At 58.7% G+C, this 112,754-nt stretch carries 104 protein-coding genes (2 of these 104 cut by a window edge); 44 read left to right on the top strand and 60 right to left on the bottom strand.

The window, feature by feature from the left end; translation table 11 throughout:
• Nucleotides 1-215, top strand: the 3' end of a protein-coding gene (locus DBY73_RS04875) for an Rrf2 family transcriptional regulator (RefSeq protein ID WP_112010070.1). Its footprint begins 292 nt before the window's first position; only the last 215 of its 507 coding nucleotides appear in the window; its start codon lies beyond the left edge, outside the window; it ends in the stop codon at nt 213-215.
• Between the two features lie 41 nt (nt 216-256).
• Here DBY73_RS04875 and adhP read toward each other — a convergent pair whose 3' ends face one another.
• On the bottom strand, nt 257-1,267 hold the full coding sequence (adhP, locus tag DBY73_RS04870) for an alcohol dehydrogenase AdhP (RefSeq protein WP_112010069.1): 1,011 nt from the start codon (nt 1,265-1,267) through the stop codon (nt 257-259).
• 242 nt (nt 1,268-1,509) lie between these two features.
• Between adhP and DBY73_RS04865 the strand changes: the two genes are divergently transcribed.
• The gene (locus DBY73_RS04865) at nt 1,510-2,109 is read left to right on the top strand and encodes an inorganic diphosphatase (protein ID WP_112010068.1); all 600 of its coding nucleotides are present in this window, start codon (nt 1,510-1,512) and stop codon (nt 2,107-2,109) included.
• A 36-nt stretch (nt 2,110-2,145) separates the two neighbouring features.
• Here DBY73_RS04865 and DBY73_RS04860 read toward each other — a convergent pair whose 3' ends face one another.
• The 6 genes from DBY73_RS04860 to DBY73_RS04835 form a co-directional block, all read right to left on the bottom strand.
• The gene (locus DBY73_RS04860; RefSeq protein ID WP_112010067.1) at nt 2,146-3,855 is read right to left on the bottom strand and encodes an ABC-F family ATP-binding cassette domain-containing protein; all 1,710 of its coding nucleotides are present in this window, start codon (nt 3,853-3,855) and stop codon (nt 2,146-2,148) included.
• A gap of 577 nt (nt 3,856-4,432) precedes the next feature.
• The gene (locus DBY73_RS04855) at nt 4,433-6,130 is read right to left on the bottom strand and encodes an NAD-dependent malic enzyme (RefSeq protein WP_112010066.1); all 1,698 of its coding nucleotides are present in this window, start codon (nt 6,128-6,130) and stop codon (nt 4,433-4,435) included.
• A 176-nt stretch (nt 6,131-6,306) separates the two neighbouring features.
• The gene (gene sra, locus DBY73_RS04850; protein WP_013096533.1) at nt 6,307-6,444 is read right to left on the bottom strand and encodes a stationary-phase-induced ribosome-associated protein; all 138 of its coding nucleotides are present in this window, start codon (nt 6,442-6,444) and stop codon (nt 6,307-6,309) included.
• Nucleotides 6,445-6,539: 95 nt separating this feature from the next.
• On the bottom strand, nt 6,540-6,755 hold the full coding sequence (bdm, locus tag DBY73_RS04845; protein ID WP_112010065.1) for a biofilm-dependent modulation protein: 216 nt from the start codon (nt 6,753-6,755) through the stop codon (nt 6,540-6,542).
• A gap of 140 nt (nt 6,756-6,895) precedes the next feature.
• The gene (locus DBY73_RS04840) at nt 6,896-7,417 is read right to left on the bottom strand and encodes a VOC family protein (protein WP_112010064.1); all 522 of its coding nucleotides are present in this window, start codon (nt 7,415-7,417) and stop codon (nt 6,896-6,898) included.
• 50 nt (nt 7,418-7,467) lie between these two features.
• The gene (locus tag DBY73_RS04835; protein WP_112010165.1) at nt 7,468-8,319 is read right to left on the bottom strand and encodes a Vmh family MBL fold metallo-hydrolase; all 852 of its coding nucleotides are present in this window, start codon (nt 8,317-8,319) and stop codon (nt 7,468-7,470) included.
• Between the two features lie 110 nt (nt 8,320-8,429).
• Between DBY73_RS04835 and DBY73_RS04830 the strand changes: the two genes are divergently transcribed.
• On the top strand, nt 8,430-9,311 hold the full coding sequence (locus DBY73_RS04830) for a LysR family transcriptional regulator (protein WP_112010063.1): 882 nt from the start codon (nt 8,430-8,432) through the stop codon (nt 9,309-9,311).
• Between the two features lie 75 nt (nt 9,312-9,386).
• Nucleotides 9,387-9,815, top strand: coding sequence for an OsmC family protein (locus DBY73_RS04825; protein ID WP_112010062.1), 429 nt, complete (start codon nt 9,387-9,389; stop codon nt 9,813-9,815).
• 2 nt (nt 9,816-9,817) lie between these two features.
• Here the strand turns inward: DBY73_RS04825 and DBY73_RS04820 are convergent, their stop codons facing one another.
• Nucleotides 9,818-10,744, bottom strand: coding sequence for a LysR family transcriptional regulator (locus DBY73_RS04820; RefSeq protein WP_112010164.1), 927 nt, complete (start codon nt 10,742-10,744; stop codon nt 9,818-9,820).
• Between the two features lie 137 nt (nt 10,745-10,881).
• Between DBY73_RS04820 and DBY73_RS04815 the strand changes: the two genes are divergently transcribed.
• From DBY73_RS04815 to dsbG, 8 genes are all read left to right on the top strand, one after another.
• Entirely contained in the window at nt 10,882-11,631 is a 750-nt protein-coding gene (locus DBY73_RS04815; protein WP_112010061.1) for an SDR family oxidoreductase, read from the top strand.
• Nucleotides 11,632-11,767: 136 nt separating this feature from the next.
• Nucleotides 11,768-13,237 carry an alpha/beta hydrolase gene (locus DBY73_RS04810; RefSeq protein ID WP_112010060.1) on the top strand — a complete coding sequence of 490 codons (1,470 nt, stop codon included), beginning with the start codon at nt 11,768-11,770 and terminating at the stop codon, nt 13,235-13,237.
• 94 nt (nt 13,238-13,331) lie between these two features.
• Nucleotides 13,332-14,543 (top strand): diguanylate phosphodiesterase, encoded by a 1,212-nt coding sequence (locus tag DBY73_RS04805; protein WP_112010059.1) that lies wholly within the window; start codon nt 13,332-13,334, stop codon nt 14,541-14,543.
• A gap of 77 nt (nt 14,544-14,620) precedes the next feature.
• On the top strand, nt 14,621-16,165 hold the full coding sequence (locus DBY73_RS04800) for a methyl-accepting chemotaxis protein (protein WP_112010058.1): 1,545 nt from the start codon (nt 14,621-14,623) through the stop codon (nt 16,163-16,165).
• Between the two features lie 115 nt (nt 16,166-16,280).
• Entirely contained in the window at nt 16,281-16,658 is a 378-nt protein-coding gene (locus DBY73_RS04795) for a hypothetical protein (RefSeq protein ID WP_112010057.1), read from the top strand.
• A 46-nt stretch (nt 16,659-16,704) separates the two neighbouring features.
• The gene (locus tag DBY73_RS04790) at nt 16,705-18,738 is read left to right on the top strand and encodes a protein-disulfide reductase DsbD domain-containing protein (protein ID WP_112010056.1); all 2,034 of its coding nucleotides are present in this window, start codon (nt 16,705-16,707) and stop codon (nt 18,736-18,738) included.
• A 5-nt stretch (nt 18,739-18,743) separates the two neighbouring features.
• Nucleotides 18,744-19,466, top strand: coding sequence for a DsbA family protein (locus DBY73_RS04785; protein ID WP_112010055.1), 723 nt, complete (start codon nt 18,744-18,746; stop codon nt 19,464-19,466).
• Between the two features lie 39 nt (nt 19,467-19,505).
• On the top strand, nt 19,506-20,267 hold the full coding sequence (gene dsbG / locus DBY73_RS04780) for a thiol:disulfide interchange protein DsbG (RefSeq protein ID WP_112010054.1): 762 nt from the start codon (nt 19,506-19,508) through the stop codon (nt 20,265-20,267).
• 36 nt (nt 20,268-20,303) lie between these two features.
• Here dsbG and DBY73_RS04775 read toward each other — a convergent pair whose 3' ends face one another.
• The 3 genes from DBY73_RS04775 to DBY73_RS04765 form a co-directional block, all read right to left on the bottom strand.
• Nucleotides 20,304-21,596, bottom strand: coding sequence for a glycoside hydrolase family 10 protein (locus tag DBY73_RS04775; RefSeq protein ID WP_112010053.1), 1,293 nt, complete (start codon nt 21,594-21,596; stop codon nt 20,304-20,306).
• Between the two features lie 7 nt (nt 21,597-21,603).
• A complete protein-coding gene (locus DBY73_RS04770; RefSeq protein WP_112010052.1) occupies nt 21,604-21,891 on the bottom strand; it encodes a VF530 family protein in 288 nt (95 codons plus the stop codon).
• Nucleotides 21,892-22,005: 114 nt separating this feature from the next.
• The gene (locus DBY73_RS04765; protein ID WP_112010051.1) at nt 22,006-23,493 is read right to left on the bottom strand and encodes a UbiD family decarboxylase; all 1,488 of its coding nucleotides are present in this window, start codon (nt 23,491-23,493) and stop codon (nt 22,006-22,008) included.
• A gap of 113 nt (nt 23,494-23,606) precedes the next feature.
• On the opposite strand from DBY73_RS04765, the gene DBY73_RS04760 reads away from it, so the two are divergent.
• Nucleotides 23,607-24,491 carry a LysR substrate-binding domain-containing protein gene (locus tag DBY73_RS04760; RefSeq protein ID WP_112010050.1) on the top strand — a complete coding sequence of 295 codons (885 nt, stop codon included), beginning with the start codon at nt 23,607-23,609 and terminating at the stop codon, nt 24,489-24,491.
• 2 nt (nt 24,492-24,493) lie between these two features.
• On the opposite strand, the gene DBY73_RS04755 is transcribed toward DBY73_RS04760, so the two are convergent.
• Nucleotides 24,494-25,378: an SDR family oxidoreductase gene (locus DBY73_RS04755; RefSeq protein ID WP_112010049.1), complete on the bottom strand. Its 885-nt coding sequence runs from the start codon at nt 25,376-25,378 to the stop codon at nt 24,494-24,496.
• A 187-nt stretch (nt 25,379-25,565) separates the two neighbouring features.
• Between DBY73_RS04755 and treZ the strand changes: the two genes are divergently transcribed.
• From treZ to glgX, 3 genes are read left to right on the top strand one after another with little or no spacing between them, the layout of a single operon-like run.
• Nucleotides 25,566-27,350, top strand: coding sequence for a malto-oligosyltrehalose trehalohydrolase (treZ, locus tag DBY73_RS04750; protein ID WP_112010048.1), 1,785 nt, complete (start codon nt 25,566-25,568; stop codon nt 27,348-27,350).
• Nucleotides 27,347-29,857 carry a malto-oligosyltrehalose synthase gene (gene treY, locus DBY73_RS04745; protein ID WP_112010047.1) on the top strand — a complete coding sequence of 837 codons (2,511 nt, stop codon included), beginning with the start codon at nt 27,347-27,349 and terminating at the stop codon, nt 29,855-29,857. Before treZ ends, treY begins: the two co-directional genes overlap by 4 nt.
• 15 nt (nt 29,858-29,872) lie before the next feature.
• Complete coding sequence (glgX, locus tag DBY73_RS04740; protein ID WP_112010046.1) at nt 29,873-31,945, top strand: glycogen debranching protein GlgX; 2,073 nt, start codon at nt 29,873-29,875, stop codon at nt 31,943-31,945.
• Nucleotides 31,946-31,948: 3 nt separating this feature from the next.
• Here the strand turns inward: glgX and DBY73_RS04735 are convergent, their stop codons facing one another.
• Nucleotides 31,949-32,494: a winged helix DNA-binding protein gene (locus DBY73_RS04735; protein ID WP_112010045.1), complete on the bottom strand. Its 546-nt coding sequence runs from the start codon at nt 32,492-32,494 to the stop codon at nt 31,949-31,951.
• Between the two features lie 226 nt (nt 32,495-32,720).
• Here DBY73_RS04735 and DBY73_RS04730 point away from each other — a divergent pair, with 226 nt between their 5' ends.
• The 5 genes from DBY73_RS04730 to DBY73_RS04710 all read left to right on the top strand — a co-directional run bounded on the left by DBY73_RS04730 (nt 32,721) and on the right by DBY73_RS04710 (nt 37,533).
• Nucleotides 32,721-33,443 carry a DUF969 domain-containing protein gene (locus DBY73_RS04730; RefSeq protein WP_112010044.1) on the top strand — a complete coding sequence of 241 codons (723 nt, stop codon included), beginning with the start codon at nt 32,721-32,723 and terminating at the stop codon, nt 33,441-33,443.
• Complete coding sequence (locus DBY73_RS04725; protein WP_112010043.1) at nt 33,440-34,426, top strand: DUF979 domain-containing protein; 987 nt, start codon at nt 33,440-33,442, stop codon at nt 34,424-34,426. Before DBY73_RS04730 ends, DBY73_RS04725 begins: the two co-directional genes overlap by 4 nt.
• A 9-nt stretch (nt 34,427-34,435) precedes the next feature.
• A complete protein-coding gene (locus DBY73_RS04720) occupies nt 34,436-35,431 on the top strand; it encodes a DUF2891 domain-containing protein (RefSeq protein WP_112010042.1) in 996 nt (331 codons plus the stop codon).
• Between the two features lie 176 nt (nt 35,432-35,607).
• Complete coding sequence (locus tag DBY73_RS04715; protein ID WP_112010163.1) at nt 35,608-36,414, top strand: zinc-ribbon domain-containing protein; 807 nt, start codon at nt 35,608-35,610, stop codon at nt 36,412-36,414.
• Nucleotides 36,415-36,417: 3 nt separating this feature from the next.
• A complete protein-coding gene (locus DBY73_RS04710; RefSeq protein WP_112010041.1) occupies nt 36,418-37,533 on the top strand; it encodes a hypothetical protein in 1,116 nt (371 codons plus the stop codon).
• A 6-nt stretch (nt 37,534-37,539) separates the two neighbouring features.
• On the opposite strand, the gene DBY73_RS04705 is transcribed toward DBY73_RS04710, so the two are convergent.
• Nucleotides 37,540-38,976, bottom strand: coding sequence for an MFS transporter (locus DBY73_RS04705; protein ID WP_112010162.1), 1,437 nt, complete (start codon nt 38,974-38,976; stop codon nt 37,540-37,542).
• Between the two features lie 131 nt (nt 38,977-39,107).
• Between DBY73_RS04705 and DBY73_RS04700 the strand changes: the two genes are divergently transcribed.
• Entirely contained in the window at nt 39,108-40,013 is a 906-nt protein-coding gene (locus DBY73_RS04700; protein ID WP_112010040.1) for a LysR family transcriptional regulator, read from the top strand.
• 37 nt (nt 40,014-40,050) lie between these two features.
• Here DBY73_RS04700 and iutA read toward each other — a convergent pair whose 3' ends face one another.
• From iutA to iucA, 5 genes are read right to left on the bottom strand one after another with little or no spacing between them, the layout of a single operon-like run.
• Nucleotides 40,051-42,252: a ferric aerobactin receptor IutA gene (gene iutA, locus DBY73_RS04695; protein ID WP_112010039.1), complete on the bottom strand. Its 2,202-nt coding sequence runs from the start codon at nt 42,250-42,252 to the stop codon at nt 40,051-40,053.
• Between the two features lie 25 nt (nt 42,253-42,277).
• Entirely contained in the window at nt 42,278-43,612 is a 1,335-nt protein-coding gene (gene iucD, locus DBY73_RS04690; protein WP_112010038.1) for an NADPH-dependent L-lysine N(6)-monooxygenase, read from the bottom strand.
• Nucleotides 43,613-43,615: 3 nt separating this feature from the next.
• On the bottom strand, nt 43,616-45,349 hold the full coding sequence (gene iucC / locus DBY73_RS04685) for an aerobactin synthase IucC (RefSeq protein WP_112010037.1): 1,734 nt from the start codon (nt 45,347-45,349) through the stop codon (nt 43,616-43,618).
• Nucleotides 45,349-46,296 carry a N(6)-hydroxylysine O-acetyltransferase gene (gene iucB / locus DBY73_RS04680; RefSeq protein WP_112010036.1) on the bottom strand — a complete coding sequence of 316 codons (948 nt, stop codon included), beginning with the start codon at nt 46,294-46,296 and terminating at the stop codon, nt 45,349-45,351. Before iucB ends, iucC begins: the two co-directional genes overlap by 1 nt.
• The gene (gene iucA, locus DBY73_RS04675; protein ID WP_146745744.1) at nt 46,297-48,021 is read right to left on the bottom strand and encodes an aerobactin synthase IucA; all 1,725 of its coding nucleotides are present in this window, start codon (nt 48,019-48,021) and stop codon (nt 46,297-46,299) included.
• A 186-nt stretch (nt 48,022-48,207) separates the two neighbouring features.
• On the opposite strand from iucA, the gene DBY73_RS04670 reads away from it, so the two are divergent.
• Together DBY73_RS04670 and DBY73_RS04665 are read left to right on the top strand one after the other, a co-directional pair.
• Nucleotides 48,208-49,362, top strand: a complete 1,155-nt coding sequence (locus DBY73_RS04670) for an MFS transporter (RefSeq protein WP_112010161.1) — start codon at nt 48,208-48,210, stop codon at nt 49,360-49,362.
• A 10-nt stretch (nt 49,363-49,372) separates the two neighbouring features.
• Entirely contained in the window at nt 49,373-50,263 is an 891-nt protein-coding gene (locus DBY73_RS04665) for a siderophore-interacting protein (RefSeq protein WP_112010034.1), read from the top strand.
• Nucleotides 50,264-50,299: 36 nt separating this feature from the next.
• Here DBY73_RS04665 and DBY73_RS04660 read toward each other — a convergent pair whose 3' ends face one another.
• The 10 genes from DBY73_RS04660 to DBY73_RS04615 all read right to left on the bottom strand — a co-directional run bounded on the left by DBY73_RS04660 (nt 50,300) and on the right by DBY73_RS04615 (nt 60,191).
• Nucleotides 50,300-51,472 carry a radical SAM protein gene (locus DBY73_RS04660; protein ID WP_112010033.1) on the bottom strand — a complete coding sequence of 391 codons (1,173 nt, stop codon included), beginning with the start codon at nt 51,470-51,472 and terminating at the stop codon, nt 50,300-50,302.
• Nucleotides 51,459-52,547 (bottom strand): glycosyltransferase, encoded by a 1,089-nt coding sequence (locus tag DBY73_RS04655; RefSeq protein ID WP_112010032.1) that lies wholly within the window; start codon nt 52,545-52,547, stop codon nt 51,459-51,461. The genes DBY73_RS04660 and DBY73_RS04655 overlap by 14 nt, the downstream gene beginning before the upstream one ends.
• A complete protein-coding gene (locus DBY73_RS04650) occupies nt 52,525-53,121 on the bottom strand; it encodes a hypothetical protein (protein ID WP_112010031.1) in 597 nt (198 codons plus the stop codon). The genes DBY73_RS04655 and DBY73_RS04650 overlap by 23 nt, the downstream gene beginning before the upstream one ends.
• Before the next feature lie 358 nt (nt 53,122-53,479).
• Nucleotides 53,480-55,804 (bottom strand): pyrroloquinoline quinone biosynthesis protein PqqF, encoded by a 2,325-nt coding sequence (gene pqqF, locus DBY73_RS04645; protein WP_258458369.1) that lies wholly within the window; start codon nt 55,802-55,804, stop codon nt 53,480-53,482.
• A 2-nt stretch (nt 55,805-55,806) separates the two neighbouring features.
• On the bottom strand, nt 55,807-56,943 hold the full coding sequence (pqqE, locus tag DBY73_RS04640; RefSeq protein WP_112010030.1) for a pyrroloquinoline quinone biosynthesis protein PqqE: 1,137 nt from the start codon (nt 56,941-56,943) through the stop codon (nt 55,807-55,809).
• Nucleotides 56,936-57,214: a pyrroloquinoline quinone biosynthesis peptide chaperone PqqD gene (gene pqqD / locus DBY73_RS04635; protein WP_112010029.1), complete on the bottom strand. Its 279-nt coding sequence runs from the start codon at nt 57,212-57,214 to the stop codon at nt 56,936-56,938. Before pqqD ends, pqqE begins: the two co-directional genes overlap by 8 nt.
• On the bottom strand, nt 57,214-57,969 hold the full coding sequence (pqqC, locus tag DBY73_RS04630) for a pyrroloquinoline-quinone synthase PqqC (RefSeq protein WP_112010028.1): 756 nt from the start codon (nt 57,967-57,969) through the stop codon (nt 57,214-57,216). Before pqqC ends, pqqD begins: the two co-directional genes overlap by 1 nt.
• Nucleotides 57,970-57,978: 9 nt before the next feature.
• On the bottom strand, nt 57,979-58,890 hold the full coding sequence (gene pqqB / locus DBY73_RS04625) for a pyrroloquinoline quinone biosynthesis protein PqqB (protein ID WP_112010027.1): 912 nt from the start codon (nt 58,888-58,890) through the stop codon (nt 57,979-57,981).
• 58 nt (nt 58,891-58,948) lie between these two features.
• Nucleotides 58,949-59,026: a pyrroloquinoline quinone precursor peptide PqqA gene (gene pqqA, locus DBY73_RS04620; protein WP_004937827.1), complete on the bottom strand. Its 78-nt coding sequence runs from the start codon at nt 59,024-59,026 to the stop codon at nt 58,949-58,951.
• A 115-nt stretch (nt 59,027-59,141) separates the two neighbouring features.
• The gene (locus DBY73_RS04615) at nt 59,142-60,191 is read right to left on the bottom strand and encodes a dipeptidase (protein ID WP_112010026.1); all 1,050 of its coding nucleotides are present in this window, start codon (nt 60,189-60,191) and stop codon (nt 59,142-59,144) included.
• A gap of 548 nt (nt 60,192-60,739) precedes the next feature.
• Between DBY73_RS04615 and DBY73_RS04610 the strand changes: the two genes are divergently transcribed.
• The 5 genes from DBY73_RS04610 (at nt 60,740) to DBY73_RS04590 (ending at nt 69,665) form a co-directional block, all read left to right on the top strand.
• Nucleotides 60,740-61,435 (top strand): MgtC family protein, encoded by a 696-nt coding sequence (locus DBY73_RS04610; RefSeq protein ID WP_112010025.1) that lies wholly within the window; start codon nt 60,740-60,742, stop codon nt 61,433-61,435.
• Nucleotides 61,436-61,588: 153 nt separating this feature from the next.
• Entirely contained in the window at nt 61,589-64,321 is a 2,733-nt protein-coding gene (mgtA, locus tag DBY73_RS04605) for a magnesium-translocating P-type ATPase (RefSeq protein ID WP_112010024.1), read from the top strand.
• A gap of 21 nt (nt 64,322-64,342) precedes the next feature.
• On the top strand, nt 64,343-64,435 hold the full coding sequence (gene mgtR, locus DBY73_RS04600; protein WP_112010023.1) for a protein MgtR: 93 nt from the start codon (nt 64,343-64,345) through the stop codon (nt 64,433-64,435).
• Between the two features lie 276 nt (nt 64,436-64,711).
• On the top strand, nt 64,712-65,632 hold the full coding sequence (locus DBY73_RS04595; protein ID WP_112010022.1) for a bifunctional helix-turn-helix transcriptional regulator/GNAT family N-acetyltransferase: 921 nt from the start codon (nt 64,712-64,714) through the stop codon (nt 65,630-65,632).
• Between the two features lie 301 nt (nt 65,633-65,933).
• Complete coding sequence (locus DBY73_RS04590; protein WP_181573201.1) at nt 65,934-69,665, top strand: inverse autotransporter beta domain-containing protein; 3,732 nt, start codon at nt 65,934-65,936, stop codon at nt 69,663-69,665.
• Between the two features lie 324 nt (nt 69,666-69,989).
• Here DBY73_RS04590 and DBY73_RS04585 read toward each other — a convergent pair whose 3' ends face one another.
• Together DBY73_RS04585 and DBY73_RS04580 are read right to left on the bottom strand one after the other, a co-directional pair.
• Entirely contained in the window at nt 69,990-70,481 is a 492-nt protein-coding gene (locus DBY73_RS04585) for a DMT family transporter (RefSeq protein WP_112010020.1), read from the bottom strand.
• Between the two features lie 9 nt (nt 70,482-70,490).
• Nucleotides 70,491-70,925, bottom strand: coding sequence for a DMT family transporter (locus DBY73_RS04580; RefSeq protein WP_112010159.1), 435 nt, complete (start codon nt 70,923-70,925; stop codon nt 70,491-70,493).
• A gap of 99 nt (nt 70,926-71,024) precedes the next feature.
• Between DBY73_RS04580 and DBY73_RS04575 the strand changes: the two genes are divergently transcribed.
• Nucleotides 71,025-71,966, top strand: a complete 942-nt coding sequence (locus DBY73_RS04575) for a LysR family transcriptional regulator (protein ID WP_112010019.1) — start codon at nt 71,025-71,027, stop codon at nt 71,964-71,966.
• Between the two features lie 69 nt (nt 71,967-72,035).
• Here DBY73_RS04575 and mgtS read toward each other — a convergent pair whose 3' ends face one another.
• Together mgtS and DBY73_RS04565 are read right to left on the bottom strand one after the other, a co-directional pair.
• On the bottom strand, nt 72,036-72,131 hold the full coding sequence (mgtS, locus tag DBY73_RS04570) for a protein MgtS (protein ID WP_112010018.1): 96 nt from the start codon (nt 72,129-72,131) through the stop codon (nt 72,036-72,038).
• A gap of 163 nt (nt 72,132-72,294) precedes the next feature.
• Complete coding sequence (locus DBY73_RS04565) at nt 72,295-73,056, bottom strand: DeoR/GlpR family DNA-binding transcription regulator (RefSeq protein WP_112010017.1); 762 nt, start codon at nt 73,054-73,056, stop codon at nt 72,295-72,297.
• A gap of 85 nt (nt 73,057-73,141) precedes the next feature.
• On the opposite strand from DBY73_RS04565, the gene DBY73_RS04560 reads away from it, so the two are divergent.
• Nucleotides 73,142-73,726: an NUDIX domain-containing protein gene (locus DBY73_RS04560; RefSeq protein ID WP_112010016.1), complete on the top strand. Its 585-nt coding sequence runs from the start codon at nt 73,142-73,144 to the stop codon at nt 73,724-73,726.
• A gap of 81 nt (nt 73,727-73,807) precedes the next feature.
• Nucleotides 73,808-74,566 (top strand): trans-aconitate 2-methyltransferase, encoded by a 759-nt coding sequence (tam, locus tag DBY73_RS04555; protein ID WP_112010015.1) that lies wholly within the window; start codon nt 73,808-73,810, stop codon nt 74,564-74,566.
• Between the two features lies 1 nt (nt 74,567).
• Here the strand turns inward: tam and DBY73_RS04550 are convergent, their stop codons facing one another.
• The 5 genes from DBY73_RS04550 to DBY73_RS04530 form a co-directional block, all read right to left on the bottom strand.
• Nucleotides 74,568-75,758: a cytochrome c biogenesis protein/redoxin gene (locus DBY73_RS04550; RefSeq protein WP_112010014.1), complete on the bottom strand. Its 1,191-nt coding sequence runs from the start codon at nt 75,756-75,758 to the stop codon at nt 74,568-74,570.
• Between the two features lie 135 nt (nt 75,759-75,893).
• Entirely contained in the window at nt 75,894-77,189 is a 1,296-nt protein-coding gene (locus DBY73_RS04545; protein ID WP_112010013.1) for an ATP-binding protein, read from the bottom strand.
• Nucleotides 77,186-77,926 carry a response regulator gene (locus DBY73_RS04540; protein WP_112010012.1) on the bottom strand — a complete coding sequence of 247 codons (741 nt, stop codon included), beginning with the start codon at nt 77,924-77,926 and terminating at the stop codon, nt 77,186-77,188. The genes DBY73_RS04545 and DBY73_RS04540 overlap by 4 nt, the downstream gene beginning before the upstream one ends.
• 44 nt (nt 77,927-77,970) lie before the next feature.
• The gene (locus DBY73_RS04535) at nt 77,971-78,966 is read right to left on the bottom strand and encodes an alpha/beta hydrolase (RefSeq protein WP_112010011.1); all 996 of its coding nucleotides are present in this window, start codon (nt 78,964-78,966) and stop codon (nt 77,971-77,973) included.
• A 141-nt stretch (nt 78,967-79,107) separates the two neighbouring features.
• Entirely contained in the window at nt 79,108-79,548 is a 441-nt protein-coding gene (locus DBY73_RS04530; protein WP_112010158.1) for a GNAT family N-acetyltransferase, read from the bottom strand.
• Nucleotides 79,549-79,650: 102 nt separating this feature from the next.
• Between DBY73_RS04530 and DBY73_RS04525 the strand changes: the two genes are divergently transcribed.
• Nucleotides 79,651-80,199: a GNAT family N-acetyltransferase gene (locus DBY73_RS04525; protein ID WP_112010010.1), complete on the top strand. Its 549-nt coding sequence runs from the start codon at nt 79,651-79,653 to the stop codon at nt 80,197-80,199.
• On the opposite strand, the gene DBY73_RS04520 is transcribed toward DBY73_RS04525, so the two are convergent.
• From DBY73_RS04520 to sad, 9 genes are all read right to left on the bottom strand, one after another.
• Entirely contained in the window at nt 80,187-81,101 is a 915-nt protein-coding gene (locus DBY73_RS04520; protein WP_112010009.1) for a bestrophin family protein, read from the bottom strand. The two genes, DBY73_RS04525 and DBY73_RS04520, sit on opposite strands and share 13 nt — an antisense overlap.
• 212 nt (nt 81,102-81,313) lie before the next feature.
• Nucleotides 81,314-82,762: a tagaturonate reductase gene (locus DBY73_RS04515; RefSeq protein WP_112010008.1), complete on the bottom strand. Its 1,449-nt coding sequence runs from the start codon at nt 82,760-82,762 to the stop codon at nt 81,314-81,316.
• Nucleotides 82,763-82,879: 117 nt separating this feature from the next.
• Complete coding sequence (locus tag DBY73_RS04510; RefSeq protein WP_112010007.1) at nt 82,880-83,395, bottom strand: GNAT family N-acetyltransferase; 516 nt, start codon at nt 83,393-83,395, stop codon at nt 82,880-82,882.
• 92 nt (nt 83,396-83,487) lie between these two features.
• Nucleotides 83,488-84,453 (bottom strand): sensor domain-containing diguanylate cyclase, encoded by a 966-nt coding sequence (locus DBY73_RS04505; RefSeq protein ID WP_112010006.1) that lies wholly within the window; start codon nt 84,451-84,453, stop codon nt 83,488-83,490.
• Between the two features lie 72 nt (nt 84,454-84,525).
• Nucleotides 84,526-85,974, bottom strand: a complete 1,449-nt coding sequence (locus DBY73_RS04500; protein ID WP_112010005.1) for a GGDEF domain-containing protein — start codon at nt 85,972-85,974, stop codon at nt 84,526-84,528.
• A gap of 107 nt (nt 85,975-86,081) precedes the next feature.
• A complete protein-coding gene (locus DBY73_RS04495; RefSeq protein ID WP_112010004.1) occupies nt 86,082-86,444 on the bottom strand; it encodes a DUF4186 domain-containing protein in 363 nt (120 codons plus the stop codon).
• Entirely contained in the window at nt 86,444-87,370 is a 927-nt protein-coding gene (glsB, locus tag DBY73_RS04490; protein WP_112010003.1) for a glutaminase B, read from the bottom strand. Before glsB ends, DBY73_RS04495 begins: the two co-directional genes overlap by 1 nt.
• A gap of 63 nt (nt 87,371-87,433) precedes the next feature.
• Nucleotides 87,434-89,023 carry a methyl-accepting chemotaxis protein gene (locus DBY73_RS04485; RefSeq protein WP_112010002.1) on the bottom strand — a complete coding sequence of 530 codons (1,590 nt, stop codon included), beginning with the start codon at nt 89,021-89,023 and terminating at the stop codon, nt 87,434-87,436.
• Between the two features lie 123 nt (nt 89,024-89,146).
• Complete coding sequence (sad, locus tag DBY73_RS04480) at nt 89,147-90,535, bottom strand: succinate-semialdehyde dehydrogenase (RefSeq protein ID WP_112010001.1); 1,389 nt, start codon at nt 90,533-90,535, stop codon at nt 89,147-89,149.
• Between the two features lie 99 nt (nt 90,536-90,634).
• Between sad and DBY73_RS04475 the strand changes: the two genes are divergently transcribed.
• A complete protein-coding gene (locus tag DBY73_RS04475; protein ID WP_112010000.1) occupies nt 90,635-91,504 on the top strand; it encodes a LysR family transcriptional regulator in 870 nt (289 codons plus the stop codon).
• Here the strand turns inward: DBY73_RS04475 and DBY73_RS04470 are convergent.
• Nucleotides 91,501-92,298 (bottom strand): PhzF family phenazine biosynthesis protein, encoded by a 798-nt coding sequence (locus tag DBY73_RS04470; protein ID WP_112009999.1) that lies wholly within the window; start codon nt 92,296-92,298, stop codon nt 91,501-91,503. The two genes, DBY73_RS04475 and DBY73_RS04470, sit on opposite strands and share 4 nt — an antisense overlap.
• Before the next feature lie 176 nt (nt 92,299-92,474).
• Between DBY73_RS04470 and DBY73_RS04465 the strand changes: the two genes are divergently transcribed.
• Nucleotides 92,475-93,671, top strand: a complete 1,197-nt coding sequence (locus DBY73_RS04465; protein ID WP_112009998.1) for a sugar transporter — start codon at nt 92,475-92,477, stop codon at nt 93,669-93,671.
• A gap of 57 nt (nt 93,672-93,728) precedes the next feature.
• Here DBY73_RS04465 and DBY73_RS04460 read toward each other — a convergent pair whose 3' ends face one another.
• Complete coding sequence (locus DBY73_RS04460) at nt 93,729-94,568, bottom strand: lysozyme inhibitor LprI family protein (RefSeq protein ID WP_112009997.1); 840 nt, start codon at nt 94,566-94,568, stop codon at nt 93,729-93,731.
• 180 nt (nt 94,569-94,748) lie between these two features.
• Nucleotides 94,749-95,414 (bottom strand): MarC family NAAT transporter, encoded by a 666-nt coding sequence (locus tag DBY73_RS04455; protein ID WP_112009996.1) that lies wholly within the window; start codon nt 95,412-95,414, stop codon nt 94,749-94,751.
• Nucleotides 95,415-95,669: 255 nt separating this feature from the next.
• On the opposite strand from DBY73_RS04455, the gene marR reads away from it, so the two are divergent.
• From marR to marB, 3 genes are read left to right on the top strand one after another with little or no spacing between them, the layout of a single operon-like run.
• Nucleotides 95,670-96,104, top strand: coding sequence for a multiple antibiotic resistance transcriptional regulator MarR (gene marR / locus DBY73_RS04450; RefSeq protein ID WP_112009995.1), 435 nt, complete (start codon nt 95,670-95,672; stop codon nt 96,102-96,104).
• Between the two features lie 19 nt (nt 96,105-96,123).
• Nucleotides 96,124-96,504: an MDR efflux pump AcrAB transcriptional activator MarA gene (gene marA / locus DBY73_RS04445; RefSeq protein ID WP_001303241.1), complete on the top strand. Its 381-nt coding sequence runs from the start codon at nt 96,124-96,126 to the stop codon at nt 96,502-96,504.
• A 46-nt stretch (nt 96,505-96,550) separates the two neighbouring features.
• Nucleotides 96,551-96,769, top strand: coding sequence for a multiple antibiotic resistance protein MarB (marB, locus tag DBY73_RS04440; RefSeq protein ID WP_112009993.1), 219 nt, complete (start codon nt 96,551-96,553; stop codon nt 96,767-96,769).
• A gap of 32 nt (nt 96,770-96,801) precedes the next feature.
• Here the strand turns inward: marB and eamA are convergent, their stop codons facing one another.
• Nucleotides 96,802-97,701: an O-acetylserine/cysteine exporter gene (gene eamA / locus DBY73_RS04435; RefSeq protein WP_112009992.1), complete on the bottom strand. Its 900-nt coding sequence runs from the start codon at nt 97,699-97,701 to the stop codon at nt 96,802-96,804.
• Nucleotides 97,702-97,893: 192 nt separating this feature from the next.
• On the opposite strand from eamA, the gene ydeE reads away from it, so the two are divergent.
• Nucleotides 97,894-99,117, top strand: a complete 1,224-nt coding sequence (gene ydeE, locus DBY73_RS04430) for an efflux MFS transporter YdeE (protein WP_112009991.1) — start codon at nt 97,894-97,896, stop codon at nt 99,115-99,117.
• A gap of 18 nt (nt 99,118-99,135) precedes the next feature.
• Here the strand turns inward: ydeE and zinT are convergent, their stop codons facing one another.
• From zinT to DBY73_RS04415, 3 genes are all read right to left on the bottom strand, one after another.
• The gene (gene zinT / locus DBY73_RS04425) at nt 99,136-99,777 is read right to left on the bottom strand and encodes a metal-binding protein ZinT (RefSeq protein ID WP_181573200.1); all 642 of its coding nucleotides are present in this window, start codon (nt 99,775-99,777) and stop codon (nt 99,136-99,138) included.
• A 72-nt stretch (nt 99,778-99,849) separates the two neighbouring features.
• Nucleotides 99,850-100,953 (bottom strand): cobalamin-independent methionine synthase II family protein, encoded by a 1,104-nt coding sequence (locus tag DBY73_RS04420; RefSeq protein ID WP_112009989.1) that lies wholly within the window; start codon nt 100,951-100,953, stop codon nt 99,850-99,852.
• Between the two features lie 171 nt (nt 100,954-101,124).
• Nucleotides 101,125-101,520, bottom strand: coding sequence for a rhodanese-like domain-containing protein (locus DBY73_RS04415; RefSeq protein ID WP_112009988.1), 396 nt, complete (start codon nt 101,518-101,520; stop codon nt 101,125-101,127).
• Between the two features lie 74 nt (nt 101,521-101,594).
• Here DBY73_RS04415 and ftrA point away from each other — a divergent pair, with 74 nt between their 5' ends.
• Nucleotides 101,595-102,593 (top strand): transcriptional regulator FtrA, encoded by a 999-nt coding sequence (ftrA, locus tag DBY73_RS04410; RefSeq protein WP_112009987.1) that lies wholly within the window; start codon nt 101,595-101,597, stop codon nt 102,591-102,593.
• 148 nt (nt 102,594-102,741) lie between these two features.
• Here the strand turns inward: ftrA and DBY73_RS04405 are convergent, their stop codons facing one another.
• Entirely contained in the window at nt 102,742-103,104 is a 363-nt protein-coding gene (locus DBY73_RS04405; RefSeq protein ID WP_112009986.1) for a hypothetical protein, read from the bottom strand.
• 299 nt (nt 103,105-103,403) lie between these two features.
• Here DBY73_RS04405 and DBY73_RS04400 point away from each other — a divergent pair, with 299 nt between their 5' ends.
• Nucleotides 103,404-103,634 (top strand): DUF2554 family protein, encoded by a 231-nt coding sequence (locus DBY73_RS04400; protein WP_112009985.1) that lies wholly within the window; start codon nt 103,404-103,406, stop codon nt 103,632-103,634.
• Here the strand turns inward: DBY73_RS04400 and DBY73_RS04395 are convergent, their stop codons facing one another.
• Together DBY73_RS04395 and DBY73_RS04390 are read right to left on the bottom strand one after the other, a co-directional pair.
• Nucleotides 103,635-105,599, bottom strand: coding sequence for a U32 family peptidase (locus DBY73_RS04395; protein WP_112009984.1), 1,965 nt, complete (start codon nt 105,597-105,599; stop codon nt 103,635-103,637). It lies immediately after the preceding gene.
• Nucleotides 105,600-105,679: 80 nt separating this feature from the next.
• On the bottom strand, nt 105,680-106,207 hold the full coding sequence (locus DBY73_RS04390) for an XRE family transcriptional regulator (protein ID WP_112009983.1): 528 nt from the start codon (nt 106,205-106,207) through the stop codon (nt 105,680-105,682).
• Between the two features lie 93 nt (nt 106,208-106,300).
• Here DBY73_RS04390 and DBY73_RS04385 point away from each other — a divergent pair, with 93 nt between their 5' ends.
• A complete protein-coding gene (locus tag DBY73_RS04385) occupies nt 106,301-107,467 on the top strand; it encodes a benzoate/H(+) symporter BenE family transporter (RefSeq protein WP_112009982.1) in 1,167 nt (388 codons plus the stop codon).
• On the opposite strand, the gene DBY73_RS04380 is transcribed toward DBY73_RS04385, so the two are convergent.
• Nucleotides 107,447-108,319, bottom strand: coding sequence for an AraC family transcriptional regulator (locus tag DBY73_RS04380; protein WP_112010157.1), 873 nt, complete (start codon nt 108,317-108,319; stop codon nt 107,447-107,449). The genes DBY73_RS04385 and DBY73_RS04380 overlap by 21 nt on opposite strands.
• Nucleotides 108,320-108,492: 173 nt before the next feature.
• Between DBY73_RS04380 and DBY73_RS04375 the strand changes: the two genes are divergently transcribed.
• Nucleotides 108,493-109,389, top strand: a complete 897-nt coding sequence (locus tag DBY73_RS04375) for a DMT family transporter (RefSeq protein ID WP_112009981.1) — start codon at nt 108,493-108,495, stop codon at nt 109,387-109,389.
• 32 nt (nt 109,390-109,421) lie between these two features.
• Here DBY73_RS04375 and DBY73_RS04370 read toward each other — a convergent pair whose 3' ends face one another.
• Together DBY73_RS04370 and DBY73_RS04365 are read right to left on the bottom strand one after the other, a co-directional pair.
• On the bottom strand, nt 109,422-110,096 hold the full coding sequence (locus DBY73_RS04370; RefSeq protein ID WP_112009980.1) for a DUF3313 domain-containing protein: 675 nt from the start codon (nt 110,094-110,096) through the stop codon (nt 109,422-109,424).
• 135 nt (nt 110,097-110,231) lie between these two features.
• Nucleotides 110,232-111,827, bottom strand: a complete 1,596-nt coding sequence (locus tag DBY73_RS04365; protein WP_112009979.1) for an ABC transporter substrate-binding protein — start codon at nt 111,825-111,827, stop codon at nt 110,232-110,234.
• 110 nt (nt 111,828-111,937) lie between these two features.
• On the opposite strand from DBY73_RS04365, the gene pepT reads away from it, so the two are divergent.
• On the top strand, nt 111,938-112,754 hold the 5' portion of the coding sequence (gene pepT, locus DBY73_RS04360; protein ID WP_112009978.1) for a peptidase T. The gene runs 413 nt beyond the window's last position; the window shows 817 of its 1,230 coding nt (coding positions 1-817); it begins with the start codon at nt 111,938-111,940; the stop codon falls past the right edge of the window.

Raw genomic sequence — 112,754 nt, 5'->3', positions numbered from 1 at the left:
GCCAGCGGCTGGCGGTGTTTGATGAAGCGCCCCCGGCGTGGGCGTGTGACGGCCCGTGCGGCGTGCGCTCGGTGATGGACAGCGCCCAGCAGCGGATGGAGGAGGAGCTGGCGCGGCACACGATTTTAGATCTCGCGCGGAAAATGTACCGCAAAGCGCCGGATACGTTTCAGATTGAAGTGCAGGAGTGGATTGCCGACAGGCGGTCTTCCTGAAGAGAAGCCGGGCAGGGCGACGCCTTCACCCGGCAGAGATCTTACGAACGTAAATCGATCACCATGCGGCCGCGAATTTGGCCCTGTTCCATCTCTTTAAAAATGGCGTTGATATCCTCCAGCGGGCGCATTGCCACTTTCGGAACCACTTTGCCCTCGGCGGCAAACTGGAACGCTTCCACCAGATCCTGACGCGTGCCCACCAGCGACCCCACAACCTGAATGCCGTCCAGCACCAGACGCGGAATATCGAGGCTCATCGACTCCGGCGGCAGGCCCACGGCCACCACGCGGCCCCCCGCGCGCACGGCATCTACCGCCGAGTTAAACGCCGCTTTTGCCACCGCCGTGACCACCGCAGCGTGCGCGCCGCCGGTTTTCTCCTGAATGATTTTAGCGGCATCTTCGCTGCGCGAGTTAATGGTTAAATCAGCGCCCATGCTGGCCGCCAGCTTGAGCTGCTCATCGTTCACGTCGATGGCAATAACCTTCGCATTGAAGACGTTTTTCGCATACTGCAGCGCGAGGTTCCCTAAGCCGCCGAGGCCGTAGATGGCAATCCACTGGCCCGGCTTGATGTAGGAGATTTTCACCGCTTTATAGGTGGTCACCCCGGCACAGGTGATGCTGCTTGCCGCGGCGGAATCCAGTCCGTCAGGCACTTTGACCGAGTAATCGGCGGTGACGATGCACTCTTGCGCCATGCCGCCGTCAACGGTATAACCGGCGTTTTTCACGTCGCGACACAGGGTTTCATTCCCGGTATTACAGTATTCACAGTGGCCGCAGCCTTCAAAGAACCACGCTACGCTTGCGCGATCGCCCACCTTGAGCGAGGTCACGCCAGGCCCAATCTCTTTCACGATGCCAATCCCTTCGTGTCCCAGGATCACGCCGGTTTTGTCGCCGAAATCACCGTTTTTAACGTGAAGATCGGTATGACATACCCCGCAGCATTCCATTTTGAGCAGGGCTTCGCCATGCTTAAGCGGGCGTAATGTTTTTTCGGTGACGTTAACCTGGTGATCGTGTGTAACTACAGCAGCCTTCATAGGTTTCTCCTTGTTCATGACGAGATTCTGCATTGCGCATACTACCCCTCAAGGATTAATACTTTGGCGTGCTAATGCAAGGTAACCGCAACATAATGTAATAAATTCAGACCATTTCAGATTAAGAACAGAGCGATCCTCTAATAAATAGGGGGGAATAAAACTGCCAAAAAAACGTCATGTTTCCGTCATGCGGCAAACGTAACGTGTTGTCTTTCCAATAACCGAAGAGTTAAAAGACAATGCATCTGGTGAAAAAACTTATCGCAGCGGGCGTTTTCCTGTCCGCTTCCGTACAGGCACAAAATATTCTTGAGTTTCCTCAGCCGGACAATAATCCGGAGGAGTTCTACGCCGTCACCGAGATCCCGGCGGGTGGGATAATCAAATACGAAACCGATGCAAAGACCGGGTTTATCGTTGCCGATCGCTTCCAGTCCATGCCGGTGGCGTATCCGGCGAACTACGGCTCGTTGACCCAGTCTTTAGCCGGTGACGGCGATCCGCTGGACGTCATCTTCTATACCCGCGCACCGCTGGCGCCGGGCACGCTGATCAAGCTGCGCGCCATCGGCGTGCTGAAGATGGTGGACGGCGGCGAGAAGGACGACAAAATCGTGGCGGTCCCTGCCAGCAAAATCGACCCGACGTACGACGACATCCACGAGCTGAGCGATCTGCCGAAGATTGAGGTCCAGCGCCTTGAGTCATTTTTCCGCGTCTACAAGCAGCTGCCGGAAGGGCGTAAAAACGTGGAGCTGAGCGGCTTTAACGATGCCGCCGCGGCGAAACAGGAAATCAAGCAGGCGTGGGATGCGTGGAAAGCAAAAGCCCCGCAGTGATTAACTGGCCCGGCGAAATAACCGCCGGGCGCAGGACTACAGCTGTTCTTCCAGGTTTTTAATCTCCTCGCGCCACTGCGCCTGAAGCTGCGGTTTTTGATGCTTCGGCTTGCGCGCCAGATCCTCTGCAAGCAGCGCCTCCAGCGCAACCAGGCGCTCGAGCAAATCATCTGAAGGCGAAGGCTGCTTCGAGGCTGTTTGAACGACCGCCGCCTGCGGTATGACGCCGGACGATTCGCGCAGCCACTCAAACACGGCTTCGGCGTCGTGCCACTCGCTGAGCGCACCGTCCTCAATCAGCCAGAAGCGGTTGCAGCTGTGGCTAATCAGCTGGCGATCGTGGCTCACCAGCAGGACACCGCCTTCAAACTGCTGGAGAGTTTCTGCCAGCGCCTCTTTGCCTTCCATATCCAGATGGTTGGTCGGCTCGTCGAGCATCAGCAGGCTATACCGGGCGAGCGTCAGCCCAACAAACAGCAGCCGTGAACGCTCTCCGCCGCTGAGGGTGCTGACCTTCTGCCCGTGGCGCGCCCATGGGAAACCGGCGCCGATCAGCGCCATCTTGCGATCCTGCGGATGGGGCGCAAACGGCTCAAGCGCGTCCAGCAGCGTGGCGTTGTCCGGCAGCTGGTTTAGCGTCTGGTCATAGTAGCCGGGAGCAACGCGAGGGTGGATTTTCAGCCCGTCCTCCGCCGGTTCTTCGGTCATCTGGCGCCAGATAAGCCGCATCAGGGAGGATTTCCCGCAGCCGTTGCGTCCGACAATCGCCACGCGATCGCCGCTTTTCAGCCGCGCAATGTCCACGTTGAACAGCGCGGGCTGGCCGGGCGCGGGCGGTACGGCAAGATTTACCATCTCCAGCAGGCGGTCAGCCCGCAGCGCGTCGCCGCGCAGGGTGAGCGTCCACGGGCTGCCCGCCGTGAGCGCGGTCTGGCTTACCTTCAGCCGCTCGACCTGTTTTTCCATCTGCTTCGCCTTGCGGGCCAGATCTTCGTTGTCGTAGACCTTGCCCCAGGTCGCCAGCCGCCTGGCGCTGGCGGCAACGCGGTCAATCTCCTTTTGCTCGGCCTTGTGGCGCAGCGCGTCGCTTTCGTCCTTCGCCAGCAGCGCCTTTCGCGCCGTCGTGCAGGGCAGGGCAAAGTAGTGCAGCGTTTTATCGCGCAGGATCCAGCTGCCGTTAGTGACGGCGTCCAGCAGCTGCCGGTCGTGCGAGACCAGCACGAAGCTTCCCGACCAGCTCAGTAAAAACTGCTCCAGCCAGAGCAGGGTTGGCAGATCGAGGTGGTTGCTGGGCTCGTCAAGCAGCAGCAGGTCCGGATCGCGAATCAGCGCCCGCGCCAGCAGCAGCCGCGTGTGCTGGCCGCCGCTGAGCGTGGCCGCGCACAGCGCCATATCGTGCGGCGTAAAGCCCATTCCCGCCAGCAGCGTTTCCGCTTTCCAGCGCAGGCTTTCCCGTTCACCGACAGGGAGTTGTGCCAGGACCGCGTCCAGCATGGTCAGTGAGAGAATTTCCTGCGGCAGGTGCTGTTCCACGCGCGCCAGCAGGCAATGCCCGGCCAGCGCAACGGTGCCGAAAGCAGGGGAGTCGGTGCCGTCGAGGATCTTTAACAGCGTGCTTTTGCCGCAGCCGTTATCGCCCAGCAGGCCGATGCGGTCGCCTTTTTTCAGCGTAAAGGAGAGAGAGTCGAAGAGCGTGCCAAACGCCGTTTCAACGCGTAAAGATTGTGCAGTGAGTAAAGTGCTCATTGTTGCTTACCCAAGAGTTACAGGCATGTGTATGCCTCGTCAAACATCGCTGACGATAACTCAGTAAGCCCGAGAGAAGGGATTTCAGGGGTTGGTGTCTTCGCTCAAGCAGAAGTTATCGCAGCACGATACCGATAACGCTTGAGCTGGTGCGATCACCAAGTGTATGTGAAACATTGAAAATTTCACAGTACAGCATAATTGGCCTCCTTATATTCAGTGGGTTAATGAATGAAGGGAGTGTAGCGGGGGAAAGAGAGTTTGGCTAGAGGGTATCTCGCACTAGGCGGTGGGCTCCCCACATATTACACTCTGGCACCGAAAACCCCCTCTCCCTTGAGGGAGAGGGCTGGGGTGAGGGGGAACATACGACTGTGGTGGTTGTAACGTTCACTTTACGAGCCTTGCAACTCTGAAATCACACGACTTGTGAACGCGTTAAGGAGGCTCACCGCCGCCTCCTTAACAATCCGGGCTCCCGGCAATTTTGTCTTCGGCTAATTCCTTCCGGCTTATCGGGGACGGGCGGAGGTAACGTCCATTAAAGCCCACGACAAGGAAACGGTCGAGCGCAACGTTAAATCGACGTCCGACGATAGCTTCGGTATTCCGGCATCCAGTAGTTATCGTCTATAGCCTGCTGCAAGGCGTCTGCGGAGGTTTTCACCGCCACGCCCTGCTGCTGCGCCATTTTACCGACCGCGAACGCGATCGCGCGGGACACTTTCTGAATATCCTTCAGCTCCGGCAGCACCAGCCCTTCGCCGTTGTTCACCAGCGGAGAATAACCGGCCAGCGTTTCGCTTGCGGACATCAGCATCTCATCGGTAATGCGCGACGCGCCGGAGGCGATCACGCCCAGACCAATCCCCGGGAAGATGTAGGAGTTGTTGCACTGGGCAATCGGATAGACCTTATCTTTCCATACTACCGGATCGAACGGGCTGCCGGTCGCGACCAGCGCGTTGCCCTCGGTCCAGGCAATGATGTCCTGCGGCGTCGCTTCCACGCGCGAGGTAGGGTTAGACAGCGGCATCACGATAGGGCGCTCGCAGTGTTTATGCATCTCGCGAATGATCTCCTCGGTGAAGAGACCGGTTTGCCCGGATACGCCGATCAGAATGTCCGGCTTCACGTTGCGCACCACGTCAAGCAGGGAAAGGACTTCGTTGTCGGTATCCCAGTTCTTCAGGTTTTCACGTTTCTGCACCAGCTTGGTCTGGAACGGAAGCAGGTTCGGCATGCCGTCGGTCAGCAGGCCGAAGCGGTCAACCATAAACACGCGGGAGCGGGCCAGCTCCTCGCTTAACCCTTCGCGCTGGGTCTGGGAGATGATTTGCTCGGCGATACCGCACCCGGCGGAGCCTGCGCCAAGGAAGACAATTTTCTGATAGCTGAGCTGGCTGCCCGCCGCGCGGCTGGCGGCAATCAGCGTGCCGACGGTGACGGCGGCGGTGCCCTGGATGTCATCGTTAAACGAGCAGATCTCATCGCGATAGCGGTTCAGCAGCGGCATGGCGTTCTTCTGGGCAAAATCTTCGAACTGCAGCAGCACGTCCGGCCAGCGGTGCTTCACGGCCTGGATAAAATCATCAACGAACTGATAATACTCGTCGTCGGTAATGCGCGGATGGCGCCAGCCCATGTACAGCGGATCGTTCAGCAGCTGCTGATTGTTGGTCCCCACGTCCAGCACCACCGGCAGGGTATACGCCGGGCTGATGCCGCCACAGGCGGTATACAGAGAGAGCTTGCCGATGGGGATCCCCATCCCGCCGATGCCCTGGTCGCCGAGGCCCAGAATACGTTCCCCGTCGGTCACCACGATCACCTTGATGTTGTGGTTTGGCACGTTTTGGAGGATATCATCCATGTTGTGACGGTTCGGCCAGGAGATGAACACGCCGCGCGAGCGACGGTAAATTTCGGAGAAACGCTCACAGGCCGCGCCGACCGTAGGGGTATAAATCACCGGCATCATCTCTTCGAGATGGTTTTGCACCAGGCGATAGAAAAGCGTTTCGTTGGTGTCCTGGATGTTGCGCAGGTAGATGTGTTTATCGATTTCGGTTTTGAAGCCCTGATACTGAATCCAGGCGCGCTCCGCCTGTTCTTCAATGGTTTCGACCACTTCCGGCAGCAGGCCAAGCAGGTTAAAGCTGCTGCGCTCTTCCATGCTAAAGGCGCTGCCTTTGTTGAGCAGGGGGAATTCGAGCAGAACGGGGCCGGCGTACGGAATATAAAGGGAACGATGTTTTTTCAGTTTGTTGTCCATGTCACTCACTCAATTTTTGAAGATCCGTCCCTGACACTGTCGTTTATCATCTTTCTGGGCTGTGCTGAGGGCTGCGGTTCGGGAGATAGTATAAAGGAGCTGAAAATGAATTACCGCACCACATAAAAAAAACACCATCGGTTTTGCCGATGGTGTTGTGGATTTCTTAGCGGGACTTACTTGCCTGCGTGGCGTTTTCTGCCGGTAGCGTGGGTGACTTGCGTTTCGCTGTCGCCCTCGATCACCACTTTACGTTGGTTCGACAGCTTGTAGTTCAGCCCCAAAATATGGCGTGCCTGACGGTTCGATTTCATGTTAACTCCTCAATCCTGTTGATAGTTTTAAGGACAAGCCTGCTTGCACAAGCGAAATGTAACCCCTTAGGTTGCAGATCCAGCTTAGCAGATTTTCAGAAAGCGGCATGCTGGCCGCTGACGACGTAGTTAATGGTTTGCTGGTAGATGTCACTGAGGATGTCATTGTCTGAAGCCTCAACCCATTTGGTCAGCTCCATCAAAATGTCATCTTCAGTAACAGCTCCACGCTCTGCATGGATGCCTTGCGCAATGGCGTTAACAAGCTCGGGCTGTGCTGAAGTGGTGTGTGCCGGGTAATAAGTAAACATACTGCCTCCGTGTCGTTGTCTGTTTAATGGTACGGCTCGCAAAAATTTAATTCCTGAACAGAGTCGCAAATATTTTTGCGGATGTGGCTAAGATTCGTCCTGGAAATAAAAATATCATTTTCCAGGAAGAAAAAGGGGAATTAAGGTTTCCAGCGGCGTAGCGCGGTCTTTTTTTCATACGGCATAGGAGAGGGCCAGGAAATCAGTTCGACAATGCTGCCCCAGGGCGTTTGCCCGTAGCAAAACGCATTGCCTTCTCCGCGCTCATCCGGAAAGGTAAGCGGCTTGGGTTCGGTGAACATCTCACCACCGGCCGCGGTAAATGACGAAATTGCCTTTGAAAAATCATCGACATAAACGGCAAAGTGCTGTAGCCCGAAATCGCTGGCGCGCGCGGGATGTCCTTGTTCAGGGCCGTGCATTTCAAACAGCTCAACCCCAGGCCCGTGGGGCATGGCAAGCATGCGTATTGCGCGGATGCGCGTGCCGGGGAATAGCCTCAGCGTATGTTCCTGGGCATCGTGGTCAATATTATCGCTGTTCGGCGTAACGGAGTGATATAAAACGCGCGCGTCAAAGGCGCGTTCAAAAAATAAAGTGGCTTGTTCAATGTCCGGTACCGTAATACCAATGTGGTCAATTCCTCTTACCGTCGAAGGCATTTTTTTCTCCTGCTATAAAATAATAAATATAGCAGGAGAAATTCAGGCTATTACCACTTCATTTCGCCGGTATTCACTTTGGCGCTGAGCTCCAGAGAACTCTCTTCCGCCAGGTGGGGATACTGTTTTTTCATCGCAGCGATAACGCCCGCGGAATGTTTGCTATCCGCCAGGGCCTGTTCAAAGTGCTGCAAATACTGGCGAGTAAAGTCGATGGCGCCGGTTCCCGCTGGCGGCGTACCGAGGTAGTGGCCGGGGATCACGCGCTCGGGCTCGTGTGCGGCCATCGCCTCCAGCGTTTGCTGCCACTGCTGGCGAACCGCTTTGGTTTGCGTATCCGCCGTCCAGACGTGGATCCCCCACGATACGCCGGTTCCGCCCAGAATGGTTTTCGCCGATGGGATCCAGACGTAGGCGGCGTAGCTGTCTGCGTCTTCAAGGTCCACTTTTTCGCCGTCGATGGTAAACGTGTTTGAGGCAAGAACCTGCGGAACGAACAGCGCCGTTGGCGCACCGTCCTTCATCTGCGGGCCCCAGTAGGCGAGCTTGGCGTCCTTGGTAGCCTTGATATGGTCAACAACCCGCTGGGTAGCGAGCACTTTGGCGTTCGGGAAGGCCTTCACCAGCGGCTGAAGGCCAAAATAGAAGTCCGGATCGCCGGAGGTGATAACAATTTTATTCAGCGTTTTGCCGCTTTTACGGATTTTTTCGACCAGCGCTTCGCCGTCCTTCACGCTGAACTGCGCGTCAAACAGCACGGCCTCTTTCGGCCCGGAAACCAGAGTCGAAGAGACGGCAAAAATGGCCTTCTCCTGCGGATTGTAGGTATCAACGGTCAGCGGGGTGGCAAACGCAACCGGCGTAAAAACGGCGCCCAGCGCGGCAAGGTGGGTAGGCTTCATCATCGTGTCTCTGTTATCAGGAAAGTCTTTATTATAGAGAACGGAGCATTTGCCACTATTCCTGAAACAGGACATGCTTAGTTTCATAAATCGAGCAGATGGAGCTATAAATGGATCGCGTGATTGCCGCTCAGGTCTATAACCGCATATGTGAACTGGGAAGCCTAAGCGCCGCCGCAAGAGCGCTGGGAATTTCTCGCCCTATGGTCAGCCGCTATCTGGAACAGATGGAAAAATGGGCGGGCGCGCGGCTGGTTAACCGCTCAACGCGCAAGCTCACCCTGACCGCCGCAGGGGAAAAGGTGCTGCAAAAAACGCGCACGCTGTCTCAGATATCGCAGGAAATTGAGGATCAGTCCGCAAGCGACATGCCGTCCGGCACGCTGCGCGTCGCCTGCGCGCACTTCACGGCGATGCAGGTGATCGCCCCGGTGCTGCCGGAGATGCTTGCGCGTTTTCCGCACCTGCGCGTCGAGCTGGACGTGAATAACCATCCCGTCAGCCTCGTGGGCGAACGCATTGACGTGGCGATCCGTATTACCGATACCCCCGAACCGGGGATGATCGCGCGCAGGATCGGGGAGTGCCGCTCGGTGCTCTGCGCCTCGCCGCAATACCTTGCCGCGCGCGGCACGCCCGAGCGTCTGGAGGATTTAGCAGAGCATAACTGCCTGCATTACAGCTTTTTTGCCGGGCAGTCGTGGCGGTTTATTAGCCCCGATGGCGAACCGGCGTCCGTGGCCGTGAGCGGTAACCTGAGCGCGAGCATATCCTCTCTGCTGATGGAGGCCGCCATCAACCACTGCGGTATTGCCATGCTGCCCGAGCGCGAGGCGCAGAACGCGCTGCAAAACGGAACCCTGGTTCCGGTGCTGAGCGAATTTACGCCGAAGCCGATCGGTATTTATGGCATTTATCAGTCGCGTGACTATCAGCCCGCTGCCCAGCGAGTGTTCCTCGACGCATTGGCGCACTCGCTTTCACTCGGGTAAGACTCGTCTGTGTTCGCAGCAAAATGTGACTGACGTCCTATACTTAACCCTTTGTAAGCCAAAAGGAGAGCAATAATGACGATTCATAAGCACGGTTCGGCACACTGGTCTGGTGATATTAAGCGCGGGAAAGGGACGGTTTCTACCGAGAGCGGCGTCCTGAATCAACAACCTTACGGCTTTAACACCCGTTTCGAAGGGGAAAAGGGCACCAACCCGGAAGAGCTGATTGGCGCGGCGCACGCGGCATGCTTCTCAATGGCGCTGTCATTGATGCTGGGCGAGGCGGGCTACACGGCTGATTCCATCGACACGAAAGCGGTCGTCTCTCTGGACAAAACCGACGGCGGGTTTGCCATCAGCAAAATTGCCCTGCAAAGCAAGGTGACGGTGCCTGGCATCGATCCGCAGCAGTTTGACGGCATCATCCAGAAGGCGAAGGCCGGATGTCCGGTTTCTCAGGTGCTGAAGGCCGAAATCACCCTGGACTACACGCTTAATTAACCTCAGGCCGGGCGATCGCCCGGCTCGTTTTTCAGCGCGGCGGGAAACACCTCTGCCAGCCACGCGATAAAGACCCGGAGGCGGTGCGTCAGGTGCCTGTTCTGCGGGTAGACCACGTGAAAAGGATAAGCCTTCGGACGCCAGTCCCGAAGGATCTCAACCAGAGTTCCTGCCTGCAGACGATCCCGAATGGCATAGCCAAACGTCTGAATAATCCCTAAACCTGACACGGCGGCCGCCAGATGGCCGTTACTCTCATTAACGCCGAGATAATGCGGCACGGCGATCTCCAGCGCGTCGCCATTTTCCCTGAAGCGAAACGGAAATGCCCGCCCGGTGATCGGTGAAAGATAGCTGACCAGCCGGTGGCCGTTGCGCAGCTCCTGCGGGTACGCCGGCACGCCATACGTCTTCAGATAGCGCGGCGTCGCGCAGGTGAGCAGTTCGGCATCGCCAATGTGGCGGGCAATCAGGGTGGAATCATTCAGCGGGCCGCCCCGAATAACGCAGTCCACGTTGCCGCTGATCAAATCCACCGGGCGGTCGGAGACGCCGAGGTCGATGCGGAGATCCGGGTAGCGCTGCATAAAATCGGGCAGAAGGGGGATCAGCACGTCGCGAGCGGTTGAGCCTCCGACGTCAATGCGCAGATGCCCCTTTGGCGTGCAGCATGACGCGCGAAAGGAGGTGTCGATATCTTCGATGTCGATGAGCACCCGCATGGCTTTCTCGTAATATTCCCTTCCTTCCGGCGTCGTGACGACGCGACGCGTGGTGCGGTGCAAGAGCCTCGTTTCCAGATGAGCCTCAAGGGATTTCACCAGCTTGCTCAGCGTGGCGATCGGCATATTCAGTGAATCCGCCGCGCGGGTAAAACTGCCTGATTCCACTACGCGCGCAAAGGCACGCATTGCCATGAGTTGATCCACGCGCTTCCCCTTGATTATTTCCCATTGTGAAAAGTCATTTTCATTTTTGCCCATTTTTCGCTAATCCCGCAAGGGCTAAAGTCTGTTCAACGCGGGCGAAAGCCTGCATCTCTCAACGCGAAAATAAGGTAAATAACATGAATACAACGCTCGCAGGAAAAATCGCACTGGTCACCGGCGGCAGCACGGGGATTGGTCTTGCCACCGCGCAGGAGCTAGCTGAACAGGGCGCTAAGGTCTATATCACAGGCCGTCGCCAGGCAGAGCTGGACGCCGCGGTCGCGGAAGTGGGCTCATCGGCGGTGGGCATTCGCGCCGACGTGTCTAAACTCGCTGACCTTGATGAGGTATACGCCCGGATAGCAAAAGACGAAGGGCGGCTGGATATCCTGTTCGCCAACGCGGGAGGCGGGGACATGCTGCCGCTCGGCGCGATTACCGAAGAACAGTTTGACCGCATTTTCGGCACCAACGTGCGCGGCCTGCTCTTTACGGTGCAAAAGGCGCTGCCGCTGCTCTCTGCCGGGGCATCGATTATCCTGACCGGGTCGACCGTCTCCATTAAAGGGACGGCAAACTTCAGCGTTTACAGCGCCAGCAAAGCCGCCGTGCGCAACTTTGCCCGCTCGTGGGCGCTGGATTTGCAGGGGCGGGGTATCCGCGTCAACGTGGTCAGCCCCGGCCCCGTCAAAACGCCCGGCCTGGGCGATCTGGTTCCCGAGGAACAGCGCCAGGGCCTGTTCGACGCGCTGGCCGCGCAGGTGCCGCTTGGACGTCTTGGCGCACCCGGCGAAGTGGGTAAAGCCGTGGCGTTTTTAGCCTCCGATGCGGCAAGCTTTATCAACGCCACCGAGCTGTTTGTGGACGGCGGGATGGCGCAGATTTAAAGCAGAGGGTGCTACAGCCTTTCGAGGAGGGCTGTAGCACCGTATTATCTTCGTTGCCGATAACTACCATGAATACGTCAGTCCCTTCACATTTTTGGTAAGATTGAGAAAGACCAAATAGGTAAGGGATAGCAGGATGGTGAATCTGCCGTGGCGCATCAGCGTTCGGGTCATGGGGCTCTTAAAAAAAATCGCGCTGGTGCTGGGAACCGCGCTGGTCGTGCTGCTGGCGGTGCGAATTTACCTCTCGCAGCAGGGGCCGGATCTGCATCTCTGGCACACCTGGCGAGCGGATGAAATGACCGTGCGGGAGATGGATGAATCCGACTATGCTCACTACGTCGCGCGGGAAAACGCTATCTTTACCGATCTGGATAACCGCGTCACCGCGAAAAGCGGGGCGGAGGCGCGTACGCCGCTCAACCGCTACTACCGTAAAAGCCTGGTCTGGCCGGGACAGTTCGCGCCCGATGCGAACCGCTCGTTTGTGCTGATGCCTGCCGGAACGCCTCGCGGCGCGGTTGTGCTGCTGCACGGGCTAACGGATTCCCCCTACAGCGTGAGGCATCTTGCCCTTAACTATCAGCGTCGCGGTTTTGTCGCCGTGGTGCCTCGACTTCCCGGACACGGCACCGCCCCCGGCGCGCTGACGAACGTTGACTGGGAGATGTGGATGGCGGCCACGCGGCTCGCCGTGCGCGAGGCCACCCGCCTTGTAGGGGACAAGGTTCCGCTGCATCTGGTGGGGTACTCCAACGGCGGCGCGCTGGCGATGAAATATGCCCTCGACGCGCTGGACTCCGCGCAGCTGCGAAAACCTCAGCAGCTGGTCCTGCTGTCGCCGATGATTGGCGTCACGTCCTTCGCCCGGTTTGCAGGACTGGCGGGCCTTCCCGCCATGCTGCCCGCGTTTGCTAAGGCGGCGTGGCTCACTATCGCACCGGAATACAATCCCTATAAATACAACTCGTTCCCGGTGAACGCCGCGCGCCAGTCATGGCTTCTGACGCAGGCCCTGCAGGAGCAGCTAGGCCGCGACGCGCGGGAGCAGCGGCTTGACGGTCTGCCGCCCGTGCTGGCGTTCCAGTCGGTGATGGATTCTACGGTCAGCACCCGCGCGGTGGTAACCGAGCTGTTCGAACGCCTTCTGCAAAACGGCAGCGAGCTGGTGATCGTCGACATTAACCAGGCAGCAAGCTTCAGGCCGCTGTTCAAACCGGCATCATGGACGGCGGTGTCTGAACTGTTGCCGCCGAAGGTGAGGCGTTACACTGTCACAACGATAACCAACGCCAGCGAGCACAGCCTTGACGCGGTGGCCAAAACCACGCCCGCAGGCCAAACCTGGGAGCGCGTTGAGCCGCTCTCTACGCCATATCCGGCAGAAATCTACTCGCTCTCGCACGTTGCCGTGCCGTTCCCGCCCGATGATGATTTGTACGGCCGCCACCCGGAGGTGAAAAACCGCTACGGCATTAGCATGGGAACCATTGCGCTGTGGGGAGAAACGTCGGTGCTCAGCGTAAGCAAAGACGCGCTGATGCGGGTCACCTCGAATCCGTTTTACGGATACATGGAGGAAAGAATCAATGAAAAAATGGATTAACCGTTAAATCATTCATGGGTTTTATATATTAACGTCAGGCAGTAACGTATGCTTACTATAGCGTAATGCTCCCCTTACTACAGGACTCGACACTGTGCTGACCACACTCATCTATCGAAGCCAGTTGGATTCATCCTGTCATTCTGACGCGCTGAATGTGCTGGTTGACCACGCAAGGCTGCGCAACGCGGCGCTCGGCATTACGGGGATTATGCTCTACAACGGGCAGGATATCCTGCAGGTCCTCGAAGGCAGCGAAGAGCAGGTGGAAGCCCTCTTTCAGCGCATCGTTATGGATAAGCGTCATGCTTTCGTCGTTGAGCTAATGCGCGATTACGGTCCCCGCCGACGCTTTGAAAACGTGGGGATGCTGCTGTTCGATCTTCAGATAAGCTCCCCAAAGACCGTTCTCCAGTCCGTGCTGCGCTACAGCAAGCTTGAAAGCTACATCGTATCGGACGATCGGGTATTCAAATTCATACAGTCGTTCATCACCCGCGAAAATAACGCCCGGCAGCACCGCGATAAGCCGGCAGAGGCGTGGACGCTCTCCTGTGAACCACATCCGTTGGGCGAGCCTCTGGGACTTATCGCTGGCCAGAGCTGTCAGTTTGCCCTCCAGCCCATAGTTGAGCCCTATGAAGGCAAAATCAGCTCGTTTGAAATGCTGATCCGCGGCAATGACGGCGGCAACCCTGAGCAATTTTTCGCAAACCTCGATTCCGCAAAGATCTATGAGGTCGACCTGCAGACCAAGGCCTACGCCTTTGCGCTCGCCAAAAGTCTGAAGATCGGCAGCCATAAAATAGCGGTAAATCTGCTGCCAATGTCGCTTGTCAACGTGCCGGGCGCGGTAGAGTTTTTGGTTGAGCAAATCCAGCTCAGCGGCCTTCAGCCGGAGCAGGTCATTATCGAAGTGACCGAAAACGAGATGATTTCCGGCTTCAACACCTTCAACAAGGCGATCAAAGCGCTTCGCGGCACGGGGATTGGTTTCGCAATCGATGATTTTGGCTCCGGCTATGCGGGGCTATCGCTGCTGACGAAGTTTCAGCCTGATAAGATCAAGATTGACCGCGAAATTATAAGCAACGTGCATTTGAGCGGGCCGAAGCAGGCAATCGTTAAGTCTATCGTCAGCTGCTGTACCGATCTGGAAATCACGCTCGTCGCGGAGGGCATCGAGAAGCTGGAGGAGTGGCGATGGCTTGAGTCCGCAGGCATACGCCGCTTTCAAGGGTTTCTGTTCGCCCGTCCGCAGCTCAACGGCGTCGGCGATATTCACTGGCCGCATATGTTGCGTTAGCACGGCAACGATAACTTTAATTAATTAAAGAAACGATTCAGCCGATAACTATAGGGAGTGTTTATCCTGAGGTAGTTATGTCGTTAAAAAAATCATCGCTGATCGTTCTGTTTTCGCTGCTGTTTTTCTTTGTTGCCAGCACCATCACCACGGTTGGTCTCATCCTTAAAAGCAACAACTCGCTCGATAACGTTAATAAAGAGATTCAGGTGGTGCTGTCCATCATCGACCCGATCAACCACAGCCGTACGCTGCGCGTGCGGGTGATGGAGTACGTGAAGATGGTCGAGGTGGGGAATACCGCAGACGGTGCCGCCAGGCTGGATGCCGTGAAAGAAGCGCTGACCAAGGCCGATAGCGCCTTTGCGGCCTTTATGGCCGCGCCGCGGCTGGCGGATGAAGCGCCGCTGGTGAGCGCCTATCGGGAAGCCTGGCTCAACTATCGCGATCGCGGGCTGGAGCCGTTTATTGCCGCCGCGGCCGCTCACGACGTTGCGAAATTTAACGCGCTGATCCCCACCGTTTCTCAGCTTGACCGCCGGTATGAAGTCGTCCTCGACCAGGTGCTGTCCGTTCATCAGAAATATGCCAAACGCCTGAACGAAGACGCGCGGAATAACTTCGTTTCCGGCCTGGCGATCATTGCCGGGATTGCTTTCCTGTTCGTCGCCGTGATCGTTGCCGTCAGCCTGCTGATGCGCCGCTTCGTGTTCGCGCCGGTCAACCTGGCCCGTGAACACTGTAGCCAAATCGCCGCGGGCAGGCTGGATATTCCGGTGCCGGTGAAGGGCAGCGCGGGGAATGAAATTGACCACCTGATGGGGTCAATGGAGCAGATGCGCCTGGCGCTTCTCGACACCATTGCGCAGGTACGTGATGCCAGCAACAGCGTCACCCACGCCGCGCAGGAAATCGCCGCCGGTAATATCGACCTTGCCTCGCGCACCGAGCAGCAGGCGGCCGCCCTGACGCAAACGGCGGCCAGCATGGAAGAGCTGAACGCGACCGTGGCAAACAACACCGATAACGTCTACGAGGCGGGCAAGCTGGTCCAGGACGCGGTGACTAACGCCCACACCGGAGAGGCGGTGACGCGTGAAGTCATCGAGACCATGAATACCATTGCCGCCAACTCAAAGCGCATCGAAGATATCACTAACGTCATCAACAGCATCGCCTTCCAGACCAACATTCTCGCCCTGAATGCCGCCGTGGAGGCCGCGCGCGCCGGTACGCAGGGGCGCGGGTTTGCCGTGGTGGCGACCGAGGTGCGCACGCTGGCGCAGAAAAGCGCGGTTGCCGCGAAAGACATTGAAAATCTTATCGCGCAGTCCGTATCCAGCGTAAAAAATGGCGCCGCGCTGGTGAATCGTTCAGGTGACGTGATCGACGCGATTATCTCTTCGGTGAATAAGGTCAATTCGCTGATGGGACAGATCTCCATCGCCTCCGAGGAGCAGAACCGCGGTATCGGACAGATTGGCCAGGCGGTCACCGAGATGGACGGCGTCACGCAGCAGAACGCGGCGCTGGTCCAGCAGTCTGCCTCCGCGGCGGCGTCGCTGGAGGCACAGGCGCAGCAGCTGACGCAAAGTATTTCGAGCTTCAGGCTGCCCGCGTGACATGCCCCACGCGCTGACGGGGCGATAACCCACAAAGACAAATCCTTACACACTCGGGACTTGTAGATTCATTGGTATCGTTTATGATCGTGGCGTCTTCATATTTTGGAACGTTATGCGTAACCGTCCGCTTCTGGGTAAATGGCTGTTGATAATCACGTGTCTGGCGATGGCGCTTTGCCTGGTCCAACGCGCGGTCTATCTCAACCATTTTTTACAGGGGCTGGGGCAGCAGGCGCAGACGTCCCTGACGGTTGACGCCGCGAAGCCCGCAGGCGACGCGGAATCCGCGGGGCCGTCGCCCTGCCAGCTAAGCGCGCAGTCTCTGCTGTGCGCGCAGCCAATCTTCTTTGACGGCGCGCTTCCCGCCATCATCCTCTTCTTCGCGCTGCTGCAGCTTTTTGCGCCGCAGCGCTCGCTTGTCTTCAGAGAGCGGGTCGTTCACGCCCCGCCGCCGCGAATACACCTCAAAAACTGCGTTTTCCGTGAGTGAAACCATCGTAACCACACGATAACTTTCACTGTACACGGAGTAAAAAATGTTAAACGTCTTCAGGGGCTTCGTCCTCCTGCTGCTCGCCTGCATGGGCATTGCCCATGCGGCGGATACCGGCTGGATGACATCCCCGCAAAACAACCATGCCCGGGTGCGTTTCCAGGCAGAAAAAAGCCAGGACCGCATTCTCGGCCTGCTCACCGTTGAGCTACAGTCTGGCTGGAAAACCTACTGGCGCTCGCCGGGAGAAGGGGGCGTCGCCCCGCAGATTGTCTGGCCGAAAGGCGTCAAGGACAGCTGGTACTGGCCGGTGCCGTCGCGCTTTGATATCTCCGGCCTGACCACGCAGGGCTATCACAATAAGGTCGCGATCCCGATAGTCATTACCGGGACAACCGGCGACACCCTTGACGGTACGCTGACGCTTTCCACCTGCAGCAACGTTTGCCTGCTGACCGACTATCCGCTCAGCCTCGACTTTAGCCAGCCGGTTGACGGCGGTTTCCAGGCGGCGTTTGAGCAGGCGATGCGCGCGATCCCGGGGGATGGCGGTATTTCGTCTAACCTTACCGCCTGGCTGGACGGCGGCGATCTGGTCATTACCGGGTCGGCGCAGGGCGGCTGGGACAATCCGGGGATCTATTTCGACCCGCTGGAAGGCGACGTGCTGCCGGGCGAGCCGGTCATTAATCACCGCGGCGAAACGCTGCGCGTCACCGTGCCCGTTACCGACGAGTGGGGCGACAGGCCCGCGTCGCTGGAAGGGAAAAAGCTGTCGTTTGTGCTGACAAACGGCGAAAGGGCGCAGCAAACCGAGATGACCGTCGGCGCGCGTCCGGCAGCGGATCGTGCGGATGACGCGCAAACCGGCCTGGGCAGCATGCTGCTGTTCGCGCTGCTCGGCGGGCTGATCCTCAACCTGATGCCGTGCGTCCTGCCGGTGATGGGCATGAAGCTCAGCAGCGTGCTGCACGCCGGTTCGGACACGCGCAAAATCCGCCTGCGTTTCCTGGCGACCAGTGCCGGAATACTGACCTCCTTTGCGCTGCTGGCGGCGATGGTGACGGCCCTCAAGCTGACCGGCGCGTCGCTCGGGTGGGGCATTCAGTTCCAGAACCCGTGGTTTATCAGCCTGATGGTGGCGGTAACGTTCCTGTTTGCCCTGAACCTGTTCGGCGCGTTTGAGATGCTGCTGCCTTCCGCGGCGGCGGGGCGTCTGGCGACGGCGGGCGGCACGGGCATGGCCGGAAGCTTCTGCGAAGGGGTATTTGCCACGCTGCTCGCCACGCCGTGCTCCGCGCCGTTCCTCGGCACGGCGGTCGCCTTTGCGCTCGCGGCGCCGCTGCACTCCCTGTGGCTGATTTTTCTGATGCTCGGCGTCGGGATGAGCCTGCCGTGGCTGTTCGTGGCGCTGATCCCCAAAACGGCGCTGCTGCTGCCTAAGCCCGGCCGCTGGATGGGCACGCTGAAGGTCGTTCTTGGCCTGATGATGCTGGCCTCCAGCCTGTGGCTGACCACGCTCCTGAACCAGCACCTGGGCGAGGCGACGAGCCGGGTGGTGATGCTGGTGCTGATCGTCATCGCCCTTGTGATATTTGCCCGCACCGGGCCAAAAGGCTCGCCGCTGTTCTGGGGGATTATCATCGCGCTCGCGGCGCTTGGCGGGTATCAGCTGCGCGACGTTGTCCAGCCCCCGCAGGCCGCCGCCTCGCGGGCGAGCGTCGACGCGGTCAACTGGCAGCCGCTGAGCGAAGAGGCGATCCAGGCCGCGCTCGGCCAGGGCAAGCGCGTGTTCGTGGACATTTCGGCCGACTGGTGCGTGACGTGCAAGGTCAACGAGCACCGTGTCTTAAATCAGCCGGATGTAATTGCCGCGCTTAACGCGCCGGACGTGGTTGCCCTGCGCGGCGACTGGAGCAAGCCGTCGACGCTGATTGCCGACTTCCTCGCGAAGCGAAACCGCTACGCTATCCCTTTTAACGAGGTGTCAGGCCCGGGCAAGCCCGAAGGGGAGATCCTCTCTCCGCTGCTCGATAAGCAGGCCCTGATGACCGCACTGAACAACGCCAAAGGTTAACGAAAATGAAAAAAACGCTTATTACGCTTTTACTGCTGAGCGCCTCCGCTCAGGCCATGGCCGCCGGACCGCTTACGCCCGAGCAGGAAAAACGCGTTCAGGAACTGGTGCGTGAGACTCTAATCAACCAGCCCGATATCCTGGCCCAGGCGGCGGAAAAGCTCGACCAGCAGAACATGCTGGCGGGTGAAGAGGCGATAAAGAAAGTCATCGCCCAGAACGGTGATTTCTTATTTAACGATCCCAACTCGCCGCGCATTGGCGCAAAAAATCCCAAGCTGACGCTGGTAGTTTTCACGGACTATAACTGCCCGTACTGCAAAAAGTTCGATCCGTACATGGAGAAGATCGTCAAAAAGTACCCGGACGTCGCGGTGGTGTTTAAGTTCCTGCCTTATCGCGCCGAAAGCTCGGTGACGTCCGCGCGGGACGCGCTAATGCTCTGGCGCTCGCAGCCGCAGCAATTTATGGCCTTTAACGATATCCTGATGGCCAAAAAGGGCTACCACGACGATGCCAGCATCGAGGCCGCGAAAAAGCGGGCGGGGGTGAGCATCAGCCAGCCGGACGCACAAAGTATGGAAACGCTGAAAAGCAGCCTGGCCGTGGCGGAAAAGCTGGGCATTCAGGGCACGCCAGCTACTATCGTTGGCGAGCAGATGCTCTCGGGCTGGATCCCGTACGAGCAGTTTGACGCGATGGTCAGCGACGCGCTGAAAAAACGCTAACGTCAGGGGGCTTCGGCCCCCTGCATACCGGAGAAGAAGATGAAAACATTACCGTTACTGTCGCTGCTTGCGGCGTCGGGGCTGGCCCACGCCGCCGAGGCCATTCCGGACGTGGTAAAGCAGTTTAGCGATCGGCAGGAGATCAAAATCATCAAGAAAATTGATGCTCCCGGCGGCGCGCCTGCCTGGCTTGGCCAGTATCAGGACATGGGCGTCACGCTGTTTTTAACCCCGGACGGCAGGCACGTGATTTCTGGATACCTGTATGACGACAAGGGTAAAAACCTCAGCGAGGGTTACTTCCAGAAGGAGATCTACGCGCCGCTCGGGCGCGAGATGTGGCAGAAGCTTAACGCGGCTAAGCCGTTAAAAGAGGGCGCCGACGCCGCGCCGCGTAAGGTGTTTGTCTTTGCCGATCCGTTCTGCCCTTACTGCAAGGCGTTCTGGGCCGAGGCGCAGCCGTGGGTGAAGGCGGGCAAGGTTCAGCTGAACACGCTGCTGGTGGCGTTTCTGAACCCGAAAAGCGGGCGCCACGCCGCGGCGATCCTGAACGCCAGCGATCCCGTTGCGGCGTGGCGCGAATACGAGCTTTCCGGCGGGAAAAAGCTGCCTAAGCCCGAAACGGCGGCCTCCCGCGAAACCGTTGCCGTGCTGCAACAGCACCAGACGCTGATGGATTCTCTGGGCGCGAACGCGACCCCGGCGATTTACTACATGAATGAGCAAAACGAACTTCAGCAGGTGGTCGGCATGCCGGATGAGAAGCAGCTGGTGGCGATGTTCGGGCCAAAGCCGGAGTAAAACGCGGGCGGAAACGGTGCGTTTCCGCCCACGGCATCAGCTTCCCCAGCGGCCTTTGAGGTAGTTCACCGCGTCCTGAGTCTGCGGCTGGTTGAGGTAATCCTCGCGGAACAGGATCGTACCGTTAACGTTCGGCAGCGCGTCGTTGAGATCCAGCTGCTTTTTCAGCTCCGGCACGCCGCCGCTGACCGTCCAGTCGGGCTCGTTTTTGGAATGCGCGCCCACCTTGTAGAAGGCAATGCCGATGTACAGGCGGGTGTGGGTCGGCTTCACCACGTCGGCCCACCATTTGGTCAGCACGTCGTACCGCGCGGCGTCGCGCGCAAACGGCCAGTAAATCTGCGGCGCAATATAGTCGAGTAACCCCTGCTGCACCCACTGGCGCGTGTCCGCATAGGATTCATCATACGCCGCCGCGCCGCGGGTATCAGAACCCGCCGGGTCGAACGAGCGGTTGCGCCAGACGCCCGCCGGGCTAACGCCAAACGCCACGTCCGGCTTAATCTTCTTAACCGCGCGCGAAACCTGCACGATCAGCTGCTGGGTATTGTGGCGACGCCAGTCCGCTTTTGAGGCGAACCCCTGTCCGTACTGCCGGAAGGTCTGGGCATCGTTTAGCCTGGAATTTGGCGTTTCGGTATAGAAATAGTCGTCAAACTGCACGCCGTCGACGGGATAGTGTCTGACCACCTCGCTGACCACCTGCACGATCCAGTCCCGCACCTCGGGAATGCCCGGGTCGAGCACAAAGCGATCGCCGGAGATGCGCACCCAGTCGGGATGCTGCACGTAGACGCTGGAAGGATGCTGCGACGCGGTGCGGTTCAGCGCGGCGATGGTCGACGGCTTCGTGTTGGTTGAGACGCGATACGGGTTAAACCACGCGTGCACCTTCATGCCGCGCCGGTGCGCTTCATCCAGCATAAACTGCAGCGGATCGTAACCGGGATAGTCGCCGATATTGCCGGTCAGCGTATCTGACCAGGGCAAGATCTTAGAGGCCCACAGCGCGGTGCTGTCCGGCTTGACCTGGAAAAACACGGTGTTAATGCCGAGCGATTTCAGCTTGTCGAGTTTATCCCTGAGCGCCTGCTGCTGCTGGGCAACGCGCTGCTGCGGGTTGACGCCGTTGACCGATGAAATCGGCGGCCAGTCGAGGCGCGAAACCGTTGCCAGCCAGATGCCGCGCATCGGCTCATTGGCCTGATGGGCAGGGGGAGCGACCGGCGAAGGCGGCGTGACGAGCGATTTGGGTGGTTTTGAGGAGCAACTAACAAGTAAAAGCGCGCAGCCAACCAGCGCACCTATCCGTTTTACGTGTCGCGTCATTGATGTGTTAGCTCTTGGTTATCCGGCTGTTGGCCCAGGGATTAAAGGCGGGTTCGTCCTGGTCTTCCGGGGCCGTATCGCTAAGGGAATTCAGATACAGCGCTTCGACCTCCGCGCGCGCCCAGGGGGTGCGCCGTAGAAATTTTAGACTGGATTTCACGCTAGGGTCGCTGCGAAAGCAGTTAATTTTGATCCGTTCCCCCAGCTCGCGCCAGCCGTACCGTGCGACCAGGGCGTTAATCTGCATTTCCAGCGTTACGCCATGCAGAGGATCTTTGGAAATATGTGCACTCATAGGGCGTCCAATGTCTCATTTTTTGTGGGGTTGGGTTGAACGCTCAAAGGGTACAAGAAAGCGGGGAAGGCGGCAATTTTCCTTTTTCAGCTGCCGCGCGTCCCCGCGCCGGGCTTATTTCACCTCAGGAAACAGATCGGGCGCCCACGGACGCGGATCGACCTCCATAAACGGGGCGCGCTCGAAGCGCGATTTCAGCGCCCACGGCACCGTGCAGTCGAAGATCGTCTTGCAGGTAATGCCGTTCCCGCGGATCGTGGTGCTGTAATCGGGCGACTGGGAAGGGTCCAGCTGATGGCCGCGCAGGCCGGGCAGGTTGGTGATGCTCACGTCGCCCTGCATGCGCGTCGTCAGCGCCCAGAGAATATCGTCGCTGTCGAAGATATCCACGTCTTCGTCAACGAGGATAATATTTTTCAGCTCGGAGTAGGTGGCCAGCGCGATAAGCGCCGCCTGGCCCTGGCGTCCTTCGTCGGAAGGCTGGCGTTTTTTCACCTGCAAAATACCGAGGAATTTACCGCCGCCCGCCGTATGGGCATACACGTTTTGCAGGAAGCCGGGAATGGCTTCTTCCACCGCGTTGCGGATGCTGGCCTCCGTCGGCAGGCCCGCCAGCGTGGTGTGCTCTTCGCCCGGCCCCACCAGCGTTTGCAGGATCGCGTGTTGGCGCATCGTTACCGCCTTGACCTTGATCACGGGCAGGGACGGGTTGGCTTCGCCGCAGTAGCCGGGGAACTCCGGCATGGCATGGCCGGTATGGGTATGCTGATCTTCCTGAACGCGAACGCCCGGCAGGATCTCGCCCTCAATGATGATTTCAGCCCTTGCGATGGCCTTTTCGTTCACGCTGACGCCCTGAACCAGCTCGACGGGCTGCTGGCGCAGCGCGCCGGCGACGCCCAGCTCGTTGTAGCCAAACGGCGTGGTCGGCGCTTCAAAGCAGGCCCCGATGTAGATAGCCGGATCTAAGCCCATGTTGATGGTGACCGGCAGCGGTTTGCCCGCCTCTTCGGCTTTTTTTCTGAACACCTCAATGTGGCGGCCCGCGGCAAGGAACATCGACAGCTCGTCGCGCTCCTGCACGCACAGGCGGTGGATCGTCACGTCGGTAATTGAGCGGTCTTCGGGGTCGCTCGCCAGCACCAGGCCAAGGCAGAAGAACGGACCTGCATCAATCGGCGTGTTGGTCGGCGCGGGCAGCAGGGTGCGCAGATCGAAGTTCGGATCGTCCGCGTACCACACCTGCTCCTGACACGGTGCCTGCGCGGCGGGCACCACGACGGGCGCAATCGGGTTTTTCACCGCTTTGCCCACGTGCTGGGCCAGCGCGGAGGGCTGGCAACCCAGCAGCAGGGCGGCCCTTTCGCGGCTGGCGTGCATGCCCACCAGGATGCGGGAGTCGGGATAGCCTTTAATCTGGTTAAACATCATGGCCGGGCCGATGCGGGTCGGACGCTTAACGGTGCCGCCCGCGCCGATATGGCGATACACCCCCGCCAGCTCGGCGTTAGGGTCGACAGGATGGTCGGTTTCAATGTATTGACCTTCGTGCTTTTGCAGCAGGTCAATGGCGCTTCTCAGGTCGTTAATCGTGTTTTCCATACTTTCCTCCTTCGATGACATAGCGTCATTTTTAATCGAAGAGGAAATATCATCAACTGCATCATTTATGCTATTTTGATACGAATTTTATTATCGATTAGGAGGGCTCGCGGATGCAGTTTCGACTGATGCGCCACTTCATTACCGTTGCCGAAGAGCTGCACATGCACCGGGCGGCGGAGCGCTTAAACATGGCGCAGCCGGCCCTGAGCCAGCAGATCAAGGCGCTGGAGGCGCGACTGGACGTTACCCTGTTCAACCGCGCGCATCGCCGGTTGACCCTGACCCCCGCCGGGGAGGCCTTCCTCGACAAGGCGCGGCTGGCAATCGCTATGGTCGATCAGGCGGTGAGCGATGCCCGCAAAACGGCCAGAGGCGAGCAGGGCGTTCTGAACCTGGGGTGCGTTTCCAGCGCCATGTTCGACGCGCGCCTCCCCGATGCGCTTCGCGCGCTGCATTCCCAGTGGCCGGGAATTTCGCTATCGCTGAGGACGGGCAACGTTCAGGCGCTCTATTCTGACGTACAAAATAACCAGCTCGACGTGGCGATCGTTCGCGCGCCGCTTCCGCTGCTGCCTGACGACCTCCAGGCGCGTCCGTTTGCGGTGGAGAAAACGGTGCTTGCGCTGAGCCGTCAGCACCCGCTTGCGGCGTCGGCCACGGTGACGCTGTCGTCCGTAAAGGGAGAAAGCTGGATCGCGCTCAGCGACCCTGAGGGGATGGGGCTGGAGCAGTACTTTTACGACGTCTGCCGTGACGCGGGCTTCGAGCCAAAAGTGGTTCAGCATGCGACCGACGTGCCGGGCGTGCTAACCCTGGTGTCGGCGGGATTTGGCATTGCGCTGCTTCCCGCCTCGGCGAAGACGCTGAACCTGCCGAACGTGGTCTACATCGACATCCTCGACAGGCTCAGCGAAAGCGAGCTGACGCTGGTTTGCCACCGCATCATCCGCTCCGACGTGCTCAAAAAATTTCTCAGCACGCTGACGCGCGGCTAACCTTAGGCTACGCCCGTGCCGCCGTCGGAACACCATACCTGGCCGGAGGCATACGAGCAGGCATCTGATGCGAGAAGCACGTACAGCGGGGCGATCTCCACCGGCTGGCCGGGCCTGCCGAGCGGCGTATCTTCACCAAACTGCTGCACCTTCTCCTGCGGCTGACCGCCGCTGGACTGGAGCGGCGTCCAGTACGGCCCCGGCGCGACGGCGTTAACGCGAATACCGCGCGGACCGAGCTGTTTCGCCAGCGATTTGGTAAAGGCGACGTTACAGGCCTTGGTCTGGGCATAATCGACGAGGATCTCGCTCGGCTTAAACGCCTGCACGGATGAGGTGTTGATAATCACGGCACCTTCCGAGAAATGACGCAGCGCGGCCTTGGTGATCCAGAACGGCGCATAGACGTTGGTTTTAAAGGTGGCGTCAAAGTCCGCGGTGGACAGATCCTCAATGGATTTGCAGAACTGCTGGCGTCCGGCGTTATTGACGAGAATGTCCAGCCCGCCGAGCCCGGCCACCGCTTTTTCCACCAGCGTATCGCAAAATGATTCCACGCGAATATCGCCGGGAATGGCAACGGCCTTGCGGCCTTCCGCCTGGATCAGCGCGATCACCGCGGCCGCGTCGGACTCTTCCTCCGGCAGGTAGCCAATCGCCACGTCGGCACCTTCACGCGCATAGGCAATGGCAACGGCTCGGCCAATGCCGGAATCGCCGCCGGTAATTAGGGCTTTTTTACCCGCCAGCTTGCCCGAACCGATGTAGCTCGTTTCACCATGATCCGGTATCGGCTTCATTTCAGACGCCAGCCCCGGCGGCTGCTGAGGTTGTTCAGCAAACGGTGGTCGAGGGTAATGCAGCGTGTTGTTGTTTCCTGTCGTCATACCGGTCTCCTTCGTGATGTGAATAGTAAGAATAGTTAGCGATCGCGAGGAGAATCACAGAATTTCTTATTTCGGATTAATCCGCGCGGTTTACGGATTGAATAGATAGCGTTCGGAGCGCGCGGGTAAACCTCGACTAAGCTTGTATTTCGCGTCGCGCAAAATGTGGCTCAATCGAGGGATAAGAATGGGATCCAGATTATTTCAACGGCACTGGGGTGCTGAGTTTCTTTCCGATGACGTTGTCCGTTTTCGTCTGTGGGCCGAAGGCCAAAAATCACTGACGCTGTGCCTGGACGGTAAAGATATTCCCATGACGCCCGCGGGCGAGGGCTGGTTCGAGGCCGACGTTCACGGCGTGAAGCCGGGCGCGGAGTACCTGTACCGCCTTGCGGACGGCATGACGGTGCCGGATCCGGCTTCGCGCGCGCAAAAAGGGGACGTCAACGGCCCTTCGGTGGTGGTCGATTCCCGCCGCGCTTCGTCCGTTAGCGAAGGCTGGAAGGGGCGGCCGTGGGAAGAGACGGTGATTTACGAGCTGCACGTCGGCACCTTTACGCCGGAAGGCACCTTTCGCGCGGCCATCGACAGGCTGCCTTACCTGGCGCATCTAGGCATCACCCAGATTGAAATCATGCCCGTGTCGCAGTTTGGCGGCGAGCGCGGCTGGGGGTACGACGGCGTGCTGCTGTACGCGCCGCATTCCGCCTACGGTACGCCGGAAGATTTTCACGCGCTCATCGACGCCGCGCACGGTCTGGGGCTGTCGGTGGTGCTTGACATCGTCCTGAACCACTTCGGCCCGGAAGGCAACTACCTTCCCGCGCTGTCGCCCGCGTTTTTCCATCAGGGCCGCATGACGCCGTGGGGCAACGCCATCGCCTATGAATCGCAGCCCGCCCGGCAATATATCGTTGAGGCGCCCCTTTACTGGCTCACCGAATACGGCCTCGACGGGCTGCGCTTTGACGCCATCGATCAAATTCACGATGCCTCGGAAACCCACGTTTTGCAGGAGATCGCCACCCGCATCCGCGAGGCGATCCCCGATCGGCACGTTCACCTGACGACCGAAGACAGCCGCAACGTGGTGTTCCTTCACCCGCGCGACGAGCGGGGAAACGCGCCGCTGTTTACCGCCGAGTGGAACGATGATTTCCACAACGCCGCGCACGTTTTCGCCACCGGCGAGACCCACGCCTACTATCAGGACTTCGCCTTTGAGCCCGAGAAGAAATTTGCCCGCGCGCTGGCGGAGGGCTTTGTCTACCAGGGCGAAATCTCCCTTCAGACCGGGGAATCGCGCGGCGTTGAGTGCGCGTCGCAGCCGCCGACGTTTTTTGTCGATTTTATTCAAAACCACGACCAGACCGGCAACCGGGCGCAGGGTGAGCGGCTGATCGCGCTCGCCGGAGCGGATAAAACGCGCGTGCTGCTCGCCGCGCTGCTGCTGTCGCCCCACGTTCCGCTGCTGTTTATGGGCGAAGAGTACGGCGAAACCCGCCCGTTTCTGTTCTTCACCGATTTCCACGGCGATCTGGCCCGCGCCGTGGGCGAAGGGCGCGCCAGCGAATTTTCGGGCCATGCCGGGCACGACGAGACGGTTCCCAATCCCAACGATCCGGACACCTTTATGCGCTCGAAGCTGGACTGGCAGAAAACCGAGTCCGACGAGGGAAAAGCGTGGCTGGCCTTTACGCAGCGCCTGCTCACCCTGCGCCAGCGGCACATCGTGCCGCTGCTGCGCGACGGTAAACCGGCGCAGGGCCGCGTGCTGGCAACCGCGCGCGGGATGGTCGCCGTTAGCTGGCGGTTCGCTTCGGGCACGCTTTCACTGGCGCTCAATACCGGGAAGCCCGCGACGCTGCCCGCGCTTCCCGGTGAACGTCTTTTTAGCTGGCCCGCGCAGCTCAACGCGCTGGAAACAAACAGCATTGTGGTGTGCTTTGCAAAAGGAGAGGCCCCGTTATGATCCCGTTATCAACCTGGCGCATTCAGTTTCGCAACGGAATGACCTTCGACCGCGCGGCAGAGCTGGTGCCGTACCTGAAGGATCTTGGCATTAGCCATCTGTACGCGTCGCCGATATTTACCGCCGCATCGGGCTCCACCCACGGCTATGACGTCACCGACCCGAACGAAATCGAACCGGCGATCGGAGGCCGGGCGGGGTTTGACCGCATGACGGCGGCGCTAAAGCAGGCGGGCATGGGGCTGATTCTGGACATCGTGCCAAACCATATGTCCACCTCCCTTGAAAACCGCTGGTGGCGGGACGTCATCGAACGCGGCGAGCAAAGCCGCTACGCGCGCTACTTCGACATCGACTGGTCCCGCCCGATGACCCTGCCGTTCCTCGGCGACACGTTTGAAGCCGAGCTGGAGAAGGGCGCGATTGCGCTGAAACGTGACAGTGTCACGAATAAGCCGGTGTTCAGGTACTACGAAACCGACTGGCCGCTGAATCCGGGCAGCGTGGACGATCTAGAAGATTTCACCGCCGTCGGCCCTGAGGCGATCGCCGCGCTGCACGAGAAGCAGAGCTGGCGGCTGATGTCCTGGCGCGAGGCGCCGAGGCAGCTCTCGTGGCGGCGCTTTTTCGAAATTACGGGGCTGGTGGGGGTGCGGGTTGAAGACGAGGCGGTATTTAACGACACGCACCGGCTGATCCTCGAGCTGGTCCACGCGGGCGTGGTTGATGGCCTGCGCATCGACCACGTCGACGGCCTGGCCGATCCGCTCGGGTATCTCCATCGCCTGCGCCAGGCCGCGGGGCCGGACTGCTATATCACCGTCGAAAAAATCCTCGCCAGGGGCGAACAGTTGCCCGAGGCGTGGCCGGTATCGGGCACCACGGGATACGAGTTTATCGCCTCGCTGGCCGAGGTGCTGGTGGACGATAACAACCTTGAGCTGCTGGAAACGATCCACGATAAGACCGTCGGCGAAATCACCGACCGGGAGCTGGCGCTGCGGGATGCGAAAGGGCTGATGACCGATCGCAACTTTGAAGGCGAGTTTACGACGCTGCTGAACATTGCCGACGAACTGGCGCAGCGCAACGGCGTGGCGGTGCCGCGCGAGGCGCTTCACCACGCGCTGCGCGAGCTGCTGATCGCGTTTCCGGTCTATCGCACCTATGGCACCGCGGACGGGCTGACGCCTGCCGACGAGGCGCTGCTGGCGCGCGTGGCAGAAACGCTCGACGTGCCGGAGCCTGGCGCGCTCACGCTGATTGTGCTGATCCTGCGCGGCGAACTCAACGAGAGCGACCGCGAGCGCGCCGCGTTGTTCCGCACCCGTTTTCAGCAGCTGACGGGGCCGCTGATGGCGAAATCGGTGGAGGACACGCTGTTCTTTCGCCACAACATGGACCTCGCGCTCAATGAGGTCGGGGCCGACCCGGCGCCGCGCGCCTTTTCCGTTTCCCGCTTTCACCAGGAGATGCGCATCCGCCTGGCGCGGCAGCCTGACGCGCTGCTGGGCACCTCGACGCACGACACCAAGCGCGGAGAAGACGCGCGGGCACGACTATACGCCCTGACCGAAGCGCCGGCGCGCTGGGCGGAAAACCTTGCGCGCTGGCGGCAGATGAACCAGACCCACGTGCGTTTTCTCAACGACGGCACCGCGCCCGACGGGGCCGATACCTGGATGCTTTACCAGGCGCTGGCGGGCGTCTGGCCCGCGACGCAAACCCCGGACGACCGTGAGGGGTTAAGCGAGCTCGAAACCCGCTTCCTCGGCTTTGTTGAAAAGGCGCTGCGCGAAGCCAAGCAGCGCACCGACTGGGCGGACAGCAACGAAAGCTATGAGAGCGTGGTGCTGAGCTACGCCCGGAACCTGCTCTCGCCGGACAACGCCGCGTTCCTAACGGATTTCAACGACGCCCTGCAGCCGTTTGTCCGCGCCGGGCTGATGAACAGCCTGAGCCAGACGGTGATTAAGCTCACCGCACCCGGCGTGCCGGATATCTATCAGGGCAGCGAGGCGCTGAACTTTAGCCTTGTCGATCCCGACAACCGCCGCGAGCCGGATTTCGCCTGGCTCGCGGAGAATCTTGCGGGGCTTGATGCAACCGTGTTCCGCGACGAGGCGCGCTGGCGGGACGGAAGCGTGAAGCAGTTCGTCACCGCGACGCTGCTGCGGATGCGCCAGCACGCGCCCGCGCTGTTCCACTACGGAGACTGGCTGCCGCTGCGGGTGAGGGGCGAACGGGAGAATCATCTCATCGCCTGGGCGCGCGTCAAAGATGACGCCGCGCTGATCGTGGCGGTACCGCGGCTGGCGTTTGACGTCACGCAGCGCGGGCTCGGGCCTGACCCGGCGCTGTGGGCGAACACCGTTATCGATCTTGCGCCAGAACTCGCGGGCAAGCGCTATCGCGATCTGTTTACCGGCGAGCGGCGCACGCTTCATGACGCGCTGGACGTATCGTCTGAAACGGGATGCATTCTGGTTCTGATGACCAGCGAATAAACCTGGGGAATAACAATGAAAAAGAATACGGCATTTGAGATACGGGCCGGTCACGGCCAGCAGCTTGGCGCAAATTATGACGGCAAGGGCGTTAATTTTGCGCTGTTTTCTGCCCACGCGGAGCGCGTGGAGCTTTGCCTGTACGATCCCTCGGGTAAAAACGAGATCGCCAGGCTGGAGCTGCCCGAGTATACCGATGAAATCTGGCACGGCTACGTTCCCGACCTTAAGCCGGGGGCGCTGTACGGCTACCGCGTGTATGGCCCTTACGATCCGGAAAACGGACACCGCTTTAACCCGAACAAGCTGCTTATCGATCCCTATGCGCGCGAGCTGGTCGGGGATATTCAGTGGAACGATGCCCACTTCGGCTACGCGCTGGGCCACGAGGATAAAGATCTGAGCTTTGACGAGCGTGACAGCGCGCCGTTTACGCCAAAATGCCGGGTGATTGATCCTCAGGCGCTTGACTGGCAGGACGACGCCCGGCCGTCCATTCCCTGGCCGCACGCCGTGGTCTATGAGAGCCACGTAAAAGGGTTTACGCAGCTCAACCCCGCCATACCGGCCGAGCTGCGCGGCACGTTTGAAGGGATGGGGCACAAGGCCTCGGTGGACTACATCAAAAGCCTGGGCATTACGTCGGTAGAGCTGCTGCCCGTCCACTGGTTTCCGGACGACCAGCACCTGCTTGATCGGGGGCTGAAAAACTTCTGGGGCTACAACACGCTGGGCTTCTTTGCCCCGGCGTCGCGCTACTACGGGCCTGCGGGGATCCAGGGCTTCCGCGATATGGTTCGCGCCTACCACGACGCGGGCATCGAGGTGATTCTGGACGTGGTCTACAACCACACGGCCGAAGGGAACGAGCTGGGGCCGACGCTCTCGTTCAAGGGTATTGATAATTACAGCTATTACCGCACCCTGCCGGACCAGCACCGCTACTACATCAACGATACCGGCACGGGCAACACGGTCAACACGTCGCACCCGCGCGTGCTGCAAATGGTCATGGATTCGCTGCGCTACTGGGCGCAGGCCATGCACGTCGACGGCTTTCGCTTCGATCTGGGGACGATCCTCGGGCGCGAGCCGGAAGGGTTCGATCCGCGCGGCGGCTTTTTTGACGCCGTCACGCAGGACCCGGTCCTGTCCAGGCTGAAGCTTATCGGCGAGCCGTGGGACATTGGCCCCGGCGGCTATCAGGTCGGCGGCTTTCCGCCAGGCTGGGGCGAATGGAACGACAAGTACCGCGATACCGTGCGGGAATACTGGCGCGGGGAGAACGTGACCACGGACTTTGCCGCGCGCCTGCTCGGCTCCGGGGATTTATACGATCTGCGCGGCCGTCGCCCCTGGGCGAGCGTCAACTTCATTACCGCCCACGACGGCTTTACGCTAAACGATCTCGTTTCCTATAGCGAAAAGCACAACGCGGACAACGGCGAGGATAACAACGACGGCCATAACGACAACCGCTCCAGCAACTACGGTGAAGAAGGGCCAACGGAAAATGCGGACATCATCGCGATCCGCGAGCAGCAGAAGCGCAATTTCCTGACCACGCTGCTGTTCTCCCACGGCACGCCGATGCTGCTGGCGGGGGATGAGTTTGGCCGCACGCAGAAGGGCAATAACAACGGCTACTGTCAGGACAGCGAGATTTCGTGGGTAGACTGGGCGAATTTCACGGAGCATGACAACGCGCTGCGCGATTTTACCCGCAGGCTGATCGCGCTGCGGGCGGCACAGCCGCTGCTCAGGCGCGAAAGCTGGCGCGACGGGCTGGAGATCCGCTGGTTCAACGCGGGCGGCGGGCCGCAGCAGTCCGAGCAGTGGGACGAAGGCTCGACGATCGGGGTCTCGATTAGCAGGCCGGACCTGGAGCAGGAGGAGGGTATCTGGCACGACGTGCTGATGCTGTTCAACCCGTTTGAAGGCACCGTGCCGTTCCAGATCCCGCAGTTTGGCGAAGGCGGCTGGGTGCTCGAGCTCTCCACCGCCGGCGACGCGCGCGGAGCGGTAATAACCGACGCCGTCGACTTTGAGCTGGCCGGGCGAAGCATCGCCCTGTTCCGACGTCCGTAAACGCTACAGCGACGCGGCCGCCCGCGCGGCCGTGTCATACAGCGACGAAATGGTGCGCAGCAGCTGCGCCGTTTCGCCAATCGACGCGGCGGGAATACCGCTCTCCATCTGAATGGAAATCAGGCAGGCCTCGCGCACGTCCCGGTACTTCATGCACAGCGTTTTTCCCTCCTCGGTCGTCGAGAAGTAAAGCTCTTTTCCCGCCTTTTCGCTGGTCACATAGCCCGCCTTCACCAGCTTTTTCAGGGCGTAAGTGACGACGTGCGTATCCTCAACGTTCAGCACGAAGCAGATGTCGGCCAGCTTTTTCTTGCGGTTGCGGTGGTTCACGTGGTGGAGAAGCGACACGTCAAACGCGCCCATATCCGGCTCGCCCGCCGCCGTCATGCAGCGCACCATCCACTTGTTGAACGCGTTGCTGGTCATGATCAGCGCGTACTCCAGTTCAGAAAGCTCTGCACAACGCTCCGAAACCAGGTGATGCGAGGAGACGATACGTCCATCCGTAATATCATCGTGGTTTGAGGCCACACTCTTTTTTGCGGTCATAACGTTCCTTAGCCAGAAATGTAAACTCATCGATAAAATAAGAACATTTTATTGATAAATTGTTTACATGTTTTTGCGCATCAGATATAGCTTTTTAGCGCAGGTTTTGTGAAGCCTGACGAAAAACACAACATTGCGCGCTGGAACGGTCACGCTTCATCTGCGGATGAGGAAATAAAAAAACACCGCCGGTGCGCCACGCTCACTTTGGATAGGGTACAGGGTTATGGACGGTTCTACGCTGCTGCCGCTTATCGGTATCCCGATAGTGGTTATTGGTTTTGCGCTGCGCTTCAATCCGCTTTTGGTGGTGGTTGTCGCGGGGCTGGCGACGGGTCTGCTGGTCGGCATGGATTTTGGCATGCTGCTGGAGACGTTCGGCGAGAAGTTTGTCAACAGCCGCTCGCTGGCGACGTTTATTTTGATCCTGCCGGTCATCGGCTTACTGGAATATTACGGGCTCAAGGAGCGGGCGCAGGCGTGGGTGGCGAAGATCGCCAGCGCAACGTCCGCGCGTATTCTTATGCTCTACTTTGTGGCCCGCGAGGGCACCGCCGCGCTGGGGCTGATGTCGCTGGGCGGCCACGCCCAGACCGTGCGCCCACTGCTGGCACCGATGGCGGAAGGGGCGGCGCTGAACGAATACGGCGAGCTGCCCCAGCATATTCGCGACAAAATCAAAGCCCACGCCGCCGCGTGCGACAACATCGCGGTCTTCTTCGGCGAAGACATCTTTATCGCGTTTGGCGCGGTGCTGCTGATTGACGCCTTCCTGAAGGAGAACGGCATTCAGGGCATTGAGCCGCTGCACATCGGGCTGTGGGCGATCCCAACCGCCATTGCCGCGCTGATTATTCACATGACGCGCCTGCTGCGGCTCGACGCCAGCATTCGCCGCGACGTGATGGCCTGGCGCGCGGAGCAAGGCACGCAGGAGATCGCATCATGATGACGCTGATTACGATCAACCGCGTGTACTACCTGATCGGCTTCGTGGTGATGCTGCTGGTGATCATGACCCTGCGCGATCGCGGCAATCCGAAGCGCTTCACCACCGCGCTGTTCTGGTTCTTGTTCGGCGGAATTTTCCTCTTCGGCGATCTGATGGTGCAGGAGCTGGGGCGCTCGCTGGCGTACCGGATTATCGGCGGTTGCGTCATCGCCATTGCGCTGCTGGCGGGTTTTGGCCTGGTGGGAAAAGGGCATTACAAAATGTCTACCGAGCCTGAGCGCGTTGCCTCTTCAAATCGCCTTAAAAACTGGCTCTTCCTGCCCGCGCTGATGATCCCGGTGGTGACGGTGATCGGCACGCTGTTCCTGAAGGGCGTGTCCATCGGCGGCGTGTATCTGCTGGATCAAAAGCAGCTGACGCTCGCCGCGCTTTGCGTGGCCTGCGTGGCGGCGATCCTCACCGGCTGGTGGCTGACCAAGGGCACGCCGCTGCACGCCATTCGCCAGTCCCGCCGCCTGGTGGATACCATCGGCTGGGCGGTGATCCTGCCGCAGATGCTCGCCATGCTGGGCGGGGTGTTCGTGGTCGCCAATACCGGCGATTCGGTGCAGAAGGTGGTGAGCCTGTTTGTGAACCCGGACAGCCGCTTCATGCTGGTGGTGATTTACTGCATCGGCATGGCGCTGTTTACAATGATTATGGGCAACGCCTTTGCCGCGTTCCCGGTGCTGAGCGCGGGCATCGCCTTGCCGTTCCTGATCAACTACCACCACGGCGATCCGACGCCGCTGCTGGCGATCGGCATGTATGCGGGCTATTGCGGCACGCTGATGACCCCGATGGCGGCAAATTTCAACATCGTTCCCGCCGCACTGCTGGAGCTAAAAGACAAATATCAGGTCATCAAGATTCAGATCCCGACCGCGTTAACCCTGCTGGTGGTGAACGTGTTCCTCATGTATTTCCTCGTCTTTCGCTAAGGAGCTGTTATGCAATTAACCCCATCACAGGCTAACGACTTTGCCGGTATGCCCTTAGCGTATTTGCGCCAGGAATACCCGAACCACATTATGCACCTGCTCAACGACGACGGTGACGTTCTGCCGCCGCGCGCGCTGCACCCGATTTTCTACGGCTGCTTCGACTGGCACTCCGCGGTGCACGGCTACTGGCTGCTGCTGCGCTGCGTGCGGCTGTTCCCGGAGCTGCCGTGCCGGAACGCTATCGTCGCGCTGTTTGACGAGCACGTAACGGCCGAGAACGTGGCGACAGAGCTGGCCTATTTCAACGCGCCGTTTCGCGCCTCGTTCGAGCGCCCGTACGGCTACGGCTGGCTGCTGGCGCTGGCTCAGGAGCTGAAGCAGTCCGCGCTGCCGCAGGCGGCAGCCTGGTACGAGACGCTTTTGCCGCTCACTCAGGACATTCGCGCCAGGCTGATGGACTACCTCAGCAAGCTGACGTACCCCATTCGCGTCGGCACGCATTACAACACCGCGTTTGCGCTGGCTCTGGGGCTGGACTACGCCCGGACGCTTGAGGACAGCGAGCTTGAGGAGGCCATTCTCGGTGCGGCAAACCGCTTCTACCTGAACGACAGGCACTATCCCGCGCACTACGAGCCGGGCGGCGATGAGTACGTTTCGGGCGCGTTGACCGAGGCGCTGCTGATGAGCAAGGTAGCGGATAACTTCCCGCAGTGGTTCGATAATTTCCTGCCGGAGGTAGGGGCGATAGCCGCGCTGATGAACCCGGCGGAGGTGAGCGACCGCGCCGATCCGAAAATCGCCCACCTCGACGGGCTGAATCTCAGCCGCGCCTGGTGCATGAAGCATATCGCCGGTGCGCTGCCGGAAAACCATCCTGCTCAGGCCGCGCTGGCGGATGCCGCAGCGCGTCATCTTGCCGCCAGCGTGCCGCACGTGGTCGGCAGCCACTACAGCGGCGGCCACTGGCTGGCAAGCTTTGCGCTGTTGGCGCTGGAATAACGCAAATAAAACCCGCCGATAACGGCGGGTTTTATAGCAATATCATATATCTGCGCCGTATGCCCCTCAAAATTAGTCATTTTCTGATTGTCTGCTTGCTCAAATTCCTTTCTCCAGTAACATTTGCTCATAACTCTGCGCGCCTAAGGAAAATCTGGCGTCATTAAGGAAATCGAATGAGCGATATCAATATAAAAAATGACCACGAGCTTGTGAACCTGCTTCTCGGCGCCGACAAAGGCGACCTCGACCTGCTGATTGATTACATTACTGACAATGGTAAAGGCCGGGTTTCGCTTTCCGGCAGCGTGAATACGCTGTTGACCAGCGCAAAAGAGCAGAATGAGATTGACGCCGACACGCTTCGGATTTTGATCAGGGAATTACAGCTTTTCGGCGGCAACAGCTTTGTTAACCTCTTTCGCCGCAACGGCGTAGATTATGCCGAAATTGTTGACGACGTGCTTGGGCGGCTCAAAATCCCGGCACATAAATCAGCGTCTCTTGAGCGAAAAGAGACTTTAATCATCAGCAAAGTCTTTGAAAACGCGTGGGAAGAGATGGATGATGCGCAGCGCAAAGCGATCCTTGACGACCTGGGGCTGAAATCCTCATCGGGACGAAACGCGCTTGAGATCATCTTACCGCGTATCGGCATGGGCGGCGTAGCGGCCTACCAGATTACCGCGCTGGTGGCGAGTTCCGTGGCAGCAATGGTTGCAGGCCGCGCTATCCCGCTACTGGCCGGTTTTGGCGCGGGGCGCGTGCTCGGCGTCCTCGCCGGACCGATCGGATTTGCGTTAACCGGGCTGTACAGTGCCTACGATCTGGCCAGTCCGGCGTTTCGCGTTACGCTGCCGTGCATTGTGCAAATCGCCTGGATCCGCATGAAGAGCCGCCAGGCGCGCTGCAAAAGCTGCAACGCGCATATCGATGAGAGCATTAAATTCTGTCCGCAATGCGGCACGCCTGTAGAGGGATAACCAATGAATCATGTACCGCAAAAGTGGGTTATCGGCGAAGACCCGCAGCATCCGGCAATCGCTATCTCAGAAATTGCCACCTCGGATATGCCGCAATTTGCAGTTATGGAAGAGGGCGACGTGAGCGGTATTTCCCGGCTCAATCCGCTGCTGCAGGCCATTCCCGCGGCGTTAACGTCGCAGCACGTCTCTCAGCATCATTTTATGGAGGTCATCATTGACGGGCCTCTCGCGAAAGCCAAAGACGGCGTGGGTTTTCGTGCCTTTAGCCTGGGAGATAACGGGAAGATTAAGGAACATGCGGTTCTGATGGACCCGGAAAAACTTGGGAATCTGGTGAATACCGGCCTGCTGCTGCAAACGGCTTCCGTACTGCTGGCGCAGAAGCATCTTGCCGACATCAATGAGAAATTACTTACGATTTCGGAAGACGTCAAAAAGGTCGCGAATTTCCAGACCGATGAACGCGCGTCGAAGATTTACGCCGCGATAAAGTATTTGCGGCAAACGGCCCCCGGACTGCAAAACGGTGAATTATCTTCGGCGATTCGAAAGACGCTGGAAGATTTGGAGCTGGAGCTAATTGGCATTCAGACCCACCTGCTGAAGGAGATCGTGACCATCAGCCATGAGGTGCAAAATTGCGCGATTTCCACGTTTTTCAGCTCGGATAAAATCACCACCAAGCTTAAAGGGCTGCAGCAGGATCAGCAGAAACGCATCGTCGAATGGAAGATGGCGCTCTCGGCGCGCGCGTTTGCGTTGCAGATGGTTTCGCTGTTCTCTGGCGACGAAACCCTTCTGAAGGCACGAGAAAGCAGCATTCGGCAGGACGTGGATGAGTTCAAAAAAGTCCTCGAAGAGGTCGCGCACGTGCATCGGAACCGCATAGATGCGATCTCGCCGGTCACCGAGTCCAGTAATGCCACTCACGCCAATAAGGTAATGCTGAATAAATGGCTGTCCCTGCATCTTGCGCCGCAAAAGCAGCAGACCGAGGCCATCCATCTTGGCCTGGAACAGTTCTCCCAGCGTCTGGCTATCGAACAGGCGCAGCCGACGCGCCTGATTGTTGAAATGGCGGACGGGAAGCCGGTTAAGCTGTTCCACGCCGCCTGATGAATCTTATGCTGGCGCACGGTGCGCTTTGCGCAACCTGCTCACGCTGAACGCCACCGAGACCGCGGATGCCGCAACGGCGACCCACAGCGCGGCGTGGACGGCCCGTCCGTCCAGGCCCTGATGCGTTTCGCTCGCCATCACGGCGAGAATGACGCCCACCGCGGCGGCACCCAGGCACTGGCCGAAGGTGCGAACGATCGCCAGCACGCCCGACGCGTAGCTGGCGTGTTCGCGGGCGACGTTCGACAGCATTTCCCGATTATTGGGGCTCTGGAAGCAGCCAAACCCGATGCCGCACGCCAGGCTGCGCAGGCCGATATCCCACGCGGAGGGGCTGGCGGGCAGCGTCGCCAGCAGGATCAATCCCACCACGAAAACGCCTAAGCCCAGCGTTGAAATCAGCGGGGCGGAGAGGGTATCCGCCCAGCGTCCGGCGTGCGGCGCAATCAGCACGATGCCAATCGGCCACGGCGTAAACAGCAGCGCTGACGCCACCGGGCTGTAGCCGTACACGCTCTGAAACAGGAAGGGCAAGGCGACGAAGGTGATCCCCTGGCTGATAAACGAGGCCAGCGAGGTTAGCGCGGCGAGGGTAAAGCGCCCGTTTTTAAACATGTCGGGCGGCAGCAGCGGATACCGGGCGCGGCGGATCTGCCGGGTAAACGCGAGCGCGCTGGCGAGAGAGAGAAACAGCCAGCCAACGAACTCAAGGCTAACGTGGCCTGACGCGCGCTGCGCGCCGGTAAAGCAGTTCGCCGCCATAATCATTGATCCTAACAGCACTGCGGAAAGCAGCGCGCCCGGGGCGTCGAATCGGGCGTCGAATCGGGCGTTGGTAGAGGCGCGTTGTCGCGGCAGCGCTCTGCCCGCCAGCACCAGCGCGATGCACCCCGGCACGATGTTAATGGCGAACAGCCACTGCCAGCTGAGCGCATGCAGGATCGTCCCGCCCAGCACCGGGGCTACCGCGGTGCTGAACGCGATGAGCAGGGCGTTCAGCCCGAGAACGCGCCCGAGCAGCCTGCCGGGAAAAACGGAGCGCAGTATCGCCGGGGCGATGCTTAGCGTCGCCGCGCCGCCGATCCCCTGCAGGATGCGCATGGCGATCAGCATTTCGGGCGTTGAGGAGAGCGCACACCCCAGAGAGGACAGCGTAAAGAGGGTGAGGCCGGACAGGAAGATCCGGCGATAGCCGAAGCGGATCGACAGCGCGGCGAAAACCGCCAGCATCATGGCCGCCGACAGCAGATAGGCGTTTGAGAACCACACCGCGAGGTCTGCGGAAACCCGCAGCGCTTTTGCCATCGACGGCAGCGCGATGTTAATCATCGTGCCGTCAAAAACGCTCATCAGCGTGGTGGTCATCACCGCGGCCATGACCCGCGCGCGCTCGTGGCCCGGCAGCCCGTCGTCGCCGGGCCGGTCTGAAAAGAGCGTTATCTTCATGTTGATTCCTGTGGTAAGCGGGGTAATGAAAAAACTATAATCCCGAACCATAAGGGGCGGAAGACGCAGCGTTTACACTTTATAGTTGCATCAAACGCCTTATCTCATATGCCGGGAGCTTTACGATGTCCGATCCTGATTTCAATCTGCTCGTCGCGCTCGACGTTTTGCTTGCCGAAGCGAGCGTTGCGGGCGCGGCGCGGCGGCTAAACCTCAGCACCTCGGCGATGAGCCGCACGCTGGGCAGGCTGCGCGAGGCCACCGGGGATGCCATTCTGGTGCGCGCCGGGCGCAACATGGTGCTCACGCCGTGGGCCGAAGCCACCCGCGACCGCGCCAGAACCGCGGTGCTGGAGGCGAGGGCGGTGCTACAGCCGTCGTCCGACGCGCTGAAGGTAGAAAGCCTTGAGCGCCTCTTCACCATCCGCGCCAACGAGGGGGTTGTGGTGGCGTTTGGCCCCGCGCTGATTGCCGCCGTCGCGGAGGCGGCGCCCAGCGTCTGCCTGCGCTTTGCGCCGAAGCCGGAAAAAACCTCACGCTACCTGCGCGAGGGGCTGGTCGATCTGGAAATTGGGATTCAGAGCAACATGGGGCCGGAAATTCGCGTGCAGCGGCTGTTTCAGGATCGCTTTATCGGCGCGGCGCGCAGGGGCCATCCGCTGGCGTCGCTTGAGGACGTTGGCGTGGAGGATTTTATCGCCTGGGGCCACGTGGTGGCCGCGCCCGACGGCACGCTGCACGGATTTGTGGACGATGCCCTGGCGGAGCTTGGCGTCAGGCGCAAGGTGGCGAGCGCGGTTCCCGGCTTTCCGACGGCGCTCTCCGTGACGATGGCCTCCGATCTGATCACCATCGTTCCGGCGCTCTATTTAGTGAATCAGCAGATGACGGATAACCTGTACCTGTTTGAGCTGCCGTTTAAAACCCGAAGGATCACGGTGTCGCAGATGTGGCACCCGAGAATGGAGAACGATCCCGGCCATCGCTGGCTGAGGGAGAAGGTGCGGGAAGTGTGCGGCGCGGTACGGTAAATGAGTCTGCCCGGCACGCGCCGGGCAGACGTGGCGCTTAGAACAGCACCGAGTAGTTCAGGCCAAAGGTGCGTCCGCGGCCCTTGTAGTTGTACAGCGACGCCGGGCCGTAGCCCGGGCTGTAGTACAGCGGCGCGCGCTGGCCCCAGACGGTGGTGTAATCGCGGTCGAGGACGTTTTCCACGCTGAAGCTGAGCTTGCCGACCGGAAGCTCGTAGCTGCCGAGCAGATCCACGGTGGTGTAGCCGTCGATCTTATAGCCCTGCGCATCGCTCACGTCGAAGGAGGTGGTGCTTTGCACGCGCAGGCTCCACGGATCCGGCGCCCAGCCGACGTAGGCGGTTGCTTTCGACGGGCTCGCGACCTTCACGTCATACTTTTCCCAGCTGCCGTTCACCTTCGACTCGGTTTTCAGCACGTTGAAGTTCGCCCCGGTGCTCCAGTCGGTGTCCGGAATGAAGTAGTCAACCGCGCCTTCCACGCCGTAGATGCGGCGCTTGTCGTCCACCACGCTGATGGTCAAATCTTTATTGGCCACCACGCTTTTATCGGAAATCGAGTAGTAGGCCGCAATCTGGGTGCGCAGATTGTCTCCGGTGTAGCGCCAGCCCAGCTCGTAGGAGTTGACCTTCACGCCTTCCAGCGAACTGTCTGAGACGTTTACGCTGTTGTTCAGCGGCAGATGGCCATTCACCGCCGCGCCGTAGGTGCCGCGACCATAGTATTTACCCGGGTCCGGCAGCTCTACGCCCTGCGAGAAGTTAAACCACGTCTGCTGGCGTTCGGTCAGGTGAACCAGCAGGCCCGCGTTGAACAGGAAGTTGTCGTAATCGACCGTACCGCCGGGGATCGCGTCCGCTGAGGTTGCCTTACCGGCGGCAATCTGCTGCTGCTGCGCGTAGCCGATGAAATCGTCGATCTTGTTCTCGGTGTACTGATAGCGCACGCCGCCGCTGAGGGTAAAGATGTCGTTGATGTCATAGCTCGACTGCAGGAAGGCGGCCAGGTTGGTGATGTCGTAGGCCGGATAGCGCCCGGTGGTGTAGATCGACTGGTTGTTCAGGCCGCCGGAGGCGCTGGCCTTGTCCAGATCGAAGAACATCTGGTTTGAGGTAAAACGCTCGTGATCCGCATCCAGACCGTAGGTCAGCTGCCAGCCGTCCAGCGGCGTGCTGTTCAGGGTCAGCTTCGCGCCGTACTGGTTGGTGTCCTGCTGCGATGACGAAAACGCGGTCGCCTGTTTGGCGGCGTTGACCGTCGGGAACGGGTAGAAGAGCAGGGACTCATCGCGATAATAGACCTGGCCGACCAGCTCCTGGCCGAGGAAATCACTGTTGGAGTATTGCAGGCTCATCAGGTGACGCTCGGTGCCCGGAACACGGTCGGAGTTCAGCCCCTTGCTGACGTACGGCCTGCTGGTGCCGCTGATGGCGGAGAAATCTTTCCCGAGGTTGAGCCCGTAATCGTCGTCGCCCTGGCTTTTATAGTACTGGGTGACCAGCTGAAGCTGCTGGGTTTCATCGATGTTCAGCGTGCCGGTGCCCATCACGTCCAGGCGGTCGGAATACTGCAGGCCGGTCTGGGTGTTGTCCAGCAGGGTGGCGTCGCCGTTGCCGTCGTACCAGCCGCCAAACTTCTGATACGCCACCGACGCGCGCCCTGAGATATGGTCGTTACCGCCGGAGACGGCGCTCGCCACGCGCTCGTCGTGGTCTTTGCTGCTGTTAAAGCCGCTCTTGATGCCCGTCTCAAACTCAACCTGGGTTTCCGGCTGGCCCTTTTTGGTGACGATGTTGATCAGGCCGCCGGTGCTGCCGCCGCCGTAAAGGGAGGTCGCGCCGGAGATCACCTCAACGTGATCGATGTTAAACGGATCGATAGAGTCCAGCTGGCGGCTGTCGGTGCGCGACGAGTTCAGGCGCACGCCGTCAACCAGCACGACCAGCGGGCGTCCGCGCACGTTCATGCCGTAGTTGGTGCGGCTCTGGCTGCTGACGTCAAGGCCGGGGATCAGCTGGGCCAGCGCGTCTTTAAACTCTTTGCCGCCCTGGATCTGCTGCTGCAGCTCGGCGTTTTCAATCACCCACGTGGTCTGCGCCATTTCCGCGACGGTGCGGTTGCTGCGGTTAGCCGATACCACGAGCGTTTCATCATCGGCCTGCTGCGCCGCCGCGGGGGCCATCATGGCGAGCAGCAGCGGGTTCAGTGCCCAGAGCGTATGTTTTTTGCTTATCATCATTATTCCTTCAGACGGGCGGAAAAAATCAGCCCAAAGATGCCGTGTAGCGATGGTGTGAAGCAGCCTCAGGCTGCGGTTTTTCCCGGCTGCCGCTGCGCCACTGAATGAGCGATGGCGGCGTGCTGAGATCGAAGAGATCGCGCCCAACCGCGCGATTCAAAATACGGGCGGAGCGCCAGGCCATCAGGCTCAGCTGCGGCTCGGCTATGCCGTGCGTGTGCATGCTGGCGTTAACGGCGAAGATCTGGTTCTCCTGCGGGCCGTCCCACTCGACGGTGAAATCGTCCCGGACGTTGAAGCTGCACTCGTCGCGCAGGGCGATGCGCGGCATCAGCGGGGAGAGCATCTCCGGCAGCGCGGGGCGGTAGCCGGTGGCGAAAATCACCACGTCGCTGTCCAGCGCGTCGTAGCCGCTGTCCAGATGATGTTCCAGCAGCAGCCGCCAGCCCTGGCCGCGGCTTTCCAGCCCCGTGACCGAGCGGCTCGGCATCAGGCGCGCGTTGCGCGGCAGGCCCAGCACCTCAAAGCGGTGATATAGCTCGCGGTAGATGGTCAGCAGCGAGTCGGCGGTAATGCCGTCGGAGGTCATTTTCTGCTCGTTGAGCATCGCGCCGCGCGCCGTTTCGTTCAGACCGACGAAGCCGGTGACGTACTCCGGGGTGAAATATTCGTTGGCAAACGCCGCTTCATCCAGCGCGTTGAAGTTATTGCGGCGCGACACCCAGCTAATCTCGGCGACGTCGCCCCATTCACCGCGCAGCGCGTTGAGGAACAGGTCCGCGCCGCTTTGCCCGCCGCCGACCACGGTGACGCGCTTGCCGCTCAGGTTCGGCTGGCGCAGGCTCATCTCGCTGGCGTGGAAGCAGGTTGGCGACACGGTTTTCACGCACGGCGGCAGGTGCGGCTGCTTGCCGATGCCCAGGCAGATATGGCGGGCGAAGGTCTCCCCCTGGCCGGTCTGCACGGCGAACAGCCGGCGCTTATCGTCGAAATCAATGCGCTCAACCGTGTTGTTGAAGCGCAGGTTTTGCATCCCTTCCGCGGCCCAGCGCAGGTAATCGGAAAACTCGTCGCGGGAGACGGTGCGCAGCTCGGTGGTCAAAAAGCGATAGAACTTTTTGCGCTTCACCAGGTAGTTCACAAAGCTGAACGGGCTGGTCGGCGCCACGGCAGTGACCAGATCCTTCAGGAACATGGTCTGCATGTGGCAGTCCGGCACCAGCATGCCGGGGTGCCAGGCAAAGTGCGCGCGTCCGTCAAAGAAGCGGGTGCTGAAGCCTTCGGCTTCGTGGGCCAGCGCCGCGATGCTCAGGTTAAACGGGCCGATGCCGACGCCAATAAAATCTACGGTGTTTGTCATGATTTAGTCCCTGGTTACCAGCCACAGCGGATTTTGCAGATCCTCGAGATAATTCGGCAGCATGCGGCTGCCGCCGTCCTGGTCAGGCCAGGTCAGCTTTACGGGGTTCAGCACAACGCGGATGATTTGTGGTTTGAAGAGCGTGAAGAGGGCAAAGCGCGCCGACATGTCGGGATGCGCCTGCATGTAATCACTCAACACGGCCGCCAGCAGTTGATAAAAGCATCTCTCCGGTACGCCAAGGCGCGCCATGAGCGGCGAAACAAAGCGCAGCACCGTCACGAAGTGGCCGGTCTGCAAATCATGAATCAGGTAGTCGGCGCTCAGGCGGGCGGTAACGTCCCGCACTTCCTGAGGCAGGGAGTCCATCTCCGGGAACTCATCCTTCACCAGCCGCATGTCGCCCTGAAAATCTTTCAGCAGGACGCGCTGCGGCACGCCGTCCTTCATGGCGAGGGTAATATTTTGCCCGTGGGCGATCAGCGCCACGCCGTAGCGGCACAGCAGGTGGTAGAGCGGCACCACCACCACGCGGAACAGGTGGGTAAGCCAGGCTTCCGCCTCCATGCCCGACCGGGCGATATAGGCGCCAATCAGCGGGTTGCCGCGCTCGTCGCACTCCATCAGCGTCGCCATCAGAATTGGGTCTTCATCCGGCTCCAGCCAGCGGCACGGGTTTTCACGCCAGATCACACCGAGCATTTCCTGATAGCGATAGGGCGCCTGCGCGAGCGCGCCGTAGCCCGCGTGGGAGACATAGCCCGCCGCCGGTTCGCCGAGGATCGCCGCGCCGGTTTGTACCAGCGTCTTATCGGTGGCGAAGATCTGCTGCAGCCAGCGGGAGGCCAGCGGCCCGGCGGCGATGTATTTGCCGGGAATGCCGCGATAGCAGGAGGTGTTGTAGATCGTCAGGGGCAGTTTGATATCCAGCCCGCCCTGGCGGCTGGCGTTGGTCAGGGTGCGAAGCGACTGCTGGGCGAGCCAGCGGTCGCCAAATTCACCCAGCGATACCATGCGGCCTTCGGCCAGATCGGCAACGAAATCAAGGGCGATTTTTTGCTGCCACTGCCACGGATGCACCGGGAGCGGCAGCCAGCCGTCGTCGAGCCCGCGATCCTGCCAGGCCTGAGTAAAGCGGGTCAGCTCCTGCGGGTCCATGGCCGCCGCCAGCAGCTGCTGGACGTCCAGCTCGCTGTCGCAGCGCCAGACCATGTGGTCGCGCTTCACCGCCAGCCAGTGCAGCTGGAAGGTGTTGCCGTACTCTGGGGCGTAGCGCGTCAGCGCCTCCTGGCCCCAGCCGCGACGGCCCTTGTTAAACGCGAATTTCGGATGACCGCTCAGCAGGCACTGCAGGCGGTCCGCGTCCAGGGCGATCAGATCGTCCGCGCTCATCCCGCGGCGGGCGTTTCGCAGTTGAAGATCGCCCAGCAGGGTGGCGTAGAGATCCTGCATATGTTCAGCGACGGTGGCGTCGCTCATGGAAAGCACCGGCTTAAGCTGCATCAGCAGCGTTTGCGCCGCTACGGTTTCATCCGCGCAGCGCAGCGTGTCGGGGTCGATCCACAGCCAGCCCCAGATGCCGCGCTCGGCGCTAAAGTGCCACTCCGCGCCCGGAAGGTTAATGCAGTAGCGGCCCTCGCCGAGGGATTCGGCCTTAAAGACCTGCTCGTATTCCAGCTCGGCCAGCATTTTCGCCACAAGCTGGCGGTTTACCGTTTCCCAGTCCGTGCGGTTCATCACAGGCCAACCTCCGTAAAGAAGGCGTGGCGATCCGCCATCACCAGGCGCGAGCGCTTGTGCGGGAAGTCGAACTCCTTCACCGTGCGGTAGCCCGCGGGCTCCAGGTGGCGGAACAGGCGCTGGTTGTCGGCGCGCGGCTCCAGCACCGTGCGCTGGGTGCGCGGCTCGTCGAGCAGCAGGTAGTGCGTAAGCCCGCGCAGCCAGCTTTGGACGTAGTGCGCGCCGCGCCAGGCCTGCTCGCCAACCAGCAGGTGCAGGCCGCGATCGTAGGGCTGCCAGGCGTAGTGGCGGCCAATGCGGTCTTCTGCCGCCCAGTAAATTTCAAAGTAACTAAACGGCTGGTCGTCAAAACAGCCGATCAGCGGAAACGCGTGCTGTCCCGTCAGCTGACGCTCCAGATACGCGGTCTGTACCTCCAGCGAGCCGCTTTGCTCCCAGAAATATTCCACGCGCGGATCGTTCATCCAGCGGGTGAAGCGCTCGGCGTCCTGCGCCGGGTCCGCCACGCGGAAGCTCAGCGTTTTGCGCACGCGCGGGTCGTAGCGGCGGTACACCTCGCCCTGCGGGCGCGCCGGACGGCGGGGGAAATAGATCTCGCGCTCGGCGTCGTAAACCCTCTCCCCGGATGCCCGATTCGCCGGTGCGCTGAGCCAGAGCGGCAGCTGCATAAAGGCGTCGCGGTGGATAACGTCGCTGTCGATCGTGTCGAAAATCGCCTGCGCCTGCGGCTCCTCGCGCCATTCGGCGTAGGGGAGGACGAGGGCCGCGATCTGCGGCGCGGCGATGAAAATCTGGTCCAGCGCATCGCGCAGCCAGCCTTCCGGCAGCGGGCCCGGCCAGCGCAGCACGGCGCTGTTGTCCATGCCCCAGCCGAGATTCAGGTTTACGTCGAGTTTTTCACAGCGCAGGCCGTGCCCGCCGTGAACGATAGTTGCCTTAGACATTCAGCACTCCTGCGCCAGCAGCGGGTTGGCGAAATCGAAATAGATCACCGACGGGTCGATGATGGTGTTTTCGTTACGATCGTTCAGGTAACAGAAGAAGTTGCCCTTCACGTTCCAGACCGGGCTTTCAAGCACGTAGTCGAGGCAGGCCGTGTAGGTGACCTTCTCGCGCACCGCGCAAAGCTGCGCGCGCACGCGTGACATCAGGCTCGCCTCGTCGTCGAGCCCGGCGGCGCCCAGCGCGGCGGTAACGGCAAAGGTCGAGTTCACCAGCAGGTAGTAAGGGAAGTAGCGCAGCAGCTGCTCGCGGGTGAAGATGTTTTCCGCCTGCGCTTCGCCGATGACGTCCAGCCAGCCCGCGGCGTGCGGCATGTAGGCGCTGCCCTGACAGTCGCGATAGATCAGCCCGACGGGCAGATCCTGCTGCATCTGCACCAGAATGTTTTGCTGATGCGCCAGCAGCACGAGGCCGTAATCCGCTTCGGCGGTGAACAGCGGCTTCAGCACCTGCTGACAGTAGGCGTCGACCCACGCGTGGGCCGCCTGCTGCGCCGTAATGCCGAGGCGCGCGCTCAGGCGTTTTACCGCGGCAACGAGCAGGGAATCGCCGCCGTCCGGCGCGGCCTGCGTCAGGGAAACCAGCACGTTGGTCTGGCTTTGCGTCCGATCGACCAGCAGGTTTTCGCGCAGGGCAAACAGGCTTTCGGCCATGATGTTGCCGTCGAGATCGCGCAGACCGGCCCAGCCGTCCTCCTGCATCACCTGGAAGGTGGGGAAGCGGGTCTGGAGATCCTGCCAGCGCCCGGTTTTCGCGAGGTTCGCCAGGCGCATGCCGCGCTTCACCTCTTTCACCGACAGCGTGCGCACGGAGTTGGTCAGGCGCACGCTGAGGGAAAACTTGATCATGTCGCGGCTGGTAGCGCAGTACAGCGAGCGGGAAGAGGTGGTCGGCAGCCAGAATGTGCCGGCCTCGCCCAGATCTTTCAGCAGGTTTTTCTCCACGAGCTGCTGGCACCACGGCTGTTCGAGCAGATACGCGGCCTGCCACGGATGCAGCGGAAAAAGCCACTGGCTATCGGTCAATTCACGCAGCAGCTGCGGGGCGTTCTCGGCGGCGAACCGCGTCAGGCGCTGCTGCACATTCAGGTTGAGGCTCTCGCCGGCAATCTGCGCCTTGTCCACGGCGAACCAGCGCAGCGGAAAGCGCGGCGCGAAGTCCGGCAGGTAGCGTTCGGCCTCCTGCTGGGTAAACGGCTCGTGCGATTTCGGTGCCGGGTGAAACGCGTGGCCGACCAGCAATGCCTGCTCCGCCTCGGCAAAGTTCAGGGGGCGATCGCGCAGGGCGGCCCAGTCGTGACGGGCGTCAATGGCCTGCTGCGTGTGCGCGTGGCTCTGCGTGACGCGCTGGTAAAACGCATCGCGATGGGACGCGGGCAGCGACAGCTGATGCTGAAGCTTGTTGATGATAAGTCGGGAGAAATCGGTGAAATGCAGTGGCTGACTGCCAGATTCGCTGACCAGCCTGGCGGGGAAGGCGAAGCGGTGGTGCTGCGTCGGTGAGAAATAGTCCACCGTGAAGTGAAGCGCCCGCCCGTCGTCAAGTGGAATGACAAGCTCGGCCGGATGGCCTTCGGTTAATCGCCAGTCGCTTGTTTCACGGATAAGAGAGTTCAGGAAGCACTGCGCGGCCACGTCCCAGGCCGGAATAGTCTTTGGCAAAGTCATAATCAAACAGATTCCACGTGTTGTGATAATGCGAATTTTGCCGATAACGTTTCTCATTATCAATAGCAATTGTTAATATAGATAAAATTTATTTTACAAATAAACATAATATATCCATGGATTTGCAACATTGTGACGACATTTGAGATCTCGGAAACCCCGCAAAAACCGCTGTCCTGCTGGCCGATGGCGTTCAGCGCCGGGCTGCTGGGCGTCGGACAGAACGGCCTGCTGGTCGCCATTCCCGTTCTGGTGATCCAGACAAACCTCAGCCTGTCGGTGTGGGCCGCGCTGTTAACGCTCGGCTCAATGCTGTTCCTGCCGTCGTCACCGTGGTGGGGGAAACAGATCGCGCGGGTGGGCAGCAAGCCCGTGGTGCTCTGGGCGCTGGCGGGGTACGGCGTGAGCTTTACCCTGCTGGGGTTGGGCAGCGCGCTGCTGGCGACGCACGCCGTTCCCGCGGCGGCGGGCGTTGGCCTGCTGATCGTTGCGCGGGTGATTTACGGGCTGACGGTCTCGGCGATGGTGCCGGCCTGTCAGGTCTGGGCGCTGCAAAGGGCGGGAGAGGGAAGGCGCATGGCGGCGCTGGCGACCGTCAGCTCCGGGCTGAGCGGCGGCCGGCTGTTTGGGCCGCTCTGCGCGGCGGCGATGCTCGCGATACATCCTCTTGCGCCGATGGCGCTGCTGATGGTCGCGCCGCTGCTGGCGCTGATCATGCTGCTGCGCCTGCCCGGCACGCCGCCGCAGCCCGGCGCAGAGCGCAGGCGCGCGGGCCTGACGCCTGCGTGCGTGCCTTACCTGCTCTGCGCGCTGCTGCTTTCCGCGACGGTAAGCCTGATGCAGTTTGGCCTTTCACCCGCGCTGGTCCGCCAGCTGGGGATGGACACGCACGCCATTAGCCACCAGGTGGCATGGCTGCTCAGCGCCGCGGCGGTCGCGTCGCTCGCGGCACAGTTTGGCGTGCTGCGCCCCCAGCGGCTGACGCCGATGGCGCTGCTGCTCGGCGCCGGAGCGCTCATGCTCTGCGGCCTGCTGCTGATGCTGGCCGTGCCGCTGTGGCTGTTTTATATCGGCTGCGCGCTGCTGTCGTTTGGCGCTGCGCTGGCGACGCCCGCCTACCAGCTTTTGCTCAACGAAAAGCTGGCCGACGGCGCGGGAGCGGGCTGGATAGCGACCAGCCACACGCTGGGCTACGGGCTGTGCGCGCTGCTGGTTCCGCTGGTGTCGAAAAGCGGCGTTAGCGTAGCGATGCTGATTGCGGCCCTCTGCACCGCCGTGCTTTTTAGCGTGACGTCGGGCGTTATCTGGCTCCGCCGTTCACCGTCCCCACAGGAAGAATAAAGGAAACGATATGGCTGGCGTTCAGAGCTACCGTCTGTTCAACGTTCAACTTCTGCGCAAAACGGAGGTTTCCCCCTCGCTGCTGAGCCTGGTCTTCGGTGGCTCCGAGGTGGCGGGAATGAAATCCGATTCGCCGGATCAGCGCATCAAAATGCTTTTTCCTTCCGAAGACGGCACGCCGCCGTCGCTGCCCGCCGGGAGCAGTTGGTATCAGGCGGTGCAGGACATGGAAAAAGCGAAGCGTCCGGTAGTGCGTACCTACACGCTGCGCCACGTCGATTCGGCTCGCCGGGAAGTCACCGTCGAATTTGTCCGCCACGGTCTGGAGGGGCCCGCGTCCGCGTGGGCGATTAACGCCGCGCCCGGCGACGCCATTCAGATCGTCGCGCCCAACGCCGCCTATCAAGCAGACAGCGGCGGCTACGAGTGGACGCCTCCCGCAGGTTTGCGCAGCGCGCTGATTATTGCCGATGAAACCGCGCTCCCGGCTGCGCGCGGGATCCTCGAGCGGCTCTCCAGTCAGGACAATCCCCCGCACGTTCGCGCTTTTTTTGAGGTGCCGGAAGAGGGCGATTGCGTCGATTTGACCGTGTTTGAGTTTGCCGACATTACCTGGCTTGCGCGCAGCCGCACGGGATCGGCGCACGGAGAATGCCTGCTTGAGGCAGTAAGAGCGACGTCTTTCACTTCTCAGCGCCACCGGCACGAGCAGGTACGCGAGGAGAGCGAGGGCGAGCTGCTGTGGGATAAAGCATCCACCCGCAGCACCGATTTTTACGGCTGGGTGGCGGGCGAATCGACGGTTGTGAAGCTGCTGCGCCGCTATCTGGTCGGTGAACAGGGGCTGGCGCACGATGCGATCAATTTTATGGCGTACTGGGCAAAAGGGCGCGCGAAGTAGCGGAGATAGCGCCGGATTTCCGGCGCTTAAGGCAGGCTAGATGCGGAAATTGTGCGTGTCTGCGCAGGCCGTGAGGATGCTCAGGGACGAGCTGCGCAACGCCGCAGCGACGGTCTGGTAGCGTTCTGAAGCCAGCAGCGCTTCAACCGGCGTGTCCAGCACGCTGCCGAATCCGATATCCGGAAACTGCTTGGTGAGCACCAGTTCACCACCGATATCGATATCCAGCTTGCAGCCTAATTTCAGGTATGCCGGGGCGGGCGGCATCTCATTGCGATAGTAGCGCGCGAGATCCTCCGCTGAATAATCTGGCCCAAAGAGCACGGGGATAGATTTTTCGCTCGCCCTGAGCGCCTCGACGGTGCGGGTAATTTTGTCGATGTAGTCGTCTGAGAAGGGACCCGTATCAAACCCGGAGTAAGAGACGGGCGTGATGTCCCACTGTTTGCAGAACTGGTTATATTCGTGCCGATCCTTCAGCCCGGCGATCCACAGGTGGTTAAATATCATCCAGTCCACGCCGCGCTCTTCACACATCTCCTTCAGCGCCATCGTGTCATCAAGATTTGAAGGCATTAACGTGTTTTCAACGCCGATCAGCCAGTTCATCCCGTTGCGCTTGCCCTCCGTCAGAAGGTCAATAGACGCAAGCGTTTTACGCCATGTGCCCTTGCCGCGGATAGCGTCATGGGTTTCTCCCACGCCGTCTAGCGAAATCAGAAACGCCAGCTGGTTGTGCCAGCGCGTAAAGAGATCGTAATACTTCCTGATGCTTAGCCCGTTGGTGCAAATATGGATGAAGCAGCCCATTTCGGCGAACGTTTCCACAAACTTGTCGAAGTCACGGTGCATGGTCGCTTCGCCGCCGTTGAGGATGATGTCCGGCTTATTGCGCGCCACAAAATCGAACAGGTGTTGGCATTTATCAAACGGAATGGCCGTGGGGTCCTGGTCGTGGTGAAATCCGCCTTCGCGCCACTGAAAGCAGTGGGTGCAGCGCAGATTGCAGGTATTTGTCATCTTGATGACGAGCTTGCAGATATTTTTCTCTTCGATTTTCCCGCTTTGCAAATAATCCTGAATAGCCTGCTGAACCCTCAGCGTGCTGGCCTCATGGTACCGCGTGTAGCCCGGATTACGGGCGATGAAGTTTTGGTACTCCTGCGGAATGATCTCATAATCGGTATGCGTTGATTTACGCGTCCACATGTTTGATATCCTTTTTTATCTGTAGGCTAACGATCGCACCTGCCTGCTGATTTACCAGCGCGGCAGCCTGTCTTTTCAGGGTAAGAGCCCGCTCGGGGCTGGAGAGAAGGGTTTGGACGGCTTTGATGAGTTCACTGTCGTTATCTGCGTAAAGCGCCGCATCATGACGCAGAAACACGCGCAGATTTTCCTCTTCATGCCCGGGCAAATAGCCATTAATCACGAGTGGCTTACCGCACAAGGCCACTTCGGTCAGGGTGAGCCCGCCTGCTTTAGCAATCACCACTTCGGCCCGGGCGTAGAGGCTCTGCATCTCAGAGGTGTAGGGTTGCACCACAAGCCTGCCGGCGCTTATCGGGTCACGAAAACGTGCATTAAGTTCTTCACGCAGCGCCCGATTGCTGCCGCACAAAACAATGAGGGTGGTGACCGACGGCATACCCAGCAGCGACTCGATACTCGTTGTGCTAAGGTGAAGCCCCCAGCCGCCGCCGCTGAACATAACGCATCCCTTTTCCCCAGCCTCATGTACCTGGTTCAGGGAGGCCGGAATGCCGGATGCGGTGATCTTTCCGCCCTTTTGGCGAATGGCGCGAAACACCGGGCTTTCAAACGCCATTGGAATGAAAAGCCTCTCCAGCGCCAGATTCCAGCCCGGCGACACCGTGTAGTCACCCAACACCCCGTATACCGGTCGGGGATGGCTGCTGTTTTTTTGCCAATAGTTGGAGAACCAGCCGCAAAAAAAGCTGCAGGCAACCACGGTTTTGACGTTACTAAACACCGAGGGGGTTTCCAGCCGTTTGCCCTTATTCTTCATGCGAATGATGAGCGGCAGCAGCGTATAAAGGCACGGGTAAAACCAGCGTGAACGAAATATTCTCTCGAACCACGTTTTATTTTCATTGCACCAGCGCTGATAATTACCAAATAGCGCCTCGTTAAGCCATGCGGGTAATATATCATGCAGTGATAGTAAGCGACTTTCGATACCGTCCTGGGTTAACGCGAACTGTATATTTCGCGCAAGGGTTAACGAACCCGAACCGGATTCAATATAAAGTATTAAGACCATATTCTTCTCTGCTGAATTCACGAAGCGCGTCAAGATCGATTTTCATCACGACCATGTCTTTATTCTTGCCGTGGAAATGGCGGAAGGTAGCGACCTCCTGCAATCCGAGAGCCTTAAAAATGCTATAGATATTGGAGTCTGTACCATTACCCAACAGCTCAATGTACATGGTGCGAAATCGCGTTTGGGTCAGGCAGACGTACATGTTGTTATAAATCATCCCCAGTTTCGTCATGGCTGGGGCATGCGGGGCGGCGACAAACCAGGCTGACCAGACGATGTCAGAGTGGTCCCACAGGCGATAGTGGTATCCCGTCAGCCCGATGATTTCCCCGTTCTGGCGAAAGCACCAGTAGCGACGACCGTCATCAAGGCCCGCGCGCTGGCAGGATTCATGAAAATCCAGCGTGCGTATAACCTCTTCGCAGGCATCTCTCGCCATAGACGCTGATATAAATTCCCGCTGCTGTTCATCAAAGCGTAAGTTTTCCGTTATCACGCCTTTCTGTGATAAATGGCGAGTTCCTTTTAACACCTTATCCATGAGCGTTTTATATTGTGCATCTTTATCCATATATTCTCTCCTTATAGGCAAAAGAAACCTATGCCCCCGCATTGGTATGCTGGGTGAGGTGTAAGACATGCATCGTTATTTACATCTGCTTAAGGTATATCACAGGAAATAAGAAATACAATGTCCCGCAATAATAAAATGCGATCAAGATTAATATTACACAATAGCTTCTGGCTTATTCAGTGAATAGCGTTCACCCGTGCGCGCATTTATTTAAATTAATATTCTGTTTTTAAATTTAAATGCCGACGGACGTTTTTATGACGAGAAATTAATCAGCAGAATGGCGTCAGCGTATTAAGGGTTTCACGTTAATCCCGTCTATTCGGCTGCGCCCGATCGTATCGGCAAGGCTCAATCAGCCTGCGGGCGCGGCAAAAAGCAGTCGATGCCAGTAGAGCAGGTCCGCAATCGCCAGCGGCGAGACGGTTTCCAGCCCGTCCCGGTTTTCCAGCGCAACCTCACGCGCCCGCAGAAGAGGGTCGGCGCTCAGGCAACGCAGATGTTGGGATACCGTGCTATGCGCCAGCTCCCGTTCAGCGAGATCGAAAGACGGCAGTTCGCGAGACATGTGCAGTAAAAATTCATCATTTAGCTGACGTAATTGCGCCGGGTCGTAATTCGGCGATTGCAGCGCAAAGAGCAAACCCTCAATACCGCGGCTGCGATGGAACGCACACTGCACCACGTAGCCGACGCTTCGCTCCACGCGCAGACGGCGGAAGTAGCGGGGAGCATAAAGCGTAGCCAGCACCCGCAGCGCCCAGCGTCCTTGTGCGTCGTGCCCGGCCAGCGGATAAAATTGCAAAAGCGCATTCTCGGCGCCGCTTTCACCAAGCGTAACCGGCGGGATCGGCGGCGCGGGCGGCGCCTGCGCGTCATCTTCGATAGCAAAAGGGAAGTCGTGCAGCAGGTGCGCAAGACGGGTCTTTAAGCGCTTGTCGCCGCCGACAAGCGTGGCGTGCCAGTGCGGGGGGGTATTCCCCGGCGAGACAAGCGCCTCGGGCAACTGTGCCAGCAGGCGCCGGATAGCGATATCGCTCTGCTGCTGTTTACGCGAGCGGCTAAGGCTTCTTGATGCCTCGCTGAGAAGCGCCGGGGTCTGCACGTTCAACGCCGGGTTGATAAGGCTCAGGCCGTAACTAAGCACGCTCTCGCGGCCAGACAGCTCGAGCAGCCACCGGTCCTGATGGCAGACCAGGCCCAGATGCCCGCCATAGTGCGCAATTTCCGCCGCCCCGGCGCGCAGTCCCGCATGCAGGCGTGCGGCCTGGCATTCCGTGAAGCGGGTAAAGGGGGCGGGGCGCAATAGCAGTACGGGCTCCGATCCCGCGTCGGCAAGATGAAGAAGCCGTGCCCGTTCGCGAGGCAAAGGCGGCGCGGGTAGCGCCTCGGGCCGAGGGTAAAACTGAAAAACGCCCGCGGTGCGCGTGGGGGTCGCGCTAACGAAGGGGCTCAGCGTCAGCGGCAGCCCTTCTGCATGGCAACGTTCGCCCACGCTTTCGGGCAGCACGGCCAGCCGACGACGCGGTGCCGCGAGCAGCGCGGTGATATGCCGGTCCCAGCTGTCGTGCTGTTCAACAGGAGGAAGCCCGAACGCCCTGGCGCGAAGCTGATCAAGCAGCGTAAGCCGCGCGAAGTCGCGATTCGCCAGCTGGCCATAGTGCTCACGCTGAAGCGGACTCAGGCGGCGTAGATGCTGTAGCCAGGCCAGCAGCGCGCTTTCGATGTTCGCGATATCGGTTGGCGAGCCGGTATTCAGCGTGAAGATAAAACTTACCAGCATGCTGTTTTCGCTGCACAGCGCATGCGCCAGCCTGACGCCATCGCATTCGGCATGGGCGCGCAGATGGGCCATTAGCCCGCCGGGCGCGTCGTCGCGCACTAACCGCTCCAGCCGCCTCAGCCAGCCGCGATCGCCCTCAGGCTCAAGAGAGAAGACCAGCCGAAGCTGGGGCGCGACGGGCAGGGAGAGCGTCAGATCTTCGGCTGGCGAAAGGGTGCCTGACGCGTCATCAGCGGGCGCGTCGGCAGGCGCAAAAGGCGCGCCGAAGCACTCTGCCAGCGCGTGGAGCTGGGACAGCGGCTGCGGGCCGTGCAGCCAGAGCGTCATCCCCGCCGGGCGAAAGTGCCGCTGGTGAAACTGGCGCAGCGCCCGCTGGAGCCGAGGAATATCCGTACCAAAGGTTTCCCGGCTGCCGATATGAAAGCGCCGCAGGGCCGCTATGCCCTTAAACATCTGGCGCTCTGCGGCCTGACAGCAGGTTTCGGGATCGTCGCGCAGCAGGCGGTATTCAGCGTCAATCACCTCAATTTCCTGCGCGATATCCCGATCGGCAAGCCCGGGGGCGGCGAGCATATCGCTCAGCCGATCGAGTCCTCCCGCAAGATGTTCGGCGCTCGCTTCAAAGAAGAAGGCGGTCTGCACGGCCTGCGTACTGGCATTTACCTTGCCCCCGACGGACTGCACCCAGCTCATCAGCCCATCCCCGGCGGCCACGTTCGCGCTGCCGCGAAAAAGCAGATGTTCCAGCAGATGCGCCAGCCCCGGCCACTCAGCCGGCTCGTGTACGCTGCCGGTATCGACAAGCAGCAGGGCGGCGGCGCGGGTTGCGGACGGATCGCTGATGGCGTTTATCCGCATGCCGCTGGCGAGCCGCCAGGCGTCAGCACCGTACTTCATCGTCAGCCCTTGAAGATAAGGCGCGAGTTCGCCTGGGTGCGAAAAAGCAGCTGTTCGATGCTCTTTTGCGTTCGGTTTGCCTCTTCGCGGGCCGCCAGAATGGTGCCGTGGTGCGGCGATTTGGCGCATACCGGATCGGCGTTATCGGCACTGCCCGTCAGCATGAACGCCTGGCACCGGCAGCCGCCGAAGTCCTGCTCTTTCTCAGAGCAGGAGCGACACGGCTCCGGCATCCAGTCGTAGCCGCGATAGCGGTTAAAGCCGAACGAGTGATACCAGATATGCTGCAGATCCTGCTCAAGCACGGAGGGAAACTCAACGGGAAGCTGGCGCGCGCTGTGACAGGGTAACACCGTGCCTTCCGGCGTGACGCTCATGAAGATCGCACCCCAGCCGCCCATGCAGCCTTTCGGTCGCTCTTCGTAGTAGTCCGGCGTGACGAAAAGCAGGTTAGCCAGCCTGCCTTCCTCCGCCATGCGGGCGCGGTAGCGCTTCACCACCGCTTCGGCTGCAACGATCTGTTCGCGGGTTGGCAGCAGCCCTTCGCGGTTTTCGTGCGCCCAGCCGTAGAACTGGCAGGTGGCCAGCTCGACGTCGTCGGCATCAAGCTGTATCGCCAGCTCGATAATGCGGTCAAGCTGGTCGATATTGTGGCGGTGCAGGACGAAGTTCAGCACCATGGGGTAGCCCAGCGCTTTTACCGCTTTGGCCATGGCCAGCTTCTGATGAAACGCTTTCTCTGAACCGGCCAGCGCGGCGTTCAGCGTCTCGTCGCTGGCCTGGAAGCTAATCTGGATATGGTCCAGGCCCGCGTCGGCGAAGGACTGCAGCTTTTTCTCCGTCAGCCCGATTCCGGAGGTGATCAGGTTGGTGTAAAAACCCAGCTCGCGGGCGGCGGCGATAAGCTCAGGCAGGTCTTTGCGGACCAGGGGTTCTCCGCCGGAGAATCCCAGCTGCACGCAGCCCATCGCCCGGGCCTGGCGAAAGACCTCGATCCATTGCCCGGTGCTGAGCTCCCGATCCTGCGCGGCAAAGTCGGTCGGATTCGAGCAGTAAGGGCACTGCAGCGGGCAGCGGTAGGTGAGCTCCGCCAGCAGCCACAGCGGAGGGTTTACCGTGGATGGCGCGAGATCACTCATGGAAAATCACCCATTTTTGCTCGTACGCGCGCTGGAAAAAGGTCAGTACGTCCTCTTCCAGCCCCTCCGCGCCCGGGAAGCGGTCGCTCAGGGTGGCGACGATCGCGCCCAGCGACGTCTTTCCGTCAACCAGCGCTAAAATGGCGGCCGCGCTGACGTTTAGCCTGGCCATACCTTCCGGATAGAGGATCACATGGCAGTTCTGTACCGGCTCCCACTGCATGCGGTAGCCGCGTCGGAAAACGGGAGTGTGTTCGGGAGTTAAGGTCATTACACCAGCCTCTGCTTGTGCCATACGCGGTCAGCGGTCACGCTGTGGTAGGGCGGACGATTCAGGGAGTAGGCCATGGTCATCGCATCCAGCATGCTCCACAGGATATCCAGCTTGAACTGGAGGATCTCCAGCATGCGCTGCTGTTTTTCAACCGTATTACAATAGTCCAGCGCCAGCGCCAGGCCGTGCTCTACGTCGCGATTGGCCTGCCCGAGGCGGCTGCGGAAATAGTCGTATCCTGCCGGATCGATCCACGGATAGTGCTGCGGCCAGCTGTCCAGGCGCGACTGGTGGATTTGCGGGGCAAACAGCTCCGTTAGCGAGCTGCACGCCGCCTCCTGCCAGCAGGCGCGGCGGGCGAAGTTGACGTAGGCATCCACGGCAAAGCGTACCCCAGGCAGCACCCGCTCTTCAGAAAGCAGGCTCTCCCGGCTCAGGCCGACCGCTTCGCCGAGGCGCAGCCACGCCTCGATCCCACCTTCAGCGCCGTTATAGCCGTCATGATCGAGAATACGCTGCACCCACTTGCGCCGGGTGTCAGGGTGCGGGCAGTTCGCCATAATCGCCGCGTCTTTAATCGGAATGCTGGTCTGATAATAGAAGCGGTTCGCCACCCAGCCCTGAATTTGCTCCCGGGTCGCTTCACCGTTGTGCATGGCAATATGGTACGGGTGATGAATATGGTAATAGGCCCCCCTGGCGCGCAGCGCGTCTTCAAAGGCCTGAGGAGAGAGAGGGGTGAGTTCTGTCATGCGGAGCCTCTACAGTTCGATGACCATGCCGTCCCAGCTGACTTCAATGCCAGCGTCGTTAAGGCTCTGACGCTCGGGGGAGTCTTCATTCAGGATCGGATTGGTATTGTTTATATGAATCAGAATTTTTCGCCGTGCGGGTAAGGTCGCGAGAAGCGCCGCCAGGCCGCGCTCTTCTGCCAGCGCCAGGTGCCCCATATCCTTGCCGGTATTTTTCCCCACGCCCGCGTTCGCCAGCTCATTGTCGCGCCACAGCGTGCCGTCGATCAGGAGGCAGTCCGCCCGGCGCAGCCAGGGCATGATCGTCTCATCCGGCTCGCCCAGACCGGGGGCGTATAACAGCCCTACGCCGCGTGCGGTGTCCTCAATGAACAGCGCCACGTTATGCCCGGGAAGGGGCCGGTCGCGGTAGGCAGAATAGGGCGGCGCGTTGCTCAAAAGCGGGATGGCGGTGAAGCGCATGCCGGGGCACACCAGAGTGGTGAAGGCGTCTAAAGGCTCGACTGGATGATGAATCAGCCCGCCGTTCCAGTGGGAGAGCATGGTGAACACCGGGAAGCCGGTGGTCAGGTCGTCATGCACTTCCGGCGTACACCAGACGTGATGCGGACACCCCTCGCGCAGGTTGAGCAGCCCGGCGCAGTGGTCAATCTGGCTGTCGGTAAGAATGATGGAGCCTATTCCGGTACCGCGCAGGACGTCAGGGGTGTTCAGCTCGGGAGAGACCCGCAGCTGGTGGCAAACGTCGGGCGAAACGTTACACAGAACCCAGTTTTTGCCGTCGTCGCTGACCGCAATAGAGGACTGGGTGCGGGGAGAGGCGTTTATCTTGCCTTCGCGAAGGCCGCGGCAGTTTTCGCAGTTGCAGTTCCACTGGGGAAAGCCGCCGCCCGCTGCCGAGCCGAGAACTTTTATCTGCATCTCTGAACCAGGAGTAATAAAAAAATAATGCCCGCGCGAAGGGCGGGCAGGCGAGCGATTAGCGGTTGGAAATGTACAGCGTTACTTCCAGACCCAGACGCAGGTCAACAAACTCGGGTTTAGTCCAGGTAGTCATAGCGAAGCTCCTTTGCGTTCATCTTGATGTTATTAGCCCAGTGAAATTGTTACACTGGACAAGGCTTATGTTAAATATATGTGATTATTATCACAATAATTAAAAGGTAACAGAGTTATTCACCCCAGGTCTCTGCGAGAACCCGCAGCCAGTTGCGCCATGTAAGCTTCTCCAGCAGAGAGTCACTGAACCCCGCGTCCGACAGCGCCTGCACGAGGCGAGGGAGCCCTTCAACATCCTCAAGCGCATCGGGGACGTTCACGCCGTCGAAGTCCGAACCGAACGCCACCCGATCTTCTCCAAGTTTAGCGATCAAATACGCAATGTGGTTAATAATCGTACTCAGATCGGTACCGGCACCGTCACGCTTGCCGTCTGCGCGCAGAAAGGCGGTGCCGAAATTGACCCCGACCAGCCCGCCGCTATGCGCGATAGCCTCCAGCTGCGCGTCGGTCAGGTTGCGCGGCTGAGGGCAAAGCGCGTGGGCATTGGAGTGGGTGGCGACGAGCGGAGCGTTGCTCAACCTGGCGGTATCCCAGAACGCTTTTTCATTCATGTGGGAGAGGTCGATCATAAGACGGCGCTCGTTGCAGGCGTGGATCAGCGATTCACCCGCCGCGGTTAAGCCGGGCCCGGTATCCGGCGTTCCGGGGAAAGCGCCGTTAACCCCCTCGCCGAAGGCGTTGGGGGTATTCCAGAACGGGCCAATGCTGCGAACGCCCAGCTGATAGAATTTTTCCAGCTGCGCTAGCTGCGCGTCGATCGCGCCGGCCCCTTCAATATGCAGCACGGCTGCGATCCGCCCGTTAAGACGGCAGCGCTCGATGTCGCTGGCGGTGCGGCATATCTTCAGGCGCCCCTCAGAGCTGCGCTCGAGGATGCGCATAATGTCAATTTGACGCTCGACGATTGCCAGCGGGTCAAAGTAGTCCAGCACCTCATCATCCGTTTGGTTGCGCATGCGGGCGATATAGCTAACCGGCGGGATAAATACCGCGAAAAGCCCACCGAAAAATCCTCCCCGCCGCATGCGCGGGTAGTCGAGGTGCCCCGGTGAGACGCGGGAAAAGAACGCGTTCGCCGGATCGTCGTCATGATGAAGCCAAAGATTGAGCAGCAGATCGTTGTGTCCGTCAAAAACGGACCGGTCAGGCAGGTGGGTCATAGGCGTTTCGCTACGCGGTAACAAATAAACGCTATGGTCTCCGATAGCGCATTGAGTAACAACCCTGCAAAAGATAAGGGCTTGGTGGCGTAATTAAACATCGCTCAAGCCGGAGTTTCTTCTTATCTTTGTACGGTTAATTTCGCGAGAAATACAAAAATTAATGCGCAGCACCGTTGCAAACGGCTTTATCAATAAAGACTAAACAAACCGCATCCGTATGAGGTTTAACTTTACTCACTTAGCCCATTCATTATAATGGCCCCAAATTCACGCAGGAGTAATACGTTGGACAACCACCCCGAAATGCATAAAACGGTAAGTTGACGCGATTATTTCCGCGCTGCTTGCCGACCCGGCGGGCAGCAATCCCTTCCTGAAGACGATTGCCACCCAATAATGTGATAACCGCGTCATTACGCGAAGGCAATTGTTATGTTTACGTTTATCTACGCACTGTTTCCTCCACCGTCTGCACGGTAATCGTCGCTCTTCGTCGCGATCGTTTGTCGTGTGCTGAATAAGCACGTACTCAATTCTTCCACAATCTGGAGGAACGTATGCTTATGTTTCCTGATATTACAAATTTACTCGCCGCAATGCTGCTGGGCGCGCTAATTGGCGCAGAAAGACAGTGGCGCCAGCGCATGGCTGGCCTGCGCACTAACGCCTTAGTTGCCACGGGCGCCGCGGTATTTATTCTTAGCTCACTCTCGACGTCGCCCGACAGCCCGGGGCGCATCGCGGCCCAGATTGTGTCCGGGATTGGCTTCCTCGGCGCGGGCGTCATCATGCGTGAAGGCATGAACGTGCGCGGGTTGAACACGGCGGCAACGCTCTGGTGTTCTGCGGCGATTGGTGTGTTATGCGGTCTGGGACAGTTCTGGAATGCGGCCTGGGCCACGCTCATTATTCTTTGCGCCAATATTTTGCTTCGCGAAGCGGCGCAGCGAATTAACCGCATCCCCGGCGCCGCCGATGAAGATAAACGCTATATCCTGAACGTGATCTGCGATGACGCCCATGAATATGCTATTCGCCAGCTGTTGCTGAATATGGCGAAAGAGCTGGCAATCGGTATGCAGAGGCTCGATGCGGTTTCTGCGGATGAAAAAGGGCGCAGGGAAATTCGCGCCGAGCTGATTAGCGTCGTGGACGATCAGAAAACGCTGAATCTTATTATGTCCAAAATTGGCGGGCACGAAAATATCACCTCCGTTCGCTGGAGCTGCGAAGGCCATTAATTTCTCATTACTCACTAAACTGCGATGCCGCGCATAAGGAGGGAATGATGGATGTTCCCATACGTATAAAGTAATACCCGAGCTGAAGAGTGGAAACTGTGCATGGATAATTCCGTGCAGGGATAACGACGCCTTAAATTTAGGGGATAGATCATGGCTGACATGAAAATTGAAAACCGGAAAATAAGCCGGGCTGCGTCAGATAATGATAAGCATCAACGCAAAAGCTTTCTGATTGAAACGGAAGCTTACCACAGCGCGGACCACACGCTGGCCCGCATGAATAGCACCCGTCTCGGGCTCACTACCGAAGAGGCGCTGTACCGGCTGGAAAAATGCGGCCGCAATGAGGTGGCGCATGAGAAAGCGCCATCAGCATGGCTTCAGCTACTGCAGGCATTTAATAATCCGTTTATCTATGTGCTGATAGCGCTGGCGGCGGTCAGCTATTTTACTGACTACTGGGTCCCGGTCCATAACGGTGAGGAACCGAGCTTTGCCAAAATCATTATTATTATGACGATGGTGAGCCTGAGCGGATTATTGCGTTTCTGGCAGGAATTTCGCACCAACAAAGCGGCCCAGGCGCTGAAATCGATGGTTCGCACCAGGGCCACCGTGCTGCGCCGGGGGCCGGGAGAAAGCAGGCCGGTGCAGGAAGAGATCCCGATTGAGGAGATTGTACCCGGCGATATTGTCGTACTCGCCGCCGGCGATTTGGTGCCGGCGGACGTGCGGCTGCTGGAGTCCCGCGATCTGTTTGTCAGCCAGTCGATTCTGAGCGGTGAATCGCTGCCGGTTGAAAAATATGACGTCATGGCAAACGTATCGGGCAAAGACAGCGAACAGCTGCCGTCGCCGGATAAGGATAAATCCCTGCTGGAGCTGGGCAATATCTGCCTGATGGGAACCAGCGTGACCAGCGGAAGGGCGCAGGCGGTTGTCGTCGCCACCGGCAAGCGGACGTGGTTTGGATCGCTGGCGAAAGCGATCGTTGGCACCCGCAGGCAGTCCGCATTCGATCGCGGGGTAAACAGCGTCAGCTGGCTCCTGATCCGGTTTATGCTGGTGATGGTGCCGGTGGTGCTGCTGATTAACGGGTTCAGTAAGGGTGACTGGGTTGAGGCCTCGATGTTTGCGCTGGCCGTTGCGGTTGGGCTGACGCCGGAGATGCTGCCGATGATCGTCAGCTCGAACCTTGCCAAGGGCGCTATCGCGCTGTCGCGGCGCAAGGTCATCGTTAAACGCCTCAATGCGATTCAGAACTTTGGCGCGATGGATGTGCTGTGTACCGATAAAACGGGCACGTTAACGCAGGATAATATTATCCTCGCGCATTCTCTTGACCTGTCCGGAGCCGAGAGCGATCGGGTCCTGATGCTGGCCTGGCTCAACAGCACTAACCAGAGCGGTACGCGTAATCTGATGGACAGAGCCGTACTCCGCTTCGGGGAGGAAAAAGTGTCCCCGGCCACGAAGAAACGCTTTATCAAGGTTGATGAACTTCCCTTTGATTTTGAGCGTCGTCGCGTGTCGGTGCTCGTCGAAGATGTCCGTCACGGCGACAAGAGCCTGATCTGCAAAGGCGCGGTTGAAGAGATGCTCTCCGTGGCGACTCATCTTCGCGAAGGCGGCAAGACTGTTGCGCTGACGCAGACCCGCCGCGATCTGCTTCTGGCAAAAACGGACGATTACAATGCGCAGGGTTTTCGCGTGCTGCTGGTCGCAACCCGCAGGCTGGAAAGCTCCGCGCAGCCGGTTCCGCTCAGTAAGGATGATGAGCAGGGGCTGACCATTGAAGGAATGCTGACCTTCCTCGATCCGCCAAAGGAAAGTGCCGGAAAGGCGATTCAGGCCCTGAACGACAGCGGCGTGGCCGTGAAGGTCCTCACCGGGGATAGCCCGGTCGTGACGACGCGCATTTGTCTTGAAGTGGGTATCGATCCGCACAACCTGCTGACGGGAGATCAGATTGAAGCGATGTCGGACACTCTGCTGGCGCGTGAAGTTGAAGTCCGGTCGGTGTTTGCCCGGCTCACCCCGATGCAGAAGTCCCGCATACTGCAGGCATTGCAGAAAAATGGCCATACCGTGGGCTTCCTCGGCGATGGCATTAACGATGCACCCGCTCTGCGCGATGCGGACGTTGGGATTTCCGTCGACAGCGCGGCGGATATTGCCAGGGAGTCGTCCGATATCATCCTGCTGGAAAAGGATCTGATGGTGCTGGAGGAGGGGGTAATCAAAGGACGCGAAACCTTTGGCAATATCATCAAGTATCTGAAGATGACGGCCAGCTCTAACTTCGGCAACGTTTTTTCCGTGCTGGTCGCGAGTGCGTTTATCCCGTTCCTGCCGATGCTGGCGATTCACCTGCTGATTCAGAACCTGATGTACGACATTTCCCAGCTGTCGCTGCCGTGGGACAAAATGGATAAAGAGTTCCTGCGTAAGCCGCGCAAATGGGATGCGAAAAATATCGGGCGCTTCATGTTATGGATTGGCCCAACGTCATCGATTTTCGACATCACGACCTTCGCGCTGATGTGGTACGTCTTTGCGGCCAACAGCGTGGAAGCACAGGCGCTATTCCAGTCCGGCTGGTTTATTGAAGGGCTGCTGTCGCAAACGCTCGTTGTGCACATGCTAAGAACGCAGAAGATCCCGTTCATCCAGAGCCGCGCGGCGCTGCCGGTGCTGCTGACGACGGGGCTGATAATGGCGATCGGGATTTACATTCCCTTCTCACCCCTCGGTGCGCAGGTGGGATTGCAGCCGCTGCCGTTGAGCTATTTCCCTTGGCTGGTGGCAACCTTGCTGAGCTACTGTCTGGTGGCCCAGGGGATGAAGCATGTCTACATAAAGCGCTTTGGCCAGTGGCTGTGACGTGCGGTGGGAGAGAGGGATATGAAGCGGTCACCTGACAAAATCATCGCTGCGCTTTTCCTGGTGTCAGGGTTAGTGATGCTAATTTCGGCTATCTGGCAAATCATCGTTTGAGGCGGTGAGGGTAGACGGCCGATCTGTCACACATCTTAACCGACTTGTCTGAAGCCATTCTGGATTGTTATGAGATGCAGTGTCTGCCTGAAAAAGGACAGACGCTGCCTTTCTGTCGTTTCCGCCGTATCGCTGCCGCCGGCAGGCGTAACTCAAACACGCAGAGCGCCAGCATCACAATCGTATTCATGATATGAATCGGATGATAAAAAATATAGTTAACGGTGTTAACTAAACTGTGTATCATAAGCCATCGAATCAATGAGGGTTTAGTTCATGGTACAGCCAGATATTCGTTCTTTCCGCGCCACACTGCGTGAAATGGTCAGAGAACTGGGTATGCTCAGCCGTAAAGCAAGCGGAACGGAGTTATCCCCCCTTCAGAGCCATATTCTGATTGAACTCAGCAATCATCCTGAGGGGTGTACTGAACTGGCCTCGAAGCTATGCGTTGAGAAAGCGAGCATGAGCCGCACGCTAAAGAATCTTAGCGATGAGGGATACCTACTTAAGGAAAATGACGCGCGGGATGGCAGAGCCTCTCAGTACAGATTAAGCGACGCCGGAAGGCAACTTCTTTCTAAGCTTGAGGAAAATGCCGACAGGTTTGCTATGGACGCTCTCGCTTCATCATCTGAGGAAGAAATTCAGATTTTGCGCCAATCTCTGCTGCACTTTACAGGCAGTTTGCGCAACGCGCGTCGCCAACGTGAATCAAATATTAATATCAGACGCCTGCAGTCAGAGGATAACGCCGCAATTGCAGAAATTATCCGTAATAGCTTTCGTGAGAATAAAATCGATCACCTCGAAGGCGTTAGTCTCCATGATCCAGAACTCGATTCCCTGAGTGAAGCCTATAAGCAATCCGGTGCCGGATATTGGGTTGTGGAAGCAAATGGAATGATTGTCGGGGGAGCGGGACTCGCGCCGCTGGGCGGAGAAGCAGGCATTTGCGAAATGCAAAAATTATTTTTCAAAAACGAAGTACAAGGAATGGGCCTGGGCAGACGAACGATCGCTTTTATCCTTTCTCAGGCCTCAGAAATGGGATACCACGCCTGTTATCTTGAAACGCTTACCGCGCTGAAGCATGCCGTGCGCCTCTACGAGGCCTTTGGATTCAAGCATATACCTGCACGACTTGGCAATACGGGCCATGGCAGCTGTGACATATACATGTTGAAAAAATTGTAGCGACCATTTTACGGTTCTGAAGAAAATAAATAGGAATACCTTCCGGAAGATCTTTCCTTAACTGGCACCAGTACGTCTGATGACGCCGGAAGGATATGAACAATATATACCTGCATATCGTCGCCAGTGAGGATGAACTTTCATCTCATTGATGGAGAGCGACTATTTAAATTATGGAGCAATTATCGGTATGGTAGTCAGCTGTTTGCCTTCTCTTAAACGAAAACATGGACTTTATATTGTACTTTTTATGCAGCCCGCGCTGGCGACCAAAAGTGAAGTTAATATAAATGAACAAACCATGAACGCCAGAGAGAATATATATCACGCGCTCCATGAAGAAGAAATCAGCCGCGAAGAAACGCTTTTCCAGGCAAGAGCTGGCGCAGGCGCTAAGCTAGCTCAGGTATTGGGGCAGGACGCTTCCGCCGATCGCATCAGCGCCGTCGGCGGCAGCATGGCCTCAGGATTATTCAGCTCGGCCGTTCAGCAAAGCCTTTCTTCTTTTGGCACGGCAAGAGTAAAGCTGAATTTAAGCAGCGCACATCTTGATGGCAGTGAGTTTGATTTTTTACTGCCCCTTTACGACAGCCGCAGCCATCTGTTTTTTTCCCAGACGGGAATAAGGCGGATTGACGACAGGACCATGGCGAATTTCGGCATAGGTTATCGATTCTGGCCTTCTGACTCCGCCATGTTCGGTGCCAATATGTTTTACGATTACGACGTCAGTCGCCAGCATAAGCGGCTTGGCACAGGTCTTGAGTATGCGCGCGATTTCTTTCGCGTTTCTGCTAATGGCTATTACCGGCTCACCGGCTGGAAAACCTCGCGCGATATCACGGACTATCACGAACGCGTCGCGAATGGCTTTGATATCCGGACAGAGGCCTGGCTTCCTCGTTTGCCTCAGCTGGGCGGAAAAATCACCTGGGCGCGATATTATGGCGATCGGGTTGGTATATTTGGCCCGGACGATCTCCAGAAAGATCCTCAGGTACTCACCTTTGGCCTGAACTACACGCCCGTACCGCTGGCGGGAATTTCACTGCAAAAAACGGTTAACACGCGCGGCGGGGGCGACGAATTTTCCGTAGGGCTGAACTTCTCGTGGCAGTTTGGCTTGCCGCTCAAAGCGCAGCTTGACCCGGACCGCGTTCGGTTTAACCGCACGCTGGTGGGCTCCCGCTATGACCTGGTGGACAGAAACAACGTCATTGTTCTGGAATATAAAAAGGATCGCCTGTTTTCCGTGGCTCCGCACCACAAGGTTTCGGGCGTTGAAAGCAGCCAGCTTTCGCTAAACCTGGACATTTCTTCGCGCTATGCCGTAACCGGGATTGGCTGGCAGGGCGAAGATTTCTTCGCCGCCGGTGGCGATATTACTTATGTAAACGGCGCCTACGTTATCGCGCTGCCCGAATGGCAAACAAATGGAAGTAATCATTACCTGCTGGAAGGACGCGCCATTGATGAAAAAGGCAATATTTCTGCACCGTTCCGCGTCGAAGTGGATGTTCTGCCGATGGATGTCAACATCTCGCTGGCGGGCGATCTGAAGGGCGAAGAGGGACAAACGCTGGCGATCGGGCTTAACGTTCGCAGTACCGGCACCATTGGCAAAGTTGACTGGAAGGCGCCTCAATTTCTTGCTGCCGGGGGGAAATTTATTCAGACGCGTGCAGCAAAAGCAGACAGCCTGAGCCTGAACTATAGCGCCGTTCTGCCTCCTTATAAGGCGGGCGGTGAAAACAGTTATCCCATTGAAGTGACGGTGAGTGACAGCGAGGGGAACGTTTCGAACACCGCCTCAGCCCGAATCGTGGTTGAACCCCGCTCTATTGTGCTCGCCGTTCCGCCAGAGGTGGCGGGTAATGAGGGGGAGCGTATTGCGCTGCCGCTGACGATTGATGCAAAAACCGCGGTGACCCGGCTCGACTGGGAGGCGCCCGAATTTATTGCCCATGGGGGCAAAGTCAGCGTGGAAAAAGAAAAAGTCTGGCTGGAACTGCCTGCATGGTCGGACTCTGGCTCCAACCAGTATGCTATTACCCTCACCGCAGGTGACGACCAGAACCACCGTTCCGCGCCGGTAACCGCAACTGTTTCAGTGGCCTCCGCGGCCGTAAACCTCGTTCTTGATGAAAACCTGACGGGCAACTCGGGTGAGGAACTCGTCGTTACGCCGCAGGCCAGCGCCCAGTCCGGCATCGATCGCATCGAGTGGCAGGGTGAGGCATTTTTCAGCGCTGGCGGAAAAATTACGCAGGACGGTACAAATGCCTGGCGGTTCACGCTGCCATTATGGAAAAAAGAGGGGACCAACCGTTATTCCGTGCGCGCCGTCGCGTGGGATACGTCTGGCCGCTCCTCGACACCGGTCACCCTGACGTTAGAGGTGCAGCCGGTCAGCATTGCCGTTTCGGCGCCCGGCACGCTGACGGGGACCGAGCAGGAGACGGTAGATGCCACCATTAGCGTGGTGTCAGAGGGAACCACCGTAAGTGACGTCCAGTTCAGCGCGAAGGATTTCCTTGCCGCAGGCGGGAAAATTACCGGCACGCTGCCTGACTATCATTTCGTCATGCCCGCCTGGCAGGCGACGGGAAGCAACCATTACAGCGTCACGGTTACCGGTAAGGATTCGCACGGCAATATCAGCGAGCCGACGCAGATAGCGATCGCCGTCAGTCAGGCTCCGTTCGTCATCACCGCGGATACGGCCGTTACGGGCTTTGAGGGCAGTACAACCGAGGTGACGCCGCAGGCGCAGAGCCTGTACGGCGTGGCGAATTACGAGATCGATGCCTCCGCCTTCAAATCTGCCGGTGGCACCATTACGGAGAAAGAGGGAACCTTCAAATTGACCCTGCCGGGCTTTGTCGTAGGCGGGGAAAACCGATATCCCGTTACGATCCGGGCCGTAGACAAGAGAGGGCGGTTATCCTCACCGCTGGAGCTGAACGTCGTCGTTACCACCCGGCTTTTGGATGTGAGTGGCCAGTGCTCTGTTGTGGGTGGGGGCGAGGGCTATGCGAACCAGATCGATAAAGAGAGCGTGAATTATCAGGAGGCGACCGATTATACGACGCTGAAGGCGCTGGTTGATGCCGGAACGCCTTATATCTATATCCCGGGCGATGTCGAAATTGAATTACCGGTGACGAAAAATGCGCTTTTTGTTAAAAGCGGTACGACTATTTTCAGCGACCGGGGATCAGACGGCAGCGAGGGGGCTCGCCTCAGCATTCCCTATCTGAGCGAACAGAATAATCAGTTCCCGATTATCGTGATGGACAGCAATACGCGAATGTCCGGCATTCGCTATGAGGGACCGTATAAAGGAACGCTGACTAAAAATACCACGATTGGTATCCAGACGGTGGAAGGCGCCCATAATATTGAGGTGGATAATATGGAGCTCTGGGGATGGCCCTGGGCAGCGGTGAGCGTAAAAACATCATCAAATGTGCGGGTACATCACAGCTATATCCATGACAATATCAAATCTGAACTCGGTTACGGCGTTGTTGTACAAAACGGTAATGCCACGGCGGAAGTGGCGTGCAATGTTTTTAACAGCAACAGACATTCGATTGCCGGAAGCGGCAAGTCCGGCGAGGGATATGCTGCGCATCATAATTTGGTGTTAAATGGTGGCGGGCGCGGCGCTTATCATCAGTTTGACATGCATAAGTATCAGTCCGCAGGGGCCGGTGCGTTTATGGAAGTGACGCAAAACTGGTTTGACTATGGCCGCTACGGTACCAGCAATCGATCCTCAATTGGCGTACGTGGTCAGCCATCAAGAGGACCGATTACCGTGACCGATAACTGGTTCAGTCAGCCCTGGAAGAATGGAACCCAGTATGCGGTAGCGGGAGAATATGGCACCTGGGTTCCCACTGTTGAATCTATACTGGCGACCAATAAATTCAGCGTGAAGTTTAACTATTTAGAGAAGGGTAATAACCAGTGCGTGATTGACTGGCTAAGTTACAGCCAAAGCATTAACTGTTCGGCGGTGAATTAGCAGTACCTGGTGGCTTTCTCATCATTTCAATCTTCAATACTAAAATCTGTCCGCGTGCCGTTGGCGTGCGGACAGATTGTGCCGTTATGGGGAAGGTGGGAACAACTCGCAAGGAACGTAGAGATACAAAGACATCAATTTATCTCATTTAACATAATATACATTATGCGCACCAATGGAATGTTAGCTGAATCCTGACGCGCCATCCTGACCAAAGTCTGCTACCAAATCAAGCCAGATGTCATCTGACAGATACCGGTAAACATCCCCGGTAACTGTCGGATCCGTCATCCTTCAAAGTATGGCTATCAGGACTGGCCGAACCTATTGGTTAGCTTCCGCCTGCTGCGACGTCTGTTTTACCGGTGCTACCTTTGACCTGCTGCTGGCGTAAATGAAGAACAGCGCGATGCCCAGGCAGACGATGGCGCCGAGTCGGCTCATTGAGAACGGAATCGGCTCATTGCCCAGCCAGCCGAAGTTATCGATCAGCATGCTCATGGTCAGCTGGCCAAAAATGACGGCGACCGTGGCAACTGCCGCGCCGATGCGCTGAACGGCCAACACCATAATGACGATGTACGGTACGCCAAACATAGCGCCCAGCAGCTGCCATTTGGGCACGTCCATCAGGGTCAGCGCGTGTTTGGGTTCGAAGAAGAAGATCAGCAGCCCCGTCACCAGCGCGCCGACCGAAAACGTCAGGAACGCGCTTTTGAATACCCCGACCTTGCTGCCCAGCTGGCCGTTGATAGCCGCCTGAATGCTTAACATAGCGCCACCGACGACGGTGAGAAGAATCATGATAATAGTCATAGTGTTACCCTACCCTTGTGCAACCAAAGCCAGCGCTGCAATGATGAAAATCAGCGCGATGATGCGTTTACCGTCAATTTTCCTGTGCGGCGTGCCGAGCAGGCCATAGTGGTCAATAATCAGGCTCTTGAAAATCTGGCCTGCCAGGATGCCGATCATGGTCATGGCGATGCCGATGGCCGGGGTTGCCACGGTCAGGATGATGACGTAAATCGGCCCAAGCACGCCGCCAAGCAGCTGCCAGGACGGCTGCGCAAAGAACGACGGGCTGTTGCGCGGGCTGAAAAACAGCATCAGCAGAAACGTCAGCGCCGCGCCCACGCCGAAAACGCTGAAGGTGGCCCAGAGGTCACCGACCTTCCCACCCAGTGGCCCGAGCAATCCTGCCTCTACGGACAGTCCCATCCCTCCGGCAATGACGATTAAAATCAGTATCAGTTGCATAGCAATCAGTCTCTTGTTGATCAGGCGGAGAAGATTACGCCTTAACATGGATGAGAAAAATGCCATAATGCGTTAAACACCTGTGCAGGATATGCATTAATGAATGAACCCGGAAATATCAGCATGCGCGCCCTGCTGATTTTTATTGATGTCTATGAAACGCAGAATTTCTCTGTGGTGGCCAGGCGGGAAGGCATATCTGCCTCTCAGGTCTCGCGCGTCATCCATCAGTTAGAGGACGCGCTCGGGCAACAGCTCTTTTATCGCAATACCCGGGCGATCATCCCGACGGAAAGCGGCCATCTTTTTGTCCGCTATGCGCGGGCCATGGCGGGCAGCCTGGAGGAAGCGCGACGTGAGCTCAACGAGAGAACGCTTGAGCCTTCCGGACTGGTCCGCATAAATGCACCGGTATTCTTTGGACAGCGGCACGTGGCTCCCGCGCTCCCCGGCCTGGCGGAACGATACCCGCGGCTCAGCATTGAGCTCACGCTGACCGATGATTACATCGACCCGCACCGGGACCCGGCTGACGTCATTTTTCGAATTGGCACGCTGACGGACTCCTCATTTCATGCGCGCGCGTTTGGACAGCAGTTCTATCATCTTGCCGCGTCACCGGAATACGTCCGCAGGCACGGTATGCCTGAATCACCTGAGGCGTTGGCGCGCCATAAATGTCTGGTCTACCGCGGGTCGTCAGGCCCCAACCGCTGGCTGCTGCGAAGGCGCGGTGAGGAATGGGTGCACTATCCCGTCTCGCCATTGATGACATCCAATAATGCTGAAACGCTGCTGATTGCCGCGCTCGGAGGGATGGGGATCGTGCTGTTTCCCGACTGGCTAATTGGGGACCGGCTAAAGAGCGGCGAGCTTGTCGCGCTCCTTCCCGAGCTGGAGGCATCCATCAACACCGAGCCGCAGCACATTGCGGCACTCTACCCAAATAGCCGCCATCCGCCGCTAAACGTGCGGGCGATTATTGATTATTACCTCGATGCGTTCGGCTCCCCGCCTTACTGGCAGTCTGAGGCAGATTGAATACATAAGAAAAAGCCTCCCGAATAAATCATCCGAGAGGCTTCGTAGGTGGGGGAAACTCAGCGTTCATTAGTCGTCCCATTTATAGCTTAACCAGGCAGCGATAAAGCCAAAGAACAGAATCATTCCGAGAACTGCCATAAATACGTTCATATTGCCTAACATGTCTAACCCTCTTTTTACTGGATTTCGATAGAAATACCTCGCGATGAATGAAATGGTTTACTCAGACGAGCGGACCTAGTGTATCGCCTAAAACTTAAACAAAGCCTATCCGTAAGTAAATTATTAACAAAAGCAATGATCGGTTGTTACATCCTGCCGCGCTTCACCCGGTGGCTTTCAGCACTGAAACGCCCTTTTCTCTTATCGCCTCGATCCAGGCCGGGTCCGCATCATCGTCAACCACCACGGTGTTGATCATGGATAGCCCTCCGATCGCGAACGAAGACGCTGCGTTGATTTTTTCCGGTGAGGCTAACACCACCGTCTCCGCGGCTCTGCCTGAAAATGCCCGTTTGATGCACGCCTCTTCATAATCTCCCGTGGTCAGCCCGGCATCCGGATGAATGCCGGTAACCCCCATGAAAAACAGATCCGCATGAATTGCGCTGATGCTTTCAACCGCCGCCGCGCCGACGCTAACGATGGAGTGTTTGTATAAGCGCCCCCCGATGAGAATCACCTCAATTAGGGGATGATTGACCAAACCCAGCGCAATGTTAGGGCTGTGCGTCACAACGGTGATGTTGAGATCGGGCGGCAGGAACGTCACCATCTCCGCCGTGGTGGTTCCACCGTCAATCATCACAACCTGGCCGGAAGCGATCAGCCGCGCGCCCCGCTGCGCAACCTTTCTTTTGGCATCCAGCTTCAGCGACTGACGGGACGCAAACGGTGCAACGGCAGCGGACGCCGGCAGCGCGCCGCCGTGAACGCGCTGTAGTCGCCCTTCTGCCGCCAGCTCGCGCAAATCACGGCGGATGGTGTCCTCGGATACGGCAAAATAAAGACTGAGCGCCTTTGACTGTACCTGACCTTCGGCGTCCAGTTTTTCAAGGATCAATTGCTTTCGCTGGCTGGTGAGCATCTGTTTTCCCGACATTGCATGTTTTATCTTGATGTTGCACGAAAATGCTGTTTATGATGCTTACTCTACGTAAGGAGAGGTCAACGTGCAATCAAAACGTGCAGATATCCGCATTATCGCGGACGAAGTGTTGTCTGATAACTGGTACATCCTCAAAAAATATACCTTCGACCAGCAGCGGCGCGAGGGCGAATGGCAGCGTCAAAGCCGCGAGGTCTACGATCGCGGCAACGGCGCGACTATCCTGCTTTATAACCGCGATAGGAAAACCGTCATCCTGACCCGACAGTTCCGCTTCCCGGTATTTATCAACGGGCATCCGGACGATCTTATTGAGGCCGCAGCCGGACTGCTGGACAACATGGATCCCGAAAGCCGCATCAGGGCGGAAGCCGAGGAAGAGACAGGCTTTAAGGTTTCACGCGTCGAGAAGATTTTTGAGGCGTATATGAGCCCCGGCTCGGTGACGGAAAAGCTCTATTTCTACGTGGCGGAGTACCATCCCCAGGACAAAACCGGCGCTGGCGGCGGGATTAAGGCTGAAGGAGAAGATATCGCCGTGCTGGAAATGCCGCTCGAGGAGGCGCTCCGGGGCATCGAATCGGGTCTTATCGTTGATGGCAAAACCATCATGCTGTTGTACCACGTTGCGCTAAAAGATCTGCTATAACCGCGTGCTCTCAGATACCTGCCCCGATGCGGGTATCTGCCTGTGCTATGCTTGCTGGACGATGCATAAAGGAGAGAAATCATGGCCGACTGGAACCCTTCCCTGTACCTGCAGTACGGCGCCGAACGCACCCGCCCCGCCGCCGAGCTGCTGGCCAGAGTCCCGCTGGATGACGTCAGCAAGGTTGTCGATCTCGGCTGTGGGCCGGGCAACAGCACGGCGTTGCTGAAACAGCGGTGGCCCTCCGCGCACGTTACCGGTGTGGATAACTCCCCGGCGATGCTGGAACAGGCGCGCGCAGCGCTGCCGGACTGCCATTTTGTTGAGGCGGACATTCGCCAGTACCGGCCGGAACAGCCCCTCAGCCTGATCTACGCCAACGCCTCGCTGCAGTGGGTCCCTGAGCATTACGATCTTCTTCCGCACCTGGTCTCTCTGCTGCACCTGAACGGCGTGCTGGCGATTCAGATGCCGGACAACTGGCTTGAGCCGACGCATGTCGCCATGCGCGAAGTGGCCTACGAGCAAGGCTATCCGGATCGCGGGAGAGAGCCGCTCCCCGGCGTGCATGCCTATTACGATATCCTGACGGACGCCGGGTGCGACGTTGATATCTGGCGAACGACCTACTTCCATAAAATGACGTCACACCAGGCGATTATCGACTGGGTGAGCGCCACCGGCCTGCGCCCGTGGCTGCAGGAGCTGAGCGAAAGCGAGCAAAAGCGCTTCCTGCAGCGCTATCATGCCCTGCTGGAGGAGCAGTATCCGCTCCAGGAAAACGGGCAAATACTGCTGGCCTTCCCGCGCCTGTTTATGGTTGCACGCCGCGAGCCGTGAACTACGAGCGCGCCTCTTTCAGCAGCTGCTGAATCACCTGCTCCTGCTTTTCATTATTTCCTTCGCCGAACGACGCGTAGCGCAGCTGGCCCTTAGCATCGAAGTAGTAATGCGCGGGCCAGTACTGGTTTCCAAACGCGTTCCAGATTGTGTAGTTATTATCCGTCACCACGCGGTACGGCAGTTGCCACTTATCGATCGCCTTTTTGACTGACGAGAGCGGCTTTTCCCAGGGATATTCAGGCGTATGCACGCCAATCACGACCAGCCCCTGCTGCTGATACTTATTCGCCCAGTCGCGCACGTGCGGGAGCGCGTGCTGGCAGTTGATGCAGGCCCACGTCCAGAAATCAACCAGTACGACCTTGCCCCGCAGCGATTCAGACGTGACAGGGTCACCGTTTAGCCAGCCGGTTCCCCCGCTCAGCGACGGCAACGCGCTGCTGGTCACCGGCTCGACAACGGGCTGGAGCTTCACCGCGGGCGCCGCGGGTTTTGCAAGCCTGAGCAGCGTGGTCTCCAGCCTGTCGGCCACGCCGTTCGCGCCCTTGAGCGCCGACGATAATCCGGTGGCATTCAGCGCGACGGCGGCCAGCATCACGACTCCCGCCCCCTGGCGGAGCCTCTCCATCAGCGCCGATTTTGCGCGCAGCGGCGCTACAATCTTGCGCCCGCCCGCCACCAGAAGGCCCAGCATCAGCGCGCACCCGCCGCCGTATGCCGCCAGCAGCAATCCAGTGGCGATAGCCGAATGCCCGGCAACGTTAAGGCTAAAAATCGCGCCTAAAATCGGCCCCGCGCACGGGGACCAAAGCAGGCCGACGGCAAGCCCCGCTAAAAATGCGGACGTCACGCCGCGCGTCCTGCTGCTGCCGGTATTAAGAAGATTTCCGGCGCTGACCGCAGGCCCTGCAAGCCGCTGGGCAACGGACGGAAAAATCAGGGCAAGCGCCGCGGCGGTCAGAGCGACGAGGGCAACCCAGCGTCCAATCAGGGTAGCGTTGACGATCCAGTCGCTCGCCGCGGTCACCGCCAGCGCAACCAGCGTAAACATGGCGACCATCCCGGCAAGCAGCGCCAGAATATGCCGCCGCTGCCCCTGAAATCCGGCAAAAAGCAGCGGAATGACGGGGAGCGTACAGGGGCTGAGCAGGCTCACCATCCCGCCCAAAAACGCAATTATCAGAAACATAATGACCTCACGGAAACGTCACCTGCGATGTTGCAGTGACGTCATTTCACCGTGCGGGTGTGTATCGAATGTGTTCGAAAAGGCGGGTTTTGTCTGGGCGTGTATCCATGGCGTGCGGGATACAAAGCCGTACAATTATTCCCGCGGGAGCGTGACGGACACGTCCAGCCCGCCTTCCTGACGATTCGTCAAACGCAGGGTGCCCTTCAGCTGCGCGGTAAGCTGCGCCGCGATCGCCAGCCCCAGCCCCGTGCCGCCGGTCTCGCGGTTGCGCGAGGTTTCAACGCGGTAAAATGGCTGCAGCACTGCCTCCAGCTCCGCGTCAGGAATGCCCGGCCCGTTGTCCGTAACGTGAATTACTATTTTGTCCCGGTGATTTTCCAGCGCGATAACCGCCTCATCGCCGAACTTCAGCGCGTTGTCCAGCAGGTTGGTCATCACCCTGCGCAGCGCCTGCGGGCGAGTCACTACCGGAAGGCGCTCGTCCGCGGCACGAAACTGCACGTTTTTACCAATGTCCTGGTAGTCGCAGGCGATGCTGTTGATCCAGGCATTCAGCTCCATTTTGAGCGAGGTCTCTTCAAGAGATTCTGATGACCGGGCATACGCAATGCCCTCCCGCACCAGGCGCGACATGTTATCGAGGTCGTTCAGCAGCTTGTCGCGCAGATCGGGGCTTTCCGCCATTTCCACCCGTAGCTTCATGCGCGTGATGGGGGTTTGCAGGTCGTGAGAAATCGAGGCCAGGATCTGGGCGCGTTCGCGCAGGTAGGACTGAATGCGCGACTGCATGGCGTTAAAGGCGTGCGCGGCGCGGCGAACCTCGGACGGCCCCCTTTCGCTCATCGGCGAATGCGCCGCCGGGTCGAGCGAATCCACCGCGCGGGTAAACTGCGATAAAGGCCGCACCACCTGACGAACGGCGATCCAGGAGCAGATCGCAACCAGCAGAAGCTGCAGGACCAGGACCACGGGCAGCCAGCTGGCGACGGGCGGCATTCGGGGAACCAGATCGATGGTGAGCGGCTCGCCGTCGCCGAGCGTAAGATGTGCCTGAATGTGCGAAACCGGTCCGGGTACGGCCGTGAAGGTCAGCGGATAGCGAGGAGAAAGCGTATCGGTTAAGGTGCGAATCGCATCCTGCGAGCGCTTATCCTTCGTGGCAGCCCCCGGCTCGCCGGGACCAAGCACGTAGCGGTAGTTGCTGCGCTGCAGCCTTTCCAGCCACTGGGGGCGCTCGCCTGCGGGCAGCCGGTCGAGAATGGCCACGCTGGTCGCTACGTCATACTCCAGGTTTCCAAGCATGACGCTGCGGGCGCTGCGCGTGCGTTCGAGCATAACCAGGGTCAGGCTGAGCGAGTTCGCCAGAATCAGTCCTGACAACACCACGATCAGCAGCCTGGCCAGTAATGAGCGCGGCCATAACCTCATTCGCTGGCCTCAACGATCGTCACCGGCATCGTAAACACGTAGCCTTCGCTGCGCACGGTTTTAATGTAGGCCGGCGTTCGCGCATCTTCATTCAAACGCTGGCGAACGCGGCTGACCAGCAGGTCGATGGAGCGCTCGAACAGCTCGGCGTCGCGCCCCTGGGTAAGATTCAGCAGCTGATCGCGCGTCAGCACGCGCTGAGGATGGTCGAGGAACACGCGCAGCAGGCGATATTCCGCGCCGCTGAGCGCCACGATCATCCCCTCGTTATCAATAAGGTGGCGGGCCACGGTGTCGAGCTGCCAGTCGCCGAACATCACCAGCCGCCCCGCCTCGGTTACCTGAAGGTTAGGCGGCATGGTGCGAAAACGGCGCAGAATGGCCTTGATGCGCGCCAGCAGTTCCCGGGCGACAAAGGGTTTAACCACGTAGTCATCGGCCCCCATTTCCAGCCCCAGAATGCGGTCGGTGTCTTCGTTGCGCGCCGTCAGCATCAGGATTGGCAAATCTTTATGCCTGCTGCTGCGAAGCTGTCGGCACAGCGTCAGGCCATCGTCGCCGGGCATCATCACGTCCAGCACGACGAGGTCAATATGCTGCTTCTCAAGCACCGCGCGCATCTCTTTGCCGTTGGCCGCGCCCGAGGCGTGATAGCCGGACTTCACAAGATAATCCACGATCAGTTCGCGAATATCCCTGTCGTCATCGACGACAAGGATATGATCAATATGCTCCACCGCAGGCTCCTGAATGAGGGGTAACGGATTGAAAATAGCACATTTCAGAGCTTGTCCGCGTCGATCACCGCGTTAACGAAATCCTGCGGGTCTTCCTGCGGGGGATTGTGGCCCACGGTCGCGCCAAAGGTGCGGTGTTCGTATTTACCGGTAAACTTGCTGGCGTAGGCCTGCGGGGCGGGATGCGGCGCGCCGTTGTTACCGCCTTCAATGGTAATCGTCGGAACGGTGATGTTCGGCAGCGCGGCAAGCTTTTGCTCGTAGCCATCGTATTTACGCTCGCCTTTTTCCAGGCCTAAACGCCAGCGGTAGTTGCTCAGGGTCACCGCAACGTGGTCGGGGTTATCCAGGGATTTGGCGCTGGCGCTGAAGGTCGCGTCGCTGAATTTCCAGTCCGGAGAGGCCTGGGACCAGATCAGGCGGGCAAAATCATGGGTGTTTTTGGCATAGCCCGCCGCGCCGCGCGGGGTCGCGAAATAAAACTGATACCACCACTGCTGTTCCGCTTTCGGCGGCAGCGGCTGTTTACCCACCGCCTGGCTGCCGATCAGATATCCGCTCACGGAGACCAGCGACTTCACGCGCTCCGGCCACAGCGCCGCCACGATGTCGGCAGTACGCGCGCCCCAGTCATAACCGGCGAATACCGCCTGCCTGACGTTCAGCGCGTCCATCAGGTCAACAACGTCTTTTGCCAGCGCCGAAGGCTGTCCGTTGCGCGGCGTTTTATCTGACAGGAAGCGCGTGGTGCCGTAGCCGCGCAAGGAAGGGACAATCACGCGATAGCCTTTCGCCGCCAGCGCGGGAGCAACCTCAGCGTAGCTGTGAATGTCGTACGGCCAGCCGTGCAGCAGGATCACCGGCTGCCCGTCTTTCGGACCAATATCGACGTAGCCGACGTTCAGAACGCCCGCCTTGATTTGATGGACCTGATTAAATGCGGCAGCGAAGTCTTTGCCCGTCGCTTCGGCCTGGCAGGACATGACGGTACCCAGTGAAACGGTTAAAGCCAGGGTTGAGGAAGCAAATTTGCTAAACATGGTGTTATCTCCGATTGCGTTGAGTTCACGGGGATATAACACCAAGTTTTTGTATAGCGGATGTGTGCGAAAGCGCCCTTTTTGCAAGGCTGTGTATGTCTCTCGGGCGCAGATACAGTGTGATACAAACCCGCGCGGGCGCTAAAGCGAAATGCGGTAGCGGACGTAATCGTCGGCTTCGCCAAAGCGATCGTACAGCTTGCGCGCCGGGTTATTTTCGCGCGTTACCCAGTACAGCTTCGACCACCCTTCGGCTTTGCCTTCGGCTATCAGCGCGTCGATGAGGGCCTGACCGGCACCCGCGCCGCGCGCGGCTTCATCGACAAACAGATCTTCCAGATAGCAGATCGGCGTCGTTGACCAGGTGCCTTCATGCAGCACGCAGAGGGCAAATCCAATCACCTTGCCGTCGATTTCCGCCACCCGGCAAAACAGCGATGAATGCGGGTTCAGCGCCCTTTCCCACGTGCAGGCGGTGACGGATTCGTCCAGGCTACAGCCGTAAAAATGGGTATAGCCGTCCCACAGCGGACGCCAGCGAGAATAATCTTCTGCGCGCAATGCTCTGATAGTTACGGTCATGTTGTCCTCGATGTTGCGTAAGCCAATGAATATCAGCAGGCTTGCGTGGAGTGTGGTAAAAATCAACATAGCAGAAGGCAGAATGAAAATGGAGAATTGCAGATGACGATACCCACGCTGACCACCGCGCGCCTGGTGCTCAAGCCGCTGACGGCGGACGACGCGCCGCAGATCCAGCAGCGCTATCCGCACTGGGAAATTGTGCGCTACATGGTGTCATCCGTGCCGTGGCCCTACCCGGACGATGGCGCGGAAAGCTACGTCAATAACGTTGCGCTGCCGGACATGGAAAAAGGCATCGCCTGGTTCTGGAGCATTCGCCGCAAGGACGCACCCGACGAGCTGATGGGCATCATCTGCCTGTACGACGTCGAGGATAACAACCGCGGATTTTGGCTGGCTCCGGCGTTTCAGGGCCAAGGCTACATGCGCGAAGCGAGCATCGCGGCGACCGACTTCTGGTTTAACACCCTGAACAAGCCGGTGCTGCGCGCGCCGAAGGCGGCGGCCAACGCCCGCTCCCAGCGCATCTCTGCCAGCAGCGGCATGCGTCTGATCCGCACGGAAAAGAAACCGTACGTCAGCGGGCTGTTGGACTCCGAGCTGTGGGAAATTACCCGCGACGAGTGGAACGCCCGCTACGTCAGCTGATAATGCTTGTCCGGCACGATGCGCTCGGGAATAGTCTCTTCATCGTTCATCTGCAGCAGGTCCCGCTCCATCGCGTTGCAGATGGCGTCCAGGGGCAAATCGTTGTCTTCCGTGCCGAACGGATCTTCCAGCTCTTCCGCCAGCGTGTCCAGCGAGATAAAGGTGTAGGAGATCAGCGCGGAGACGAACGGCGTCATGTAGTGCAGGTCCACGACCAGCGCGAACGGCAGCATGATGCAGAACAGGTAAACCGTGCGGTGGAGGATCAGCGTATAGGCAAACGGCACCGGCGTGTTGGCAATGCGTTCGCACCCGGCGAGGACCACGGACATATCGTTCAGGCGGTTATTGAGGCTGTGGAAAAGGATATCCGAAAGCTGCCCTTCCCGCCGCCGCACGGCCAGCCACTCGCCCATCATCAGCAGAATGCGGTTTGCCGGAGAACTTGCCGCCATCGCCCTGCTGAGATTTTCCTCGGAGAGATACCCTGACAGCCGTTCCGACTGAGGCTGGCGGCGAAGCGTCATCCGCAGGCAGTGTGCGAACGCGATTTGCATCCGGACAAATTCGCCGAGGTGCGGATCGTCCGGCAGCGTGTTTTTTACCTCGCGAAACAGCGACCGAGCCGCTATCATCAGCTGCCCCCACAGCAGGCGTGCCTCAACGTAGCGCGAATAGCAGGCGTTGTTGCGAAAGCCGAGGAAGATAGCGATGGCCACACCGAGAATGCTGAACGGGGCGACGGTGAATTTGATGCCAAGCGAGGTATACCACGGCAGCATCGCGATCACGGCAATGGAAAGCAGGAAGTTGAGCAGCAGTCGGGTGTAAATCTTCGGCAGGACCGAGCCGTGCCAGACGAAAATCAGTTGTAGCCAGTGCTGTTGGGGACGAACAATCATAGTCAGCTTCAGGAAAGATAAAGAGCGCGACTATTAAACGTGATCGCCATCACGGTTGCAAGCTTGTTAACGGAAGTTTGCCATTTAACTACTGCGAGGCGAAAACCGCACGATGCTGAGGTGATTTTTAAAAAAAAGGGTATTTAGTATGTTGTAACTAAGCACATCCGTTTTAAAAGGGGACGTCATGTGCTGACCGTCCCCTGTCCTGATTAGCAGAGCGGTTTTACCGCCTCACGCATTCCCCGAAGCAGAATGGCATCGAGATCGCGCGTCACCTGGTCAACCAGTCCGTTCAGTTGGGTGAGATCTTCCCCCCAGTGTTCCTCTACGCTCAGCACCGCCAGCACCAGCGCGCGGGTGCTGATTTGTCCGTCATGATGCTGCGCCCACAATTGCTGATAACGCTCAAGCCAGTGGGCATCGTCCTGCACCGGATAGCGCTCGCCGTTACGCTCCGCGCGGTAGAAGGCCATCAGCGCCGCCAGCGCAAAGGTCAGCCGGGCCGGTAATTTGCCGCGCTTCGCCCCTTTCAGCAGCTGCGGCAGTATGCGCGTGCGGTATTTTGTCATGCCGTTGAGCGCAATCGACAGCAGCTGGTGCTTGATATACGGGTTACGAAAACGTCCGGTGACCGCGCGGGCGAAGGACTCCAGCTCGTCGCGCGGCAGATCCAGCACGGGAATAATCTCCTCGTAGATAGCCCGCTCAACGAAAGAACAGATCTGGGCATCGTTCATGGCGTCCCCTACCGTGTCCAGCCCCGCCTGATACGCCACCGGCACCAGCGCCGTATGCGCCCCGTTCAGAATGGCCACCTTGCGCTCTTTATACGGCTTGATGTCATCGACAATCAGCACGTTGAGCGGAAACTCCGTTAGCCGCAGCTCCTGCGCAAGCGACGCGGGTCCCTGAATCACAAACAGGTAAAAGTGTTCCGCGGTGTCGAGAAACGCGTCGTGGTAGCCGAGCGAGGCTTCCAGTTCGGCCACCTCGTCCCGCGGATAGCCCGTCACAATGCGGTCGACGAGCGTGGAGCAGAAGCAGTTTGCCTCCTCCAGCCACTGCGAAAATGCAGCCGGCAGCGCCCACTCACGCGCGTACTGCATCACCAGCTCGCGCAGCGCCTCGCCGTTGTAATCAATCAGCTCGCACGGAATGATAATCCAGCCTTTGTCTTTCGCCCCGTCGAAATGGCTGAAGCGCTCGAACAGCAGGCGCGTAAGCTTCGCCGGATAGCTGACGGCAGGCGCGTCTTCAAAACGATCGCCCGCGTGATAGCTAATGCCCGCTTCCGTGGTGTTGGAAAAAACAAAGCGGATATCGGGATTGTGGGCGAGCCTGAGAAATTCATCGTAGTGGCTATAGACGCTAATTTCGCGGTTTACGGAGCGGATCAGACGAGATTCGCTTACCGCTTCGCCTTTCTCATTCAGGCCGCGAATAATCGTAGTGTACAGCCCGTCCTGGGTACTGAGCGACGGCGGGAAGTCGCTGTCGATGGGGCGCACAACCACAACGCCCGCGTTGAGATCGGTATGTTCATTTAAGAGGTCGATTTGCCAGTCGATAAAGGCGCGAAGGAAGTTGCCTTCGCCAAACTGAATGATACGTTCAGGGTAGAGAGCACCGGGGAAATCACGACGGTTGAGTGTGTTCACAATGGGTTCCTTGATTGATTAGTCATACAGCCTTATGTGATTGGTGTAATAACTTATCAAAACATTTCGACCAGGAACCCTGTTTTGATCAATTCATCGCGTCATTGTGTAAAACACTCACAAAAACTTATAGAAGAGCGAGGTTGCGGTCATTTCACCGTCCGGCATGAGGGCATAGCGCGGAATTTCTCCCGCTTTTTGCCAGCCCGCGCGCTGGTAGAAGGTTTCCGCGCCGCTGCCGGTTGCGGTATCCAGCATCAGCACGCTTTTTCCCTGCTCGCGGGCCTGCGCCTCAAGCGCCTCCATCAGCGCCATCGCGGCCCCCTGACGGCGCGCCTTGTCATGCACCAGCAGCTTTGCTACGTCCGCCCGGTGCGGCTGGTTTTCGGGCTGGTCGGTAATTAACTGCACCGTACCGATGAGCGCGTTTTGCTCATCAAAGCAGGCCAGCACGGTGCGCTCACCGCGTCCGACGCTCTCGGCCACGCCGAGCCAGAACGCGCGCGCCTTCTCGGGGGTAAAGGGCAGCATAAAGCTAACGGATGCGCCGCCGCGCACGCAATTGTCGAGAACAGCGGAGAGCGCATCAATGTGGGACAAAATACCGTCCCGGGTAAGGGATGTGATATGCATTAAGAGGTCCGTTTTTTCAAGGCTATGTCGCACTCTACTTTGTTTTTAACATTTCCTTAACGCAACGGCCTTTATCATAGGATTTTGCAATGTCACCTTTCCAGGCGGCGCTGCTGCTTCATGGCATACATTTTCTCGTCGGCGCATTTCAGCCACTGCTGCACGTCGTTGCCCTGATGATCAAACTCGCTCACGCCCCACGAGAAGGCCAGCGCCCACGGGTGCAGCCGACGCGCGTTGTAGCTTTCGACCTGCCCGGAGAGATAGTGCATCGCTATCCAGCCGCCCTGCTCGTCCGTGTCCGCAAACAGAACCGCAAACTCATCTCCGCCGAAGCGCACCAGCAGATCGGCCTCGCGGAAGGAGGCGCGCATCAATGAGGCCATCGCCTTTAGCGCTTTGTCGCCCTCTTCGTGACCGTAAAGATCGTTGATCGATTTGAAGTGGTCCAGGTCGATCCAGCCGAGCGTGAGCGGCTCCGCCCGACGGCGGGCCGACGAGAGGGTAAACTGGACAAACTGATTAAACCCGCGTCGGTTAAAAAGCCCGGTTAAATCGTCGGTTGTCGCCGCGCTGACGGCGGCAAACTCGTCCTCCGCCAGCGCGCCTAGATCGCTTAGCACCGCGAGATCCGCGGCGCTAAACTCCCGTGGCTGGTAATCAATCAGGCACAGCGACCCGACGCTGGCCCCGTCGCGCAGGCGCAGCGGAAACCCGGCGTAAAAACGCACGCCCGGCTCACCGGCCACCAGCGGATTATCGGCAAAACGATCGTCCCGAAGCATGTCGCCGACCACCAGCGGCACCTCGCTGAGGATCGTGTGGCCGCAGAATGAGATATTGCGCGGCACCGTTTCTGGAGCATTGCCGTCGGCAGATTTAACAATCAGGGTATGTTCATCTATCAGATTGACCATCGCCAGAGGGACCTGGAAGACTCGTTTAGCCAGCCGCGTGAGGCGATCGAACGCGGGGGACGCGCCGGGCTCAAGCAGCCCTGACTCACGCAGCGCATCTAAACGCTCTTTTTCATTAGCGGGAATTTCCGGTGATTTCATGACGTCTCCTTGTGCCGGGCTTATATCAAAGCGTAGCTTACGAAGAGGCTTTGTCATGCGGGGAACGAGGGTTTATACCCGCTCCGTGCCTCTGTCGGCATTGACCACCCCGGTTTCATGCAACAGCCGCGCGCTGGTGCGGTTTCGCCCGGCTTTTTTCGAGCGATAGAGAAAATCATCCGCCTCGGCCATCAGCCTGTTGAAAACCTCCGTCAGCTGCCATGATTCTGCTTTGCCGCTTCCCAGCCCGATGCTAACGGTTAAAAAGATGGTTTGCTGGCGCCACGTAAAGGGATGGTGAGCGATTGCCTGGCGAATACGCTCCGCCAGCGCAAAGCCGTGCTGCTCGTCACCCGCGTTTACCACAACGGCAAACTCTTCTCCGCCCATTCGCGCCACCATGCCGTCCTCGCCGACAACCTGCTGCACCTTGTGGGCAAAGGTCGTCAGCACGCGGTCGCCGCACTCGTGTCCATAGTTATCGTTAATGCTTTTGAAATAGTCGATATCCAGCAGCATCACCGTCAGAAAACGCGAATGACGGTGAGCCTCTTCGTGCTTAAGCGCTTCATACAGGCCGGATCGCGAGTAGACGTGGGTCAGGAAATCATAGTCCGCGCGCAGCGAAACCTGATGGATCAGCGAGTTAATCGCCGCCACGCTCACGGAGACCATCACCGGGCAAATCGCCATGGTCGCAATGCCAAGGCGCGCAGAGAACATCAGCGGCGTTGAAAGCGGCGCCTCGACGGCAATGTTGATCACCGAGTTAGCGACCAGCACCACTTCGGTCGCGCCGGTCACGAAGGTGATAAGGCAGGTGGTCGGGAGCGAATAGCGCACCGCACACCAGATCAGCGCGGGCAGCGGAAAGGCTAGCGCCCCTGCTCCGCCAATCACCACCGACGCGATGACCGACATCGTCAGCGCCAGCACCGGTAAAAGCTGTTCTGGCCGCACGCGCATGCGCTGCGCGGGCATTTTCATTGCCAGAATGCAGGGAACGATCAGCACGCCCGTTGAAAACTGCTCGCTAAACCAGTCGGCAAACAGCGGCCAGAAGGTATGGCTGTCGATGCCGACGGATCCGACGGCCCCCAGCAGCGCGCAGAGCAGCGCGGCAACCAGGCAGTAATTAAACAGCCTCAGGGCGTTAATCGGATCGGGCGTCGTTTTTCGCAGGCGTTTGTCGCGCAGCACCAGCAGGGCTACCGTCACGATAAAGACCATATTAGACAGGTTGATGACCAGAGAGGCCATTCCCCAGCTGGTGGTGAAGGCATCGTAGAGCAGCATGGCGACATACGACACCGCGTAATAATGCAGGCGATTGAGGTAGGCATAGCGGGCAAAGATCCCCGCCATCACGCCGTTCAGCGGCCAAAACAGCGACAGCGCCTCAACCAGACGCAGCTCCGCCCCGATGAAATAAAACAGCGTGGTCAGGATGAAAATGCCCACCGCGTTACGCAGTGCGCTCTCTGGTCGAAAAAACGTAAACGATGAGATAGCAGGCCCCATTAAATATCAGTCCACATAATCACTTATGGCAATTATTTCGGTCGCCAGCAGGGTTATTGAAAGGTTATATGCATCTATAGCACATCTTTGACACCTTTGTTCAGCCGTCAATTCTGGGCGTTCATCTGCAATACAAGCCAGCGGTGAATGACGCTCACGACGTATCGCTGCTGCCGCGCGGTCAGCGCTTCGCCCTGCGCAATATTGTGCCACTTCGCCAGACAGCCGCGACAGCAGGTTGCGGTGGCGTGCTGGGCGATAAAGACCGGGTGGCCGCGCATGGGGGTTTGCCTGCCGTCATTGGCGGGATGCGCGGGGGCAAGGCGCTTCGCCACGAAGTCAGCCGCGTGCTGGTCAATGGTTTCCGCCCCTTTATCCCAGCAGTACTGCCGCTCTTTTACGCCAAGCTTAAAGCGCGAGCGGAACGTCGAACGCGCCAGGCGCGCAAAAAGAGGATCAAGCTCAGACATCAGTACACCGAACGCCCCAGCCGCTGGGTGAGGCGTTCCAGCGCGGCGACGCCCGCCAGCGAGTTACCCGTTTCGTCCAGCTCCGGGCTCCAGACGGCGATGGCCATCTCGTGCGGAACGATTGCCACCACCCCGCCGCCGACGCCGGATTTTGCCGGCAGCCCAACGCGCCACGCGAACTCTCCGGCATTCTGATACATGCCGCTGGTCGCCATCAGGGCGTTGATCTGGCGCGCCTGCATTGAGGAGACCACTTCCTGCGACAGATGAGGCGCATGGCCCTGGTGTGCCAGAAACAGAAAGGTCTGCGCCAGCTCCACGCAGCTCATCTTCAGCGCGCAGTAGTGGAAATAGTTTTGCAGCACGGTCGCCACGTCGTTGTGAAAATTACCAAAGGACTTCATCAGCCAGGCGATGGCCGCGTTGCGGGCGGAGTGCTCGAACTCGGAGCGAGCCACCACCGGATCGTAGGCAATGTCCTGCACGCCGGAGAGCTGGCGCACGATTTCCAGCATCCGCTGGCGCGGCGCGCTGAGGCGGCTTTGCAGCATATCGCACACCACCAGCGCCCCGGCGTTAATGAACGGGTTGCGCGGCTTGCCCTGCTCGATTTCGAGCTGAAGAAGCGAGTTAAACGGCTGGCCGGAGGGGTCTTTGCCCACGCGCTGCCAGATTTCGTTTTCATCATACTGACGCATCGCCGCGACCAGGCTCAGCACCTTCGAGATCGACTGAATGGAAAAACGCTCGCTCGCGTCGCCCGCCTGAAAGCGCTGGCCGTCAACGGTGCAAATGGCAATACCGAGCTTTTCCCCGCTGACGGAAGCCAGCGCGGGAATATAGTCCGCTACCTTGCCCTGCCCCAGTAACGGGCGCACCTGCGCCAGAATTTCATCCAGCATCTCATTATGAATGACCGCAGCCACACTTTGCTCCTTGCCCTCAGGCTAAAAACGGGCTGCGAGTATAACAGACGCCGCCGCGTTACGTCAGGCGGGCAGGCGAAAACGCGAAACGGCATGCAGCAAAAGATCCGACTTCTGGTGCAGGCGCGATGAGGCCGCGGACGCCTCTGACACCAGCGCGTCCGTCTGGTGCGAGACCTGATTCAGGGAGTGAAGCCGGTGCGTCATTTGATGAATGCTCTCCCCCTGGCTCTGCGTCGCGGCGGAGATCTCATTGAGCAAACCACTAAGGTTCGCCACCAGCCCGGTGACCTGCTGCAGATTGTCCTCCATGCGGCTCACCGCCCTCGAGCCGTCTTCGATGCCCTGCAGGGAGTGGTTAATCAGCTCCTGAATAGTTTGCGTGGAGTGGCTGCTCTTTCTCGCCAGCAGGCCTACCTCTTTTGCCACCACCGCAAAGCCGCGCCCCTGGTTTCCCGCATGGGCCGCTTCAATCGCGGCATTCAGGGCCAGAATGTTGGTCTGAAACGCCACGCTGTCGATTATCGCCACGATCCCGCGCATTTCTGACGATCGGGCAACGATCGTCTGCATCGACGCATTCACGGTGGACATCATCGCGTCGCCGCCCGCAGCGGCCTGGCGCGCCTCATCCGCCCGCGCGCTGGCGAGCTTCGCGTATCCGGTATTGCCTTCAACGTGGGTTTCCAGCGCGGCAATATGCGCCGTCACGTCGCTAAGCGCTTTTGCCTGGCGCGCCGACTGCTGGTAAAGCTTCTCGTTGCCCTGCGCCAGCGCGCCTATGTTTTCCACCATAGACGCCGAAGCGTCGCTCACCTGCGTCACCAGCTGCTGTAGCCCGTTCTGCATGGTGGAGATACTGCCGTGGAGCCGGTCAATTTCGCGGTTAAAGCGCACCACGCCCGGCGGCGTTCCGGACAGGTCGCCCGCGGCAAGCTGGTTGATATGCGCGATCAGGCGGCGCAGCGGCGTAATGACCCACTTCGCCATGCCAAACCACACGGCAATGGCGATCGCCAGCAGCGCCAGCGGAGCAAACAGGAACAGGGTTTGCAGGCTGGAAAGCCCCTCCGTCAGGGACTGCCGCCCCTGTATCGCCCGCTTCTCGCTGGCCTGCTGGTAGCGGGCGTAGTTATCGTTGAAGTCGGTCTGAAATGCCTGCGCCGGTACGGCAAAGAACGCGTCGATGGAATTTGATTCCACCAGCCCTGCCGCCTGCTCCTGAATAGCGCCGTAGAACAGCTGATAGCTGCTCACCAGCGCCTCGTCGCGCGGTGGATTGAGCGCCAGCCACGCTTCCCACGCCCGGTGAGAATCCGCCAGCGCTGTCTGCGCGTCGTCCATCAGGCTGTGCCAGCTTCCCTCCGAGCCGGTCTCTTTATCCTGCATAAAATAGACGCCGGAGCGGTTGAGCAGGTCGCTTGCCGCCAGCAGCGAAACCCGCGCCCGACCCAGCTTGCCCTGCTGCTGCCAGGCGAGCTGATTATGACGTTCGTTACGCTGGGCCTCCCGCAGCGATGCGGTCAGCAGGAAGGATGAAGAGAGCTGAAGCGCGGAGAAAAGCCCGATAATACAAAAGATGCCGGCAAGAAGGCCAAACCGACGGGGAACGATGCGCAGCGCAATACGGCGAAAAATTTGCGTTAGGTTCATAATTTTCTTTCGGTAACAATATGTTAGACACGAACGAGTCTACGAAACGAAAATGACAGAACCATTGCAGCTACATGACAGGCGGGGACTGTACCGGGCAGGAAAGCCCCGCCCGGCATGCGTTTATACGCGGTCTTTCCACACCGTTTGCACGTTGCAGAACTCGTGCAGGCCGAAGTGCGAAAGCTCGCGCCCGAAGCCGCTTTTCTTCACGCCGCCAAACGCCACGCGGGCGTCGCTGGCGCTGTAGCCGTTGATAAACACGCCGCCGCACTCCAGCTCGCGGGAGAATTTATCCGCCAGATCCGCGTTGGCGGTAAAGACGGTCGCGGACAGCCCGAAGTCGCTGTCGTTTGCCAGCGCCAGCGCGTGGGCCGCGTCTTTGGCGACGGTTATCGCCGCCACCGGGCCAAACAGCTCCTGGCGGAACGCGGTCATCTCCGGCGTGACGTTACCCAGTACTGTCGGTGCGTAGTAGTTACCGTTACCGGCAACTTTCTCACCGCCCAGTAATAGCGTTGCCCCTTCAGCCAGCGTAGCCTCAACCTGCTGATGCAGCTCGTCGCGCAGATCGAAACGCGCCATCGGGCCCAGGTAGTTTTCTTCAACCTCCGGTGCGCCCATCTTCAGTGCTGCGGTCATCTCAACAAAACGCTGTGTAAAGCGCTCGGCGATGCCTTCCTCCACGATAAAGCGCTTCGCCGCGGCGCACACCTGCCCGGTGTTCTGGTAGCGACCGGCCACCGCCGCCTTCACGGCCAGTTCGAGATCGGCATCGTTCAGGACGATAAACGGATCGGACCCGCCCAGCTCCAGCACGCATTTTTTCAGCGCCGCCCCCGCCTGCGCGCCAATCGCCGCCCCCGCGCGCACGCTGCCGGTTACGGTAATGGCCGCGATGCGGCGATCGTTAATCGCCTGGCTGACGCCCTCATTGGTTGCGTTCACCCAGCCGAACACGCCCTCGGGAACGCCCGCGTCTGCGAAGATTTGCGCGATAAGTTCGGCAGAGCCCAGCACGTTCGGGGCGTGTTTCAGCAGGTAGCTGTTACCGGCCAAAAGAATAGGCACCGCGCCGCGCAGCACCTGCCACAGCGGGAAGTTCCACGGCATAACGGCCAGAATTGGCCCCAGCGGGCGGTACTCGATTACCGCATTCTGGTTTTCGACCAGGGTCGGCTCGGCCTGCAGCATCGCCGGGCCATGCTCGGCGTACCAGTCGCACAGGCTGGCGGACTTCGTGACTTCGGCGCGCGCCTGCAAAATCGGTTTGCCCATTTCGCGCGACATCATCTGCGCCATCTCTTCGGCGCGATGGCGCAGCGCCGCGCCCACGTTGCGCAGCGTCTGCGCGCGGTGCGCAACGCTCTCGGTACGCCACTGGCGAAAACCGCTATCGGCCCGCGCAATCGCGCGCTCGACGTCGTCAGATGAAGCCCACGGGTAAGCGGCCAGGGTTTCTCCCGTCGCCGGGTTAACGGAGAGGGCATGTGTTGCAGATGAATAGGTCATTATTGTCTCCACGCAGTAAGAGTTGATTAAGTGTGGCCTACTCTGCTATTTCTTAAAAATGAATAATACTAACCACCTTATTCACGAATCGAGAATGCTATGGACTTAACCCAGCTTGAAATGTTTAACGCGGTGGCGCAGACCGGGAGCATCACCCAGGCGGCGCAGAAGGTGCATCGCGTGCCGTCCAACCTGACGACCCGCATCCGCCAGCTTGAGGCAGACCTCGGCGTAGAGCTGTTTATTCGTGAAAACCAGCGCCTGCGGCTGTCTCCCGCCGGACATAATTTTCTGCGCTACAGCAAGCAGATCCTGGCGCTGGTCGACGAAGCGCGTATGGTCGTGGCCGGAGACGAGCCGCAGGGGCTGTTTTCCCTAGGCGCGCTGGAAAGCACCGCCGCCGTGCGTATTCCGGAAAGCCTGGCGCAGTTTAACCAGCGCTACCCCCGCATTCAGTTTGCGCTCTCCACGGGGCCGTCGGGCACGATGATCGACGGCGTGCTGGAAGGGACGCTGAGCGCAGCCTTTGTTGACGGGCCGCTGTCGCATCCCGAGCTGGACGGGATGCCCGTCTACCGGGAGGAGATGATGCTGGTGACGCCCGCCGGGCACGCGAAAGTTTCCCGGGCGGCGGAGGTGAGCGGCAGCGACGTCTACGCCTTTCGGGCCAACTGCTCCTACCGGCGCCATCTGGAAAGCTGGTTTCACGCCGATCGCGCCACGCCGGGGCGCATTCATGAGATGGAGTCTTACCACGGGATGCTGGCCTGCGTGATTGCGGGCGCGGGGATTGCGCTAATGCCCCGCTCCATGCTGGAGAGCATGCCGGGGCATCATCAGGTGGAGGCGTGGCCGCTGGCGGAGAACTGGCGCTGGCTGACGACCTGGCTGGTGTGGCGGCGCGGCGCCATGACCCGCCAGCTGGAAGCGTTTATCGCCCTGCTGAACGAGCGGCAGCCCTCACCTTAAGCGTTGCGAAGATAGATTTTGCCCTTCAGGTACAGCGTGGCCTGCCCGCCAATCAATACCCGATCGCCCCTCAGCTCGCAGCGCAAATCCCCGCCGCGGGCTGAAACCTGGCGGGCATTCAGCTGCGTTTTGCCGAGCCTGGCGCTCCAGTACGGGATCAGCATGCTGTGGGTTGATCCCGTCACCGGATCTTCCGGCACGCCCTCGCCCGGGCAGAAAAAGCGGCTGACAAAATCATACTCCTCGCCGGGCGCGGTGACGCAGACCATTTTATCCAGCGGGACCATGGCAGAAATATCCGGCGTCAGGGCCTCTACCTGCCGCTGGCTTTCCAGCACCACCATGTAGTCACGGCCGACGCGCACCTCTCTTGCACCTTCGATACCCAAAGCGCGGAACAGCAGCGCTGGCGGGTTGTCCGCGACCTGCGTCTCCCACGCCGGGAAGTTCAGCGTTAGCCAGTCGCCGCTGCGCCTGACGGTTAGCTCGCCGACGAAGCGCGTCGAGAAGACGATTTCAGTGTGCGGGTAGTCAAGATATTCAAAGATCACGTGCGATGCCGCAAGCGTGGCGTGGCCGCAGAGGTTTATCTCATGCAGCGTGGTGAACCAGCGCAGCTCGAAGCCGCCGTCGGTGCGCACGAAAAAAGCCGTTTCAGACTGGTTATGCTGCTGCGCCATTTTCAGAAGCATGTCGTCCGGGAGCCACTCTTCCAGCGGGCAAACCGCCGCCGAGTTGCCGCCAAATGCCCTGTCGCTAAAGGCATCAACCAGATAGAAATCAATTTCCTGCATGCTTATATCGCCTTTTTTATTGTGTCGTTCTTTATCTTCACGGAAAACACCGCGCGCCGCCAGCGCCGGGAACGGGCAAATATTGAGATCTGCATCACATAATGATTGAGTTTTAGCCGTGTAAGGCTTTAAGATCGTCCCCTCATCTTTTCATCAACCAATCCCCAGATGCTCCTATGACAATGAACACGGTTTCCCGCAGGGTCGCGTGGCTACGCGTGGTCACGCTCGCCATTGCCGCCTTTATCTTTAATACCACCGAGTTTGTCCCGGTCGGGCTGCTGTCAGACATTGCGCAAAGCTTCCAGATGGAGACGGCGCAGGTCGGCATTATGCTGACCATCTATGCCTGGGTAGTGGCGCTGATGTCGCTGCCGTTTATGCTCCTGACCAGCCAGATGGAGCGCCGCAGGCTGCTGATCGGGCTGTTTGTGCTGTTTATCGCCAGCCACGTGCTGTCGTTTATGGCGTGGAATTTCACGGTACTGGTGATAAGCCGCGTGGGCATTGCCTTTGCGCACGCCGTGTTCTGGTCGATTACGGCGTCGCTTGCCATTCGCCTTGCCCCACCCGGGAAGCGCGCCCAGGCGCTAAGCCTGATTGCAACCGGTACGGCGCTGGCGATGGTGCTGGGGCTGCCGATTGGCCGCATCGTCGGGCAATATTTTGGCTGGCGCACCACGTTTTTCGCCATCGGGATGGGGGCGCTGATCACTCTCATTTGCCTGATTAAGCTGCTGCCTAAGCTGCCGAGCGAGCATTCCGGCTCGCTGAAAAGCCTGCCGCTGCTGGTTCGTCGCCCTGCGCTAATGAGCCTTTACCTGCTCACGGTTATTGTGGTTACGGCGCACTATACGGCGTACAGCTATATTGAACCGTTCGTGCAGACGGTGGCCGGGTTTAGCGCGAACTTTGCCACCGTGCTGCTGCTCATTCTGGGGGGCGCGGGGATTATCGGCAGCGTTATTTTTGGCAGGCTCGGCAACCAGCATGCCTCCGCGCTCGTCAGCGGGGCAATCGGCCTGCTGCTGGCCTGCCTTGTGCTGCTGATGCCCGCCTCCGGTAGCGAGAGCCATCTGGCGATCCTCAGCGTCTTCTGGGGCGTGGCGATCATGATTATTGGCCTGGGCATGCAGGTAAAAGTGCTGGCGCTGGCGCCGGACGCGACGGACGTCGCAATGGCGCTCTTCTCGGGGATATTTAATCTCGGGATCGGCGCGGGGGCGCTGGTGGGAAATCAGATCAGCCTGCACCTGTCGATGTCGGCGATTGGCTATCTGGGGGCGATTCCTGCGGCGGTTGCGCTTGTCTGGGCGGTAATTATCTTCCGGAAATGGCCGGTGGCGCTTGAGGAGCAGCGTCAGCAGGGGTGACGTTATTGTGCCGGGTGGCGGCTTCGCCTTACCCGGCCTACAAAACCACCGACGCGATTAATAATCCCTTTCGGTATCGCCACCGAGGTAGGTCACCCTCTCTTCCGTCATTTTTGTCTGACACTGGTAAATATCAATTCGCGTTTGCAGCGAAACAGTTTCAGACGCGGCATCGCTTATTTTACCGCACTTACGCGCTTTATCGCCGATCCACACGCTCTGTTCTTTTTTCATTGACGCACGAACTGAATCAGGCAGAGATTTCCACAGCATATTTAAATTGCGATCGCTATCGGCATAACCGTACGCTGCGCTACTCAATTTTCCCTGCAGATTGGCCTTCTCCAGATCGTCTTTGTTTAATGCAAAAAGGGTAATGTTGAATAATGACTCAGCAACATAATCGGTGCTGGTATATTCATATGATACAGATATATCTTTGCCATTATCGGCTAAAGATAATGAATAGCGATAGTTTTCCCACTGCACGCGGTCATTTAACACTTTCCCTTTGCCGGGGCTAATGCTGGCCAGCTTGTCCGGGAAGTTCATCATGACCGACTGCAGCTCTGGAGGCAGAGTCAGCGAGACTTTAGCGCTACAGTTGCGAACGCTATTATCTTTTTCGTAAGGGCTTGTGGTGACATTTTCCATTACGATGGCAATTTTATTGGCTTTGTCTATATAAGACTGAAGCGGCTTGCCGTAAAACTTAGCAGGCGTTGACAGATAGGTTTCCTGCAGCTTGCTTATCGCATCGTTTCTGATTTTAGCCTGTGTGGCTGAAATTGAATCCTCGCGGCCGCATTTGAATTCGGGTGTTGAATCAAATAGCCCAGCGCTGGAATTCATTGAAAAAATTAAAGCACCAGAGGCGAGTAAATAGCGTTTTTTCATGTCGGTATCCTGATAATAGTAGACGCCGCGTACGTTACGTTATTCACTAATAGGGAACAAGTGCGGAAAAGATAAAAACACCCGCAATAACAGTCAGTTAATTAAAATTCAGAATGTATTTATATTCACAGGACATATAAAAACGAACCGGGCATGCATGAGCATCGCCCGGTATAACCATCAATGATAGGTCTTAATAATTTCCAGCACGCCGTTAATAATAAACTGCACGCCCATACACACCAGCAGGAAGCCCATCAGGCGCGAGATAGCCTCGATCCCGCCCTTTCCTACCCAGCGCATAATCGCCCCGGAGCTGCGCAAAGAGGCCCAGACGATAATCCCGATGAGCGCGAAGATCAGCGGTGGCGCAACGGTGATGACCCAGTCCGGGAACGTTGAACCGTCCCGCACGGTTGAGGCCGAGCTGATGATCATCGCGATCGTACCCGGCCCCGCCGTGCTTGGCATCGCCAGCGGCACAAAGGCGATATTGGCAGAAGGCTCGTCTTCCAGCTCTTCAGATTTGCTTTTCGCCTCCGGCGATTCGTGGGCTTTCTGCGCCGGGAACAGCATGCGGAAACCGATAAAGGCGACAATCAGCCCACCGGCAATGCGCAGGCCGGGAATGGAGATGCCAAAAGTGTTCATCACCAGCTGACCGGCGTAATACGCCACCATCATGATGGCAAACACGTAGACCGAGGCCATCATCGACTGACGATTGCGCTCGGCGCTGTTCATGTTCCCCGCGAGGCCCAGAAAGAGCGCGACCGTGGTTAACGGGTTAGCCAACGGCAGCAATACCACCAGCCCGAGACTAATTGCTTTGATTAAATCCAACATATTGCGTCGTTGTCCTTTTCCATATGACTCCCCGCAATTATAGGGTTAAACGGCATGGAACAGCTATCCGCACAACGTAAGGATTGTTTTCGCACAGACGAATAACTCCAACTTATGTTTCTGATTTAAAAGCGTTCGAAAAAAGTTCATGAAACGTTTTAGCAATTCGTGGCATCGGCCAATTCATTCAGTTGACTTATACTTGCCTGAGCAATAATATCTGCCGTGACTAAACTACTTGCCAGGGCAACCATTGTGAACAACACCAGTGACCTCTTCAACGAAATCATTCCGCTGGGTCGTCTTATTCACATGGTCAATCAGAAAAAAGATCGCCTGCTCAATGACTATCTGTCACCGCTGGATATCACCGCAACACAGTTCAAAGTGCTGTGTTCCATTCGCTGCGAAGTGTGTATCACGCCGGTTGAGCTGAAAAAGGTGCTCTCTGTCGATCTGGGTGCGTTAACCCGCATGCTGGATCGTCTCGTCTGTAAAGGATGGATTGAACGCAGCCCTAACCCGAATGACAAACGCGGCGTGCTGGTGAAACTCACCGGCGACGGCGCGGCCATGTGCGAGCAATGTCATCAACTAGTAGGACAAACACTGCATCAGGAACTAACAAAAAACTTAACGGCAGACGAAGTGGCAACGCTTGAGCTTTTGCTTAAGAAAATACTGCCGTAAACAGAAAAGAGGTATGACGATGTCCAGACGCAACACTGACGCTATCACTATTCATAGCATTTTGGACTGGATCGAAGATAACCTGGAATCGCCGCTCTCCCTTGAAAAGGTGTCAGAGCGTTCAGGTTACTCTAAATGGCACCTGCAACGGATGTTCAAAAAAGAGACCGGTCATTCATTAGGACAATACATTCGCAGCCGCAAGCTGACGGAAATTGCCCAAAAACTGAAAGAAAGCAATGAGCCGATCCTTTATCTGGCGGAGCGTTATGGTTTTGAGTCTCAGCAAACCCTGACGCGTACGTTTAAGAACTACTTCGACGTGCCGCCTCATAAATACCGCATTACCAGCATGCCGGGCGAGTCCCGCTATCTGTATCCGTTAAAGCATTGTAGTTAATACACTGTCGTTAATTATCGCCTGTAAAGACGTAACCGAGGAAATCATGAAATTCACCGCCTCCGCCGCCCTCACCTTGCTGGTGCTGGTCTCCGGCCAGACGTTTGCGGAGCAAACACCCGCTGCTACTCAGCAAAACAATCGCGAAGCGATGGTGATGCCGACGGCGCAGAGCGCCTCCCCGTATGATTTTAACCACATGGGCACAGGCAGCGATAAATCCGACGAATTAGGCGTGCCTTATTACAACCGGCACGGCCTCTGATTCGTTTTTGCCCCGCAGCTGCGGGGCTTTTTTTACCCTTTCACCCGCGCCGCCCTGCGCACCCGCAGGCCAAACACGTTGATATAGAGTCCGGCCATAATCAGCGCCGCGCCAACCAGCTGAAGCCCGCTTAGCTTTTCGTCCAGCAGTACGGCGGCACTCGCCATGCCTATGACGGGCACAAGCAGAGAAAGCGGCGCTACGCGCCAGGTTTCATACCGCCCCAGCAGCGAACCCCAAATTCCATAGCCGACAAGGGTGGCGACGAAGGCCAGATAGATCAGCGACAGAATGGTCGTGAGGTCGATATTCACCAGGCTGCTCGCCATCGCGTCAGCGCCGTCGAAAATCAGCGAGGCCGCCAGGAACGGCACGATCGGAATCAGTGCGCTCCATACCACCAGCGACATCACCGCCGGGCGCGCGTCGTGCTGCATAATGAGTTTGTTGAAAATGTTGCCGCAGGCCCAGCTCAGCCCGGCGGCCAGCGTCAGCATAAAGCCGAGCAGCGCCACGTGCTGCCCGTTCAGGCTCGCTTCTATCAGCACCAGTACGCCAAAGATCGCCAGCGCGATCCCCGCCAGCTGTTTACCCTGTAAGCGCTCGCCAAAGACGAACGCGCCGAGGATGATGGTAAAGAAGGCCTGCGCCTGGAGTACCAGCGAGGCCAGCCCTGCGGGCATCCCGAACTTGATAGCGCAGAACAAAAATGCGAACTGACCGAAGCTGATGGTCAAACCGTAGCCTAGCAGCAGCGTAAACGGGATCTTCGGACGGGCGACAAAAAAGAGCGCCGGAAAGGCAACAAGCATGAACCGCAGGCCGGCCAGCATCAGCGGCGGCATGTTATGCAGCCCCACCTTGATGACCACAAAATTTAGCCCCCACACCACGACCACCAGCATCGCCAGCAGCCCGTCTTTTCGCGTCATATCCTGCCCCTGATTATTAAATTTTTGTAAACACTTCAAAGTAGCGAAAAAAAGGCGGCAGGAAAAGATCATTAATTTTGGCGGTAAAAACAGCGCACGGATGGAAAAATTGGGCGCTATACAAGCCCCTGATGTCGTGATACTCCTGATAGAACACAACAATAAAATGATAAGCATTTGTCGGGCAGGAATATGAAACCATCTCTCAGGCGCTCAACCGCGGCGCTGCTGGCATCGTCATTGCTGTTAACCATCGGCCGGGGGGCAACGCTGCCCTTCATGACCATCTATCTCACGCGCGTCTACGGCATGAGCGTTGAGAACATCGGTTATGCATTGACGATCGCCCTGACCGTGGGCGTGGCGTTCAGCCTGGGCTTTGGCATTCTGGCCGATAAGTTTGATAAAAAGCGCTACATGCTGACCTCCATTGTGGCGTTTATCGTCGGCTTTGTGGCGATCCCGCTGGTGGATAACGTCACGCTGGTGGTGCTGTTTTTCTCCCTGATCAACTGCGCCTACTCCGTCTTCTCCACCGTGCTGAAGGCGTGGTTCGCGGACGTGCTCACCTCCAGCGAGAAGGCGCGCGTGTTTTCCCTGAACTACAGCTTCCTGAACATCGGCTGGACCGTCGGGCCGCCGCTCGGCACGCTGCTGGTGATGTACAGCCTGCAGCTGCCGTTCTGGCTGGCCGCGTTCTGCGCCGCGCTTCCGCTGGGCTTTATCCATTTCCTGGTGCAGAAAAGCGTTGCGCTTGACGCGCCGGAAGAGAAAGCGCCGTGGCAACCATCGATTCTGCTGAAAGACCGCGCGCTGTTTTGGTTCACCCTGTCCGGCCTGCTCGCCTCTTACGTAGGCGGATCGTTTGCCAGCTGCATCTCTCAGTACGTTCTGGCGGCCAATGCCGACAGCGACTTCGCGCAAAAGGTGGTGGCGGTCGTGCTGCCGGTCAACGCGGCGGTCGTGGTGTCGCTGCAATACTTCATCGGCAGGAAAATTTCCGCGTCCACTATTCGCCCGTTAATGACCGCCGCCACCCTGTGTTTTATCCTCGGGCTGGGCGGGTTTATGTTCTCCGGCGAGAATTTAGTCTTCTGGGGGCTCGCGGCGGCAGTGTTTACGCTGGGTGAGATTATCTATGCGCCTGGCGAATACATGCTGATCGATAACATTGCGCCGCCGGGCATGAAGGCGAGCTATTTTTCCGCGCAGGCGCTCGGCTGGCTGGGCGCAGCGGCTAACCCGATGATCACCGGGATTATCCTCACCCATCTGCCGCACTGGTCGCTGTTTGCCATTATGATGGCGGCTATTGTCGCCGCATGGCTGATGATTTTGCGCGGAATGGGCGTGGTACGTGGGTATAGCGAAGCGGGTGGCGCTGCGCTTACCCGGCCCACAAATCCCCGATCGTAGGCCGGGCAACGCAAAGCATCAGTGGTGCAGCATCTCGTCGACAACCTGCTCCTTGTACATCTCGTTCGGATAGTACGTCGGCCAGTTATCCATCTCCTTCAGAAGCGCCTCGTGAGAGGTGTTGCCCATGAAAATATGGAAGTGGGAGGACGCTTTTGGCGCGATGGTATGGTCGCTGAACTGGACAAACTTCGGCGCGGTGCTGCCAGCATCCTTACATTCAAACAGGTAGCGCACGCCCTTTTTGCCTGACGCATAGGTCAAAATCTTGAAGCCGCTGTAGTCGTAGTGACACCGGCTCACGGCGCTGCCTTTGTGAAATTCCATCACGTTATTTTCAATGCCGATGGTGTCGACGTCGGTCGCATATCCCGTGCGGTAGTAGGCTTTAACCTTGCCGAAGGAGGTGCTCTTGTCCTTTTCCGCTTTCTGTTTAAATACCGGATCGAGCGAGCCATCCAGCAGGTACGGGTAAACGGATTGCCAGACGCCGTCCCAGTCGGACAGCTTGCGGTCCTGAACGTCTTTATCCTCAAACACCCCGTTCGCTGCTTTTTGCTCCGCCTCGGTCATTTGATGCCCGTGCGAATGCGCAAACAGCGGGCCGCTGGCCAGCAGCGCACCCAGAGCCATTGCTAATTTTCCTTTATGTCCCAGCACTACAACACCTCCACTCCGTTTGAAAAGAATGGAGATGTTATATTATAACAATAACATCTGCAACCGCTCCGGTTACCAGACTTCGCTGGCGATTTGGGTGACCAGACGTACTTTATCCCACTGCTGGGCTTCGCTCAGCGTATTGCCCTCCTCGGTGGACGCAAAACCACACTGCGGGCTGAGGCAGATCTGCTCTTTCGCCACAAATTTCGCCGCTTCTTCCAGCCTGGCCTTCACGCCCTCCGGGTTTTCAAGCTCGCCGTTCTTGGTGGTAATCAGCCCCAGCACCACCTGCTGCTTGCCCGGACGAATAAAGCGTAGCGGCGCGAAATCACCGCTGCGATCGTTATCGTACTCAAGGAAGAAGGCGTCCACGTTGACGCTGCCAAACAGCACTTCCGCTACCGGCTCGTAGCCGCCTTCGGAAATCCACGTCGAGCGGAAATTGCCGCGACACACGTGCAGGCCAACGGTCAGATCGTCTGGCTTACCTTCCAGCGCCGCGTTCAGCACCCGCGCATAGGTGCGCGCCAGTTCGTCAGGATCATCCCCACGTTCGCGGATCTGCGCGCGCTGCTCGTCTGAACACAGGTATGCCCAAACGGTATCGTCCAGCTGAAGGTAGCGGCAGCCTGCGTCATAGAAGGCCCGAATGGCATCGCGCCAGGCCGTTGCCAGGTCGTCGAAATACACGCTTAAATCAGGGTAAACCGTCGCGTCAATATCCTTTCGGCCGCCGCGGAAGTGCAGCACGCTCGGGCTGGGAATCGTCATCTTCGGCTGCGCAGCTCCGCTGACGCTTTTCAGATAGCGGAAGTCTTCCAGCATCGGATGGTTACCAAAGCCCAGCTTGCCGGTCACGCGCACGCCGTGCGCTTTGGTCTGAACGCCGTTGAACTGAATGCCCTGCTGTGAATCGTAACGCTCAACGCCCTCAAGACCGTCAAAGAAATCGAAGTGCCACCAGGCGCGACGAAATTCACCGTCGGTCACCACGTGCAGCCCGCAGGCGCACTGCTGTTCAACAACGTGGCGGATCGCCTCATCTTCCACGTCGCGCAGCTGCGCGGCGTTAATCTCGCCGCGGGCAAATTCCTGACGCGCCAGCTTAACGGCGTCGGGACGTAAAAAACTGCCGACGACGTCGGCGCGGAACGGGGCGTGTTGTCGCTGCATGACTTTCTCCTGTAACCGATGGCAACTATTGCCACCGGTGATAATTAACATAATGAACATTTAGACTTCTGGATGTCTATATGTCTAAAAAGATGTCATACCCGCCCGGTTGCGGCAAACGAGAAAATTTCACCTGTGATGAAAAAAATTCATCTTCATGGCGGTGGCGAGCTATTGGCTGGCAAACGCAAACTGCTCGTCTCCCCAGCCCGTTAGCCCGCCGAGCATAATTTTAACCGGCAGCCCCATGCGAGCCAGCCTGAGCGCCGCCCGATCCGCGCCGTTGCAGTGCGGCCCCGCGCAGTAAACGACAAAGAGCGTATCCGCAGGCCAGCGCGCCATTCGCTCTTCGGTCATCTCGCGCCAGGGTAAATGAATCGCCCCGGGAATATGGCGGCGCGCAAAGTGTTCTGGCTGGCCGACAACGTGCAGCAGCACAAAGTCCTGCTCACCGTGTGCCAGCGCGTAATGCACGTCGGCGCAGTCCGTTTCCACGCTCAAGCGACGCAGAAAATGTGCTGCCGCCTCCTGCGGCTCTGCGGCTTGAAATTCAGTCACATAGCTCATGATGCTTCCTCCTGATGGGGTGTTTGTGTTAACACTACTTTATTCTGAAATTCAGCGAGTGAATGCGTCCGCCTATGCCAGAAAACAGCAAAAAGATGACAACCTTTCGCGCCCCTTCCCCAACGGTCGTCGTGCTGGCCTATGACGGCCTGTGCACGTTTGAGTTTGGCGTGGCGGTGGAGATCTTTGGCCTGCCGCGGCCAGAGATGGGGGAAAGCTGGTACCGCTTTGCGGTGGCGAGCATCGACGAGGGCGAACTGCGGGCGACGGGCGGCGTGCGCATCCTGACGGACGGCGATCTGTCCCTGCTGGAGAGCGCGGACCGGGTAATTATTCCCGGCTGGCGCGGGCCCGATGCGCCGGTGCCAGAACGTCTGTGCGAGGCGTTACGCAAGGCGCACGCGCGCGGCTGCCAGCTGATGTCTATCTGCTCCGGGGTGTTTGTCCTCGCCGCCTCCGGCCTGCTCGACAATCGCCAGGCTACCACGCACTGGCGCTACATTGAGACGCTGAAGGCGCGGTTTCCGGCGATTCGGGTCGTGGAAGATGTGTTGTATCAGGATGAGGGCGATATTATGACGTCGGCAGGCAGCGCGGCGGGCATCGATTTGTGTTTACACGTTGTGCGCCGGGACTACGGCATGGAGGCGGCCAACCGGGTCGCGCACCGTCTGGTCATTCAGCCGCACCGGGACGGTTCGCAAACGCAGCGGGTTAGCCGTCCGGTAGCGCAGCTGCGCGAGAGCCAGCGTCTGGGCCAGCTTTTTGATTATCTCCACCAGCAGCTGGCGGAGCCGCACTCCGTCGATTCGCTGGCGCGACGGGTCGGTATGAGCCAGCGAACCTTTCTCCGACGCTTCCAGGATGCGACCGGCACAACGCCCGCGCGGTGGTTGCTGAACGAAAGGCTTATGCGGGCAAAAGATTATCTGGAAAATAGTCGGATGAGTATTGACCATATCGCCGAAAAAACGGGTTTTGGCCAGGCCGCCACGCTGCGCCACCATTTCCGCCAGCAGTTTTCCCTGTCGCCCGTACAATATCGCAAGCGGTTCGCGGCAATATCCCTATAGCAAGACAAAAAAAACCGCCATTATCTGGCGGTAAATGCTTGCATGGATAGATTTGTATTTTGGTCTCTACGTCCCCGACACTCCATGCCGGGCAGCGGATCTTGTACAAACTATCATTAATAGATTCAACGAAAGCTAAACGGACCCGTTACCCTTCTTTGGTGTTAATCTGGAGGTAGCGCATCAGGCCGTAGCTGGCGCTCTCTTTCGCGTCGGCATTGAGCGCTTCAAGGTAAAACGGACGTGAAACGCCGTACGGGGCTTCGTCGGCAGAATAGACCGCAAACTGGAAATTTTTTCCTTTGGCCTTGTTCACGCAGCCTAACTCCCAGCGCTGGGCATTTACCCTCGCGCTATTACAGGTCACCCTTCCGTAGTCACTGGTCAAATAGGAGCCCACCCGCATTTCTGCGGACTGGATATAGTCTGGCTCATCATTCCAGCTATGCTTCACCGCGGCGACTGCCCCGACGGCAGCGACAATAAGCACCAGAGACATTATTTTCTTCATTGTTTGAGATTCTTTCCTTAGCCAGAGAAGTCTCATTATATAAGATTAATCTCTAATTCAAATGTCCGTAGTTGTACCAATTCTGGCAGCACGTCAATTTTTTGGAAATTTTAGGAATAATCCTTAACCGGCGTAAGAATATTTACCACCGTTATTATTAACAATGGCGCAACATTTGCCCGAAATATAGTGCGGCCTACACAATCTGACAGTGACTTTGCGATTTTTTAGAAATTCGAATAATAACCAAACGAAACTATGTTCATCATGGCCGGAAATGATGATTCGGTGGCGGAAAAATGGTGAATAAAGGGTTGTCGATGGTGATGCTGATCTGCGCGCTGTTTTCTGGGCAGCTGATGGCAGGGCACAAAGGTCATGAATATTTGTGGGTGAAGAACGTCGACCATCAGCTTCGTCATGAAGCCGATAGCGACGAATTACGCAGCGTGGCGGAGGAAGCTGCTGAAGGTTTGCGCGAACACCATGCCTGGCAAAAGTCGCGCAAACCAGAGAGCCACCAGCGTTAGTTAACGGCCCTTACGCTTCGGCAGCGTTTTCATTAGCTCATCCGGGCTTACCGACGCCACCACGCTGCCCGGCTGAGGCATTTTGAAAATGTGGTTTTTCATCTTGCCGATAACGTGCATTTCGCACGGGCGGCAGTCAAATTTCAGCGTCAGGACCTCATCCCCGTTAACCAGCTGCATTGGCGTCGCCTTCCAGCTTTTGATATTGCCTTTCGCCTGCTTCGGACAGAGGTTAAACGCAAAGCGCAGGCAGTGCTTGGTGATCATCACCGGCACGTCGCCCTTCTCTTCGTGGGCCTCGTAGGCGGCGTCAATCAGCTGTACGCCATGACGATGATAAAATTCGCGCGCCTTATGGTTGTAGACGTTCGCCAGGAACGAAAGATGGGTATCCGGATAAACGGGCGCCGGGACCGCCTCGGCCTTACGGCTGCCGCGCGGATAGTTTGCCAGGCGCGCCGCGTCCAGCATTTCCGCCGTTTCGCGGCGGAACTGGTTTAGCAGGCTGTTCGGCACGAACAGCGCGTCCGGCAGGTTAACGTCAATTTTGCGCGCGTAGTAGATCGTCTGCCCAAGCTTTGCCACGCCGTCCTTCAGGTTGTTCAGCGCTTTTTCCGCGTTGTTCGCCACCTCAAACATGCCGTCCAGCGTATGCGTTACGCTGATCCCCTCTTCGCTGGTCATGGTCAGAATCAGCTGCTCTTCCCAGCCGCCAAGCTCAATATCCACCGCAACGCGGCGCTCGCTGGAGGTTTTCAGCAGCGCCTGCTGCCAGTTATGGTCGAGGTTACGGTTCAGCGCCGCGTTTGGCCGCGCCTTGTAGAGATCGGCAGGCATTTCGTTCGGCCAGATGCGGTAGCGGTTTTCGCCGGTTTTTTCTACCGTGTTGGCGCGAAAGCCCACGACCTCACGCTTGATCATCACGTTGAGGCCGTCGCCGTTCGCCAGCGGTTCGGTGACCTCAACGTCAAGATGGTCCTTCGCCACCTTCAGCACTTCGCCGACGGGCAGGCCGATAAATTTCGGCGAGTCGAACGCGCCGATATCGCCCTTGCGCGCGTTAACAAAATAGTCCGTGCTGCCGCGGTGGAAGGTTTTATCCGTAGACGGAATGAAGAAATGCTCGGTGCGCCCCGCCGACGACCGCGCCAGATCGCCGCGATCGTCAATGATCGCGTCCAGCATCTGGCGGTAGTGCGCGGTAATATTTTTCACGTAGCTCATGTCTTTGTAGCGCCCTTCAATCTTGAAGGAGCGCACGCCCGCGTCGATCAGCGCGCCCAGGTTGGCGGTCTGGTCGTTGTCCTTCATCGACAGCAGGTGTTTTTCAAACGCCACCACCCGGCCCTGATCGTCTTTCAGGGTGTACGGCAAACGGCACGCCTGCGAGCAGTCGCCGCGGTTGGCGCTGCGCCCGGTCTGAGCGTGTGAAATATTGCACTGCCCTGAATACGCCACGCACAGCGCGCCGTGAATAAAGAACTCGATGGTCGCGTCGGTCGCCTGGTGGATATCGCGGATCTGGTTCAGGTTCAGCTCGCGCGCCAGAACAATCTGGGAAAAGCCCACGTCGGAGAGAAACTTCGCTTTTTCGACGGTGCGAATATCGCACTGGGTGCTGGCGTGCAGCTCAATAGGCGGAATATCCAGCTCCAGCACGCCCATGTCCTGAACGATCAGGGCATCAACGCCGGTCTGGTAGAGATCGGTAATCAGGCGCTGCGCCGGCTCAAGCTCATCATCATGAAGTATGGTGTTCAGCGTCACGAACACCTTCGCGCCATAGCGGTGGGCGAACGGCACCAGCGCGGCAATGTCGCTCAGGCTATTGCTGGCGTTATGGCGGGCGCCAAAGCCAGGGCCGCCGATGTAGACCGCATCGGCGCCGTGAAGGATCGCTTCACGGGCAATGTCGGCATCGCGGGCCGGGCTTAAAAGTTCAAGATGATGGGAGTGCAGGCGCATACGTCGTCGTTATCCGTTATGGTCAAAATGGCGGCTATTGTAGTCAGAACTCTGCGTCAGCGAAACAGTTTTGCGAGCCCTCAGCGGGGATAGTGGATCAGGGAGTGGAAATGGACCGTTTGCCCGCTGCTGTTGCGGTAGGCGTGAGGTTTGTCCCCGGCGAAACGCACGCCGGAATCCGCCGCCAGGGTGCGCCATTCGCCTTCAATGTTCATCTCCAGCTCGCCGCTAATCACCACCACGTGCTCAATGACGCCCGCTTCATGCGGGGTAGACTCACTCAGCGCGCCGGGCGCAAGGGTAATCGAGAAGTGATCGAACTTCAGCGCCTCATCCCAGGGAAATAACGGTCTGACGACCATCGCCTGCTGCTGCGGGTCGAACACCGCCTGCGGATCGGCCGCAGGCGCGATAAACGTCGAAAACGGGACGTTGAGCCCGGTGGCGATTTTCCACAGCGTCGCGACCGTCGGGCTGGACTCGTTGCGTTCAATCTGCCCGAGCATCGCTTTCGACACGCCCGTCTCTTCCGACAGCTTCGATAAGCTCCAGCCGCGCGCCTGGCGCTGCGTTTTTAACGTATATGCAAGATGTTGCGTCATGTCCATAAGGCCCTCCCGTGAGCGGAAAGCATACCACTTGTACGCTATAACGCACAGTGTTACCTTATGCCGGACGTTATAACGCACACTGGAGCTTTTATGCGCAGTTCATCAACGCTATTTCCCACGATCCTTGCCGGATTCGTCGCCGTCCTGGTGGGCTACGCCAGCTCGGCGGCCATTATCTGGCAGGCCGCGTCGGCAGCCGGGGCCAGCGCGCAGCAGATTGCGGGCTGGATGACGGCGCTGGGGCTGGGAATGGGCGTCAGCACGCTGGCCCTGTCCTGGTGGTATAAAGCGCCGGTGCTGACCGCGTGGTCGACGCCGGGCGCGGCCCTGCTCGCCACCAGCCTGCACGGCATCACGCTTGCGGAAACCATTGGCATCTTTATTTTTGCCAACGCGCTGATTTTGCTCTGCGGGGTGACCGGGCTTTTTGCCCGCCTGATGAAGCTTATCCCCCACTCCCTCGCCGCCGCGATGCTGGCCGGGGTGCTGTTGCAGTTCGGCCTTCAGGCCTTTCGCCATCTTGACGGGCATCTTCTGCTTTGCGGCAGCATGCTGGCGGCATGGCTACTCGCCAAAGCGCTCGCCCCCCGCTACGCCATCGTCGCGTCGCTGCTGGTGGGCGGTTTCGTCGCGTGGGCTGGAGGTGACGTTGTCACAGATAATCTCACCCTCTCCGTCGTCACGCCGGGATTTATTGCCCCGGCGTTTACGTTTACCAGCCTGGTCAGCGTCGGCCTGCCCTTTTTCCTCGTAACGATGGCGTCACAAAATGCGCCCGGCTTTGCGACCATGAAGGCGTCCGGCTACACGCTGCCGGTTTCGCCGCTGATCGTGTTTACCGGCGCGCTGGCGCTGCTGCTCTCCCCGTTTGGCGTCTATTCCATCTGCATCGCGGCGATAACCGCCGCCATTTGCCAGAGCCCGGATGCCCATCCAGATGCCAGCCGGCGCTGGCTGGCCGCAATGGCGGTGGGCGTGTTCTATCTGCTGGCCGGCATCTTTGGCGGCTCGATCGCGGGGCTGATGTCCGCCCTGCCGCTCAGCTGGCTCCAGACGCTGGCGGGGCTGGCGCTGCTTGGAACTATCAGCGGGAGTTTGGCGCAGGCGATGAATAATGTTGGCGAGCGCGACGCGGCCGTCGTCACCTTCCTGGTGACCGCCAGCGGCGTTACGCTGCTCGGGGTGGGCTCGGCCTTCTGGGGGCTGGTTATCGGCGGGGTCTGCTATAGCGTGTTGTCACGCCTTGGCCGCGCGTAGCTGTGAAGGCGTTATCCCCACCGCGCTGCGAAAGCGGTTGCTGAAGTGGCTGGCAGAGTTAAAACCGCAGGCCAGCGCAATGTCCGTCAGCGGCATCGCGCTAAACTGGACCAGCGCTTTCGCTTTCTCCATCCGGCGCTGCATTACGTACTGGTGCGGCGCTTGCCCCGTTGACTGGCGGAACATCCTCGCGAAATGGTACTCGCTCAGCGCAGCCTGGTCGGCCAGTTCCGCAAGCGTTAGCGGCTGCGAGAGGTTTTCTTCAATAAATGCCAGCACGTTTCGCAGCACGTACGGCGAGAGCCCGCCGGTCACGACCGGCAGCTTCCACTGCACGTTCGCGTAGTTTTGCAGCAGGTGCGTGAGCAGCAGCGTGGACGCCGTGCTCAGGGTGAGCTGGTTGGCCTTTTGCTGCCAGTCGCAGCCGAGCAAAAACTGACGGTACAGCGCGGTGATTTTCGGGTCGCTGCCGAAGATTTTTTCATCCAGCGACAGGCTCAGCGGGCGCTTGTCCCAGATCTTCTCCCCGACGTCCCGCAGGTGTTCATCGGTGCAGTAAAGATGAACGAACGACAGATCGTCGCGGATATCCCACGTCGATTCGCTGTCCTTTGGCATCAGGCAGAAACGATCCGGCCCGCCGCCGTTCTTCCATCCGCCAGGCGTTTTTTGATAGCTCTCGTAACCGTCCGCAACGTACAGGCTGAGGGTGTGGTGGTCGCTTTTGACGGTAATGGTATCGTGCTTGTTGTACCACGCCGCCAGCTGAATGCCGGAGTTCAGCGCGACCGTTTCCCGGAGCACCGCGTTCTGCTGGCGAAGTGTTTCAAAAGTGTCGTAAGCGCGGGACATAGCCATTAACAGGTCATTAATCAGGATCTCAGTCTATGAACTGTTTCATCGCGTGACCAGAGCCGGGCGAAGAAAAAAGCGCAAGATTTTGCAAGTGCGCCGCAAACCGGTGAAAGCCGCACCGGACAAACCGCGTCACACTCCTCTTTTCGCGGTATGAAAAGAGAGAAACCATGAACGCATTATTGTACGGGCTGGTCGTGATCATCTGGGGAACGACGTGGATTGCCATTTTTCTTCAGCAGGGGCCGGTTGCCGCGCCCGTATCGATATTCTGGCGCTTCGCCGTGGCCTGCGCCACGATGATGATCGTGCTGATTGCGCTTAAGCGCCTGCGTCGCCTGGCGCTGAAGGACCATCTGTTTTGTATTCTTCAAGGATGTTGCGTTTTCTGCTTCAACTTCTGGTGTTTTTACGCCGCGGCGACGCATATCAACACCGGGCTTGAGTCGGTCATTTTCTCAATGGCGGTGCTGTACAACGCGATTAACAGCTTTATTTTCTTCGGCCAGCGGCCTCCGGCGCGGTTCTGGACGGCTGCGGCGCTGGGCCTGATCGGCATCATCACCCTCTTCTGGGACGATCTGCTGGCGAGCGGCTGGAGCGCATCGCTGCTGACGGGTATTGGCCTTTCCGCTCTCGGCACGTACGGCTTCTCGCTCGGGAACATGATCAGCATGCGCCACCAGCGCAATGGTCTTGAGACGATGACCACCAACGCCTGGGCGATGCTCTACGGCACGCTGGTCATGGGGCTGATTGCGGTGGTAAGAGGCGATAGCTTTATGCCGGAATGGACCGTGAGCTACGTCGGCGCGCTGCTCTACCTGGCGATCTTTGGCTCTGTGATTGCCTTCGGCGCTTACTTCACGCTGGTCGGGCGCATCGGCCCCGGTAAAGCGGCCTACAGCACCCTGCTGTTCCCGCTGGTGGCCCTGTCGATTTCGACGGTCTACGAAGGATACGTGTGGCACATAAACGGGATCGTCGGACTGCTGCTGATTCTGGGCGGAAATATGGTGATGTTCACGAAACCGGAGACCTGGTTCAGGCGCTTGCGCACGGCGTAAAAAAAAGGCCTGCGCGAAGCAGGCCATTTTCTTTATTTTGCCGTTTTATGCACGTCAAACATGGTGGCATCCGTCGCCATGTCATCAACAACCTGCTTCAGCGTCGCGAACGTCATCGGCGTGTTTTCGTTGCTCAGCTCTTTGCCTTCGCCCATGCGCACGACCCGCATGACCGGCTTGTTGGTCGCGGCGTCAATCAGTTCACCTTCAAAGAACAGGTGGGTGTCCATGGTGCGGTGGCCGGTCGCCATCTGCGTGCCCGCTACGACCAGCGCGACGGGAACCACTTCGTAGAACTGCAGCCCCTCTTTCTGAGAGCTCACGCCCGTAATGGCACCGCGGAAGATCAGGCTATGCTTGCCCGGCGTGGTGACAATCGGCTTGCGCTGGCCCACGGCGGTTTTCATTTTGGTATTGGTGTAGTTCAGCAGCTCGTCGAGCGTCTGTTTACCAATCTGCGTCGTCGGTTTTGGCGTTGGGTAGTAGGTAATCGGCGTCCAGATAATGCTGTCGTAATTGGCTTCGTTATAGGAAGGATCGACCCAGCGCAGCGTTGGTTTACCCGTTGCTGACGTGGTTTGCTGAAGGCCAGAATAATCTTTTAAAAAGCCTGAATATTGGTCAGGTGCGGCGACTTTAGATGCACAGCCCGCCAACGCAAGCAGACCGGAGAGCACTGCAACTTTGAAAAGTGAGTGAGTACGCATGATGAGATTCCAGGTTATACGCAAGTATGCAGTTGAAGTTATAGCAAAAAGTCGGTGCGCGTGTTGTAGCAAAAAATGATGCAGATAGCACATATTGCGAAAAATCACCCGACGCCGGCACGCCGGGTGATTTCATTATTTTTGAATATCCACCTGCCAGAAGAGATGTTTACCAAACGGATCGATCTCATAGCCCGTGACCTCTTTGCGCACCGGCTCAAAGATGGTGGAGTGCGCAATCATGACGGCGGGCATTTGGTCATGCATCATCTGCTGCGCCTCTTTGTAAAGCGCCACGCGCTTATCGCGATCGGTTATCGATTTTGCCTCAGCGATAAGCTGATCAAAGGGCTTGTAGCACCATTTCGCCGAGTTAGACCCGCCGTTGGCAGACGTACAGGTGAAGAGCGGACCAAAGAAGTTATCCGGGTCGCCCGTTGCCGTTGTCCAGCCCATCAGCGCGGCCTGATGTTCGCCGCCCTTCACGCGCTTGAGGTATTCACCCCACTCGTAGGTAACGATTTTAGTCTGCACGCCCACCTTCGCCCAGTCGGCCTGAATCATCTCCGCCATGCGTTTAGCGTTCGGGTTATACGGGCGCTGAACCGGCATCGCCCACAGGTCAACGCTGACGCCGTTGGCAAACCCGGCCTCTTTGAGCAGCGCCTTCGCTTTTTCGGGATCGTAGTCGTAATCCTTCAGCGCGCTATCGGCCCCCCAGACGCCCGGCGGCAGCAGATTCTTTGCCGCAGTGCCCGTGCCGTGGAACACGGCGTCGATAATGGCCGGCTTGTTAATCGCCATGGCCAGCGCCTGGCGAACCTTAACGTTGTCCAGCGGCGGCTTCTGGGTATTGAATGCCAGGAAACCGGTATTCAACCCCGCCTTGCTCATCAGGTTGATATCCTTGTTCGCCTTCATGCGCGGTAGATCCGCCGGGTTGGGGAACGGCATTACCTGACACTCGTTTTTTTCGACCTTAGCGAAGCGCACCGATGCGTCCGGCGTGATGGTAAAGACCAGGCGATCAAGCTTCGATTTCCCCTGCCAGTAGTCGGGGAACACGGTAAACAGAATGCGGGAATCTTTCTGGTACTGCGCCAGCCTGAACGGCCCGGTGCCAATCGGCTCCATGTCGACCTTTTCCGGCGTCCCGGCTTTAAGCATCGCGTCCGCATATTCCGCGGAAAGAATGGATGCAAAATACCACGCCAGGTCGGCCACGAAAGGTGCTTCCGGGTGCGCCAGCGTAAAGCGCACGGTATGGTCGTCTACTTTATCAATCGCCGTGATGAGGCTACCGAACTCCAGGCTCTCAAAGTTGGAATAGCTGCCGTTAGAGACGTTGTGGTACGGGTTATTGACGTCCTTCTGGCGCATAAACGAAAAGATCACGTCATCCGCGTTGAAATCGCGGGTGGGCGTGAAGAATTTATTGCTCTGGAATTTGACGCCTTTTCGCAGATAGAACGTATAAACCTTCCCGTCGTCGCTGATGTCCCAGCGCTCGGCAAGGCTCGGCACCAGCTCGGTCGTTCCCGGCTTGAAGTCCACCAGGCGGTTATAGACCGGAACGGCGCTTGCATCCACGCTGGTGCCGGAGGTATAAAGCTGAGGATTGAAGTTTTCCGGCGAACCTTCGGAGCAATACACCAGCGTTTTTGCCGCGACGGTAGAACTGACCGTCAGCGCCGCAAGCGCCAGCGTTAAGGTTGTGCGTTTGCAATTCATATTTTATTCCTGTCTTTTTATTCGACGGCTAATTAATTCTTTTGCCATTTCATAAATAACATTAAAGTGATTATGCAAACACCTGAAAAACAAAAAGAGAAGGATTCACTATGGCTTCCCCGCTCTCCAGACAATTAACGCACCGCTTCTTTCGCTATCTCGCCATCACCAGCCAGAGCGACGCGAAGGTTAAAACGCTCCCCTCCACGCCGGGCCAGCACGACATGGCCCGCGAGCTGGCGCAGGAGCTGCAGCAGCTGGGTTTAGACGATATCGTCATCGACGAATTTGCCACGGTCACGGCGGTAAAAAAAGGCAGTGTTCCCGGCGCGCCGCGCGTCGGCTTTATTACCCATATTGATACGGTTGACGTCGGGCTTTCACCGGATATTCATCCACAAATATTAACGTTTACCGGAGAAGACCTCTGCCTGAATAAAGAGAAAGACGTCTGGCTGCGCGTCAATGAGCATCCGGAAATTCTGGCTTACCCGAATGAAGAGATTATTTTCAGCGACGGAACCAGCGTATTAGGCGCAGATAATAAATCGGCGGTTACGGTGGTGATGACGGTGCTGGAAAACCTGACGGCGGAACACCGGCACGGCGATATCGTGGTGGCGTTTGTACCGGATGAAGAGATTGGGCTCTGCGGCGCAAAAGCGCTGGACCTGGCGCGCTTCGACGTTGACTTCGCCTGGACCATCGACTGCTGCGAGCGGGGTGAAATCGTGTATGAGAACTTCAACGCGGCCGCGGCAGAAATTCGCTTTACCGGCGTGACGGCGCACCCGATGTCGGCCAAAGGCGTGCTGGTAAACCCGCTGCTGATGGCGACCGACTTCATTAACCATTTTGACCGCCGGCAAACCCCGGAGTGTACCGAAGGCCGCGAGGGCTACATCTGGTTTAACGGCATTCAGGCCG

It is taken from the genome of Enterobacter sp. RIT418 (assembly GCF_003057745.1).
In the GTDB taxonomy this organism is placed as follows: Bacteria; Pseudomonadota; Gammaproteobacteria; order Enterobacterales; family Enterobacteriaceae; genus Enterobacter.
This window is presented reverse-complemented; position numbering and strand designations above follow the sequence as displayed.

What these genes read in the sequence shown, in the direction of transcription:
- adhP (WP_112010069.1), bottom strand. Translation starts at nt 1,267, where the DNA reads ATGAAGGCTGCTGTAGTTACACACGATCACCAGGTTAACGTCACCGAA.
- DBY73_RS04865 (WP_112010068.1), top strand. Translation starts at nt 1,510, where the DNA reads ATGCATCTGGTGAAAAAACTTATCGCAGCGGGCGTTTTCCTGTCCGCT.
- DBY73_RS04860 (WP_112010067.1), bottom strand. Translation starts at nt 3,855, where the DNA reads ATGAGCACTTTACTCACTGCACAATCTTTACGCGTTGAAACGGCGTTT.
- DBY73_RS04855 (WP_112010066.1), bottom strand. Translation starts at nt 6,130, where the DNA reads ATGGACAACAAACTGAAAAAACATCGTTCCCTTTATATTCCGTACGCC.
- sra (WP_013096533.1), bottom strand. Translation starts at nt 6,444, where the DNA reads ATGAAATCGAACCGTCAGGCACGCCATATTTTGGGGCTGAACTACAAG.
- bdm (WP_112010065.1), bottom strand. Translation starts at nt 6,755, where the DNA reads ATGTTTACTTATTACCCGGCACACACCACTTCAGCACAGCCCGAGCTT.
- DBY73_RS04840 (WP_112010064.1), bottom strand. Translation starts at nt 7,417, where the DNA reads ATGCCTTCGACGGTAAGAGGAATTGACCACATTGGTATTACGGTACCG.
- DBY73_RS04835 (WP_112010165.1), bottom strand. Translation starts at nt 8,319, where the DNA reads ATGAAGCCTACCCACCTTGCCGCGCTGGGCGCCGTTTTTACGCCGGTT.
- DBY73_RS04830 (WP_112010063.1), top strand. Translation starts at nt 8,430, where the DNA reads ATGGATCGCGTGATTGCCGCTCAGGTCTATAACCGCATATGTGAACTG.
- DBY73_RS04825 (WP_112010062.1), top strand. Translation starts at nt 9,387, where the DNA reads ATGACGATTCATAAGCACGGTTCGGCACACTGGTCTGGTGATATTAAG.
- DBY73_RS04815 (WP_112010061.1), top strand. Translation starts at nt 10,882, where the DNA reads ATGAATACAACGCTCGCAGGAAAAATCGCACTGGTCACCGGCGGCAGC.
- DBY73_RS04810 (WP_112010060.1), top strand. Translation starts at nt 11,768, where the DNA reads ATGGTGAATCTGCCGTGGCGCATCAGCGTTCGGGTCATGGGGCTCTTA.
- DBY73_RS04800 (WP_112010058.1), top strand. Translation starts at nt 14,621, where the DNA reads ATGTCGTTAAAAAAATCATCGCTGATCGTTCTGTTTTCGCTGCTGTTT.
- DBY73_RS04795 (WP_112010057.1), top strand. Translation starts at nt 16,281, where the DNA reads ATGCGTAACCGTCCGCTTCTGGGTAAATGGCTGTTGATAATCACGTGT.
- DBY73_RS04790 (WP_112010056.1), top strand. Translation starts at nt 16,705, where the DNA reads ATGTTAAACGTCTTCAGGGGCTTCGTCCTCCTGCTGCTCGCCTGCATG.
- DBY73_RS04785 (WP_112010055.1), top strand. Translation starts at nt 18,744, where the DNA reads ATGAAAAAAACGCTTATTACGCTTTTACTGCTGAGCGCCTCCGCTCAG.
- dsbG (WP_112010054.1), top strand. Translation starts at nt 19,506, where the DNA reads ATGAAAACATTACCGTTACTGTCGCTGCTTGCGGCGTCGGGGCTGGCC.
- DBY73_RS04775 (WP_112010053.1), bottom strand. Translation starts at nt 21,596, where the DNA reads ATGACGCGACACGTAAAACGGATAGGTGCGCTGGTTGGCTGCGCGCTT.
- DBY73_RS04770 (WP_112010052.1), bottom strand. Translation starts at nt 21,891, where the DNA reads ATGAGTGCACATATTTCCAAAGATCCTCTGCATGGCGTAACGCTGGAA.
- DBY73_RS04765 (WP_112010051.1), bottom strand. Translation starts at nt 23,493, where the DNA reads ATGGAAAACACGATTAACGACCTGAGAAGCGCCATTGACCTGCTGCAA.
- DBY73_RS04760 (WP_112010050.1), top strand. Translation starts at nt 23,607, where the DNA reads ATGCAGTTTCGACTGATGCGCCACTTCATTACCGTTGCCGAAGAGCTG.
- DBY73_RS04755 (WP_112010049.1), bottom strand. Translation starts at nt 25,378, where the DNA reads ATGACGACAGGAAACAACAACACGCTGCATTACCCTCGACCACCGTTT.
- treZ (WP_112010048.1), top strand. Translation starts at nt 25,566, where the DNA reads ATGGGATCCAGATTATTTCAACGGCACTGGGGTGCTGAGTTTCTTTCC.
- treY (WP_112010047.1), top strand. Translation starts at nt 27,347, where the DNA reads ATGATCCCGTTATCAACCTGGCGCATTCAGTTTCGCAACGGAATGACC.
- glgX (WP_112010046.1), top strand. Translation starts at nt 29,873, where the DNA reads ATGAAAAAGAATACGGCATTTGAGATACGGGCCGGTCACGGCCAGCAG.
- DBY73_RS04735 (WP_112010045.1), bottom strand. Translation starts at nt 32,494, where the DNA reads ATGACCGCAAAAAAGAGTGTGGCCTCAAACCACGATGATATTACGGAT.
- DBY73_RS04730 (WP_112010044.1), top strand. Translation starts at nt 32,721, where the DNA reads ATGGACGGTTCTACGCTGCTGCCGCTTATCGGTATCCCGATAGTGGTT.
- DBY73_RS04725 (WP_112010043.1), top strand. Translation starts at nt 33,440, where the DNA reads ATGATGACGCTGATTACGATCAACCGCGTGTACTACCTGATCGGCTTC.
- DBY73_RS04720 (WP_112010042.1), top strand. Translation starts at nt 34,436, where the DNA reads ATGCAATTAACCCCATCACAGGCTAACGACTTTGCCGGTATGCCCTTA.
- DBY73_RS04715 (WP_112010163.1), top strand. Translation starts at nt 35,608, where the DNA reads ATGAGCGATATCAATATAAAAAATGACCACGAGCTTGTGAACCTGCTT.
- DBY73_RS04710 (WP_112010041.1), top strand. Translation starts at nt 36,418, where the DNA reads ATGAATCATGTACCGCAAAAGTGGGTTATCGGCGAAGACCCGCAGCAT.
- DBY73_RS04700 (WP_112010040.1), top strand. Translation starts at nt 39,108, where the DNA reads ATGTCCGATCCTGATTTCAATCTGCTCGTCGCGCTCGACGTTTTGCTT.
- iutA (WP_112010039.1), bottom strand. Translation starts at nt 42,252, where the DNA reads ATGATGATAAGCAAAAAACATACGCTCTGGGCACTGAACCCGCTGCTG.
- iucD (WP_112010038.1), bottom strand. Translation starts at nt 43,612, where the DNA reads ATGACAAACACCGTAGATTTTATTGGCGTCGGCATCGGCCCGTTTAAC.
- iucC (WP_112010037.1), bottom strand. Translation starts at nt 45,349, where the DNA reads ATGAACCGCACGGACTGGGAAACGGTAAACCGCCAGCTTGTGGCGAAA.
- iucB (WP_112010036.1), bottom strand. Translation starts at nt 46,296, where the DNA reads ATGTCTAAGGCAACTATCGTTCACGGCGGGCACGGCCTGCGCTGTGAA.
- iucA (WP_146745744.1), bottom strand. Translation starts at nt 48,021, where the DNA reads ATGACTTTGCCAAAGACTATTCCGGCCTGGGACGTGGCCGCGCAGTGC.
- DBY73_RS04670 (WP_112010161.1), top strand. Translation starts at nt 48,208, where the DNA reads ATGGCGTTCAGCGCCGGGCTGCTGGGCGTCGGACAGAACGGCCTGCTG.
- DBY73_RS04665 (WP_112010034.1), top strand. Translation starts at nt 49,373, where the DNA reads ATGGCTGGCGTTCAGAGCTACCGTCTGTTCAACGTTCAACTTCTGCGC.
- DBY73_RS04660 (WP_112010033.1), bottom strand. Translation starts at nt 51,472, where the DNA reads ATGTGGACGCGTAAATCAACGCATACCGATTATGAGATCATTCCGCAG.
- DBY73_RS04655 (WP_112010032.1), bottom strand. Translation starts at nt 52,547, where the DNA reads ATGGTCTTAATACTTTATATTGAATCCGGTTCGGGTTCGTTAACCCTT.
- DBY73_RS04650 (WP_112010031.1), bottom strand. Translation starts at nt 53,121, where the DNA reads ATGGATAAAGATGCACAATATAAAACGCTCATGGATAAGGTGTTAAAA.
- pqqF (WP_258458369.1), bottom strand. Translation starts at nt 55,804, where the DNA reads ATGAAGTACGGTGCTGACGCCTGGCGGCTCGCCAGCGGCATGCGGATA.
- pqqE (WP_112010030.1), bottom strand. Translation starts at nt 56,943, where the DNA reads ATGAGTGATCTCGCGCCATCCACGGTAAACCCTCCGCTGTGGCTGCTG.
- pqqD (WP_112010029.1), bottom strand. Translation starts at nt 57,214, where the DNA reads ATGACCTTAACTCCCGAACACACTCCCGTTTTCCGACGCGGCTACCGC.
- pqqC (WP_112010028.1), bottom strand. Translation starts at nt 57,969, where the DNA reads ATGACAGAACTCACCCCTCTCTCTCCTCAGGCCTTTGAAGACGCGCTG.
- pqqB (WP_112010027.1), bottom strand. Translation starts at nt 58,890, where the DNA reads ATGCAGATAAAAGTTCTCGGCTCGGCAGCGGGCGGCGGCTTTCCCCAG.
- pqqA (WP_004937827.1), bottom strand. Translation starts at nt 59,026, where the DNA reads ATGACTACCTGGACTAAACCCGAGTTTGTTGACCTGCGTCTGGGTCTG.
- DBY73_RS04615 (WP_112010026.1), bottom strand. Translation starts at nt 60,191, where the DNA reads ATGACCCACCTGCCTGACCGGTCCGTTTTTGACGGACACAACGATCTG.
- mgtA (WP_112010024.1), top strand. Translation starts at nt 61,589, where the DNA reads ATGGCTGACATGAAAATTGAAAACCGGAAAATAAGCCGGGCTGCGTCA.
- mgtR (WP_112010023.1), top strand. Translation starts at nt 64,343, where the DNA reads ATGAAGCGGTCACCTGACAAAATCATCGCTGCGCTTTTCCTGGTGTCA.
- DBY73_RS04595 (WP_112010022.1), top strand. Translation starts at nt 64,712, where the DNA reads ATGGTACAGCCAGATATTCGTTCTTTCCGCGCCACACTGCGTGAAATG.
- DBY73_RS04590 (WP_181573201.1), top strand. Translation starts at nt 65,934, where the DNA reads ATGAACGCCAGAGAGAATATATATCACGCGCTCCATGAAGAAGAAATC.
- DBY73_RS04585 (WP_112010020.1), bottom strand. Translation starts at nt 70,481, where the DNA reads ATGACTATTATCATGATTCTTCTCACCGTCGTCGGTGGCGCTATGTTA.
- DBY73_RS04580 (WP_112010159.1), bottom strand. Translation starts at nt 70,925, where the DNA reads ATGCAACTGATACTGATTTTAATCGTCATTGCCGGAGGGATGGGACTG.
- DBY73_RS04575 (WP_112010019.1), top strand. Translation starts at nt 71,025, where the DNA reads ATGAATGAACCCGGAAATATCAGCATGCGCGCCCTGCTGATTTTTATT.
- mgtS (WP_112010018.1), bottom strand. Translation starts at nt 72,131, where the DNA reads ATGTTAGGCAATATGAACGTATTTATGGCAGTTCTCGGAATGATTCTG.
- DBY73_RS04565 (WP_112010017.1), bottom strand. Translation starts at nt 73,056, where the DNA reads ATGCTCACCAGCCAGCGAAAGCAATTGATCCTTGAAAAACTGGACGCC.
- tam (WP_112010015.1), top strand. Translation starts at nt 73,808, where the DNA reads ATGGCCGACTGGAACCCTTCCCTGTACCTGCAGTACGGCGCCGAACGC.
- DBY73_RS04550 (WP_112010014.1), bottom strand. Translation starts at nt 75,758, where the DNA reads ATGTTTCTGATAATTGCGTTTTTGGGCGGGATGGTGAGCCTGCTCAGC.
- DBY73_RS04545 (WP_112010013.1), bottom strand. Translation starts at nt 77,189, where the DNA reads ATGAGGTTATGGCCGCGCTCATTACTGGCCAGGCTGCTGATCGTGGTG.
- DBY73_RS04535 (WP_112010011.1), bottom strand. Translation starts at nt 78,966, where the DNA reads ATGTTTAGCAAATTTGCTTCCTCAACCCTGGCTTTAACCGTTTCACTG.
- DBY73_RS04530 (WP_112010158.1), bottom strand. Translation starts at nt 79,548, where the DNA reads ATGACCGTAACTATCAGAGCATTGCGCGCAGAAGATTATTCTCGCTGG.
- DBY73_RS04525 (WP_112010010.1), top strand. Translation starts at nt 79,651, where the DNA reads ATGACGATACCCACGCTGACCACCGCGCGCCTGGTGCTCAAGCCGCTG.
- DBY73_RS04520 (WP_112010009.1), bottom strand. Translation starts at nt 81,101, where the DNA reads ATGATTGTTCGTCCCCAACAGCACTGGCTACAACTGATTTTCGTCTGG.
- DBY73_RS04510 (WP_112010007.1), bottom strand. Translation starts at nt 83,395, where the DNA reads ATGCATATCACATCCCTTACCCGGGACGGTATTTTGTCCCACATTGAT.
- DBY73_RS04505 (WP_112010006.1), bottom strand. Translation starts at nt 84,453, where the DNA reads ATGAAATCACCGGAAATTCCCGCTAATGAAAAAGAGCGTTTAGATGCG.
- DBY73_RS04500 (WP_112010005.1), bottom strand. Translation starts at nt 85,974, where the DNA reads ATGGGGCCTGCTATCTCATCGTTTACGTTTTTTCGACCAGAGAGCGCA.
- DBY73_RS04495 (WP_112010004.1), bottom strand. Translation starts at nt 86,444, where the DNA reads ATGTCTGAGCTTGATCCTCTTTTTGCGCGCCTGGCGCGTTCGACGTTC.
- DBY73_RS04485 (WP_112010002.1), bottom strand. Translation starts at nt 89,023, where the DNA reads ATGAACCTAACGCAAATTTTTCGCCGTATTGCGCTGCGCATCGTTCCC.
- sad (WP_112010001.1), bottom strand. Translation starts at nt 90,535, where the DNA reads ATGACCTATTCATCTGCAACACATGCCCTCTCCGTTAACCCGGCGACG.
- DBY73_RS04475 (WP_112010000.1), top strand. Translation starts at nt 90,635, where the DNA reads ATGGACTTAACCCAGCTTGAAATGTTTAACGCGGTGGCGCAGACCGGG.
- DBY73_RS04470 (WP_112009999.1), bottom strand. Translation starts at nt 92,298, where the DNA reads ATGCAGGAAATTGATTTCTATCTGGTTGATGCCTTTAGCGACAGGGCA.
- DBY73_RS04465 (WP_112009998.1), top strand. Translation starts at nt 92,475, where the DNA reads ATGACAATGAACACGGTTTCCCGCAGGGTCGCGTGGCTACGCGTGGTC.
- DBY73_RS04460 (WP_112009997.1), bottom strand. Translation starts at nt 94,568, where the DNA reads ATGAAAAAACGCTATTTACTCGCCTCTGGTGCTTTAATTTTTTCAATG.
- DBY73_RS04455 (WP_112009996.1), bottom strand. Translation starts at nt 95,414, where the DNA reads ATGTTGGATTTAATCAAAGCAATTAGTCTCGGGCTGGTGGTATTGCTG.
- marA (WP_001303241.1), top strand. Translation starts at nt 96,124, where the DNA reads ATGTCCAGACGCAACACTGACGCTATCACTATTCATAGCATTTTGGAC.
- marB (WP_112009993.1), top strand. Translation starts at nt 96,551, where the DNA reads ATGAAATTCACCGCCTCCGCCGCCCTCACCTTGCTGGTGCTGGTCTCC.
- eamA (WP_112009992.1), bottom strand. Translation starts at nt 97,701, where the DNA reads ATGACGCGAAAAGACGGGCTGCTGGCGATGCTGGTGGTCGTGGTGTGG.
- ydeE (WP_112009991.1), top strand. Translation starts at nt 97,894, where the DNA reads ATGAAACCATCTCTCAGGCGCTCAACCGCGGCGCTGCTGGCATCGTCA.
- DBY73_RS04420 (WP_112009989.1), bottom strand. Translation starts at nt 100,953, where the DNA reads ATGCAGCGACAACACGCCCCGTTCCGCGCCGACGTCGTCGGCAGTTTT.
- DBY73_RS04415 (WP_112009988.1), bottom strand. Translation starts at nt 101,520, where the DNA reads ATGAGCTATGTGACTGAATTTCAAGCCGCAGAGCCGCAGGAGGCGGCA.
- ftrA (WP_112009987.1), top strand. Translation starts at nt 101,595, where the DNA reads ATGCCAGAAAACAGCAAAAAGATGACAACCTTTCGCGCCCCTTCCCCA.
- DBY73_RS04405 (WP_112009986.1), bottom strand. Translation starts at nt 103,104, where the DNA reads ATGAAGAAAATAATGTCTCTGGTGCTTATTGTCGCTGCCGTCGGGGCA.
- DBY73_RS04400 (WP_112009985.1), top strand. Translation starts at nt 103,404, where the DNA reads ATGGTGAATAAAGGGTTGTCGATGGTGATGCTGATCTGCGCGCTGTTT.
- DBY73_RS04395 (WP_112009984.1), bottom strand. Translation starts at nt 105,599, where the DNA reads ATGCGCCTGCACTCCCATCATCTTGAACTTTTAAGCCCGGCCCGCGAT.
- DBY73_RS04390 (WP_112009983.1), bottom strand. Translation starts at nt 106,207, where the DNA reads ATGGACATGACGCAACATCTTGCATATACGTTAAAAACGCAGCGCCAG.
- DBY73_RS04385 (WP_112009982.1), top strand. Translation starts at nt 106,301, where the DNA reads ATGCGCAGTTCATCAACGCTATTTCCCACGATCCTTGCCGGATTCGTC.
- DBY73_RS04380 (WP_112010157.1), bottom strand. Translation starts at nt 108,319, where the DNA reads ATGTCCCGCGCTTACGACACTTTTGAAACACTTCGCCAGCAGAACGCG.
- DBY73_RS04375 (WP_112009981.1), top strand. Translation starts at nt 108,493, where the DNA reads ATGAACGCATTATTGTACGGGCTGGTCGTGATCATCTGGGGAACGACG.
- DBY73_RS04370 (WP_112009980.1), bottom strand. Translation starts at nt 110,096, where the DNA reads ATGCGTACTCACTCACTTTTCAAAGTTGCAGTGCTCTCCGGTCTGCTT.
- DBY73_RS04365 (WP_112009979.1), bottom strand. Translation starts at nt 111,827, where the DNA reads ATGAATTGCAAACGCACAACCTTAACGCTGGCGCTTGCGGCGCTGACG.